The sequence below is a fragment of the Aeromonas sp. SER genome (assembly GCF_038739615.1).
Lineage (GTDB): Bacteria > Pseudomonadota > Gammaproteobacteria > Enterobacterales > Aeromonadaceae > Aeromonas > Aeromonas jandaei.
Map to the genome: position 1 here is coordinate 115,344 of NZ_JBCGFC010000003.1, position 115,343 is coordinate 230,686.

Annotated in this window: 95 protein-coding genes, 1 tRNA gene and 1 other RNA gene (2 of these 97 cut by a window edge); 56 read left to right on the forward strand and 41 right to left on the reverse strand. The window is 57.6% G+C overall.

Going from position 1 to position 115,343, the window contains the following annotated elements; genetic code table 11:
* From gcvT to AAHA41_RS05655, 4 genes are all read right to left on the reverse strand, one after another.
* On the reverse strand, positions 1–373 hold the 5' end (the start) of the coding sequence (gene gcvT / locus AAHA41_RS05640) for a glycine cleavage system aminomethyltransferase GcvT (RefSeq protein ID WP_323070250.1). It extends 725 nt beyond the left edge of the window; only the first 373 of its 1,098 coding nucleotides appear in the window; its start codon is at positions 371–373; its stop codon lies beyond the left edge, outside the window.
* A 417-nt stretch (positions 374–790) separates the two neighbouring features.
* Positions 791–2,059 carry an FAD-dependent 2-octaprenylphenol hydroxylase gene (locus AAHA41_RS05645; protein ID WP_323070270.1) on the reverse strand — a complete coding sequence of 423 codons (1,269 nt, stop codon included), beginning with the start codon at positions 2,057–2,059 and terminating at the stop codon, positions 791–793.
* Between the two features lie 107 nt (positions 2,060–2,166).
* Positions 2,167–3,417 (reverse strand): 2-octaprenyl-6-methoxyphenyl hydroxylase, encoded by a 1,251-nt coding sequence (gene ubiH / locus AAHA41_RS05650; protein ID WP_323070249.1) that lies wholly within the window; start codon positions 3,415–3,417, stop codon positions 2,167–2,169.
* 177 nt (positions 3,418–3,594) lie between these two features.
* Positions 3,595–4,164, reverse strand: coding sequence for a UPF0149 family protein (locus tag AAHA41_RS05655; RefSeq protein WP_033116025.1), 570 nt, complete (start codon positions 4,162–4,164; stop codon positions 3,595–3,597).
* 173 nt (positions 4,165–4,337) lie between these two features.
* Between AAHA41_RS05655 and zapA the strand changes: the two genes are divergently transcribed.
* Together zapA and ssrS are read left to right on the forward strand one after the other, a co-directional pair.
* Positions 4,338–4,670 (forward strand): cell division protein ZapA, encoded by a 333-nt coding sequence (gene zapA, locus AAHA41_RS05660; RefSeq protein WP_033116026.1) that lies wholly within the window; start codon positions 4,338–4,340, stop codon positions 4,668–4,670.
* Between the two features lie 16 nt (positions 4,671–4,686).
* Positions 4,687–4,869: non-coding RNA, 6S RNA (gene ssrS / locus AAHA41_RS05665), on the forward strand.
* A gap of 171 nt (positions 4,870–5,040) precedes the next feature.
* Here ssrS and AAHA41_RS05670 read toward each other — a convergent pair.
* Complete coding sequence (locus AAHA41_RS05670) at positions 5,041–7,332, reverse strand: FdhF/YdeP family oxidoreductase (RefSeq protein ID WP_323070248.1); 2,292 nt, start codon at positions 7,330–7,332, stop codon at positions 5,041–5,043.
* Entirely contained in the window at positions 7,319–8,116 is a 798-nt protein-coding gene (gene fdhD / locus AAHA41_RS05675) for a formate dehydrogenase accessory sulfurtransferase FdhD (protein WP_323070247.1), read from the reverse strand. The genes AAHA41_RS05670 and fdhD overlap by 14 nt, the downstream gene beginning before the upstream one ends.
* A gap of 161 nt (positions 8,117–8,277) precedes the next feature.
* Here fdhD and AAHA41_RS05680 point away from each other — a divergent pair, with 161 nt between their 5' ends.
* On the forward strand, positions 8,278–9,186 hold the full coding sequence (locus tag AAHA41_RS05680; RefSeq protein WP_323070245.1) for a LysR family transcriptional regulator: 909 nt from the start codon (positions 8,278–8,280) through the stop codon (positions 9,184–9,186).
* Between the two features lie 84 nt (positions 9,187–9,270).
* Here the strand turns inward: AAHA41_RS05680 and emrD are convergent, their stop codons facing one another.
* The 3 genes from emrD to AAHA41_RS05695 all read right to left on the reverse strand — a co-directional run bounded on the left by emrD (position 9,271) and on the right by AAHA41_RS05695 (position 11,999).
* Complete coding sequence (gene emrD, locus AAHA41_RS05685) at positions 9,271–10,467, reverse strand: multidrug efflux MFS transporter EmrD (RefSeq protein ID WP_005333920.1); 1,197 nt, start codon at positions 10,465–10,467, stop codon at positions 9,271–9,273.
* 261 nt (positions 10,468–10,728) lie between these two features.
* Complete coding sequence (locus AAHA41_RS05690) at positions 10,729–11,391, reverse strand: glutathione S-transferase N-terminal domain-containing protein (protein ID WP_043819510.1); 663 nt, start codon at positions 11,389–11,391, stop codon at positions 10,729–10,731.
* A gap of 152 nt (positions 11,392–11,543) precedes the next feature.
* Positions 11,544–11,999, reverse strand: coding sequence for a hypothetical protein (locus AAHA41_RS05695; RefSeq protein ID WP_042030005.1), 456 nt, complete (start codon positions 11,997–11,999; stop codon positions 11,544–11,546).
* Positions 12,000–12,198: 199 nt separating this feature from the next.
* On the opposite strand from AAHA41_RS05695, the gene suhB reads away from it, so the two are divergent.
* Positions 12,199–13,002, forward strand: a complete 804-nt coding sequence (gene suhB, locus AAHA41_RS05700) for an inositol-1-monophosphatase (protein ID WP_021230872.1) — start codon at positions 12,199–12,201, stop codon at positions 13,000–13,002.
* Positions 13,003–13,384: 382 nt separating this feature from the next.
* Here the strand turns inward: suhB and AAHA41_RS05705 are convergent, their stop codons facing one another.
* The gene (locus AAHA41_RS05705) at positions 13,385–15,016 is read right to left on the reverse strand and encodes a methyl-accepting chemotaxis protein (protein ID WP_323070241.1); all 1,632 of its coding nucleotides are present in this window, start codon (positions 15,014–15,016) and stop codon (positions 13,385–13,387) included.
* A gap of 387 nt (positions 15,017–15,403) precedes the next feature.
* Between AAHA41_RS05705 and AAHA41_RS05710 the strand changes: the two genes are divergently transcribed.
* The 16 genes from AAHA41_RS05710 (at position 15,404) to AAHA41_RS05785 (ending at position 33,316) form a co-directional block, all read left to right on the forward strand.
* Positions 15,404–16,336, forward strand: coding sequence for a ZIP family metal transporter (locus AAHA41_RS05710; protein WP_019446013.1), 933 nt, complete (start codon positions 15,404–15,406; stop codon positions 16,334–16,336).
* Between the two features lie 168 nt (positions 16,337–16,504).
* Positions 16,505–17,197, forward strand: coding sequence for a 5'-methylthioadenosine/S-adenosylhomocysteine nucleosidase (gene mtnN / locus AAHA41_RS05715; RefSeq protein ID WP_040067225.1), 693 nt, complete (start codon positions 16,505–16,507; stop codon positions 17,195–17,197).
* On the forward strand, positions 17,194–18,156 hold the full coding sequence (locus AAHA41_RS05720; protein ID WP_323070239.1) for a cobalamin biosynthesis protein: 963 nt from the start codon (positions 17,194–17,196) through the stop codon (positions 18,154–18,156). Before mtnN ends, AAHA41_RS05720 begins: the two co-directional genes overlap by 4 nt.
* Positions 18,149–18,994 carry a cobalamin-binding protein gene (locus AAHA41_RS05725; protein WP_323070237.1) on the forward strand — a complete coding sequence of 282 codons (846 nt, stop codon included), beginning with the start codon at positions 18,149–18,151 and terminating at the stop codon, positions 18,992–18,994. The genes AAHA41_RS05720 and AAHA41_RS05725 overlap by 8 nt, the downstream gene beginning before the upstream one ends.
* Positions 18,995–19,098: 104 nt before the next feature.
* The gene (gene pseB / locus AAHA41_RS05730; RefSeq protein WP_323070236.1) at positions 19,099–20,103 is read left to right on the forward strand and encodes a UDP-N-acetylglucosamine 4,6-dehydratase (inverting); all 1,005 of its coding nucleotides are present in this window, start codon (positions 19,099–19,101) and stop codon (positions 20,101–20,103) included.
* Positions 20,100–21,242, forward strand: coding sequence for a UDP-4-amino-4,6-dideoxy-N-acetyl-beta-L-altrosamine transaminase (pseC, locus tag AAHA41_RS05735; protein WP_323070235.1), 1,143 nt, complete (start codon positions 20,100–20,102; stop codon positions 21,240–21,242). Before pseB ends, pseC begins: the two co-directional genes overlap by 4 nt.
* The gene (locus AAHA41_RS05740; RefSeq protein WP_323070233.1) at positions 21,233–22,078 is read left to right on the forward strand and encodes an aldo/keto reductase; all 846 of its coding nucleotides are present in this window, start codon (positions 21,233–21,235) and stop codon (positions 22,076–22,078) included. Before pseC ends, AAHA41_RS05740 begins: the two co-directional genes overlap by 10 nt.
* Positions 22,075–22,830 carry a glycosyltransferase family protein gene (locus AAHA41_RS05745; RefSeq protein ID WP_208736518.1) on the forward strand — a complete coding sequence of 252 codons (756 nt, stop codon included), beginning with the start codon at positions 22,075–22,077 and terminating at the stop codon, positions 22,828–22,830. The genes AAHA41_RS05740 and AAHA41_RS05745 overlap by 4 nt, the downstream gene beginning before the upstream one ends.
* Positions 22,827–24,116 carry an aminotransferase class III-fold pyridoxal phosphate-dependent enzyme gene (locus AAHA41_RS05750; RefSeq protein WP_208736519.1) on the forward strand — a complete coding sequence of 430 codons (1,290 nt, stop codon included), beginning with the start codon at positions 22,827–22,829 and terminating at the stop codon, positions 24,114–24,116. Before AAHA41_RS05745 ends, AAHA41_RS05750 begins: the two co-directional genes overlap by 4 nt.
* The gene (gene pseG, locus AAHA41_RS05755; RefSeq protein WP_323070229.1) at positions 24,116–25,612 is read left to right on the forward strand and encodes a UDP-2,4-diacetamido-2,4,6-trideoxy-beta-L-altropyranose hydrolase; all 1,497 of its coding nucleotides are present in this window, start codon (positions 24,116–24,118) and stop codon (positions 25,610–25,612) included. The genes AAHA41_RS05750 and pseG overlap by 1 nt, the downstream gene beginning before the upstream one ends.
* Positions 25,593–26,645 carry a pseudaminic acid synthase gene (gene pseI / locus AAHA41_RS05760; protein ID WP_323070227.1) on the forward strand — a complete coding sequence of 351 codons (1,053 nt, stop codon included), beginning with the start codon at positions 25,593–25,595 and terminating at the stop codon, positions 26,643–26,645. The genes pseG and pseI overlap by 20 nt, the downstream gene beginning before the upstream one ends.
* A gap of 107 nt (positions 26,646–26,752) precedes the next feature.
* Positions 26,753–28,042 carry a DUF4910 domain-containing protein gene (locus AAHA41_RS05765; protein WP_208736522.1) on the forward strand — a complete coding sequence of 430 codons (1,290 nt, stop codon included), beginning with the start codon at positions 26,753–26,755 and terminating at the stop codon, positions 28,040–28,042.
* Positions 28,039–29,739: an HAD-IIIC family phosphatase gene (locus tag AAHA41_RS05770; protein WP_323070226.1), complete on the forward strand. Its 1,701-nt coding sequence runs from the start codon at positions 28,039–28,041 to the stop codon at positions 29,737–29,739. Before AAHA41_RS05765 ends, AAHA41_RS05770 begins: the two co-directional genes overlap by 4 nt.
* Positions 29,732–31,426, forward strand: a complete 1,695-nt coding sequence (locus tag AAHA41_RS05775; RefSeq protein WP_342697310.1) for a VOC family protein — start codon at positions 29,732–29,734, stop codon at positions 31,424–31,426. The genes AAHA41_RS05770 and AAHA41_RS05775 overlap by 8 nt, the downstream gene beginning before the upstream one ends.
* Before the next feature lies 1 nt (position 31,427).
* Positions 31,428–32,681, forward strand: coding sequence for a methyltransferase domain-containing protein (locus AAHA41_RS05780; RefSeq protein ID WP_342697311.1), 1,254 nt, complete (start codon positions 31,428–31,430; stop codon positions 32,679–32,681).
* Positions 32,678–33,316 carry a class I SAM-dependent methyltransferase gene (locus AAHA41_RS05785; RefSeq protein WP_208736526.1) on the forward strand — a complete coding sequence of 213 codons (639 nt, stop codon included), beginning with the start codon at positions 32,678–32,680 and terminating at the stop codon, positions 33,314–33,316. Before AAHA41_RS05780 ends, AAHA41_RS05785 begins: the two co-directional genes overlap by 4 nt.
* Positions 33,317–33,355: 39 nt before the next feature.
* Here AAHA41_RS05785 and AAHA41_RS05790 read toward each other — a convergent pair whose 3' ends face one another.
* From AAHA41_RS05790 to AAHA41_RS05825, 8 genes are all read right to left on the reverse strand, one after another.
* Positions 33,356–35,443, reverse strand: a complete 2,088-nt coding sequence (locus tag AAHA41_RS05790; protein ID WP_208736527.1) for a 6-hydroxymethylpterin diphosphokinase MptE-like protein — start codon at positions 35,441–35,443, stop codon at positions 33,356–33,358.
* The gene (locus AAHA41_RS05795) at positions 35,443–35,769 is read right to left on the reverse strand and encodes a hypothetical protein (RefSeq protein WP_208736528.1); all 327 of its coding nucleotides are present in this window, start codon (positions 35,767–35,769) and stop codon (positions 35,443–35,445) included. The genes AAHA41_RS05790 and AAHA41_RS05795 overlap by 1 nt, the downstream gene beginning before the upstream one ends.
* Positions 35,769–36,191: a flagellar export chaperone FliS gene (gene fliS / locus AAHA41_RS05800; protein WP_041209323.1), complete on the reverse strand. Its 423-nt coding sequence runs from the start codon at positions 36,189–36,191 to the stop codon at positions 35,769–35,771. Before fliS ends, AAHA41_RS05795 begins: the two co-directional genes overlap by 1 nt.
* 23 nt (positions 36,192–36,214) lie before the next feature.
* Positions 36,215–37,615, reverse strand: coding sequence for a flagellar filament capping protein FliD (fliD, locus tag AAHA41_RS05805; RefSeq protein WP_323070304.1), 1,401 nt, complete (start codon positions 37,613–37,615; stop codon positions 36,215–36,217).
* A gap of 25 nt (positions 37,616–37,640) precedes the next feature.
* On the reverse strand, positions 37,641–38,066 hold the full coding sequence (locus AAHA41_RS05810; protein ID WP_043851938.1) for a flagellar protein FlaG: 426 nt from the start codon (positions 38,064–38,066) through the stop codon (positions 37,641–37,643).
* Positions 38,067–38,102: 36 nt separating this feature from the next.
* Positions 38,103–38,987 (reverse strand): flagellin, encoded by an 885-nt coding sequence (locus AAHA41_RS05815; protein ID WP_139731909.1) that lies wholly within the window; start codon positions 38,985–38,987, stop codon positions 38,103–38,105.
* A 426-nt stretch (positions 38,988–39,413) separates the two neighbouring features.
* Positions 39,414–40,313: a flagellin gene (locus AAHA41_RS05820; protein WP_139731908.1), complete on the reverse strand. Its 900-nt coding sequence runs from the start codon at positions 40,311–40,313 to the stop codon at positions 39,414–39,416.
* A gap of 586 nt (positions 40,314–40,899) precedes the next feature.
* Entirely contained in the window at positions 40,900–41,802 is a 903-nt protein-coding gene (locus AAHA41_RS05825) for a flagellin (protein WP_041209926.1), read from the reverse strand.
* Positions 41,803–42,184: 382 nt separating this feature from the next.
* Here AAHA41_RS05825 and AAHA41_RS05830 point away from each other — a divergent pair, with 382 nt between their 5' ends.
* Positions 42,185–42,820 carry a trimeric intracellular cation channel family protein gene (locus tag AAHA41_RS05830; RefSeq protein ID WP_041209925.1) on the forward strand — a complete coding sequence of 212 codons (636 nt, stop codon included), beginning with the start codon at positions 42,185–42,187 and terminating at the stop codon, positions 42,818–42,820.
* Between the two features lie 92 nt (positions 42,821–42,912).
* Positions 42,913–43,305, forward strand: coding sequence for a hypothetical protein (locus AAHA41_RS05835; protein WP_323070305.1), 393 nt, complete (start codon positions 42,913–42,915; stop codon positions 43,303–43,305).
* A gap of 74 nt (positions 43,306–43,379) precedes the next feature.
* On the opposite strand, the gene thiI is transcribed toward AAHA41_RS05835, so the two are convergent.
* Positions 43,380–44,828 carry a tRNA uracil 4-sulfurtransferase ThiI gene (thiI, locus tag AAHA41_RS05840; RefSeq protein WP_323070306.1) on the reverse strand — a complete coding sequence of 483 codons (1,449 nt, stop codon included), beginning with the start codon at positions 44,826–44,828 and terminating at the stop codon, positions 43,380–43,382.
* A gap of 178 nt (positions 44,829–45,006) precedes the next feature.
* Here thiI and AAHA41_RS05845 point away from each other — a divergent pair, with 178 nt between their 5' ends.
* The gene (locus AAHA41_RS05845) at positions 45,007–45,972 is read left to right on the forward strand and encodes a hypothetical protein (RefSeq protein WP_323070307.1); all 966 of its coding nucleotides are present in this window, start codon (positions 45,007–45,009) and stop codon (positions 45,970–45,972) included.
* A 426-nt stretch (positions 45,973–46,398) separates the two neighbouring features.
* On the opposite strand, the gene pbpC is transcribed toward AAHA41_RS05845, so the two are convergent.
* The 4 genes from pbpC to AAHA41_RS05865 all read right to left on the reverse strand — a co-directional run bounded on the left by pbpC (position 46,399) and on the right by AAHA41_RS05865 (position 56,390).
* Positions 46,399–48,744 (reverse strand): penicillin-binding protein 1C, encoded by a 2,346-nt coding sequence (gene pbpC, locus AAHA41_RS05850; RefSeq protein ID WP_323070330.1) that lies wholly within the window; start codon positions 48,742–48,744, stop codon positions 46,399–46,401.
* A 52-nt stretch (positions 48,745–48,796) separates the two neighbouring features.
* The gene (locus tag AAHA41_RS05855) at positions 48,797–53,686 is read right to left on the reverse strand and encodes an alpha-2-macroglobulin (RefSeq protein WP_323070308.1); all 4,890 of its coding nucleotides are present in this window, start codon (positions 53,684–53,686) and stop codon (positions 48,797–48,799) included.
* A gap of 166 nt (positions 53,687–53,852) precedes the next feature.
* Positions 53,853–54,515 carry a DedA family protein gene (locus AAHA41_RS05860; RefSeq protein WP_064339852.1) on the reverse strand — a complete coding sequence of 221 codons (663 nt, stop codon included), beginning with the start codon at positions 54,513–54,515 and terminating at the stop codon, positions 53,853–53,855.
* Positions 54,516–54,701: 186 nt separating this feature from the next.
* A complete protein-coding gene (locus tag AAHA41_RS05865) occupies positions 54,702–56,390 on the reverse strand; it encodes an FAD-dependent oxidoreductase (RefSeq protein ID WP_323070309.1) in 1,689 nt (562 codons plus the stop codon).
* A gap of 135 nt (positions 56,391–56,525) precedes the next feature.
* On the opposite strand from AAHA41_RS05865, the gene AAHA41_RS05870 reads away from it, so the two are divergent.
* The 3 genes from AAHA41_RS05870 to AAHA41_RS05880 all read left to right on the forward strand — a co-directional run bounded on the left by AAHA41_RS05870 (position 56,526) and on the right by AAHA41_RS05880 (position 61,062).
* Positions 56,526–59,462, forward strand: coding sequence for an EAL domain-containing protein (locus tag AAHA41_RS05870; protein WP_323070310.1), 2,937 nt, complete (start codon positions 56,526–56,528; stop codon positions 59,460–59,462).
* Positions 59,463–59,527: 65 nt separating this feature from the next.
* The gene (pflA, locus tag AAHA41_RS05875; protein ID WP_042033423.1) at positions 59,528–60,325 is read left to right on the forward strand and encodes a pyruvate formate lyase 1-activating protein; all 798 of its coding nucleotides are present in this window, start codon (positions 59,528–59,530) and stop codon (positions 60,323–60,325) included.
* 95 nt (positions 60,326–60,420) lie between these two features.
* Positions 60,421–61,062: an energy-coupling factor ABC transporter permease gene (locus AAHA41_RS05880; RefSeq protein WP_042053233.1), complete on the forward strand. Its 642-nt coding sequence runs from the start codon at positions 60,421–60,423 to the stop codon at positions 61,060–61,062.
* 85 nt (positions 61,063–61,147) lie between these two features.
* Here AAHA41_RS05880 and AAHA41_RS05885 read toward each other — a convergent pair whose 3' ends face one another.
* Together AAHA41_RS05885 and ycfP are read right to left on the reverse strand one after the other, a co-directional pair.
* Positions 61,148–62,440: an NAD(P)/FAD-dependent oxidoreductase gene (locus AAHA41_RS05885; RefSeq protein ID WP_323070311.1), complete on the reverse strand. Its 1,293-nt coding sequence runs from the start codon at positions 62,438–62,440 to the stop codon at positions 61,148–61,150.
* Between the two features lie 75 nt (positions 62,441–62,515).
* On the reverse strand, positions 62,516–63,055 hold the full coding sequence (gene ycfP, locus AAHA41_RS05890; RefSeq protein ID WP_033113393.1) for an alpha/beta hydrolase YcfP: 540 nt from the start codon (positions 63,053–63,055) through the stop codon (positions 62,516–62,518).
* 478 nt (positions 63,056–63,533) lie between these two features.
* Between ycfP and AAHA41_RS05895 the strand changes: the two genes are divergently transcribed.
* Positions 63,534–64,940, forward strand: coding sequence for a nucleobase:cation symporter-2 family protein (locus AAHA41_RS05895; RefSeq protein WP_071911567.1), 1,407 nt, complete (start codon positions 63,534–63,536; stop codon positions 64,938–64,940).
* A gap of 56 nt (positions 64,941–64,996) precedes the next feature.
* Here the strand turns inward: AAHA41_RS05895 and AAHA41_RS05900 are convergent, their stop codons facing one another.
* Together AAHA41_RS05900 and AAHA41_RS05905 are read right to left on the reverse strand one after the other, a co-directional pair.
* A complete protein-coding gene (locus AAHA41_RS05900; RefSeq protein WP_323070312.1) occupies positions 64,997–66,799 on the reverse strand; it encodes a M3 family oligoendopeptidase in 1,803 nt (600 codons plus the stop codon).
* An 84-nt stretch (positions 66,800–66,883) separates the two neighbouring features.
* Positions 66,884–67,798 (reverse strand): DUF808 domain-containing protein, encoded by a 915-nt coding sequence (locus AAHA41_RS05905; RefSeq protein ID WP_323070313.1) that lies wholly within the window; start codon positions 67,796–67,798, stop codon positions 66,884–66,886.
* Between the two features lie 249 nt (positions 67,799–68,047).
* On the opposite strand from AAHA41_RS05905, the gene AAHA41_RS05910 reads away from it, so the two are divergent.
* On the forward strand, positions 68,048–68,650 hold the full coding sequence (locus AAHA41_RS05910; protein ID WP_323070314.1) for a DUF924 family protein: 603 nt from the start codon (positions 68,048–68,050) through the stop codon (positions 68,648–68,650).
* Between the two features lie 88 nt (positions 68,651–68,738).
* On the opposite strand, the gene AAHA41_RS05915 is transcribed toward AAHA41_RS05910, so the two are convergent.
* From AAHA41_RS05915 to AAHA41_RS05930, 4 genes are all read right to left on the reverse strand, one after another.
* Positions 68,739–69,998 (reverse strand): dicarboxylate/amino acid:cation symporter, encoded by a 1,260-nt coding sequence (locus AAHA41_RS05915; protein ID WP_323070315.1) that lies wholly within the window; start codon positions 69,996–69,998, stop codon positions 68,739–68,741.
* A gap of 204 nt (positions 69,999–70,202) precedes the next feature.
* Complete coding sequence (locus AAHA41_RS05920; protein WP_323070331.1) at positions 70,203–70,634, reverse strand: hypothetical protein; 432 nt, start codon at positions 70,632–70,634, stop codon at positions 70,203–70,205.
* Positions 70,635–70,802: 168 nt separating this feature from the next.
* Positions 70,803–70,879 (reverse strand) — tRNA-Pro (locus AAHA41_RS05925).
* Positions 70,880–70,992: 113 nt separating this feature from the next.
* A complete protein-coding gene (locus AAHA41_RS05930) occupies positions 70,993–72,336 on the reverse strand; it encodes a dihydroorotase (RefSeq protein ID WP_042033408.1) in 1,344 nt (447 codons plus the stop codon).
* Positions 72,337–72,416: 80 nt separating this feature from the next.
* On the opposite strand from AAHA41_RS05930, the gene AAHA41_RS05935 reads away from it, so the two are divergent.
* Positions 72,417–73,292 (forward strand): 6-carboxytetrahydropterin synthase, encoded by an 876-nt coding sequence (locus tag AAHA41_RS05935; protein ID WP_323070316.1) that lies wholly within the window; start codon positions 72,417–72,419, stop codon positions 73,290–73,292.
* Positions 73,293–73,361: 69 nt separating this feature from the next.
* Here the strand turns inward: AAHA41_RS05935 and AAHA41_RS05940 are convergent, their stop codons facing one another.
* Positions 73,362–75,374: a methyl-accepting chemotaxis protein gene (locus AAHA41_RS05940; RefSeq protein WP_323070317.1), complete on the reverse strand. Its 2,013-nt coding sequence runs from the start codon at positions 75,372–75,374 to the stop codon at positions 73,362–73,364.
* Between the two features lie 240 nt (positions 75,375–75,614).
* Between AAHA41_RS05940 and hinT the strand changes: the two genes are divergently transcribed.
* From hinT to tyrA, 12 genes are all read left to right on the forward strand, one after another.
* Entirely contained in the window at positions 75,615–75,965 is a 351-nt protein-coding gene (gene hinT, locus AAHA41_RS05945; protein WP_071911579.1) for a purine nucleoside phosphoramidase, read from the forward strand.
* Positions 75,965–77,401 (forward strand): hypothetical protein, encoded by a 1,437-nt coding sequence (locus tag AAHA41_RS05950; protein ID WP_323070318.1) that lies wholly within the window; start codon positions 75,965–75,967, stop codon positions 77,399–77,401. Before hinT ends, AAHA41_RS05950 begins: the two co-directional genes overlap by 1 nt.
* An 83-nt stretch (positions 77,402–77,484) precedes the next feature.
* A complete protein-coding gene (locus AAHA41_RS05955) occupies positions 77,485–77,883 on the forward strand; it encodes a YcfL family protein (RefSeq protein WP_041209904.1) in 399 nt (132 codons plus the stop codon).
* Positions 77,883–78,479 carry a penicillin-binding protein activator LpoB gene (lpoB, locus tag AAHA41_RS05960; protein ID WP_323070319.1) on the forward strand — a complete coding sequence of 199 codons (597 nt, stop codon included), beginning with the start codon at positions 77,883–77,885 and terminating at the stop codon, positions 78,477–78,479. The genes AAHA41_RS05955 and lpoB overlap by 1 nt, the downstream gene beginning before the upstream one ends.
* A gap of 13 nt (positions 78,480–78,492) precedes the next feature.
* Complete coding sequence (locus AAHA41_RS05965) at positions 78,493–79,314, forward strand: phosphotransferase (protein WP_323070332.1); 822 nt, start codon at positions 78,493–78,495, stop codon at positions 79,312–79,314.
* 3 nt (positions 79,315–79,317) lie between these two features.
* Positions 79,318–80,175, forward strand: coding sequence for a DUF6279 family lipoprotein (locus AAHA41_RS05970; protein WP_201967560.1), 858 nt, complete (start codon positions 79,318–79,320; stop codon positions 80,173–80,175).
* A gap of 97 nt (positions 80,176–80,272) precedes the next feature.
* Entirely contained in the window at positions 80,273–80,692 is a 420-nt protein-coding gene (locus AAHA41_RS05975) for a hypothetical protein (RefSeq protein WP_185227364.1), read from the forward strand.
* A 157-nt stretch (positions 80,693–80,849) separates the two neighbouring features.
* On the forward strand, positions 80,850–82,652 hold the full coding sequence (gene secD, locus AAHA41_RS05980; protein ID WP_323070320.1) for a protein translocase subunit SecD: 1,803 nt from the start codon (positions 80,850–80,852) through the stop codon (positions 82,650–82,652).
* 155 nt (positions 82,653–82,807) lie between these two features.
* Positions 82,808–83,725, forward strand: coding sequence for a protein translocase subunit SecF (gene secF, locus AAHA41_RS05985; protein WP_182927649.1), 918 nt, complete (start codon positions 82,808–82,810; stop codon positions 83,723–83,725).
* Positions 83,726–84,013: 288 nt separating this feature from the next.
* Positions 84,014–85,291: a glucose-1-phosphate adenylyltransferase gene (gene glgC / locus AAHA41_RS05990; RefSeq protein WP_041209897.1), complete on the forward strand. Its 1,278-nt coding sequence runs from the start codon at positions 84,014–84,016 to the stop codon at positions 85,289–85,291.
* Between the two features lie 355 nt (positions 85,292–85,646).
* A complete protein-coding gene (locus tag AAHA41_RS05995) occupies positions 85,647–86,720 on the forward strand; it encodes a 3-deoxy-7-phosphoheptulonate synthase (protein ID WP_041209896.1) in 1,074 nt (357 codons plus the stop codon).
* Positions 86,721–86,790: 70 nt separating this feature from the next.
* Positions 86,791–87,918 carry a bifunctional chorismate mutase/prephenate dehydrogenase gene (tyrA, locus tag AAHA41_RS06000; RefSeq protein WP_323070321.1) on the forward strand — a complete coding sequence of 376 codons (1,128 nt, stop codon included), beginning with the start codon at positions 86,791–86,793 and terminating at the stop codon, positions 87,916–87,918.
* A 975-nt stretch (positions 87,919–88,893) separates the two neighbouring features.
* Here tyrA and AAHA41_RS06005 read toward each other — a convergent pair.
* Positions 88,894–90,018 carry a porin gene (locus AAHA41_RS06005; RefSeq protein ID WP_323070322.1) on the reverse strand — a complete coding sequence of 375 codons (1,125 nt, stop codon included), beginning with the start codon at positions 90,016–90,018 and terminating at the stop codon, positions 88,894–88,896.
* A 400-nt stretch (positions 90,019–90,418) separates the two neighbouring features.
* Here AAHA41_RS06005 and dinG point away from each other — a divergent pair, with 400 nt between their 5' ends.
* The 3 genes from dinG to AAHA41_RS06020 all read left to right on the forward strand — a co-directional run bounded on the left by dinG (position 90,419) and on the right by AAHA41_RS06020 (position 94,287).
* Entirely contained in the window at positions 90,419–92,491 is a 2,073-nt protein-coding gene (gene dinG, locus AAHA41_RS06010; RefSeq protein ID WP_323070323.1) for an ATP-dependent DNA helicase DinG, read from the forward strand.
* 158 nt (positions 92,492–92,649) lie between these two features.
* Positions 92,650–93,309 carry a DUF2057 domain-containing protein gene (locus AAHA41_RS06015; RefSeq protein ID WP_208736550.1) on the forward strand — a complete coding sequence of 220 codons (660 nt, stop codon included), beginning with the start codon at positions 92,650–92,652 and terminating at the stop codon, positions 93,307–93,309.
* An 81-nt stretch (positions 93,310–93,390) separates the two neighbouring features.
* Positions 93,391–94,287, forward strand: coding sequence for a histone deacetylase (locus tag AAHA41_RS06020; RefSeq protein ID WP_323070324.1), 897 nt, complete (start codon positions 93,391–93,393; stop codon positions 94,285–94,287).
* A gap of 133 nt (positions 94,288–94,420) precedes the next feature.
* Here the strand turns inward: AAHA41_RS06020 and AAHA41_RS06025 are convergent, their stop codons facing one another.
* Both AAHA41_RS06025 and ylqF read right to left on the reverse strand, forming a co-directional pair.
* Positions 94,421–95,569, reverse strand: a complete 1,149-nt coding sequence (locus AAHA41_RS06025; protein ID WP_323070325.1) for an MFS transporter — start codon at positions 95,567–95,569, stop codon at positions 94,421–94,423.
* Between the two features lie 285 nt (positions 95,570–95,854).
* Positions 95,855–96,805 (reverse strand): ribosome biogenesis GTPase YlqF, encoded by a 951-nt coding sequence (gene ylqF / locus AAHA41_RS06030; RefSeq protein ID WP_033114400.1) that lies wholly within the window; start codon positions 96,803–96,805, stop codon positions 95,855–95,857.
* Between the two features lie 332 nt (positions 96,806–97,137).
* Here ylqF and AAHA41_RS06035 point away from each other — a divergent pair, with 332 nt between their 5' ends.
* From AAHA41_RS06035 to AAHA41_RS06070, 8 genes are all read left to right on the forward strand, one after another.
* Positions 97,138–98,535, forward strand: coding sequence for an alkaline phosphatase (locus tag AAHA41_RS06035; protein WP_323070326.1), 1,398 nt, complete (start codon positions 97,138–97,140; stop codon positions 98,533–98,535).
* Between the two features lie 23 nt (positions 98,536–98,558).
* On the forward strand, positions 98,559–99,953 hold the full coding sequence (locus tag AAHA41_RS06040) for an alkaline phosphatase (RefSeq protein ID WP_323070333.1): 1,395 nt from the start codon (positions 98,559–98,561) through the stop codon (positions 99,951–99,953).
* 52 nt (positions 99,954–100,005) lie between these two features.
* Positions 100,006–100,686, forward strand: coding sequence for a hypothetical protein (locus AAHA41_RS06045; protein WP_323070327.1), 681 nt, complete (start codon positions 100,006–100,008; stop codon positions 100,684–100,686).
* A 76-nt stretch (positions 100,687–100,762) separates the two neighbouring features.
* The gene (locus tag AAHA41_RS06050; protein WP_323070328.1) at positions 100,763–101,494 is read left to right on the forward strand and encodes a transporter substrate-binding domain-containing protein; all 732 of its coding nucleotides are present in this window, start codon (positions 100,763–100,765) and stop codon (positions 101,492–101,494) included.
* A gap of 226 nt (positions 101,495–101,720) precedes the next feature.
* Positions 101,721–102,116, forward strand: a complete 396-nt coding sequence (rnk, locus tag AAHA41_RS06055; RefSeq protein ID WP_323070329.1) for a nucleoside diphosphate kinase regulator — start codon at positions 101,721–101,723, stop codon at positions 102,114–102,116.
* Between the two features lie 181 nt (positions 102,117–102,297).
* Positions 102,298–102,888: a transcriptional regulator UhpA gene (uhpA, locus tag AAHA41_RS06060; RefSeq protein WP_033114395.1), complete on the forward strand. Its 591-nt coding sequence runs from the start codon at positions 102,298–102,300 to the stop codon at positions 102,886–102,888.
* A complete protein-coding gene (gene uhpB / locus AAHA41_RS06065; protein ID WP_043851970.1) occupies positions 102,885–104,405 on the forward strand; it encodes a signal transduction histidine-protein kinase/phosphatase UhpB in 1,521 nt (506 codons plus the stop codon). The genes uhpA and uhpB overlap by 4 nt, the downstream gene beginning before the upstream one ends.
* 27 nt (positions 104,406–104,432) lie before the next feature.
* The gene (locus AAHA41_RS06070) at positions 104,433–105,767 is read left to right on the forward strand and encodes an MFS transporter (RefSeq protein WP_071911619.1); all 1,335 of its coding nucleotides are present in this window, start codon (positions 104,433–104,435) and stop codon (positions 105,765–105,767) included.
* Between the two features lie 18 nt (positions 105,768–105,785).
* Here the strand turns inward: AAHA41_RS06070 and AAHA41_RS06075 are convergent, their stop codons facing one another.
* On the reverse strand, positions 105,786–106,922 hold the full coding sequence (locus AAHA41_RS06075; RefSeq protein WP_203976749.1) for a GGDEF domain-containing protein: 1,137 nt from the start codon (positions 106,920–106,922) through the stop codon (positions 105,786–105,788).
* 499 nt (positions 106,923–107,421) lie between these two features.
* Here AAHA41_RS06075 and AAHA41_RS06080 point away from each other — a divergent pair, with 499 nt between their 5' ends.
* The 3 genes from AAHA41_RS06080 (at position 107,422) to AAHA41_RS06090 (ending at position 110,006) form a co-directional block, all read left to right on the forward strand.
* Positions 107,422–108,222, forward strand: coding sequence for a transporter substrate-binding domain-containing protein (locus tag AAHA41_RS06080; protein WP_041209881.1), 801 nt, complete (start codon positions 107,422–107,424; stop codon positions 108,220–108,222).
* A 97-nt stretch (positions 108,223–108,319) separates the two neighbouring features.
* On the forward strand, positions 108,320–109,279 hold the full coding sequence (locus AAHA41_RS06085; protein WP_033114390.1) for an amino acid ABC transporter permease: 960 nt from the start codon (positions 108,320–108,322) through the stop codon (positions 109,277–109,279).
* Positions 109,263–110,006: an amino acid ABC transporter ATP-binding protein gene (locus tag AAHA41_RS06090; protein ID WP_201959682.1), complete on the forward strand. Its 744-nt coding sequence runs from the start codon at positions 109,263–109,265 to the stop codon at positions 110,004–110,006. The genes AAHA41_RS06085 and AAHA41_RS06090 overlap by 17 nt, the downstream gene beginning before the upstream one ends.
* Before the next feature lie 130 nt (positions 110,007–110,136).
* Here the strand turns inward: AAHA41_RS06090 and AAHA41_RS06095 are convergent, their stop codons facing one another.
* On the reverse strand, positions 110,137–110,928 hold the full coding sequence (locus AAHA41_RS06095; RefSeq protein WP_323071018.1) for a transporter substrate-binding domain-containing protein: 792 nt from the start codon (positions 110,926–110,928) through the stop codon (positions 110,137–110,139).
* Between the two features lie 176 nt (positions 110,929–111,104).
* Between AAHA41_RS06095 and AAHA41_RS06100 the strand changes: the two genes are divergently transcribed.
* Positions 111,105–111,944 carry a sterol desaturase family protein gene (locus AAHA41_RS06100; RefSeq protein WP_323071017.1) on the forward strand — a complete coding sequence of 280 codons (840 nt, stop codon included), beginning with the start codon at positions 111,105–111,107 and terminating at the stop codon, positions 111,942–111,944.
* 112 nt (positions 111,945–112,056) lie between these two features.
* Here the strand turns inward: AAHA41_RS06100 and AAHA41_RS06105 are convergent, their stop codons facing one another.
* The 4 genes from AAHA41_RS06105 to AAHA41_RS06120 form a co-directional block, all read right to left on the reverse strand.
* A complete protein-coding gene (locus AAHA41_RS06105) occupies positions 112,057–113,472 on the reverse strand; it encodes a basic amino acid/polyamine antiporter (RefSeq protein ID WP_323071016.1) in 1,416 nt (471 codons plus the stop codon).
* 9 nt (positions 113,473–113,481) lie between these two features.
* Positions 113,482–114,384, reverse strand: a complete 903-nt coding sequence (locus AAHA41_RS06110; RefSeq protein WP_323071015.1) for a homocysteine S-methyltransferase family protein — start codon at positions 114,382–114,384, stop codon at positions 113,482–113,484.
* A 273-nt stretch (positions 114,385–114,657) separates the two neighbouring features.
* Positions 114,658–115,200 carry a hypothetical protein gene (locus AAHA41_RS06115; RefSeq protein ID WP_042033358.1) on the reverse strand — a complete coding sequence of 181 codons (543 nt, stop codon included), beginning with the start codon at positions 115,198–115,200 and terminating at the stop codon, positions 114,658–114,660.
* Between the two features lie 18 nt (positions 115,201–115,218).
* Positions 115,219–115,343, reverse strand: partial view of a hemolysin family protein gene (locus tag AAHA41_RS06120; RefSeq protein WP_041209873.1) — the final stretch only. Its footprint extends 1,198 nt past the window's final position; only the last 125 of its 1,323 coding nucleotides appear in the window; the start codon falls outside the window, past its right edge; it ends in the stop codon at positions 115,219–115,221.

Consider the following 115,343-nt stretch of genomic DNA (forward strand, 5'->3'; position numbering starts at 1 on the left):
TCCAGGCCAGGTCCTTCTCGCGGGTGGCGGAGTTGACCACCAGTCGGTAGAAGGTATCGGTCAGGTAATAGGTGATGAGGTCATCGATTACCCCGCCTTCCGGGTTGAGCATGCCGCTGTAGAGGGCCTTGCCGGAGACGGTGAGTTTGGCCACGTCGTTGGCCAGCAGGTGTTGCAGAAAGGCTTTGACCCGTTCGCCGGTCAAATCGACGATGGTCATGTGGGAGACATCGAACATGCCGGCATCGCTGCGCACCGCGTGGTGCTCTTCCAGCTGGGAGCCGTAGTTGATGGGCATCTCCCAACCGTGGAAGTCCACCATCTTGGCGCCGGCTTCCAGGTGTTTGGGATGCAGTACTGTAGTCTGGATCATCGCATTCTTTCCTTAGCAAAAAGCCTTTTCGCTTCAGCGACAGCCCTTGCGATCCGCATCTTCACCCCGGCAGCGCTGCGCCGCAGCGGGAACACTATCGGATCACAGGGTGTAGCTCGCTCCTGCCCTTGCCAGGCAAGAGGGATTCCTTGAACGGAGCGGATTATATGACAAGCCGTCGAGCGTGCCGCTCAAAAAAAACTAATCCCCTCCCCGTAAACTGACTCAAGACACTAAGATAAATGGCGCGATAAAAACAGCCTCAAGCGGCCATAGCCGAGATTAAATTTTGATTTTTACCGTTTCGTCACAATTTGCAGAAAAACGTTTCGCCACACACCAAAATTAAAGGCTGATGCCCAAAATGGGGCATCAGCCTTGTCGGATTACTTTTATTGCCAAAAACGGCCAGTAATATTAGTTTTTTTCACCCTTGGCCTGCATGGCACTGCCCTTGGTCGCCGCAACAGCCCAGTCAGGACGAGCCAATGCGGGCAGTTCACCCTCCAGCCCCATGGCCGCACGGATCACCCCCTCCTTGAACGGCGTCAGCAGGTTGGCCGCGCGCAATCCCACGCCCCGCACCAGCTTCTTGAGCGGGTTGGCACCGCTGAACAGCCGCTTGAGCCCCTCCATCGCCGCCAGCATGCGAGCCGCTTCGCTCTTGCGCCAGCGCTCGTAGCTGCGCAGGTTGGCAAGCAGACCGATATCTTCGCCCGTAGCATGGTTTTGCAGGATCTGCTCGGCCAGCGCGGCCGCATCCAGCAGGCCGAGGTTGACCCCCTGCCCTGCCAGCGGGTGGATGGTGTGAGCGGCATCCCCCACCAGCACCAGCCGCTCGCGGGCAAAATCGCGGGCATAGCGGGCGGTGAGCGGAATCGCGCTGCGCGGCCCCTCCACCTTGCACAGACCGAGGCGGGCATCGAAGGCCGTGGTGAGCTGGCGGTTGAACTGCTCGTCGTCACAGGCGCAGAGCGCCTCGGCACGGGCCGCAGGCAGCGACCAGACGATGGAGCAGAGGTTCTCCTGCCACAGGGGCAAAAAGGCGAGCGGGCCATCCGGGGTGAAGATCTGGCGTGCCACCGCCTCGTGGGGTTCGGCACAGCGCACCGTTGCCACCAGCGCGTGGTGACCATAATCCCAGCTGGTGAGCGGAATATCAGCCTGACGGCGCACCCAGGAGTGGGCACCATCGGCAGCCACCACAAGTTTGGCCGAGATGGCCTGACCATCTTCAAGGAGCAACAAGGCACCCGCCGGGCCGCTCTGCAGACTCTTGGCTCTGGCGGGGGTCAGCAACTGGATATTGCTGGCACCTTCAATCGCCTCAAGCAGCGCCAGCTGGATCACCCGGTTCTCGACGATATGACCAAGAGATGGCTGGCGCAGGCTGGCCGCATCAAAGTCGATATGGCCGAAGCTGTCCTGCTCCCACACCGCCATCTTGTCGTAGGCCTGCAGGCGACGCGCAGCAATACCCTCCCAGGCGCCGACATGGCGCAGGATCTGCTGGCTGGCGAGGCTAAGGGCGCTGACCCGATTGTCGGCCACCTCCCCCAGCTGCGGATCGGGTAGTTGCCCCTCGACCACCACCACCTTGAGGGCGCTCTCCTTGAGGGCAGCGGCAAGCCCGAGGCCCACCATGCCACCACCGACAATCACCACATCGACACTTTGCATCTGCATCATCTCATCCTTTCATGGCTGGCCATCGGCCAGCAGAGGAGGCAGCCTGGCCTCCCCATTTGCAACTGTTGAACTCTTTGCTGGGCTCTTTGTTGAACTCTGGCGATTTATTGCCGCCGATTATTGCTACAGAGATCGGCGACGAACCCCAGAGTTCGCGCAGCGAGCGGCGCCTTGAGACACGGCAGGCGCCCCATCAGGGAGAGCGCCAGATTGCGCCCGGCCACCAGCGGATCGTGGCTGTTGGAGAAGAGCTGAGCCAGCGAGGAGGTGAGCCAGACGGTCTGCTCCTGATCGCGCTGACGCTGCTGCCAGTAACCGCTCAGCACCTTGAAGCTGCCGATATCCTCCCCCTCTGCCAGCGCCTTGGCCACCGCCCCGGTAAGCAGGTCGAGATCCCGCATGCCGAGGTTGAAACCTTGTCCGGCAATGGGGTGCAGGGCATGCGCTGCATTGCCCACCAGCACGGTACGTTGGGCCAGCGGGTAGTCACAGGCGGTCAGGATCAGCGGATAAACGTTGCGCACGCCACATCGCTCGAAGCGACCGAGTCGCCAGCCAAAGGCCTGCTGCAAGCGGGCAAGGAAGGCGGCATCATCGAGCGCCATCAGCTCATCGACCTCGTCCCGTCTGACACTCCACACCAGCGAAGAGAGGCCGCCCTGCATCGGCAGCAGCGCCAGCGGCCCGCTCTCGGTAAAGCGCTCGAATGCACGGCCCGCCGGATCCTGCTGGGTTTTAACGGTGGCGATGATGGCGATCTGCTCATAGTCGTGACGGCTCACCGGCAGCGTTAATTGCTGGCGCACGAAGGAGTTGCCCCCGTCAGCCGCCACCAGCAGGCGGGTATCAATCTGCTCACCACTCTCGAGGGTAAGAGTCACCCCCTCCTCCTGCGGCGCTACCTCGCACAATTTGGCCGGACAGATCACCTCGATGTGCGAAATGGCGGCCATCGCCCGCTGCAACTCCCCCCCCGCCGCCGCCAACTCGATCACCTGACCGAGCGCAGGCAGCCCATACTCCGCCGCCGAGAGACAAGTCTGACCGCTGTGGCCGCGATCCGAGACATGGATATGGGTAATGGGGGCGCAGTGGGGAGCAAACAGCGGCCAGAGCCCGCGCCGCTCGAGGGCTTCGCAGGTACCGGCCGAGAGCGCAATGGCGCGCGCATCAAAACCGGGGTGAGCAGGAGTTGCGGATGGTTGCGCCTCGGGGGGACTCGCCTCCAGCAGCAGGATGTCGAGGGGCGAGCCGTCCGGCTTGCGCAGGGCCGCCAGCGAGAGGGCCAGCACGGCACCACTCATTCCACCACCGACCAGCGTCACATCGACCTGTCGCACATCAGATTGGGGCATAAGCAGAGAGGGAGAAGTGAAAAACGTGGCCTCATGCTACCACAAAGGCGACCGGCGGATGTGCGCTTGAGGGCAAAAAAGCGGTTATGGCTCACAGGGTTAGCCAGAATATGGCCGACAAAAAGAGCGCCTGTTGGCGCTCTTGCAAAAGGAGGCTGACTTACCTGCAACAATCTATCAGTGCAGGGTCGGCGGCGCGCTCGGGGTATCGGGGCGCTTGCCAAACTCTTCGAAGGCCATCATGACCCCCAGCTTGACGTGTTCGTAGAGCACCAGGAAGGAGGCTTCGTTCTCGTCATCTTCCTGATCGAACTCGGCAGAGACCTGAGTGATGCTGGCGATATCCTGGATCATCTCCTGCAGCTCTTCCGATGCACGCGACAGCTCCTGCTGCACCACGCCGAAACCGGCCAGAAACGCCTGTGACCAGTCTACCAGCGCATCGATCCGCTCATCGAGGGGTGCGTCATCGCTTGGCAACAGCAGTTCAACCCCTTTTTGAGCCATCAGGCTCTCGACCACATTGTGATAAAGATCGGTCATCACCTGGCGCACCGGGGCCGGCAGACCGAACCCGTCGTTCACCAAATCGTTGAAATGGGGGACCCAGCTCTTCTCATCCAGTGCCACACCACCACACACCAGACCGCAGATCACACCATGGGCCTCGACTGCACTGGCCATCAGCTCATGCTGCTCCATGATGTCGGCCACAGCCGCATATTTAAGGGGGTTTGTTTTGCTCATAGAGGATCCGCTCAAAGTTCAGGCAAATTTGCAGAATTAATGGTCAGGATCCTAGCATTCTCCCTCTTCCAGAGCCAGCAAGGCCTTGAAACTTATGTATCTGCGCTATATAGTCCCGCCCAGTTGTCCACGTGGATAAAGGCGGAAATCAGCTCCGCCGTATTGAGGAAGGCATGAGCACAGAGGCCGTAGAAATCGTCATTTTGGGACGTCCCTACAAGGTATCCTGTCCCCTGGGACAGCAAGATGCCCTGCGCCAGGCCGCCGACCAGCTGACCGATAAACTGATCGACCTGCGTCAACGCTCCAAAGTCTCCAGCAACGAGCAATTGGCGGTCATGGCGGCGCTTAATTTCTGCCATGAGCTCTGTCTTGAAAAAGAGAAGAACCACCAATACTCTGAGACCATGGACAAGCGGATCAAGATGCTGCAGCGCACCATCGAAGCGGCCTTGATCGAACACGGTCAATATGGCGATTCCAGCGAAGAGGGGCAGCAGCCCTAATCGCAAACTGTTTTGAAATACCCTGGGGTGTTTGTCAGCCGGTTCAAGTCCCCGAGCCGATATTCATACCAAACAGGGGTTCTGCCTTCTGGCTATTGCGCATGCTCGGCACGACCGAGAAGCCTGCGGTCAGATCCGAACCCCGCCTTGAACCGACGGTTCAAGGGCCCAAACCGGCAACGGCATCTCCGGGGTTCCAACTGCAAAAAGCCCGTCACTGATGTGACGGGCTTTTTCTTTTCCTGCCTGTCCACGCAACCAGCCCCCCTGCCCCGCACACCAGAACAATGCCCCGGATGAACAGTTCATCCGGGGCCTCACGGCATTCAAAGTACAAGCGGTGTTAGTGCAGCCAGCCGCGTTATTCCGTTTATTTGACCAGTAACAGGTTCTCCGGCTGGCGGGAGGCAGTCACCAGCACCGGGATGGACTTGGAGGTGGGGGTAAACGAACCGGCGCCGATACTGTCGATGGGCACCAGCGGGTTGGTCTCCGGATAGTAGGCCGCGATGTTGCCACGCGGGATCTCGTAGATCACCACGTTGAATCCGGTAACAATGCGCTCGCGCCCGTCGTTGCAGATGGCCGCCATGTCGACCCGATCCCCTTCGGCAAAGCCAAGCTGGCGAGCATCCGCCTCGTTCATGAACACCACGTTGCGCTGGCCCTTGATGCCGCGATAGCGGTCATCCATACCGTAGATGGTGGTGTTGTACTGATCGTGAGAGCGCAGGCTCTGCAGCAGCAGTACCGGCTGATCCGCCATCTGCTCGGCATGGCGGGTACACTCCGGCAGCACTGATTGCGGTAGGGTGCTGGCACGAAACTCGGCGCTGCCGCTGGCAGTATTCCAGGTCAGCAGCGCCGCGGAGTTATCGAGATGAAAACCGCACGGCTGCTGGATACGGGCATTGAAATCGGCAAAGCCGGCGATGGTCTGCTCGATAAGATCGCGAATACGAGCATAGTCATCGCGCAGAGCCAGCCAGTCGACCCGCTCGCTGCCCACGGTGGCGTGAGCCATCCGCGCCACGATATCAGTCTCGGAGAGGCAGAGGGGCGACACCGGCTCTGCCGCGCCGGTCGAGGCGTGCACCATGCTGAAGGAGTCCTCTACCGTGATCTTCTGGTTGCCCGTGCGCTGGATATCGAGCTCGGTGCGGCCAAGGCAAGGCAGGATCAGTGCCGCCTTGCTCACCTGCAAGTGGCTGCGGTTGAGCTTGGTGCTGATCTGCACGTTGAGCTCGGCCTTTTTCATCGCCCCGTAGGTGAAGTCGGTGTCGGGCGCCGCTGCCGCCAGGTTGCCGCCCAGGCAGATAAGCACCTTGCTCTTGCCCTGGTCCAACGCCTTGAGCGCTTCGTACACGTTGTGGCCACGGGCCCGCGGCAGGCTCACCTGCAGGTGACGCTCGAGCCGGTCGATAAAGGCGGCGGTCGGCTTTTCGTTGATCCCCATGGTGCGGTTGCCCTGCACGTTGCTGTGGCCCCGTACCGGACAGAGTCCCGCCCCCGGCTTGCCAATCTGGCCACGCATCAGGTGCAGGTTGACGATTTCGCGAATGGTATCAACCGAGTGCAGGTGCTGGGTCACCCCCATGGCCCAGCAACTGATAATGCGCTGGCTGGCGGCAAAGACCCGGGCAGCCTGCACGATGTCGGCGCGAGTCAGGCCGGATTGCTGCTCGATCGCCGCCCAATCGGTGGCACGCACCTGCGCCTCGTACTCGGCAAAGTGGCGGGTGTGGCGGGCGATAAAGTCGCGATCCACCGCCTCCGGCGCCTCTTCCAGGATGTACTTGGCCATGCCGCGGATGGCGGCCATATCGCCACCCAGTTTCGGCGTCAGGTATTGGTGGCTGATGGTGGTGGCAGCCGGGGTCAGCAGCTCGAGCGGGCTCTGCGGGCTGGCGAAGCGCTCCAGCGCCACCTCTTTCAAGTTGTTGAAGCTGACGATCTTGCAGCCGCCGCGCGCCGCCTGACGCAGGGCATTCATCATGCGCGGGTGGTTGGTACCCGGATTCTGGCCATAGACAAACACCGCATCGGCCTGGTCGAAGTCATCCAGCACCACTGTCCCCTTGCCGATGCCGACCGACTGGATCAGCGCTACCCCGCTCGCCTCGTGGCACATGTTGGAGCAGTCAGGGAAGTTGTTGGTGCCAAACAGGCGACCAAACAGCTGATAGAGGTAGGAGGCCTCGTTGCTGGCACGCCCCGAGGTGTAAAACTCCACCTCGTCCGGGTTATTCAGCCCCTTGAGGGTGCCGGCGATCAGGGCGAAGGCGTCGTCCCAGCTTACCGGCTCGTAGTGATCGGTCGCCGGGTTGTAGCGCATCGGCTCGGTCAGCCGCCCCTGATACTCGAGCCAGTAGTCGCTCTGGCTGGCCAGCTGGCGCACCGAGTGGGCGGCGAAAAACTCGGCCCCCACCGTCTTGCCGGTGGACTCCCAAGCCACCGCCTTGGCGCCGTTTTCACAAAACTGGAAGGTACCGTGGTCGTTGTCACCCCAGGCACAGCCCGGGCAGTCGAAACCGTCGGTCTGGTTGACCCGCAGCAGGTTCTTGATGTTCTGACGGGTCTTCTGGCTGCGCAGCACCTGTTTCATGGTGGATTGCAGGGACGAAAAACCGCCGGCTTTGGCGGGCTTTTCAATATGACTCATGGCACTCTCCGATGGGATCCGCCGGGCGATAGCTCGAATAGCTGACCGGGGCATCAAACTTGGGAATATGAACGACGTTGAGGTTGTATTTGAGGGCCAGCCTGACCGCCAGCTGGCTGGGCGATGCCAGGCAGATGAGATGACGGGCACCAAAGCGGGCGGCTTTTTGCACCAGCTCGCTACCGCAGCGGCTGGTCACCACCAGAGTGTCGCACGCACTTTGCTGACGCAGCAGCAGGCCGATCAGCTTGTCGAGGGCATTGTGGCGCCCGATATCTTCCCGGCAGTGCAGGATCCGCCCCTCGGCATCCAGCGCTAGCGCCGCATGCAGGGCACCGTGCTGCTGTCCCTTGAGCTGCCACTGGGTGATCTGCGCACGCAGCCCCGCCAGCAAGGCCCCATCCAGCGGCGACGTCAGCGGCAACACCGGCAGTGCGGGCAACGCCTGCTCTACCGCCGCTACGCCGCAGATGCCGCAGCCAGTTGCCCCGGTCAGCCGGCGCTTGTGTTCGGCCAGAGCGGCCAGAGAGCGGTTGGCGATGGTCACATCCAGCACAATACCCTGTTCGGCTGGCGCGACCTGGATGTCGTGGACTTCGTGGTTATGCCGGATAATCCCCTCGCCAAACAGAAAGCCGACGGCAAAGTCGTCGAGATCGTCCGGGGTCGCCATCATCACCGCATGGTTGATGCCATTGATGTTGATGGCGACGGCTACCTCTTCCACCAGATGATCCAGTGACGGCAAGTTGGCGGGGGTTGCGACGGGCGAATAGGCAGGCATGCAGGTTGGCCTAAAAATGCAAACTGCATTCAAGTTTAGAGAGGCGACTGACGCAAAACCAATGAAATAAATCTATATCCTGATAGAGTTGTTCTATCGAAGATGTTTTTTCAATTGATTAATTCTTCAATAGCCGGTTCCACTGCCTCCACTACAACCAGATGAACATCAAGCAACTTCACTACTTTCACGAGCTGGCCAAACACCGGCATTTTGCCAAAGCGGCCAAAGCCTGCCACATCACCCAACCCACCCTCTCGGCCAGCATTACCGCGCTGGAAAAGAGTGTCGGCACCGATCTGGTGGTACGCACCAGCCAGTTTGTCGCCCTGACCGAGGCGGGCGAGCTGGTGCGCCAATATGCCGAACGGATGTTGCTGGAACAGGAGGCGCTCAAGCAGGAGCTGGCGCTGTTTCAGGGCGAACTCTCCGGCACCCTGCGCATCGGCATCGTGCCCCAGTCCAATCTCGACATCATGCCGTTTATCGCCCGCTGCAAGCAGCGCTATCCCGACATCGTCATTCGCCTGTCGGTGCTCAGCAACGAAGCCCTGCTCTCACAGCTGGAGCTGCATCAGTGCGATATCGGGCTGGGATTTGATGAACCGGTTGGCGGAACTGGCCGGCGCGCCTTTCATGTCTACCCGCAAGGCGCCAACCAGATGGCGGTGCTGATGAACCGTGACGAAGCAGATCAGTACCCGCGCAGCGGCGACATTGCGCTTGCTGAACTGCAGCAACAGCCGCTGGTGCTGCCCAGCCGCACCATGCAATTTCGCCAATATCTGGATCGCGCCGCCGAGCAGATGGGAACCTCGCTTAACGTGGTACTGGAGACCGACTCGCTGTTCCATCTGGTCAGCGCCGTACGCCACCGGCTGGGCTGGGCCATCGTCAGCGCCGGTCTCGCCCGCTCTGCCAGCAAACTCTCGGATCTCGTTTGCCTGCAACTCGCTCCGCTGGAGAATATCGGCCATACCGCCTTTCTGACCCGCCAGCAGAGCATCACCCCCGCCATGCGTGCCTTTCTTGAACTGGTGGCAGAAGGTGAACCGGCAAACGCGCCTTGACGCAGGCCAAGCGGTAAACCTCATCCGGTTCTGGCAAAGAAAAAGCCCGCCAGAAGGCGGGCTTTCAGAGAGCAAGCGCGGGCATCAAATCGCCATCTGCTCGTGCGGCGAGCCGTGGTGACGCAGCCAGACAAAACTCAGCGCCACGATCAGCACCATCAGGGTCATGATGGCCCCCAGCGTCACCTGACCGGTCATCGGGAAACCGGCCGCCAGCAGGGTCACCACTCCAGCCCCCAGATTCTGCATCCCGCCGAGAATGGCACCCGCGGTGCCGGCCTGACCCGGGAAGGGCTCGATGGCACAGGAGGTGGCGGTCGGGTAGAGAATACCGCTACCGATGAAGTAGACAGCCGCACCACCGACCAGCGAGGCGGCACTCACCACCCCAAACAGCCCCGGCACCAGAATGATGAGGGAGCCGAGCGCCAGAAAGGCGATGCCAAGGCGCATCAGTTTGCCCTGAGTCAAACGGAAGCTCAGCTTGGCAGAGAGCCAGGCACCGAACAGATAGCCGGGCAGCGGCAGCACGAACAGCACGCTCACGGTACGGGCGCTCAGTTTCAGCACATCGCCCAGCAGCACACCGGCCGCCGCTTCAAATACCGCCAGTCCCGCAAAGGTCGCCATCAGGCAGAGCAGGTTGCCCTGAAACTTGGGGTTGCCCAGTACATGGCGATAGGCAGCACCGACGCGCAGTGGCTGACGGGCAGCAGCAGGCAGCGTCTCACCAAACCAGGCCATGATCGCCAGGGTTGCTACGGCACCAAAACCGAACAGGAACCAGTAACCGGCACGCCAGTTGAACAGCTCGGTCAGCCAGCCGCCCAGCACCGGTGCCAGCAGCGGGGAGAAGATCACCCCCATGCTGACCAGACTGTTGGCGCGGTTGAGCTCGGCACCGTTGTAGCGATCGCGCATCACGGTACGGCTCATGGCGCCACCGGCACCGGTACCCAATCCTTGAATAAAGCTGCCCACCAGCAAGGCGGCAAAATGGGGGATGACCTGAATGATCAGGGTGCCAACCAGAAACACCATCATACCGACGATCAGCACCGGACGACGACCGATGCGATCCGACAGCGGCCCGTAGACAAACTGGGAGAGGCCATAGGGGATCAGGTAGCAAGCCATCACCGCCTGCAGCTGGCCCGAGGCCACATTGAAGTCCCCCGCCATCATGGGAATGGAGGGGACATAGAGGGTCTGGGTCATCTGGCCCACAGCGACCATCAGAATGGTCAGTAAAAACAACGGATAAAAACTGTGCCGATCCATATCAGTCCCAAAAAATCGAAAAAATGCTGCCGCCCTCTGGCACAAAATGGCCCAGAGGAATCTGATCACAGAGGCTGTGATGCAATCAAAAACAGTGTTGGAAACAGTAGGCGGGGAGCCCGCCAGACCACCGCACAGGACGCTTGGTGGTATGGGGGCATCATAGTGATTCAGCTCACAGAAAACGAACGAATCTTTATAATCGGCTTGCCTTAGTTTTTCTAATATTACGGGGCAATACGCCCCGTCTGCGGTTCAAAATCAACGTGTTACCATCTGTTGTGCCTGCTTGATCAGCTCATCCGGCTGCTCTTTGCGCGGCGGTATGGTGATCCCCTTCTGGCAGGCAGGCTTCTCGGCCATCCGATCCATCCAGGCTTGCAGATGGGGTAACCCCTCGATGGAGATGCCGCTCCAGTCATAAATCCGCACCCAGGGCCAGGTGGCGATATCGGCGATGCTGTACTCGTCCGCCAGATATTCGTGATGAGCCAGATGGCTGTCGAGCACCTCAAACAGGCGGCGCCCCTCCTTCTGGTAGCGTTCGATGGCGGCGGGGATCTTCTCGGGGAAGTAGCGGTAGAAGACGTTGGCCTGCCCCATCATGGGCCCTACCCCGCCCATCTGGAACATCAACCACTGAATGGCCTGAGAGCGGCGTTTGGGGTCCGCCGGCAACAATTTGCCCGTTTTCTCCGCCAGATAGATAAGGATGGCGCCAGACTCGAATACGGCAAAATCGTCATTATCCCGATCGACGATGGCCGGAATGCGGCCGTTGGGGTTGATGGCCAAAAATTCCGGCTTCTTCTGATCCAGTGCCGAGAGATCGAGAGGAATAACCCGATAGGGCAATCCCAGCTCTTCCAGTGCAATGGCCACCTTGAAGCCATTGGGGGTTGCGGCGGTATAAAAGTCGATCATCCTTCACTCCTTCCTTGCTGATTTGATCACACGAAAAACGGAACATCCTGATGCCCGCGATTTCACCAGATATGGTTTTACCATAAAGAGTACGGCGCACTATCTGCCAGTGATGACAGATCGTGCGCCGCTTGCATAGCTTGCCGGGGAAATCAGTTCAAGACGACGGCCGACTTACGCTGACGCAGCAGGATAAGACGAGAGAGCAGCGGGAAGTAGGATTCCAGCTTGCGCAGCAGCACCCGGCTACACGAGGGGTCTGCCAGCTCTGACTCCTCCAGCACGATGCCGTTGGAGACAAAGTAGAAACGGGGGTCACGCACATCGGGGCCGCAGATGGTGAGATCCTTGTCCCCCTTTCGGATCAACAGCGGCAGTACCGGCAATCCGATGGCATCGTCTTCGCCACGGATAAACCCGGCATCCTGCCAGGGGGTATCGCCATCGATCAGCAGGATCGCCGCTTCGGCCTTGGCCGGTTGCCACTCGGTCAGTGGCGTCACGCTGATGTGGGCAAAATGGTCACCATACTCGGGTGATGACCGCAAAATGGCCAGCAGACCTTCACTGGCGCCTGACACGTTTTGACTCACTAATGACAAATTCATGGCTCATATCCCTATGCTCATGGCAGCCAGTATCCGGCTGCTGCCATAAGACTAGCGCAGATCAGGGCTATATTGGAGCCGTCAGATCTGGCAGTCGCAATCAATTGGTCGTAGAGGGATAACAGTTGCCATCGCACAAAATACTGGTATCATACCGCGTCCTTTTATCCCCCGTTCTTTAACATCCAGTGGTGAACCTATGCATCCGATGCTGAATATCGCCGTGCGCGCTGCGCGCAACGCCGGTCAAGTTGTAGTAAAAGCCTTCTCCCAGCCCGAGAACATTGAGGCTATCCAAAAAGGCAGCAATGACTTCGTGACCAACGTTGACCGTGAAGCCGAAGCGGCCATCATTCACACCATCAAAAAATCTTACCCAGAACACAGCATCGTCGCTGAAGAGTCTGGTGAGATTGCCGGTACCAATCCGGACTACCAATGGATCATTGACCCACTGGATGGCACGACCAACCTGGTCAAAGGCATTCCGCACTTTGCCGTCTCCATCGCCCTGCGCGTCAAGGGCAAGACTGAACAAGCCGTTGTTTACGATCCGATCCGTGACGAGCTGTTCACTGCTACCCGTGGTAGCGGCGCCCAGCTGAACGGCTACCGCATTCGTGTCGGCAAGGCGAAAGAGCTGGCTGGCACCGTGCTGGCGACCGGTTTCCCGTTCAAGCAGAAGCATCACATCGAGCCTTACCTCAAGATGTTCCAGAGCATGTTCATCGAATGTGCCGACATCCGTCGCTCCGGCTCTGCCGCACTGGATCTGGCCTACGTGGCTGCCGGTCGTGTCGACGGTTTCTGGGAAATCGGCCTGAAGCCCTGGGACACCGCTGCCGGTGAGCTGCTGGCAAAAGAAGCCGGCGCCATCGTCACCGACTTCGTTGGTGGCCACAACTACGAAAACTCCGGCAACATCGTGGTTGCCAACCCGCGCGTCCTGAAAGAGATGCTGGGCAAGATCCGCGAAGAGCTGCCGGAGTCTCTGGCCAAATAAGCCAGCCTTCGAGCAGACAGATAAAAAAACCGGCGCAAGCCGGTTTTTTTATTGCTGCGATATACCCTGACAGGGTCACTGCAGCACACAACTTATGCTCTCCTCCCCCGCAACTCACCCCATCCCCAAAACAGTTCGTCGCCCTTCTCTCGTTAGCAAATACGCCTTAACCAACCTTCTTGAATATCACCGCACATAGGCCGAGATAAGCACCCAGCCTCCTGTTTGTCCTGAGCTTCATCCTCTTGCGAAGAACCCCAACCATCAGGCCTCGTACCCATCGCCAGATAAAAAAACACCCGGCACATGGCCGGGTGTCGTGAGGGCATGCAAAGCGCCCGACTTTTATGAATGAAGAGGCCGGCGTACGCCAGCCCCTTTATCAGGCGAGGCGGAAGCGACCAATGGTCTGCTTCAGACCCACCGCCAGCTGGCTCAGCTCCAGACAGGCACGGGCAGTATGATCGGCGCCCAGAGCCACCTCGTTGGCGGACTCGTTGATCCGCTCGACGTTGCGGCCCAGCTCGTCGGATACCGCATCCTGCTCGCCGCAGGCGCTGGCAATCTGGATCGCCATGTCGGCAATCTGGGCGACCGCCTCTTCAATCTGCTGGATGCCGTTGCTGGTCTGCTCGCTCTGATCCACACACTGGCGGATCATCTCGCAGCTCTGGCCAGTCACCTCTTTGGCCTGATTGGCACGCGCCTGCAGGGTTTCGATGATGGCCACGATCTCGCCGGTCGAGGCCTGGGTACGACCCGCCAGGGTGCGCACCTCGTCGGCCACCACGGCAAAGCCACGGCCTTGCTCGCCGGCACGGGCAGCTTCGATGGCCGCATTGAGGGCCAGCAGATTGGTCTGCTCGGCGATGCCGCGGATCACATCCACAACGACGTTGATCTGGGCTGATTCACGCTCCAGCTCGGTCACCAGCGTACCGGCCTGCTCGATCTCCTCGGCAACCCGGGTGATGGCCACCAGCGAGCGCTGTACATCCTGATTGCCGCTGCGGGCCAGCGCATTGGCAGAGCTGGCAGAGCTGGAGGCAGTTTCGGTATTGCCAGCCACATCGGCCACAGTGGCCTTCATCTGGGTCATCGCGGTCGCCACCAGCGAGATCTCCTGCTGCTGGCTCTGAATGCCCTTGGCGGACTGCTCGGAGACGGCGCTCACCTCATCGATGGCAGTGCCAAGCTGGGTGACCGCAGCCACCACCTCTTCGATCAGACCGCGCAAGTTGTCCTGCATCTTGAGAGAGGCTTTGGCCAGCATGCCCAGCTCGTCGCGGCCGATATGCTGACGCTCCAGCTGATGGGTCAGATCGCCGGCAGCAATGGCATTGGCCTGAGCCACCACGGCTTGCAGCGGCAGGCAGATCTGGCGAGTCAGGAACCAGGTCATCACCACCATGAACACCAGCAGGGCACCGATGCTCACCATGGCGAAGGTGGTCACCATGCTGACGCTGCCAAGCAGGCTGCCACGGTTCTCTTTGACGAAACCGAGGTTCACCTGGATCAGCGAGTTGACCGCCTGCTCCAGCGCCCCGAAGAGCGGGTTGGAAGCAAACAGCTGGGTTTTGGCCTGATCATGCTGACCCTGCACCAGCAGCATATCAAACTCGTTTACCGAACGTTGATAAGTGAGCCACTGTTGTTTGGCCTGGTTAAACACCTGGCGCTCGTTGTCGGCCCCTACGGTCGCCTCGTAGGCACGAAATGCCTCGTCAACCTTGCGAATATTCTCCTGAATGCGGCCACGACGGGCCTGCAGGTCGGCGGCATCATCCACCATCAGCAGGGCAAACTGGGCCCGACGTACATAAGAGACGTCGTAGAGCAGGGTTTCGACCGAGAGCACACTCGGCAAAGTGGAGTCGGTAAAATTCAGCACCCGATCGCGCACGCCGCGCAATTCATTGGAGAGAAAAACACCGAAGACAACGTTGACTGCGGCAATGACCGCAAAAACCACGGCAATCTTTTTGCCGATGGAAAGATTCTTGTAAAACATGATTGGCTGTTGATCCTCAACTGCTGACAAGCAGGTAAACAGTAGCGATCACATCCGTATGAGCTGATCCCGGCCATTCCTGACGGGAGATGGAAGGTTGCGAAAGCGGGGGAAGGACGATTTCGCGAGGCGCGCACTCTATCACAATATCGCCTAATCCTTCACCAGATTTCACCAAATGAATGCAAGCTGATTTCCTTCACAACCCGACATTCATCACAAAATATTTATAGCGACCAAATCATTTCAAATAGTTAACCGATAAATGCAATCGAGGCAGTGGCATGGACAAGGGGCCATCAACTCGTTGTAATGACCAACATAATCCGATGGCGGAGCGCCATCCCCCTTCGTTGTAACCATTTGCTGTAACAAGAGGCCCTGTTTATGGATAACAGCTCGTATCTGCCCGCTTCAACCTGGTCTGCCCAGCTGCGTGAACAACTGCAGGCGCGGCCACTTACCGCCCTCGGTCTCTTTATCGCGCTGGCTGCCGTCTTGCTGCTGCTGTTGCAGAGTCTCATCATGCTCGCTACCGGCGAGGTGACCAGCGGCGTGCGCTACGGCCTCATCGGTGGTGCCGCCGGGTTTGCCGCCACCGCCATCGGCGCCCTGCCCGCCCTGTTTCTGCGCTCGGTACCGCAAAAGGTTGAGGACACCATGCTGGGCTTTGCCGCCGGTATGATGCTGGCGGCCAGTGCCTTCTCCCTGCTGCTGCCGGGGCTGGAGGCCGCCGAGGGGATTACCGGCAACGGCTTTAGCGCCGCCGCCGTGGTGGTGGTCGGCATGACCCTCGGGGTGCTGTTGATGCTGGGACTGGATCAGTTTACCCCGCACGAGCATGACAAAACCGGCCCCTGCGGCCCCGGCCACGAGAGCTGCTCCCGGGTCTGGCTGTTCGTCTTTGCCATCGCCCTGCACAACCTGCCGGAGGGGATGGCCATCGGGGTGAGCTTCTCGCAGGGGGATATGTCGGTGGGGCTGCCGCTTACCACTGCCATCGCACTGCAGGATATTCCGGAAGGATTGGCGGTAGCGCTGGCCATGTGCGCTGCCGGTTTTCGCCCCTCTGTCGCCGTGCTGGTTGCCATCGCCAGCGGCCTGCTCGAACCGGTTGGCGCCCTGCTCGGGGTCGGGCTCTCCAGCGGTCTTGCCATCGCCTACCCCATCGGACTTGGGCTCGCCGCCGGCGCCATGCTGTTTGTGGTCTCGCACGAGGTGATCCCGGAGACCCACCGCAACGGTCACCAGACCTATGCCACCCTCGGTCTGATGGCAGGCTTTGCCCTGATGATGACCCTCGATACCGCGCTCGGCTAAAGGCCCTCTCCCCTCCTCATCAATGCTTTTTGTCACCTGCGGCGCTCCCATATGGAGCGCCGCACTTCATCTCTCCTTTCGCTTGTGCCTCTCGGCGCCGACGACATCTTTTGTTATGATCTACAGCAACTTAAATTCAGCCACACGGCTATCAAGACGAGGTCAGCAATGAAAGTAGGTATTATCGGCGCCATGGAGCAAGAAGTAGCCCTGCTGCGCAGCCAGATGAGCAACCCCACCACCCTGCAACTGGGCGGCTGCGAGTTCTATCAAGGGATGCTGGCAGGCAAAGAGGTGATCCTGACCCGCTCCGGTATCGGTAAGGTCGCCGCCAGCGTGGCCACCAGCCTGCTGCTGGAAAAATTCGCTCCCGACTGCGTCATCAATACCGGCTCTGCGGGCGGCTTTGCCCAGGATCTGCACATCGGTGATGTGGTGATCGCCAGCGAGATGCGTTTCCACGATGTGGATGTAACCGCCTTTGGTTACGAGATGGGCCAGATGGCGCAGCAACCTGCCGCCTTCCCCTGCGACGAGAAGCTCATCGCGGTCGCTCAGGATTGCATCGCCGAGCAGGGCAAGCACCAGACCAAGGTCGGTCTTATCTGTACCGGCGATCAGTTCATGTGCAAACCGGACGCTATCGCCAAGGCTCGCGCCGACTTCCCGCAGATGCTGGCGGTCGAGATGGAAGGTGCCGCCATCGGCCAAGTATGCCACATGTTCAAAGTGCCCTATCTGGTGGTGCGCGCCATGTCCGATATCGCCGGCAAGGAACAGGTTGAATCCTTCGATGCCTTCATCGAAGTGGCCGGCAAGCACTCCGCTGAAGTGATCATCAAGATGCTCGGCAAGCTGTGATCGAGACCGGCTCGCTTGATTTGATGGCCGACGCCCTCCTTTCGACGACGGCTGCCATTCTGGTAGGTGCTGCCCTGCTGGAGGCGGTGATCCCGTGGCCATCCCATCTGCGTCTTTCGGCCGTCACGCCCCTGCTGACCCGGCTGGGGCACAAGGTACACAGACCCGATGGTTCACCCGGCCAGCAAATGCAGGCCGGCCTGCTGGCAATGCTGGTAGTCTGGCTCCCCTGCGCCGCCGGGCTCTGGTCGCTGCGCAATCTGGCCCTGAGCGAGCCGATCTTCGACCTGCTGTTCCTGCTGCTGATGCTCGAATCCCGTCCACTGCGCGAACTCGCCCATGCCACCCGCTCGCTCGCCACCCAGGAGACCCTGCCGCTGGCAAAATTGCAGTCTGCCCCCTGGATCAAACGGGAGACCGGCAAACTCTCAGCCATGGGGCTCGCCAAAGCGGTGACGGAGAGCTGCGCCCTGCGTCTGGTAGGCCAATGGGCTGGCCCACTGCTGGGATATGCTCTGGCCGGCGTACAGGGCGCCCTGCTCTGGCGGCTGGTGCAGCTGATGAACCTGAGCTGGAGTCGCAAAGATCCCGCCTTCGACCACTTTGGTCGCGCCGCCAGCGCCCTCTATCAGGGGCTCTATGCCTCCGTCATTTTGCTGCTGGGACTGCCACTGCTGGCAAGCCGTCTCAAACAGGCAGCACAGCTGCTGCGAAGTGGCGCGCTCTGGCCCCATCCCGCCATGGGGCTGCTGCTCACTCTGCTGGTAGACAAGTGCCGGATCCGCCTTGGTGGCCCTCGCTACTATCAAGGGGCTCTCCAGCGCTGGCCCGTCATCGGCACTGGTGCTGAGCCAGATAGCGAGACACCGCGCAAGGTGCTCAACATTCTGCAAGGGTGCGGCTGGGGCTGGTTGATACTGGCGCTGGTTGTCACGGTAGCGGGGTTATTTCATGGATAGAGTGTTGCGCTTGCCTGTCTGGCTGCCCTGCGTGCTGCTGGCCTGGTTGCCCGGTGCTCTGCTGGCCGCCACGCCGACCCGGGTGGTGAGCGTTGTTCCCCACCTGACCGAGTTGCTTTATGACATCGGTGCCGGCGACAAACTGGTGGCCATCGACGATGCCTCAGACTATCCCCCCGAGGTCAAAACCAAGCCAAAGGTGGCGAATTATCGCAGCATCAACGTCGAGGCAGTGCTGGCGCAAAAGCCGGATCTCATTCTCGGCTGGCGCTCGGCTCAATCACGGATGCTGGCCCCGTTGGAGCAGCTGGGTATCCCGGTTTTCTACTCTGAGCCTACCGATTTTGCCTCGCTGGCTGCCGAGATGCGGGCGCTGGGCAAATTGCTGGGGGTGGAAAAGAGCGCCAACGAAGCCGCCGATCGCTATCTGGCACGCCTGCATTCCCTGCAACAGCGCTATGGTAGGCCAACCGACGTCAAGGTGTTCTACCAGCTCTGGTATCCCCCCCTCACCAGTGTGAGCGGCAATGCCTGGCCCGCTCAGGCCATCGAGCTCTGTGGCGGAATCAACGTCATGAGTAATGCCAGAACACCCTACCCACAGGTGAATATTGAACAGGTCATCAGGGCAAACCCAGCGCTGATCCTGGCCGGGAGTCAAGATCCTGACGCCCTGCATCACTGGCAGCAGTGGCCAAACCTTGATGCGGTGAAACATCACCGACTGATGCTGGTCAACTCCGATGAGCTGCACCGATTCACCCCAAGAGCCCTCAATGCGGTGGAAGATATATGCCGCACGCTCGCAAACGCTAACACCAAACGTGGTGACAATTAACCCCAAAAGAGCCATTCAGATCACATCAACCAATCAGCGTCTGCAAATGGCACAGAAAGTGCTTTAGAATTTTTCAAATACCAACCTCATCATGGGGCACCATCATGTTCAATGGAAAAACAATTCTGGTTACCGGTGGCACCGGGTCATTTGGCAAAAAGTTTATTGCAACCGTGCTCTCCCGTTACCAGCCTGCACGACTGATCGTCTACTCCCGTGATGAACTCAAGCAATTTGAAATGCAGCAGCGTTTCAATGACCCCTGCATGCGTTACTTTATCGGCGATGTGCGCGATGGAGAACGCCTTGATATGGCGATGCGCGATGTCGATTTCGTGGTACATGCAGCAGCGCTCAAACAAGTACCGGCCGCTGAATACAACCCGATGGAGTGCATCAAGACCAACGTTGGGGGGGCCGAGAACGTCATCAAGGCTGCACTTAACAATGGTGTCCAGAAGGTTATCGCGCTCTCGACCGACAAAGCGGCCAACCCGATCAACCTTTACGGCGCCACCAAACTCTGTTCTGACAAGCTCTTTGTCGCCGCCAACAATATGGCTGGCAAGAATCCAACCATCTTCTCGGTCGTGCGTTATGGCAACGTCGTCGGTTCACGGGGCTCGGTAGTTCCCTTCTTCGACAATCTGATCAAGAGCGGTGCCAATACGCTTCCCATCACCCATCCAGAGATGACCCGTTTCTGGCTGACCCTGCAGCAAGGGGTGGATTTTGTATTGAACAATTTCAAGCGCATGCGTGGCGGAGAGTTGTTCGTACCTAAAATACCGTCGGTCAGGATCATCGATCTTGCTGCTGCTATGGCCCCGTCGCTCAAGCAGGAGATTATCGGTATTCGTCCCGGGGAGAAGCTCCACGAGGTAATGTGTCCGGCAGACGACTCTTTCCATACCTATGAGTTCAACGACTACTACGTGATTGCTCCCAGTATCAGCTTCAATAGCCGCAACAATGATTTCAGCATTAATGCTCTGGGCGAAACAGCCACGCTGGTTACTCCGAGTTTTGAATACAATTCTCTAAATAATCAGCACTTTCTGTCGATAGCTGAACTACAGAGCATGAACCAGCAGGTGTTGTCCGAATGATCCCTTATGGCCGCCAATCGATCAGCGATGCCGATATTGAGGCAGTCGTTGCCGTACTGAAATCTGAATATCTGACCCAAGGCCAAGCCGTTCCAGCCTTCGAGCAAGGACTCGCCGATTATTGCCAAGTGCCACACGTAGTGGCTTGCAGTAACGGTACCACGGCACTTCATCTAGCCTGCGCCGTACTAGAGCTTGGCGCCAGAGATACCGTTTGGGTTTCCGCGGTCAGTTTTGTGGCCTCGGCGAACTGTGTTCGCTACTGCAATGCCAACGTTGACTTTGTCGACGTTGAACCTGCTACCGGTAATATCGATGTAGTAGCACTGGATAAGAAACTACAGCAAGCAGTGCTCACCCACACCCAGCCCAAAGCCCTGATTGCGGTGCATCTGGCCGGGCAGCCTTGCGATCTCGAAGAGATCGGTGCGCTCTGTCGCCAGTACGGAATCGTTCTGATCGAGGATGCCTGCCATGCACTGGGTGCCCACTATAAGGGGTCACCTATCGGTAGTTGCCTTCACAGCGATATGACGGTATTCAGCTTTCATCCGGTCAAACCGATTACGACCGCAGAGGGAGGTGCCGTCACCACTCGGGATCAGAAGCTGGCAGCCAAATTGCGACTCTATCGCAGCCACGGAATCACTCGTGATCCGAAAGCGCTGCTCATGCCCTCCCCCGGAGAGTGGTATTACGAACAGCAACTTCTTGGCTTCAATTATCGTCTGACCGACATTCAGGCTGCACTCGGGCTTAGTCAGTTGAACCGTCTTGATCAGTTCATTGCCCAGCGACGTGAACTTGCCAGGCGATATGACGCGCTATTATCCCCCCTGTCGGTCCAGCCATTGCAACAGAGTGATAACCGCCAGAGTGGTTATCACCTCTATGTCATCCAAGTAGCTAAACGCGATCAGGTATTTGCCCGGCTGCGTGCTGCCGGTATTGGCGCCAACGTTCACTATATTCCTATCCCAGCCCAGCCCTACTACCGTGGTCTGGGACATGATCCAGCTGCATATCCGGGCACGCAAGCCTACTATCAGGGTGCAATCTCCCTTCCGCTGTTCCCGGCTCTGACACACTCAGAGCAGCAACAGGTCGTAGATGCGCTGGAGCAGGCACTATGCGACTAGCTCTGGGCACGGTGCAATTCGGTCTGGATTACGGGATCAGCAATCACGACGGACAAGTCTGTGATGAGGAACTCGACGAGATCATTGCATTAGCTCGTCATGCAGGTATCGATACTCTGGATGCTGCGCAAGCCTATGGCAATGCCGAGCAGAGGCTGGGACAAAGAGATATCACCGGCTTCACGATCATCGACAAACTGGCGCCTGGGCTACCGCTGTCCGATGTTAAGGCCGCAGTCAACAACAGTTTACATTTGCTGGGGCGAAAGCGGCTCGATGGCTTGCTGCTGCACCGCAGCCAGGATGCCTCACCTGCCATGTTCGAGTTGCTCACCGATTTGCAGCAACAGGGCTCGATCGGAAAACTCGGGATCTCCGTCTACTCCCCGGAGGAGCTCGATGCCTGGAGCGCAGCTGGATATCCTCTGGAACTGGTGCAATTACCTGCCAATCTGCTCGATCAACGCTTTTTACGCACTGGATGGCTCGACAAACTGGTAGATATGGGTTGTGAAATCCATGTTCGCTCGCTCTTTTTGCAGGGACTGTTGTTGATGCAGCCAGCACAGCGACCTGACTATTTTCAGCGTTTCGCTACCGCACTTGAACGGTTTGACCAGTGGCATCCCTCAATGGCCCCGCTTGGCAGAGCCCTCTCCATCATGACGGCCCTACCACAGGTAAGCCGCTTTGTTGTCGGTGTTTGTCATGCCCAAGAGCTGGCCGCTATCGTTGCGGCCAGTCAAGCGCGGCACGAGTGCTACGAGGCCGATATCGCCCATCTGGCGTCTATGGAACAGGAACTTATCAACCCCGGACTCTGGAGAACACAATGATCCTAGGTATTCTGCAGGCCAGAACCAGTTCTTCACGCCTGCCCAACAAGGTTCTGAAAGAACTGCTGGGCGAACCCATGCTGGCAAGGCAGATTGAACGGCTGCAACAGAGCAAGCTGCTGGACAAGCTGCTGGTTGCCACCAGCGATAAGCCAGAAGACCGTGCCATTGCCGAGCTATGCGAGAGGTTGAATATCCCCTGTTTCTGCGGCCCTCTTGACGATGTGCTGCTGCGTTTCTATCTGGCGGCCCACCCCTACAGTCCGACCCATGTTGTGCGTCTCACCGGTGACTGCCCACTGGCTGACCCAATGGTAATAGACGAGCTGATAGCCCTCCATCTCTCGGGCAAGTTCGACTACAGCAGCAACTGCGGCAGTCCCAGTTATCCGGATGGGCTGGATGCCGAGATCATGAGTGGAGCGACTCTGGCAACCTTGCAGGAAAAAGCCACCACGCAGACCGAGCGGGAACATGTCACCTATTACGTTCGCTGTCATCCCGAGCAGTTTTCCATCGGCGAACTGCAGCGCTCGCCTTCGCTGGCCCACCTGCGCTGGACTGTCGATGAGCCTGCCGATTTTGAGCTGGTGGAGCGCATTTATCAGGCTCTCTATCCTGTCAACCCAACCTTTACGACCGACGATATCCTCGACCTGCTGGCGCAACAGCCGGAGCTGGCAACACTGAATACCCGGCACCAACGCAACGAAGGATTGGCTAATTCGCTAGCCAAGGAGAATCACATATGACCTCACGTTATCAACATTCACTGGCTCTCTCTGTTCGGGCGGAACAGAGCATTCCTCTTGGCTCCCAAACCTTCTCCAAAAGCCGTCTCTGTTTTCCCTATGGCGCCGCCCCACTCTTTATCGAGCGCGGCAAAGGTGCACATGTTTGGGATGTAGATGGCAACGAGTATCTTGATTTCGCCAGCGGCCTACTGGCCATCAGTCTTGGATATTGCGATCCGGATGTGAATGAAGCGGTAATGGAGCAACTCAATCTTGGCTCGATCTTCTCCCTTCCCCACCGGCTGGAAACCGAGGTCGCGGAACAGCTCATTGAGCTCATCCCCTGCGCCGAAATGGTTCGCTTTGGCAAAAACGGGACTGATGCCACCTCAGCCTGTATCAGGCTCTCCCGTGCGGTCACAGGCCGCGAGCGGGTAGCCGTTTGTGGCTATCATGGCTGGCAAGACTGGTATATAGGCTCGACCACCCGCCATTTGGGGGTCCCCGAATGCGTGAGAGAGCTGACGCACAGATTTGACTACAACGATCTTGCCTCGCTGCAGCGTCTGCTGGACGCTCACCCGGGCGAGTTTGCCGCCGTCATTCTGGAACCGATGAATGTAACCTGGCCAAACCCGGATTTTCTGCCTGGTCTGCGCCAACTCTGCAATGCCCACGGCGCGCTACTCATCTTTGATGAGACCATTACCGGCTTTCGCTACCACTTGGGCGGGGCTCAGAGCCTCTTTGGTGTAACACCGGACCTCGCGGCATTTGGCAAAGGCATGGCCAACGGTTTCCCTATTTCTGCCGTTGTCGGCCGCCGCCAATATATGAAACGGATGGAAGATATCTTCTTCTCCGGCACCTTCGGCGGGGATGTAATTGCCCTCGCCGCCGCCAACGCCGTCATCAAAAAGATGCGGCGACTGGATGTACCAAAGAGGCTCGCAGAGCGGGGACTGCAGGTACTGGATGGGCTCGATAGCTTGCTAAAAGAGATCGATGCACCAGCCTGGCTGCAAACCGCCGGACACCCGAGCTGGAGCTTTCTTCTGGTTGCGGATTCAGTAAACCACTCAACTTGGCTTCTCAAGAGCTATCTGATCCAGGAGTTGTGCAAGCGGGGGATCCTCACCCTTGGCAGCCACAATATGAATCTGGCCCACAGCGAACAGGATGTGGCCGTTTTGCTGGCCGCCTATCGCGACATACTGCCAGTACTCATTCGCCACGATAGAGATCTGACACTGGCAAGTGCGCTTGATGGCGAACCCATTCAGCCCGTATTCCGGGTACGCTGATGCGGTTGCTGTTCCGATGTGATGCCAGTACGACAATAGGAGCCGGCCATCTCATGCGGTGCCTTAGCATCGCCGATCTTGCCGCCAGCCGAGGTGATGAGTGCCACTTCTTCTGTGCCGATTTGCCCGGCTTTGATGGCGCTCAGGTCATTGCTCGCCAACATGGTCTGACGCTGCTTCCCGCACAACCTGACTGGCGCTCGCTCTATCGCGCCATCATGGGGTGGGGGGGCAGTGACTGGTTGATTGTGGATCACTATCAGCTGGATCGCCGTTGGGAGCAGCCGCTGGCTGCCCTCTTCCCCCAACAACTGGTTATCGACGATCTGGCTGATAGACCTCATGAAGCAACCCGCTTGCTTGATATGACACCATACCGGCAAGCTGCCGACTATGGCGAGAGCCTGTTTGCAGAAGTGCCGCTGCTGGGCCCTAGTTATGCGCCACTGCGACCAGAGTTTGCCAAACTACGGCCTGCCGCGCTGGCCAGAAGAGCTTCACATAGCAGGATCAAACGGCTGTTGCTCTCCCTGGGTGCCATGGACAGTGACAATCACCTGTCCCGCATTCTGCCCCAGATCGATCAACTGCCCATGCCTGCATTGGAAATTGATCTGGTATTGGCAAGCAAAGCCCCTCATATCGATGCGCTCAAAGAGGTCATGGCAAAGAGTCGCCATCACGTCAAATTGCACCTAGATACAAACAATATGGCTGAATTGATGCTGCAGGCCGATCTCGCCATCGGTGCTGGCGGAACCAGTTGCTGGGAGCGCGCTACCTTGGCTCTGCCTACACTGCTGTTCACTCTTGCCGACAACCAACTGGAAAATGCCGGACGGCTGGCGCAGGCAAGTGCAGTGATATGGCTTGGCGATCTGAGAATGCTGGATGATGAGCAACTGCTACAACAGCTGTTAGTTCACTGGCCCAATCAAGAGACCTTGCAGCAACTCGGCAAAAATAGCGCAGCACTGTGTGATGGCACGGGAGCACAGCATCTGCTGCAGAAGCTCACATCGCAGCAGCACACATACTGGCTGCAGCCAATCACAGAAGAAGACGCAGAGTGGATGTGGCAGTGGCAACAGGATGCGGTAACTCGCCGCTATAGCCGAAATCCCGATTGTCCTCCCCTTGGTGAGCATAAAATCTGGCTACACAGAGCTTTGCAGAACCCTCAGCGCTGGCTGTTCAAGGTTATGTCAGCCTCTGGTCCTTGCGCCGTCGTGAGGCTGGATGAAGCTTGTAAACCGGCAGGGTATAACGAAGTATCTATCTACGTTGACCCCGCTCAACATCAGCAAGGCCATGGCAAACGGGCCCTTAATCTGTTGCACCAGCTTTTCCCGTGGTTCACTTTTCACGCCTATATCAGCCCTGAAAACCAGGGATCTCTGGCGCTTTTCCAGTCAGTTGGATATCGGAGCAGTAGCTCACAGAACTGGTTTCATTTTTCTCCCAAGGAGACGTTTCATGCCTCAGTTCACTATTAATGGCCGCGAGATAGGCCCAAATAGCCCGCCCTACATCATTGCTGAACTCTCCGGCAACCATAATGGCCAGCTGGAGAGGGCACTGGCGCTGGTAGATGCGGCTGCCGATGCGGGAGCTGATGCCATCAAGCTGCAAACCTATACCGCTGACACCATGACAATCGACTGTGATCTACCGGATTTTCATATTCAGGGCGGTTTATGGGATGGCCATACCCTTTACGATCTCTATACCCTGGCCCATACCCCCTGGGAATGGCACCAGCCTCTTTTTGAACGAGCCAAGTCACGCGGATTGACCATTTTCTCCACTCCGTTCGACGAGAGTGCTGTTGATTTTTTGGAAGAGCTGGGTACCCCCGCATACAAAATTGCCTCATTCGAAATTACCGACCTTCCCCTGCTCAGCTACATAGCTCAGCAAGGAAAGCCGGTCATTATCTCTTCCGGAATGTCGACTGAAATGGAAATTGCCAAGGCCCTGACCATTTTGCGTGAAAATGGTTGCCCACAGATCCTGCTGCTTCATTGTGTCAGTGGCTACCCAACCCCTCTTGCCGATATCAATCTCAAGCGGATTACCCGCTTGGCAGAGACATTTTCAGTACCCGTTGGTCTCTCTGATCACACGCTGGGGAATACTGCCGCTCAGCTGGCAATAGCGCTGGGCGCTGTGGCCATCGAGAAACACCTGACCTTGGCTCGCGCTGATGGCGGCCCGGATGCAGAGTTCTCACTTGAACCACGTGAACTTAAAGAGCTCTGCAGCCAGGCAAAACTCTGCTGGCAAGCGTTGGGGTCAGGAGAAAGTGGTGACAACCAGGCTGAACAGGCAAACCTGAGATTTCGTCGTTCTTTGTATTTTGTTACCGACATTCCAGCTGGCACCACCATAAAACCGGAACACATCCGACGGATCCGGCCAGGTTATGGGTTACCTCCAGAGGCACTCCCCATAGTTATCGGGAAAATAACCAGAACAGATATCAGACGAGGTAAAGCAGTCAAACTTAATGATTTCATTAGTAAATAGCGATGATACAACACTATTTACAAGGAGTGACTTAAAAAAATATCGAGATAGCCTAAGTTAAATACTAACGATTCATCAATCAATTGGAAACAAAAGCAGGAATCCAAATGAGCACAGAGATTGGACAGCAAATGCACAAATGGATGCATGACCTTTTTCCTATTCATCGTAGCCTCACTGGAAATGGTGTCCGTCATACTCTTGACTATATTAAAAAAGAGTTACCAGAACTGAATGTTCACGCAATTGCCTCTGGTTCGTCCGTTTTTGACTGGACCGTTCCAGATGAATGGAATATTAAAGAAGCTTGGATCGCCAATAGAAAAAACGAAAAATTAATTGATATAAAAAATAATAATCTTCATGTAATGGGATACTCTATCCCTATTGATACATGGATGACCAAAGAACAATTACAACCAAATTTGTTTTCACTACCAAACCAACCTGATGCAATTCCCTATGTAACATCTTACTACAGAAAAAACTGGGGATTTTGTCTAACCCAAAATCAATACAATGAACTACCGCCTAATGAACCGCTTCATGTAAAGATAGATAGTGAGTTAGAACCCGGTCAGTTAAATTATGCTGACCTTATTATTCCAGGGGAGACCGAACAAGAGATTCTTTTATCTACTTATATCTGTCACCCGTCAATGGCTAACAATGAATTATCTGGCCCCGTTGTTGCTTTAGCATTGGCTAAATGGGTAAAGTCTTTACATCGTAGACGTTATACATATAGATTTGTCTTTGTACCAGAAACGATTGGAGCAATTGTATACCTAAGTAAACATATAGAACATTTAAAAAAGAATGTTGTTGCAGGGTATGTATTGACATGTTTAGGTGATGAACGCACATTTTCATTCTTGCCATCTAGAAAAGGGGACTCGATTTCTGACAGGGCTGCATTATTAGTGCTCCGAGACGTTGCACCTGACTTTATAAAGTATTCATACTTACAGCGAGGCAGTGACGAGCGTCAATACTGTAGTCCAGGTGTTGACTTGCCTATTGCATCTGTGATGAGAAGCAAATATGGCTGCTATCCTGAATATCATACCTCATTAGATGACCTTAACCTCGTGACGCCAACAGGACTTGCAGGAGGATTCGGTGTCCTGCAACAATGCCTCTTAGCAATAGAAGGCAATGATACATATCGAATGATTCAACCCTGTGAGCCCCAACTAGGTAAACGTGGCCTTTATCCACAGACAAGCACAAAAAACACACAAAAAATAGTTGAGAACATGATGAATATTATTGGTTACTCTGATGGAGAGAATGATTGCATTTCAATTTCAGACATTACCGGAGTGCCATTACAAGAATGCATAGATTGGTGTCGTAAATTAACTACTCATGGTGTTATGGAGAAAATTTCATGACTACATCATATGTTCCCAGCGCTACATTCTTAGGTAGTGCAAATTGGACTTTAGCGGCTGAATACTTAAAAAGAAGAACATCTGAGTTGTATTACTCTTCATGGAAGATAATTGACATTCCATTTGGGCAATACCGGATACAACTAACAGATGAAGAATCATGTTTAAGGAAAAACAATCCCAATATATGCATTTTTTGTGAGCGCATTGAAGATTTTCTGCCAGAATCCAATAGTCAATATGATGAGTCTCTGGACACAGAAATATATCAGCGTATAGAGGATTATATACTTTCTATTCGTGAAGCGAGATCTCACTTAGACGGAATGTTTTTTATCTTCGACTTTTCGCCAGCAAAGGTATTCGTCCAAAGTTTAACAGACACTGCATATAGGGATCACTCATCTTTAGCTAAGCTGGTTTTTAATGCAAACCAAAAACTTGTACAGCTATCCCGTGAAATCGCTGATTGCCATATTTTACCACTCTCTGCTTGTTTGCATTTTAAAGGGAGTGAAAATTCTTGGTCCCTAAAATATTGGTCTCTTGGACGCTTTCCATATACTCCTGAGTTTTCCGACATGTTGATCGATTGCATGATTAGCGCTCATCAAGCACTGCTAGGGAAAACAGCTAGAGTGCTAATTCTCGATTTAGATAATACTCTTTGGGGAGGAATTATTGGGGATGATGGGATTTCAGGTATCAAGCTAGGTTCGGATTACCCAGGCAATGTATTTATTGCGGTACAGCATGTAGTAAAAGCGTTAGCAATGCGTGGAATAATTTTGGCAATATGTAGTAAAAATACTGAAAATATAGCTTTACAAGCCATAAATGGTCATCCTGATATGATTTTAAGGGAGGATGACTTTCTTATAAAAAAAATAAACTGGCTGTCTAAATCAGATAATATTCGCGAGATCGCTCAGGAGATTGGGGTTGGTCTTTCTTCATTATGTTTCATTGATGATAGCCTTTATGAACGTGAGGAAGTCCGCAGCTCATTACCTGAAGTCATCGTACCTGAGCTGCCAGATGACATTACAGAATATGCTGATTTTATTGCTTCTCTTCCCTGTTTTGCTAGCATATCCCTTACTGATGAAGATAAAGTCAGAGGTACAAACTACAAGTCACGTCAACTAGCGCTCTTAGACAAAAATAAATTTTCCTCCAAGTTAGACTACTTAAAAAGTTTACAGATGAAGTTGTCTTTTACCCCTATTTCAGATTCAAATAAGCAAAGAATACTTCAATTAATCGCGAAGACAAACCAATTCAATACGACAACTAGACGACATGGTGAAGTAGAACTTGATCGCCTTCAGTCGAAGGGTTCACATATAGCCGCAATAAGTTTAAGTGATCGATACAGCAATAATGAAATTATTGGCGTACTTATTTTGCAACCACAAGATAACGATGTGCTAGACATTGAAACTTTCATTTTATCTTGCAGAGTTCTTGGTCGTGGTATCGAGACAGGAGCCCTTGTATGGGCAATGAACTATGCCAAAGCCAATGGTTTTAACGCTCTGCGTGGTTTATTTATACCCACAGAGCGTAATAAACCAGCCGCAGATATCTACTCTAAGCATGGTTTCACATTATCTTGTAACAATGAATATTACTATAACTTGAAAATTAATGATGCCATCACACCAGAGTGGCTAGAGGTTTCAAACGATGTTTAATTGTCACACAAAAAACAGCACATTATTGTCACATATAGGTGTTATATATATTGACCATATTGCTGTAACAACAACCAATCTAGAAAAAACACTAGCAGATTATATTTCATTACCCGGAGCTAGATTATGGAAAGGACCGAGTGTAAATACGGCTCAAGATGTGAGGTACGCATTCGTTCAAGTATCTGGAGGGGTAACGTTTGAGATCCTTGCCCCATTGAGCGAGAAAAGCCCTATTCGTGGCCATTTATCAAGAGGTGGTGGGGTATACCACATTTGTTATGCTGTAGATGATATAGATAGAGCACTAGATATAGCAAAAAAAATGGGGGCAACATGCATGGTTGCTCCAACACCAGACCCTGCATTCGATGATCGCAGGATAGCATTTATTTTACACCCAACTCATGGATTAATGGAGTTGGTAGAAGCTTATCCAAAAAACTATAAGCCATCATTCTCCAATGATTTAGATCATTTAGATCATTTAGATCATTTAGATCATTTAGATCATTTAGATCATTTAGAAAAAAAAACTAATAACTCAAGCTCACAAGCTAATGCAGAAAGACTTGAGCGTGTATTTCATCATTTAATGCCAATGCTTACACCTGCTGAAATTTTTAATGCCACTATAGCAAGTACTCCCCAGTGGGATTCGCTCATGCAAATAAGATTAATCATGGCATTAGAGTTAGAGCTAGACTGTAATATACCATCGACTATATTTGATGAGCTAACATCTTTCAGAGAAATATTTAATTGGATAGAAACAAATGTCCATAGCAAGAAAACTGATGTTATAACTGAAAAGAATAGTTTATCAAAAAATAAACTTATCAAAAAAAATAAAAGCGATGCACGGATATTGCAAAATATTATGGCATCTAGTTTGCGTGACTATGAAGGGAAGCCAGCATTAATTCATAGTGATGTATTATATACACAGCCTCTCATTGCAAACACAGCCGAAATATCTCCGCTTGAATTACATAAGGAGTTATTTAATACATTACCCGTTAACTGTTTAATCCCAGCTTTTAATTATCAATTTCCAAAATTGAAAAAGCTAGACCTGCGAACGGCACCAATAGAGGTTGGTTCGCTTAATCAGTATCTACATGAATGTAATTGGGCTGATTATAGATCGTTTGATCCAATGTTTTCTGTTTTAGGCCGTGGGAATGCTCCATTCCAACCAGCTAAAAAATTAGATGCTTTTGGTAGGGAATCTATTTTCTCCTACTTGGAGAAAGGAGATGGTGCGGTAGTAATGTATGGCGCAAAAATAAGCACCATGACATTTTTACATTATATAGAAAGCAAAATTGGAGGTGTTCCTTATCGCTATCAAAAATTCTTCTCCGGAGAACTAATTGATGATCATGGTATTCTCCATTGTATAGAATGGACCACACATGTCAGGCCATGGGGATATGACCTTGATTACGATTGGAGACTCGTAGAAAATATATTACGAGACAAAGGAGTGCTCCAACCGCTTGTAAATGGATACCCTAAGTTGGGTTTCTATGTAGATGCAAGAGCTTGTGTAGACGTGCTTATAAATGAGCTGCAGAAAGATCCATTAATTTTTCTAGATGACGCATCTCGAGCTTGGGTGGAACCTAAATTGAATGTACTTGGTCGCCCCTTTCTTCTATCTGACTTTGAAAATAAGGAATAACATGTATATAAAGAATATTGGGACTATTGCTTGCCCTGTATGTTCATCAACCAGACTACATTCTTTTCTTTCAATACCTGACTTTCCTATTTATTTGCATGCGGTAGGAGATGATGTTGAACAACTATATCGTGACCTAGATTATTCCTGTTGCATGGAATGTGGGCATGCATTTATCCCTGATTATGACATGGATATTTTAGAAGACATTTATCGACATCATTATTGGGGGGCTGACGCTGCAAATATCGCATACTCACAACGGAATGATTTTATTAATTTGTACCGCAAGGTTAGGGAGCTGACTTATCATGAGCACTTTACTGTTTTAGAAATTGGATGTTCTTCCGGGCAAATGCTAAAAGACTTAAAAAACACCTTCCCTAATGATACATACTTTGGATGTGAACCCAATATCGCAAATGCAACTATATGCAACAGCCTAGGCTTTAAAGTATCAAACAGTTTTTTCACTCATGAAAATTCCAAAAACCTCTTGTTTCTTAATAACAACAAACTTTTTGACATAATATATCACCGTCATGTGATAGAACATATTTTCGATTTTAATGACTTTTTTAAAGGCATGTCTAATATTGCAAGCCCGGAGTCTTATCTGTTAATTGAAACACCTTCTTTAGAAAAGAATTTAGATGGTAACTCGTTAGATCCTTTTCACCATGAACATGTGCACGTTTTTTCTCTCTCCTCTTTAATTAAATTGGCATCGACATTTAACTGGAAGTATAAACAATCCATATCAACCGAGTTAGGTAATATGGTTGTAGTTTTTGAACGTGATATTACCTCTAGTAATATGCTCAACAGTCACATCACGGAAAATATTATTCTTGCTCCAGATACTAAAAACTATTCTCGGAACATTACAACATGGCAAGAGCAACTGTCACATCATGTCGATGGCAAAGACTTGATCTTTTGGGGAGCTGGATCATATTGCACTCTAATCATGTCAGTATGCAAGCTAGAGCCAAGCAGAATAATAGATGGGAACATGAGCAAGGTGGGAAGCCGAATGCCTGGCTCATCTATTACTATTGAGTATGCACCTGATACTATATCATCATTAATTAGTCAAAATAACCAAAACTCATTAATAGTTATAACATCTGGCTTTCATAAAGAAATTTCATTGGAACTCATTAATTTAGGTTGGAAAGGGGAAACGCTGATTCCAGCGTTACTATTAGGACCACAAAAAAATTATTCTTCTGTAGATATGGATAAATCATGAATCAAAAGGATATCTTTATAAGACAAGAGGGGGACTCTTGGTATGAACGGAATAAACATGGCTACACTCATAAAAAAATACAGGACGACCTTGTTTTCAAGGCTCTACAGCAGGTGAACTGCAACCCTAAAAGAATTCTAGAAATTGGGTGTGCAAATGGATGGAGAGTATCTGCCTTATCTGAACACTTTAATGCCAGCGGGTATGGCATCGACCCATCACTCGCAGCAATTTTGGATGGATTGAAAGCATATCCAAATTTGCAACTGACTCAAGGCACTGCCGAAAATTTACCGGCAATAGAGCCTGTAGATTTAATCATATTTGGATTCTGTCTATATCTCTGCGAACCAAATGACTTATTCAAAATAGCGAGCCAATGCCATGATTTACTGCAAGACAAAGGAATAATTGCCATCGTAGATTTTCACCCACCTCATGGATACTATAGAAACGAATATAAGCATAGAGACGGTGTTTATAGCTATAAAATGAACTACAGCAATATGATTTGTTGGCATCCTGCATACCAACGTATTTTTGAGCTCGTTCAGAACCATGATGAAAGCTCCGATCTCGAAAAAGACTCATTGGTATCCGTGCAAATCATCAAAAAAACAAACGCTTTCTTATAGCCAAAAATAAAAATGCCGACATATCGTCGGCATTTTTCCCTATTTTCTAAAAAACTTCATCCATTCATTATCTACTAAATCAGTACTATCCATAGCCATGGGATACATATCTCTAGCTTTTTCTAAAAATTCTATCCATAAATTAATGGCAGGCGCCATCAACTCTATAGTAGTCTCTTCACCTTCAAATGAATAAAGTATAGAACTAAGAATAGTAAACACATAATTCATAGAACCAATCATCACTTGAGCTATATGCTTTTGCTGAGTTGAGGTTATTTGTGACAGATAACCAAAGTTACGCAGCATGAGCTGATTTATTTCGTTTCTTGATGAAAAACTTTGACTCCATTCGCCTACCATTTTGTTGACAAAAAAATCAAAAAAATTAACATCAAGATATGATTTGAAATCTTCTTTTGACAAAGGGATTGGAGCTGATAGCTGCGTAATTTGGTGAATCAGCTCAGCTTTATCTATGACTTGTGAAAAACTGATTTCACTATCAGGCAATGCTCTTGCTTTTGCAATTTTAGCCCCATCACTACAGTTAAAGCACTGAACATGTTCATTCGCAGCTAATACTTGTTCAATCACTCTTCGGGATGTATTAAACATGGCGTTGCTTATTACAACACCACCAAAGTTACCTTCATGCTGCCATTGGCTGTCTCCATACATTAAATCCCCAAGCACCTCAGCCCCTTCATCACTATTATAATAGGCACTAAATTTCGAGTGATGATGCCCTTTGTTTTTATAACCATTATCAAGGCCAAATAAATAGATATTTTTAAAACCAAGATGAATTGGCGCAGTGACTCCAATATTGCCAACTAAAGGATTCACCCCCCCCAAGGCCGCATATTTTTGCAGATATGGGAAATTTACATTATAGAGGATAACACCAGGCTCACTGCGCTTAAACATTAATACTGTTTTTTCAAACAGCGTAGAACAATAGGGATGGATAACATCTGTACTTAGGAAAAGTATATCTCTAAGATAATCTGGGTCATTCATATTAACCAAGAAGTCATAAACAATCTTAGTTCGTTCTGTCTCAACATGAATGTCTGGTTTTATACCTACTTTATGCAATGCAGAAATCGCGCTGCCACAAGAAATTAAAATTGCTTTTTCTTTATTCTTTTCAATAACAGGAAGAGAGGCATCCAAAGATGGACCATTAGCAATAACAAAAATTGGAGTTCGATTGTATTCAGATGGTATCTTATTATCCTGTATAAGGAATGGAACAGTTCGTTCAATATTATCAACTGTATGAGAAAGAGCTATCAGATTATCATCAAAAAAACCCCATCCCATCACCAGCAGATAATACTCACGCTGGATTCTCTCAATTAAACTTTTGATTTTATCATTTTGGTAGCCCCACATGATAAAGGCATTAGCGATAAGAAAAGAACCTCGGCTATGAATAGCCGATGCAAAATCATTAAAAATAGTATCTTCATCCTGGCCTAATAGGATATGTAGACCGAGGTTCTCTTTATGTAAATAATCAAGCAGAGGTGCCCAATCGAAACAGAAAAGAGATGCATAAAAAAGATCTAGATCTGGTTCAAAAAGAAATAGAGTGCCAATTTTGCATTGTTCATAAAGATAACCAAGGTGATACCCCAAACCAACCCCAAACACCAGTGCGGTAGGAACTTCAGTTGGCACTTTTCTTAATGGCTCTTCTCGAATGGAAATATCATCTAGATAAGCATTGAGTTTATTAAGATACTCAACGTGCATAAATCCGAGTGGGTTGGCTTCTTGACTAAATGAGAACTTGGATAAACCCCCTTTATCCATGAACTCTTTAACTAATGTCTCGCAGATAAGATACGGTTCATCACCATATACCGCGACATCATCATCAATCCAGGCCATGTTTGGTTGGCCATTTTCATTACAAAAAAAACGAAATGGTCGGATTGGTTGATATGACTCATACATGTCTGCAATATGGGGGATATATTTACGAAATGCAGCAATATTCTGTGAGAATCGAAGTGGCAAAGCAACCGACATGGCAGCCTCTTGCTCTGCACGTTCTTTTAGTCGTAAAGCAACACCTTCGGCTTTTTTCAAAATATCATCAATATTTTCCGACATCAGAACTCCTTGCTACTCACACTATTATAAATTTGCTTTGCTTTACTCGCCAACCCAATAGCAGATAACTCATTGAAAATGAGTTGATGGTGATCAGATGCCACTTTTTTCATGCTTTCTTCTTGTCGAAAAAGTAACGTAGCCAATAAACTGGCATCTTGCTTCAGTGAAGGTTCACGTTCAACGAGATACAGCAAACGATCAATCAAAGAAATTCGATAATCCATACAGACCAGAGCATCATCATAGCTTTTTCTGGCTAATAGATATTGAAGTTGCTCGTAATTTTCTGTGAGAGCTTGTTGCAAAGAGGCTAAAGTGTTCATTACAACTCACCCAGTTGCTGTCTCATCTGATAGCCCTGTTGTTTAGCAGAATCGGGTAACTGATCCCAGCCAGATTTTATAGTTACCATCAAAGCCATAACCTCTTCAATCGGGGCTGCATCCAATGCAAGGCTCGCGTCCCAAATTCGCTCATCCATATAGGAGTAGAGGCTATATAGATCTTCAGCAATAGCCCCTTGACTCATATCAAGTGCATCCTGCAAACCATGTAATAACCCCTGAGCTTTCGATACAGCGGTAGATTTCGCTTCCATATCTCGACGCTCAATTGCACCTTTGGCTTGAGCCAAACGTTCAAGTACACCTTGCATCATGAGTTGAATCACACGATGAGGATCGGCAACAGCCAAGTCAGCAGCGACACTGGTTGCCTTATATGCTTTTAAATTACGCTGGTACATCGCCTGCTCCTCGTAATATGAATTTATTTATTGTTATTAATTTGTAATGATTGCAGCGCAGCCGCAGAGTGATTCATTTTCGCCAGCAACGCATCCAAGCTGCCATATTGAGCACGTAGTGATGCTTCATATTTTACCAGTTGGGCATTGGATGTAGCTTGTTTTTGGTTCAAGCTACGCAGATCAGCATTTAAAACATCTGTACGTTGATCCAACATACCGCCAGACTTGGAATACTCTTTTAAACCCGTATTCAAGGTTGCAGCAATACCCTTTTCGCCACCAAAAAGACCAACAACCTGGTCAAAGTTTTTATCCACAGCCTCATCAAATTTGGTTTTATCCAGAGACAACTTACCTTTATTGTCCATCTTAATACCCACTTCGAAGATGGTTGAATAAGTTGTACTGGTACCTGCTTTATTTGTTACGGTATTAGCCATAAAACTGCTAATGGTGCGTGTGCTCGCATCACCAGCAAGCGCGCCACCATCATCTTGCCTAACTCCGCCAACGATACTATTGCGCTTGCCCAGCGCATCCATTTTATCTTGCAGTGCGTTATAACCATCAATAAACTGCTTTACCATATCCTGAATAGCAGTTTTATCCGTTGTTATTGCAACTTTGTTGGATTTCAGAGTCGTGCCATCACTTTCTTTATCGGATACACGCAAAACCGTTAATTTCAAATCCTGAATAGAGTCGTCAAATACATTGGTATCACTTTTAAGTGTATTACCATCAACAGTAATCTCAGCACTACTAGCAGCTTGCTTCTGGCTCATCACCGAACCTGCCGCACCTGTAGCAAAGATATCCAGCTCAGAATTATTGCCAGTGATCACCAAATCTTTGCCATCTCCAGATATACCGGAGTCAATAACAAATTTTGCCTTACCATCTGCCGTATTGACGATATTTGCACTAAGACCGAAGTTATCGCCATTACTATTGATACTTTTACGAATGTCTTGCAGAGTATCCCCTACTTTGACATCAACTTTGAACTCCTTGGTACCAGCTTTAAAAGTTAATTGACCGTCTTGAGTCACAAGTGGGGTGGTCGAACTGGCAAACTCACCTTCAACACGGCTAGTAGTAGCCAATTTATTGACGGTAATGTTGTACTGGCCATTGGAGCCACCACTTTTACTCTCCACCTTCATCACCGGATTATCTTTATCCTGGGTGATGGTAACGGCTCGCTTGTTGAAAGCGCCGGGTTTGCTCAAGGTATCGAGAATATCGGTGAATGCGGTGAGAGATGACTTCAACTGGCCTATACCTGATATGCTGATCTGGGTGCTGTTTTGCTTGGTGACTATGGGCTTCTGTAGTTGAGCCTTCTTGGCAGCCACGCTAGAGGCAATAACGCTCTCGAGATCCAACTGAGAGCCCGCCCCGGCAGAAGTAATGGCCATGTTATCTTCTCCTCATCAATTCGATTCAAATCTCGCTATCAAACAACAGTCCGCGTTTGGGGTTCGCCCCTGCTTCACCTTGTTGCAACGCCTGGATCCGCTTGTGGATAGCAATCAACTCTTCTGTAGGGATCTGGCGGATCACCGAGCGGGTATCAGAGTCCATTACCTTTATTACCATCTGGCCAGACTCCTGCTCCATGCTGAAATTAACGGTCCACCCTTGCAATTTGCCAAATTCCTGCAAGTTTTGTACCTGTTTTTCAACATCTGCCTGGCTCTGCACTTGTTGAAGCTCAGTCTCCTTTGGCTGCCCCTGACTTTTCTGCTGCACGGCCCCGGTATCCTCTACCGTGCCAGAAAGCAGTTGAGCGGCCACTTGGCCGCTCTTGTCACTTAGCTGTAAGGAAGCGCCATTGGCAGATGACAGATTGCCTATTTCGGTTGCCATCTTATCTCTCCCATCTTAGTCAGCCTGGTCCACTCATTACCCGAGCAGGGAAAGAGCAGACTGCGGTCTCTGGTTAGCCTGAGCCAAGACACTGGATGCAGCCTGCTGCAGAATATTCTGCTTGGTCATGTTGGCTGTTTCGGTTGCGAAGTCCGCATCACGGATACGAGAGCGTGCAGCACTGACGTTTTCCGAGATATTGGCCTGGTTACGAATAGTAGAATCCAAGCGGTTTTGCACTGCACCGAGCTCGGCTCGCTTGCTGTCAACAATTCCAAGCATGGCATCAACAGCACCCAGCACATCTTGAGCATTGCTCTGTGAGCTGATACTGATACCACCGACTGTAGAGCCGCTTGTAAAGATACTCGCTACAGCCGCACCACCGGCAGCAGTTACCGCAGCAGCAATACCTGAAATACTGAAACCAGCGGCTTGGGTCAAACTGAAACTAATGGTCTGGTTGGCATCAGCACCGACCTGAAAGCTGCCCGCAAAAGTCCCGTCCAGCAACTTGGTACCAGCAAAGCTGGTATCTTTGGAAATCCGGTTGATTTCAGCACCCAGCTGATCAACTTCTTTTTGCAACGCTTCACGATCCTTGGCTGAGTTGGAACCGTTGGCAGATTGCTGAGACAAGGTACGCATGCGCTGCAGCATACCGGTCACTTCATCCATCGCCCCTTCTGCCGTTTGTGCCAGAGAGATACCATCGTTGGCGTTACGGTTACCCTGATCCAGACCGTTGATCTGGGAGGTCAGACGGTTGGAAATCTGCAACCCTGCAGCATCATCTTTTGCGCTGTTGATGCGCAGACCGGATGCCAGACGCGTATACGAAGTATCCAAAGATTTGGTGGTATTCATCAAATTACGCTGAGCGTTCAGTGATGACGTGTTGGTGTTAATGAACATGGCCATAATAAATTCTCCCGAAGAACATGCGACTGCGGGTTGCGCTGCCAAAGCTGACAACGGCCCACCGTAGAAGAGGAGGTTGAACGAGCCTCTCTCTTCTGGCGGGTATCTGTTTGAACGGACAGGCTACCCGCAGCTATGCAAACGTTGGATTCCGAACACCCCTCGATTGCCTCATCCTCTTTAACGGCAGTAAAGATGCAACCTTTAGAAAAATAATGTGCACAACGGCAGATAATCTGACGCATCTGATTTCAAACGTTAAGAATGAAACATCGCCTAAAGTGAGTAGCCAAAACTTTGACGCCAGTGCGCTTGGGCAAAAGAGGGGGCTGAAAATGTGTCCTGATTCGGAATGCATAGAAGATAAAAAACAAAAAAGCGGCCTAAAGAGGCCGCTTTCTCATACTTGATGAAGCTCTGACATTGTTATCCCAACAGTGACAATGCAGATTGCGGACGTTGGTTGGCCTGAGCCAAGACGCTGGACGCAGCCTGTTGCAGGATATTCTGCTTGGTCATATTGGCTGTCTCGGTAGCAAAGTCCGCATCACGGATGCGAGAGCGTGCTGCGTTGACGTTTTCCGAGATATTGGCCTGGTTGCGGATAGTCGAATCCAGACGGTTTTGCACCGCACCAAGTTCGGCTCGCTTGCCATCTACCACAGCTAGCATTGCATCGGTTGCGGCAAGCACGTTTTGTGCATTACTCTGGCTACTGATGCTGATCCCACCAGCACTGCCGCCAACAAAGATCGCTGACAGCAACACCGTTGCACCTGTAGCAGTAGTGATAGAGGTGTTAGCTGCAGCTGAGATTCCCGAAATGCTGAAGCCATCAGCTTGGGTCAGGCTGAACCCGATAGTCTGGTTAGCATCGGCACCAACCTGAAAACTGCCGGCAAAAGAACCATTCAGCAGTTTAGTACCAGCAAAGCTGGTATCTGTGGAGATACGGTTAATCTCCGAACCGAGTTGATCTACTTCTTTTTGCAGCGCTTCGCGATCTTTGGCTGAGTTGGAACCGTTGGCGGATTGTTGAGCCAAGGTACGCATGCGCTGGAGCATACCGGTCACTTCATCCATAGCTCCTTCTGCCGTTTGTGACAGAGAGATACCGTCGTTGGCGTTACGGTTGCCCTGATCCAGACCGTTGATCTGGGAGGTCAGACGGTTGGAAATCTGCAAACCCGCCGCATCATCTTTTGCGCTGTTGATCCGCAAACCGGATGCCAGACGGGTGTACGAGGTATCCAGAGATTTGGTGGTATTCATCAAATTACGCTGGGCGTTCAGTGATGACGTGTTGGTGTTAATGTACATGGCCATAATAAATTCTCCCGAAGAACATGCGACTGCGGGTTTCGTCACCATTACTGCATGACGGCCCACCGTAGAAGAGAAGGTTGAACAGACCTTTCTCTTCTGGCGGGTATCTGTTTGAACGGACAGGCTACCCGCAGCTATGCAAACGTTGGATTCCGAACACCCCTCGATTGCGTCATCTTTTTAGCGGCAGAATTTAGCCAAGCTTTAGGAAAATTGTTGCCGTTAGCGGCAAGCCTTCTCCGGTGAGGGATAACATACTCAATCGCCCCACCCTCTATGGGGGAGCCTTCCAGCCAAGCCTAATAGATGAGCCTGAGGAAATATAATTTTGGCATGATGTATGCAGATATTGGGAGGAGTGACGCCAATTTGGCGACACAATAAAAAATGGCCGGAGAACCGGCCGAAAAATGAGCATATGCTCAGGAGAATATGACCAAGCGTGACAGAACTGAACAGCTGGACAACACTTGGCATTACTAGTAGAGAATTATATCTCTCCCGATAGAACAGAGTGCGAACCCGAACACCCCTTTGTTCCATCTCTTGACCAGGGCGGCCTGAACAACCGCCCTGTTTTCTTTTGTTAGCCTTGCAGCAGTTGCAGTGCTGACTGAGGTCTCTGGTTAGCCTGTGACAGGATACTGGAAGCTGCCTGCTGCAGGATATTCTGCTTGGTCATATTGGCAGTTTCGATCGCGAAGTCAGCATCACGGATACGTGAACGAGCTGCACTGACGTTTTCCGAAATATTAGCCTGGTTGCGAATGGTTGAGTCCATACGGTTTTGTACTGCACCGAGCTCGGCTCGCTTACCATCTACTATTGCGAGCATGGCGTCTGTGGCAGCAAGCACGTTTTGTGCATTACTCTGACTGCTGATACTGATCCCGCCAGCGCTACCACCGACAAAGATGGCTGACAGCAGCACGGTTGCACCAGTAGCTGTAGTGATTGATGTATTCGCGGCGGCTGCGATCCCCGAGATACTAAAGCCATCTGCTTGCGACAGGCTAAAGCTGATGGTCTGGTTGGCATCGGCACCGACCTGGAAAGTTCCGCCGAAAGAGCCATCCAGCAGTTTGGTACCGGCAAAGGTGGTCGAGGTCGAGATACGGTTGATCTCTGCCCCCAGCTGATCCACCTCTTTCTGCAAGGCATCACGATCCTTGGCAGAGTTGGAGCCGTTGGCTGATTGCTGGGACAGGGTACGCATGCGCTGCAGCATTCCGGTCACTTCATCCATTGCCCCTTCGGCAGTTTGTGCCAAGGAGATGCCATCGTTGGCGTTGCGGTTACCTTGATCCAGACCGTTGATCTGGGAGGTCAGGCGGTTGGAGATTTGCAGACCCGCCGCATCATCTTTTGCGCTGTTGATGCGCAGGCCGGAAGCCAGACGAGTATAGGAAGTATCCAGTGATTTGGTCGCATTCATCATGTTACGCTGAGCGTTGAGTGATGAAACGTTAGTGTTGATAAAAAGGCCCATGACTATTCTCCTAAGCTATTAAATTTACTCTTCTATTTGCTCGAGCTTTATTATGTTTCGTGCCCGATGCGTCTTATTTAACGGCTCGTTTTTCGATGTCTTTAGCATTTTTTTCAACGCTTCATCGCATTAACGCCGCTTACCCTATTTATCGGCATGTCATCGATTAACTTAAGAAAAAAAACGCCACTTGAGTGAAGATGGGAAAGCCTGTATCAACGCGCCCCTCGCAGCACCACAAGCAGCCCATACGACACCGACGATTCTAGGAAGAGGAAAAAAATCGGGGCAGACTCGCAATTTTGCCCGCTGCATCTTGGCGGTTGACGCCGCCAGCCCCTAAAATCGCCGCCCCATCAACAATTTGACGTGAGTTGTTTCCATGCAGACAGTGGTTGAGCAGCTTGTTTACATCAGCGACATGTTTGGTACTGCTGTATTCGCGTTTTCAGGGGTTCTGGTGGCGGGCCGGCTCAGAATGGACGGATTTGGCGTCATGGTTTTGGCGGCAGTCACGGCCATCGGTGGCGGTACCATTCGCGATATGATCCTTGGGGCTACCCCGGTATTCTGGGTGCGCGACCCTCTCTACATCTGGGTGGTCATTGCAACGGCCCTCATTGGTATGTGGATGGTCAAGCTGCCGCGACGCATGCCCTGGTATGTCTTGCCGGTAGCCGATGCCTTTGGGCTCGCCCTCTTCACGGTGATCGGCGCCCAGAAAGCCCTCAACTTTGGTACTTCGGGACTAATCGCTGTGTTGATGGGCACCATGACCGGGGTAGCTGGCGGCATGATCCGCGATGTACTGGCCCGGGAAGTGCCCATGGTGCTGCAAAAAGAGATCTATGCCACAGCCTGTATCCTCGGCGGCATTCTCTACACGCTGGCACTGGAGGCCGATATGGATCGGGTCACCGCCATGCTTATCTGCATGAGCGCCGTATTTGGCCTGCGGGTTGCTGCCATTTATTGGCATCTCTCCCTGCCCACCTTCTCGCTACAGCGCAGCAATTGAGCGAAGCCCCGCACAGTGTGCGGGGCTTCGCGTTGAACCAAACGCGCTTTTCTGTTGTCATACAACACAGTTGTTGTTAGCCGGAACTTCTCATGCAAAAGATCGGAATGTTCGCCACGCTCTTTCTCACCAGCGTGACGGCACTTCATGCCGAGGCACAGGCGGTGTTTGGTCGATTGGCCTCGGCGCCAGTACAGCAGTTCAATCAGGTAATACGTCAGGCCAGCAACGAGCGGCAAGGCTGGGTCAATGACTATCGGGAAGTGGCGCTGCGCTTTGTCGGCCATGGCGACATGACCAGTCGTATCCACGCCCAGCAGCTGGATAACGATCTGGTGCTCTCTGTCGCACTGGATGGCACGCACAGCGACATGCTCTATATCCTGACCCTCTATCGCAGCAATAATCTCTGGCAGATGCGAGAAGCCGAGATGGGCTGGCGCTGTCAGGGACAGGACTCCTTCACCCCGGTCCCCTGCCCCTGATGGGCATGACAAACTGGTGAAATAAAAAAATCCGGCACACTGGCCGGATTTTTTATGGGAGATTGAGCGTCAAATTACGGACGGTAAACTTTGACGTTGGCAAAGCCCTTCTCTTTCAGGTAAAGCGCCTGCAGCTTGCTCATCACGCCGCGATCGCAGTAGAGCAGGTAGGTCTTCTCCTTGGGCAGATCGCCAAAGGCGGTAGCCAGCTTGAAGAAGGGGATATGCATGACCTCACGCCCTTCCACCAGCAACGGCTTCTCGTCGTGCTCGTCCATGGAGCGGATATCGAGGATCACCTCGTTGTCACCGCTCTCGGCGGTAGTCTCCACTTCCTGAACCTCGGCGGCGGTCTCTTCACCAATACGGCGGATATCGAGATAACGGGCCTCGGCCACAACCTTGTCCAGAATGGCGAAGTCGAAGTTGCTCTCTTCCTCTTCAATGCGGGAAAGCTCGGCCTTCACGGTCGGCTTCTTGGAGATGACACCGCAATACTCCGGCATGGTCTCGGCAAACTCCAGAGTGCCGATGCGGCGGGCTTCACTGATGATGTCCGGCTTGTCCCAGGTGATGAGCGGGCGCAGGATCACCTTGTCGGTCACCCGGTCGATGACGTTCAGGTTGGTGAGGGTCTGGCTGGAAACCTGGCCCACACACTCGCCGGTCACCAGCGCCGGGATCTGGAACTCGTCGGCCACCTTGGCGGCGGCACGCATCATCATCCGCTTGAGCACCACCCCCATCTGACCGTTATCGATCTTCTCCAGGATCTCGGCGACCACCGGCTCGAAGTCGACCGCAGTGAAACGCACCCGATGGGATGAACCGAAGCGGTTCCACAGGTGGTAGGCCACCTGCTTGACGCCGATTTCGTGGGCAGCACCGCCCAGATTGAAGAAACAGTAGTGCACGCGGCAGCCGCGCTTGATGAACTGGAACGACGCAACGCCGGAGTCAAAACCGCCGGAAATGAGGCTCAGCACATCTTCCTGGGTCGCGATGGGCATGCCGCTCAGGCCCTGATGGATGGCGCTGACAATAAAGAGCTCTTCGCCATCGATCTCGAGGTTGATCTTCACATCCGGGTTCTTGAGGCGCACGCCGTTGCTTTCGCAGTGCTGGTTCAAACCACCGCCCACGTAGCGCTCAATCTCGAGAGAGGAGAACTCGTGCTTGCCGTGGCGCTTGGCGCGCACGCAGAAGGTTTTGCCCTTGAGCTGGTCGCCCCACACGGCTTTCACCTGCTCGAAGATGTCGTGCAGATCGGTGAACTTGCTGGCCTGCACCTCGAGGAAGGCCTGAATGCCAGGGATGCAAGCCAGGGCTTCGATAGCCTGCTCGCGGAACTGGTCATTGCGGGAGCTCACAATCAGCTTGTCCCAATCCATCCGTACGCGGGCATCGTCGTCGAAGCGGCGCAGGACGTTGCGGATATTGCCCTGCAGGATCTTGATAAAGCGCTGGCGAACCGACTTGCTCTTGATGGTGATTTCCGGGAACAGCTTGATAATGAACTTCATGGTAATGACTCGGGTGACCTTGATTTAAGGGCGCGAATTATATCAGAACTTTGTGGCCAGCGCCTACTGGATGAGCGTTTGCTCACATTCCCCCACGCAGTGTTTGCCGTGCAGCGCCAATCTTGCGTATATTCCCGACCCTGCACCCCGGCACCACTTCTGGCGACAGACCGATACGATGAAGACCTATATCTACTACCCCGGTATGGAGGTACGTGACGAGCTCTGGCTCAAGTTTGCCCTGCTCTATCTGGAGCGGCTCGCCTTTGTCTTCACCGTCAGCGAAAAGAGCGGTCTCACCGCCCTGCAGCAAACCCTCGAGCAGGAGACCGATCTGCTGGCCGAGCGACCCGATGCCACCTTCTTTGCCACCATCACTCCACAACTCGAAAGCCAGTTAAGCGGTTTGCTTGCCCCCGATTTTGTCCGCCACAAGGTGTTTGGCAACAAGGAACTGGTCACCCGCTGGCGTCAGGGAGCCAACCACGACTGCTTCTGCCCGGATCAGGCGGGGCTGGAGCGGCTGCACGGCTTTTGCCTCAACTATGGTTTTGCCAGTCGGGATCAGGGGGGGATCAGAATGGCACGGCGCTTTGCCAATCTGCTCTCCATGCGTCTCGCCCGTGAGTGGGCACTCGCCAATGACGGGGCGCTCATTACCGATCACGACTATCTGGATCGCCTGCTCCATCTGCTCGAATCCCGCTACCACAATCGCGGCGGTCAGGATTGCTTCCACCTCGAGATCCCGTTGCAAGTACCCACTCACCTCGGCGAGATCTCTTTCGCCGAACTTATCGCCCTGCGCGGGCGCAGCGGCTTTCGCCAGCAGTTGGCCGAATTTCATCTGGCCCTCGACAACCTGCTCACCATGCTGGGGAGCGGCTATGCCGACCCGGCGGCCCTGACCCGTTTCGAGCAGGCCCGGCAAGGGCTCAATCAACTGCTCGGCCCCGAGACCATCAGCATGCCACTCACCACCCTGGTCAGCACCAGCCTGCCCGCCGTGGCGATGCTCCATCAGTTAAAGGCGAGCCATCCCGAAAGCAACCTCATCTTCCATCCCATCAAGAAGAGCCACTTTCACCAGCGCAAGAGCCAGCACTTCTTCACCCGGCTCGGTCACCTGCGCCAACCGGGCTGAACCGGCGGAATGAAAAAGGGGTTGGCGCCTGCCAACCCCTCTCGTTTTCTGCAGCCTACCAATCATCACCCCGGTGATTGGCCCGCTCTTGTGCGTCACGGCGTGCTTCCATCGCCCTGTCACGGCGGATATTGGCAGGGGTACAGGCAAACTGTTTCTGATAACAACGAACAAAACTCTCGGAAGCTGGTTCGAAAGGTGAATAGAACCCGGTACGTTCAGGAGAAACATGGTGATCACCATGATTGGTAGTGGCACAGCCCGAACTCATCAGCACCAGCAAGGGACACAGAACACGCAGCAAAAGAGAACTCCCGATTGGATTTGAATGAACTCGCAATTATTCAAAAATTAATTCATCCAATCAAATATTGATGCATTTCAAATGGTTAATTACATTTCCCTCAATGGCTGTCGGCAAAACGCTCAACGGGTGATGGTGCCGGCATCACTGTCAGGATGCACCATGCGAAACTCGATGCGATCGCTGTTGCCCGCCTCGTCCACCACCACCAGCTGGTAGCGACCCGCCACACTCAGCACCTGATCCCCGTCCCAGCGCAGCCGCTGGCCGTTGAGAAACCAGGCCGGCTTGCCGACACCGCCGAGCACCTTGGGCTGCAGCCGATAGCGCTGGCTGCGGATAAGGTTGCCCTCCCCCAGCGCCACGATGCGAATGGGAGCCTGCAGCTCAGCGCTCTGCCCCTCCCCTGCACAACCGCTGGCCAGCAGCGCCTGCCGTCGCTCGCCGGGGGACCGCCACGGCTCCAGCGACAATGGCCAGAGCGCTCGAAAGCCGGATTGCGCCGCATCGGGACAACGGGTCAGAGTCGGCTTGCCCGCGGCGGTCAATGCAACTTGACGCAGCGGCGAGGGCCAGTCCATGGGATCCGGCAAGGTGGGAGGATCGCGCTCTTCCAGCAACCAGGCGCTCTGACGCTGCAAGCAGGCCTCAGGCAGGGTCGAGCTCATTTTGCGCCCCAGCGGCCAGCAGATCTCGGCTTCGCTCACCGTATTGGGCTGTGCCGGCAGGGGGCTGTTGTCAGCCAACCGCGAGTAAACAGAGAGCAACAGCGGCACAGCTGCACTCTGACCGTAAAAACCGGGCATGGGGGTACCGTCGGGGCGCCCAAGCCAGACGCCTATGGTCCAGCGACCGGAGACCCCCATCGCCCAGCTGTCGCGATAGCCATAGCTGGTGCCGGTCTTCCAGGCCAGTCGATTTACCCGGCCGGTCGCCTCGCTGGCAAAGGGTTGATCCGCCCGCCCCTGCGCGCTCAATATTTGCCAGATGATCCAGGCTGCCCCCGGGCTCAGCAAGGGGCGCGACACCGCCTGCTGCCCCGCCAGCCAGACCGGCATCGCCACCTGCCCCTGCCGGGTCAGCGAGCTGTAGAGCGCCACCAGCTGTTCGAGCCGAATGCCCGCCGCCCCCAGCGCGATGGCAGGATTGGGTTTGTCGGAGAGCGCCAGTCTCACCCCGGCGTTGTCGAGGCGGCTGACCAGTTTGTCCGGCCCAAGCGCCTCCAGCACCTGCACCGCCGGCACGTTGAGGGATTGCTGCAGCGCCTGCGCAAGGGTCACCGGCCCCTGAAAGGCGCCGGAGAAATTGGCGGGGCGATACTCCGAGCCCAATCTCGGTGCATCGGAGAGCAGGGAGGCCGAGTGCACCAACCCTTCATCCATGGCCAGACCGTAGATGAAGGGCTTGAGGGTGGAGCCGGGGGAGCGGATCGCCTGCACCATGTCCAGATAACCGTGGCGGCGCAAATTGCCATACTCGGCGCTGCCTACATAGGCGCGCACCGCCATGGTTTTGTTATCTACCAACAGCAACGCCGCTGAGGTCTGCTCGGGGAAGCGACGGATATAGCTTGCAACCCGCCCCTCCAGCCAGCGCTGCAGATCGCCGTCTATGGTGGTGTGCACCAGTGCCCCGGCCTGATTGTCGGCGGCAAGACGGGCAAACAGCGGCGCCTCCATCGGCGTGAAGTGGCCGCGAGCCAGCACCGGCTCGATACGCCCCTCCAGCCACACCTGTTCGGGCCAGACGCCTTGTGCTACCAGCCGCTGCATCACCTTGTCACGGGCGGTGCGGGCCCGCTCGGGATGCCGGTCCGGCCGGTTGCGGCTGGGAGCCTGCGGCAACACCGCCAACAGCGCCGCCTCGGCATAGGTCAGCTTGGCCGCACTCTTGCCGAGATAGGCAAAACTTGCCGCCTGCACCCCCTCCAGATTGCCGCCAAACGGCGCCCGGTTGAGGTAGACGGTGAGCAGGGTGCGCTTGTCGTAGTGCCACTCCAGCTGCAGCGCGCGGGCCATCTGACGAAGCTTGCCGGGCACGCTCCTGTGGTAGGGCTCGATAAGACGCGCCACCTGCATGGTGAGGGTCGAGCCGCCCGACACGGCGCGCCCGTAACGCAGCCACTGCCAGACCCCGCGCACCATGGCCACCGGATTGACCCCGGGATGGCGCCAGAAGTAGCGATCCTCGTAGCCCAGCAGCGCCTCGATATAGCGGGGGGAGACCAGCTCCAGGGTCACGGGATAGCGCCACACGCCGCTGGTATCGGCAAAGGCGCGCAGCGGTCGCCCCTTCATGTCGAGTACCACCCGTGCGTAGGCAGGGTCGAGCGGTGGCGGCGGGAAGAGCCGATCCAGTGCCAGCAATGACAGCAGCAGTGCTACAACGCCCAGCACCGAGCAACGCAGCCAGCGTGGCAGGCGACCAAGCCAGCGCCAGCCAGCGTGGCCAGTGCGACCTAATTTCAGCCAGCCACGCTGCCAGAAAGTGAGCGGGCGAACCCGCTCAAGGGAGGGAATGTTACTCAGAGATGATCACCTCATGGATATCCTCACCCACAGCCCGCAGCTCGGGGCGGTACATATCCTCCACCTGGGTCGGCGGCACCTGATAGCGACCCGGCGTCACCGCCCGCATCAGGTAGACCAGTTGCTGGTTGCTCCCCTCGCTCAGATCCAGCGCTGCCGTGTAGCGGTCATCGCGAAACTCCTGATGCTTGAGATAGTCGTTCCACTCGCTCTGCCACGCCGGTTTCCCCTCGATGGAGAGCTCTTCCAGCTTGATGCTGTTGCCAAGGGCCGGGTTCTCCAGCTCGAAGCCGGCGGGCACCATCTCTACCAGCAGGGCATCGGGCACCGCCGATTCACTGCTGACGTTGAGCCGCACCACCACCAGATCGCCCACCTTCACCTTGGAGGGATCAAACGGCTGACCGTCGCTATTGAACCAGCTGCGGGTCACGCTCATCCCCTTGCTGATCCGCGCCGGCGCCTGTTCTGGGTAACCGACCAGAGTGCGCTGCACATAGAGCGAGCCCTTGCCCTCGTTGGTGACGGTGCTCGCGGCCAGTGCCTCGGGGGCACTCTGCTGCAGCGGAGCCGAACCGCTCAGGGATCCACTGCCAAGAGAGGAAGTCACCTTGGCCTGCCAGTCGGCGGCCGGATCGAAGCGGGCGAGTCGCAGCAGGGCGAGCCGCTCCTGAGTGCTGAGCCACTGACGATGAGCCAGGGTATCGGCCACCTTGGCGCTGAGATCAGGCCAGCGCTCCGCCGCCAGCTTGTGCTGACGAAGCAAGGAGAGTTCAAGGGCCTCATCGCGCAGCGGTGAGCCGTAATCCCCCAGATAGTCATCACCGCGCTCGGTCGCCAATGCCCGGCTGAGGGCCTTGGCGGCGTTCTGCTCATCCCCCATGGCCGAGAGGGCCAGCGAGAGGTGGAGCAGCGGCAAACCAGAGCGGGCGTGATCGGCCTGCTGCTCCCAGATAAGACGCAGGGTAGCGAGCGGTGCCTTGCCCATCCGGGCCAGCACATAGGCACTGTAGGCCTGATAGGCCAGCCGGCTGTGCTCGGGGGCACTGCTCCAGCGCTCGCCATACTGACTGTCGGTGAGATAGCTTTGCAGCCGGTTCAGCGCCTGATTGAGCATTGCCTCCGGCACTGCATCGCCCGCCTCCTTGCGCGCCAGCAGGTAGTCGGCGGCATAAGCGGTGAGCCACTGCTCCTCGTCGGAGCGACCATCCCACAGGCCAAAGCCGCCGCTTGGCAGTTGCAACCGCTGCAACCGTTGCAGCAGGGCGCGTTGCACATCCGCCTCACTCGCCGCTTTCTTGCCCTCTGCGGGTTTGCTCCAGGCGGCCCGCTCATCCGCCGTGGTCAGCAAGTAAGGCCAGGCACGGGACAGAGTCTGCTCCAGACAGGCGTAGGGGTAGTCGGCCAGCGCCTGCCACTGGGCTGCCGGATCCCAGGGGGGAGTGCCGGAGAGGCTGAGCAGCCCCTGCAGATTGGCGCGATCCAGCCCGGCCAGCTCAGCTGGCGCAAAGCTCATCTGCTGGCCGGGAGCCAGCATCTGGTAACGCTGGCGAGTCTCGGCCGGCCAGGGGGAACGCAGCGGCAAAGTCCAGTCGCGACTTATCGCAAAATCCTTGCCGCTGGCCGCCAACTGCAGGCTCGCCACACCGCTCGCCCCGGTCACGGTGAGCGGCAGGGTCAGCCACTGCTCCTCGCCGTTTTTAAGGGAAAGGGTGCCGGGCAGCTCGCCATTTGCCTTGAGCCCGCCGTTGAGGGTCCAGACAAGGGAGAGGGTCTGATCCTCGCCGCTCATGTTGCGCAGCTGCACCAGCGCCCGGGTCTCATCGCCTCTGGCGCCAAAGCGCGGCCAGCCAATTTCGGCTACCAAGGGCGCTACTACCTTGACGGCGCGCTCGGCCTCCCCAACTTGCTGTTCGTTCCAGGCCAGCGCCATCAGCGCCAGTTCACCGTTGAAGTTGGGCAAATCGAGCGGGATCACCGCTTTGCCCTGCTGGTCAAAACTCACCTCGCCGCTCCACAGTGCGGCTATTTCGACCCGGCTCTCCAGCGCGCCTCCCTTTTTCAGCGGCGCCCGATCGCCGCCGTAGTTGAGGCGGGCCAGCTTGCCATCCTGCGGCGGGATCACCTGGCCGTAGTTGTCGAACAAATCTTGCGCGAAGCGCTTGCGGCCAAAGAAGATCTCGAACGGGTCGAGGGGCTGGTAGTCGCTGATATTGAGCACGCCCCGATCCACCGCCGCCAGCACCACCCGTCCCTGACTGTTGGGGGTGGAGGTAGCGGTCACTTCCAGCCGGGTAAGCGGCACCGCTTTATCAGGCGCGCTCAGGGTGAGCGGCAGACGGCGCGCTTCCCGATCCAGGGTGAGCGGCACCAGCCCGACCGAGCGCAGGCTCTGTCCCTGCTGGCTGCTGACCGGTTTGGAGGCGCTGTCTGGCGCGGCGATCTGGGCCGAGATATGCAGATCGTGGCGCTGCCACTCGGGGCTGACCGGGATCTCGAACTCGTCGCGGGCATCCTTGGCATCGCCACCTGCGCCCTTGAGTTCGATGCGCTGCCACCAGCGCAGGCCGTCGCCATCTTCCACTAGCAGCAAGCCCTTACCGGGGCGCGACGCCACCAGAGTCACTTTGGCCTTGTCACCCGCCTGATAGGCGCGCTTGTCGAGAGTGATGGCAATCTTGTCGGGCCGTGCCTGCTCGCCACCGCCGCCCCAGGCGTAGCTGCCGATCTCTACCCGCAGGCTGGATTGATGGCCCTGACTGTTCTCCACCTCCAATCGATACCAGCCCGCCGCCAGTTGCAGCGTGAGCGGGGTCGGCCCCTTGCCATCCAGCTGCAGGGTCTGCTCCTGCTCCAGATAGGGCTGGCTGTTGAATTCGTACTTCCACCCCTCGCCATCGGCGTAGTGCCAGTAGTAGTCGCGGTACTCGTTGATAAGGCGCACTTTCACCGCCCCCGCCACCGGTTGGCCCTTGTCATCGAGGTTGAGGATCTGGAAGGGGAGCGGCTTGCCCCCCTCTACCCGATCGGCCACGAAATCGGCCTTGAGTGCCGGCCACTGGCTGCCTGCAGGCCAGCCATACTGGGTGCGGCTGCGATTGACGGCGCGGCCACCGGGCTCGGCGAGCGACACTCGATAGGCCACCTCCAGCGGCCCGAGGGCGCGCACCCCATCGAGCTCATCAGCTAACGAAAAAGTCCCCTGCCCCTGCGCATCGAGGGTGAGATTGAGAGGTTCGAGATCCTTTGCCTGCTCGGCAAGCAGCACGTCACCCAGAGTGAACTCCTGCCACTGGGTAAAGGGCATGGTGGCGCGGCTAATCTTGACCTCAGCCTTGGCCTTGGTGGCACTGGCCGGCGCGCCGTAGAGATAGTCCCCTTGCAGTGGCAGCGTCAGGGCGGCGTCCAGACTCGTGACTTCCCCATCCGGCCCCTTGCCAAGCTGCAGTTTCAACCGCTCAGGCAGAAACTCCTCCACCAAAAAGGGCCACTCGAAGCGGCTGCCGGCGGCGGTCTTGAGGTTGATGGTCCAGCGCCCGAGCGGCGCATCGTCCGGCAGACGCAAGCCGTAGTGGGCGGCGCCAAGGCTATCGGGTAGCAGCCGTTTCTGTTCGAGCAATTGACCGTCCGGCTGCTTCACCTCCAACTCCACCGCCATGCCGGGCAGCAGCTGGCCATCCTGCCCTTTTAGCAGGATTTCGCTGTCGAGCCGCTCGCCGGGGCGATAGAGATCGCGCCCGCTAAAGAGATAGAGCTGCTGAGCCTGCCAGGGCTGGGTGCCGAGATCGAAGGTGGAGAGATCGAGCGCCGCCCCATCGAGGCGCAGCACCGCCAGATGGTTGCCCTGTTCGGCCAGCAGCAGGCGAGCCCCCTGCACCTGATCGAAACGGCGATGGCCCTGCGGATCGGTGGTTTGCACCTGCAACCGGTTGCCCTTCTCGTCGAGCAGGGAGAGCTGCACATCCTTGAGCGGGTCGGCGCTGGCCAGGGAGCTGACAAACACCTCCAGCTGATCGCGGTAACGGCGGGCACTGAGCCCCATGTCGCTCACCGCAAAATAGGTGGTCTCCTTGCGCCAGTCGTAGTTGCCAAGGGGCGACATCACCGCAAAGTAGACGCCGGCCTCCGCCAGCTGCGGCTCCTTCACATTGATGAGGCGGGTCTCGCGCCGGTTGGCATCAAGCTCCAGCGCATAGCGGCCGCTGAACACCCGCTTGGCCCGCTTGGTGATCTGCTCAAGCTCCCAGTTGCCCATGCCAGAACCGGGGCGATACTCGGCCAGAAAGCGGGGCAGATATTCCGCATCGACCCGGAAGAAATCGATATTAACCTCGTCCACGTTGACCGCGCTGATGGGCAGGCGCAGCTCGTCGCGCAGCGGCAATACCATGCCACTGGCGGTAAAGGAGGCCCCCGCCTCCAGCGGCCGGGTCTTGAGGGTCCAGCTCTGGGGGGATGGGCCCAGCCCCGCCTTGAGGCTCACCTCATAGCTCTTGTCGGGCTGCACGTTCGGGAAATAGAGGGTGCGACCATCGTCGGCGAGGATCCACTCCCCCTGCACCTGCTTGCCCCCTTCACTGACCCCAAGCCAGCTCTGCCAGTTTGCCTTGGGCACCAAGGGGCCGGAGAAGACCAGCGCCAGCGCTGGCGCGTCGCGATATTGACGGGCATTGGCCTGCACTACAGAAGTTGGCGCCCCGGCCTCCTGCTGGGCTGTGGATTCTTTGGTCTGCCCACTGGCGACAGGCTTGTCGGGGCCGCAACCGGCCAGCAGCAAACCGGCCAACCCGGATAGCAGCAGTGCCGACCAGCGGCGACGATTCAGAGGGTGTGCTCCTTGGGCAGAGCGACGGGAAACCGGGCGAGCGTGAAAGAGGCGCATAGATTCCATCCTGGCTGGGATCCGCTGCAACAGCAGCGAGGCAGCAAACAGGATAAAGCATCGAGCGCCCCTGACACAAAGAGGATTCTCGCGACAACAGGCAGAAGCCACCTTGCTGCGACAACGGCCGCCCTTTCAGAGCGGCCGAACACTCAACAGACCGAAATCAACGGAGGGGGGATTGCTCTCTTTTGGTGCCGCCCTTGAACCAGCGAAAGAGGATGGCCGTCACGGCGATAAGGAAGAGCACCAGAGAGGTAATGAGCAGCATGCGGGTCAGCAGTTCGCTATGGGCAACAAAAAAAGGCACCGTCATCGCCAACTTGCCCACCAGACTCAGACAAAGTGACCAGAGCACGGCGCTGGCGAAACTCGCCACGCACATGCGCAGCACGCTCAGGCGACCTATCCCCATCAGCATGGGGGTCAGCACCCGGACGAACGGAATAAAGCGGGAGGCAAACATGGCCAGAAAACCATACCGGTTCAGCAGCCGGGTCGCTTTGGGCAAACTGTCTGGCGGCAACATCCGCTCGATATGTTCCATAAAGCGGGTGCGCTGCAGCGCCCTGCCTTGCAGATAGGCAAGCACGGAGCCAAACCCCGCCGCCAGCGGCAAATAGATGAGCGTCACTTCCGTCCCCAGAACGCCCATTCCCACCAGCCCACCGGCCAGCAGCACCAGACTGTCTCCCGGCAGGGGGAGAAAGACAAACGCCGACTCCAGCAACAGCACCAGCATCAGACAACAGATGAGCATGGGCACCGCCTGCATCTGGATCAGGGCATCAAAGTCCTGATGCCAAATGGCCATCAACATATCCAGCATCTCTTACTCCCTACCACAACGTTCACCGTGAACGAGGCAGGGGTTATAGCACTCCCCCCATGAACAAAACGTTAATTTTGTCTCGCAGAGAGAAAAAAATGCGGCGAAATGGCGCCGGGCGGCAAAAAGAAAAAGCCCCTCATCTTGCGCGCACAAGGGAGAGGGGCAAACAGGCACAGAAAGGGGTTATTCGGCAGTAGCCATCTGCCAGGTTTTAAAGCCGCCGGAGAGGTTCTTCACCTTGAAGCCGTGCTGGCTCAGCAGGCGGCAAGCAACGTGACCACGCAGCCCGACCTGACAGCTGATCAGCAGCTCCTTCTCCTTGGGCAGCTCATGGAGGCGACCACGCAGCTCGTCGAGCGGGATATGCATGGCACCCGGAATGCGGCCCAGCTTGTCAAGCTCGGGGCCGTTGCGCACATCCACCACCTGCTGGTGAGGATTGCGAGCCTGCACCTCGGCCACGTGGCAGAGCAGGGTGTCCCCCTTCAGGTGGTTGCTTGCCACAAACCCGGCCATGTTGATTACATCCTTGGCCGAGCCAAAGGGCGGCGCATAGGTGAGCTCCAGATCCTGCAGGTCAAACACGGTGAGACCGGCGCGCTGGGCCACCGCCAGCACATCGATGCGCTTGTCGATGCCATCCTTGCCCACTGCCTGGGCGCCGTAAATCTTGCCATCCGGGGCAAACAACAGCTTGAGGCTGACCGGATGGGCGCCAGGGTAGTAACCGGCATGGCTGCCCGGGTGGACATAAGCCTTCTCGAACGGTAACCCCAGCTGCACCAGTCGCTTCTCGTTGAGCCCGGTGCTGGCCACCGCCAGATCGAACAGCTTGCAGATGGCTGTCCCTTGCGTCTTCTTGTAGGTTTCGGCTCGGCCCAGCATATTGTCGGCGGCGATGCGCCCCTGCCGGTTGGCTGGGCCAGCCAGCGGGATCAGCACTGATTCGCCGGTGACGAAGTCAATCTCCTCCACCGCATCCCCCACCGCATAGATAAAGGGATCCGAGGTGCGCATGCCGGCATCCACCTTGATGCCGCCGCGCGGCCCCAGCTCCAGCCCCGCCTTGGCGGCAAGCAGGGTTTCCGGTTTGACGCCGATGGCGAGGATCAAGAGACCAGTATCAAGATGGGAACCATCATTGAGGGTCAGGCGCAGGCCACCGCTGTTGGCGGTAGCCACGGCGGCGGTTTTCTCGGCAGGCAGATCCAGACTCTCGATGGCTGTGAGGCCGGTACGCAGGCGCAGGTCGATCCCCTCTTCACGAATACGGGCATGGAGCATGTTGGCCATCTCCCTGTCCACCGGTGCCATCACCTGATCGGAGAGCTCCAGCAGGGTGACATCCAGCTTGCGCTGATGCAGCGCCTCCATCATCTCCAGCCCGATAAAGCCGCCGCCCACCACGGTGACGTGACGCGGTTGATCGTGGTGAAGAGAGGCCAGAATCCGGTCCATGTCGGGGATATTGCGCAGGGTATGCACCCGAGGGCTATCGATACCGGGGAAAGCCGGCCGGATCGGTGCGGCGCCCGGGCTCAGCAGAAGCACGTCATAGGGTTCGCGCAGCTCTTCACCGGTTTGCAGATTGCGCACCAGCAATGATTTGCCTGCCCTGTCTATCTCGATCACATCGTGAAAGACTCGCACATCGACGTTGAAACGGCGCTTGAAACTCTGGGGAGTCTGCAACAACAAAGCATCCCGATTGGGGATATCGCCACCGATGTGGTAGGGCAGACCGCAGTTGGCAAAGCTGACAAACTCGCCCCGCTCGAACATCACGATCTCCGCCTCTTCGCTCAGCCGGCGTGCTCTGGCGGCCGCCGATGCGCCCCCCGCAACCCCACCGATAATCAGGATCCGTTTCATCTGCAAGACTCCTCCTAGAAGATAATGGCCAATAAATTAGCAACCTCTAATTTAGATTTCAATGAAATTTTGTTTCCCTCGATTTTGCAGTATTCTTGCAGCCCCGACGGTTGCTTAACAGGATGTTGTTCGTTCATGTCGTCTACCGCTCTCAGTCATCTTCCCCCTGCCCTCCAGACTCCCCTTTTTTTTCGTCTGGACCTGCGCAGCCAACGGCTGGTCGCCCTGACCGACGTGATGCAAACGCCGCTCTACTGGCTCGACGAACCGCGCGCCCCCTGGCCTGCCCAGCTGCCCGCCGATCTGCGCCTGCCCATCGAGCAGATGCTGGCCAATGGCCATGGCGGCAAACTCTCCCTGCGCTTTGGCGGCCAGCTCTGGCACATCGCCATCGCCCATGAGCAGGATGGCTTCTGGCTTATCTGCCTGCAGCACCGGCATCTGGAGCCGGTCTCCGAGCTGGCACTGCAACTGCCGCGCCTTAGCCAGATGGCGAGCCAGCAACAGTATGCTCTCCTGCTGGAAACCCTCAAGGATAGTCTGGGCGCCGATCGACTCATTCTCTGGCACTATCAGGCCAACGGCGATCTGGGCTGCGAGCAGCTCACTCCCGTCTTTACTCTGGGTGTTGATGGCATCTATCCCATTCGTGGCGACAGCCGCTATATCCGTGCCCTGCGCACCCGCAAATCCCTGAGCTTCTCGGAAGCGGCCCATCAGCCGATGCTGAGCAACCACCTCTATCTGGCCAGTGCCGGCGTCAGCTCGCGCCTCGACGGTGCCATGCTGGAGCAGGACAAGCTCTTTGGCGTGCTCAGCATCGAATATCTCGACCCGACTCCTCTTGGCGACGAGATGCTGCAACTGGTGCGCCACTGCGCCCAACTGCTTGGCCACTGGCAACCGGTGCAGGAGGAGAGCGCAAGCGACCTCGCCCTGCCTGCCGAGCTGCACCAGCTCACCGGCATCGACTACTGCAAAACGTTGCTGCAATGGGCCAAAGCCGCCAGCGGCGCACGTGCCGGCTGGATCGGCGAGTTCCAGCCACGGGGGCAGGATCTCTGGATCATTCCCCGCTGCGTCCTCAACGAGGAGACCTTCTCCGCCCTCAAGCCCCTGCAGATGGATCCGGGCCCCGGCAGGGAGCTGTTCCAGCACGGGCAAGCTATCTATGTGGAAGATCTGGCGCTGCGCTATCCCAAGGCGCACCGTCTGCTGGCCCTCAATGCCAGGGCCTATATCGGCATCCCGCTGCACAACGCGGGTGGCACCCCGACCGGCCAGCTCACCTTGCTGCTCGACGAGACGCTGAGTGACCCGGAACCGCTGCTGGATCTCTTGAGCAGCCAGCACGAGCGGGCCGCCATCGAGCTCAAGCGCCTTGCTACCGACGACGCCCTGCGCCTGGCCGAAGTGGCCTTCAATACCCACGATGGCCTGCTGGTAATGGATCACAACGGCATCATCCTCAAGGTGAACCACTCCTTTACCCGCATCACCGGATTTGGCGAGGTGGAGGTGGTTGGCCACTCCATCCGCAAGCTGCGCCCCACCTACTATGGTGATCACCTGAAAGAGGATGTCAGCCGTGCCGTGGCCGAACAGGAGTTCTGGCTGGGTGAAGAGCGCTGCCTGCATCAGGATGGCCACCTCTTCCCGGTGCGCCTGATGGTAAGCGGCGTGAAGGATGAGCAGGGAGAACTCAGCCACTTCATCTGCAGCTTCTACGACATCACCGAGGAGAAAGAGGCGGCCAGACACATAGAGCAGCTCGCCTACTACGACGATCTCTGCGGCCTGCACAATCGCCGCAGCCTCAACACCATTTTGCAGCGCACGCTGGAGACGTCCGATGGTCAGTGGGGGGCATTGCTGCTGGTCGATCTCGACAACTTCAAGTCGATCAACGACTCTCTCGGCCACGCCTGTGGCGATCTGCTGCTGCAGGCGGTGGTACGCCGCTTCAGGGAGCTGCCGCAGGACAATCTGGTACAAGCTCGCATCTCGGGGGATGAATTTGCCCTGCTCTTTACCCAGCTTGGACAGGGTGAAGTGACCGCCAAAATTCTGGCAGAGCACTTCGCCCGCGAGTTGATGGGGCTGTTTCGCACCCCGTTCGAAATAGCCGATCACAAGCTGCACTGCAGCGCCTCGGTCGGGATCAGCCTCTTTGCCGGCAACGGCATGGATCACCTCACCCTGATGCAACAGGCTGACACGGCCACTCACATGGCCAAGCGTGCCGGTCAGGGCAACTACGTCTTCTTTACCGAAGCGATGGCCGAGCTGGAGAAAAACCGCCTCACCCTCACCAACCAGTTGCGCGATGCCTTGCGCCACCACGAGCTGCAACTGCACTACCAGCCGCAATATCGGGTGGATAACGGCACCCTCTCGGGGGTCGAGGCACTGCTGCGCTGGCAGCGCAGCGATGGCACCATGGTGCCCCCCGGCGAGTTCATCCCCATCGCCGAGGAGACCAGCCTGATCCTCGAGATCGGCTACTGGGTGATGAAAACCGCCTGCGCGCAATACAGCTTCTGGCTCAACCGCGGCCTGCAGATCCCTCACCTGTCGGTCAACGTCAGTGCCCGCCAGTTCCACACCCAGGGCTTCGTCCAGCAGGTGGAGTACATTCTGCGCGATACCGGCATTCCGCCCTCCCGCCTGCTGCTGGAGGTGACCGAATCCGTGGTGCTGGAGAATCGCATCGAGAGCATCGCCCGCATGCGCCAGCTCAAGGAGCTCGGTATCCTCATCTCCATCGATGACTTTGGCACCGGCTACTCGTCACTCGCCTATCTACGGGATCTGCCCGCCGATGAGGTGAAGCTCGACAGAAGCTTCATCCAGACCCTGGTGCACAGCGAGCAGGACAGGGCCATCGTCAAGGCAATCCTCGATCTGGCTCAGGTATTCCGCTTTACCGTCACCGCCGAAGGGGTGGAAGAGGAGGCGCAACTGGCCATTCTTCGAGAGCTGGGATGTCAGCATTATCAAGGGTTCCTCACCAGCCGCCCGCTCACCATCAGGGAGCTGGAACAGCTGCTGGACGGCAACGGGCCGGACTAAAGGTGTAGGATCAATAGGGGTTTATGTAATAAAATAACGGCCTGCTCGAATCGTTGGAGTTGTCTATGTCAGTCATTAACCGGATCCCTGCCGTTGAAATCAGTGAACAAGCCGAGAGTCACGGCGCCATTGGCCGGATCCATTCCGTTGAAACCTGCGGTACCGTCGACGGTCCGGGAATACGCTTTATCGTATTCATGCAAGGATGCCTGATGCGCTGCAAGTACTGCCACAACCGCGATACCTGGGATACCGAGGGTGGCCGCGAAGTGACAGTGCCGGAGTTGATGAGTGACATCACCAGCTATCGCCACTTCATGAATGCCTCCGGTGGCGGTGTGACCGCATCCGGCGGTGAAGCCATGCTGCAACCTGCTTTCATCACCGAACTCTTTACCGCCTGCAAAGAGAAAGGGATCCACACCTGCCTCGATACCAACGGCTTCGTCCGTCATCTCGACGAACAGGTGGACAAGCTGCTCGACCAGACCGATCTGGTGCTGCTCGACATCAAGCAGATCAATGACGAGAAACACATTCCGCTGACCCACGTCAGCAACAGATACACCCTGGAGTTTGCCCGCTATCTGGCAGCCAAAGGCAAGACCATGTGGATCCGCTACGTGGTGGTGCCGACCTGGAGCGACGACGACGAGAGCGCCGAAGGGCTGGGTCAGTTCATCGCCGAGCTGGGCGAGAGCGTCGAGAAGGTGGAGCTGCTCCCCTATCACGAACTCGGCAAACACAAGTGGGATGTGCTGGGTGATCCTTACGAGCTGAGCGGGATAAAGCCCCCCAGCAAGGAGACCATGGAACGGGTCAAGGGGATACTTGGCAAGTACCACAACAACGTGAAATATTGATGTGCAAGCAGGCTGACTCGTCAGCCTGCTCTGTTTTCGGGTGGCAGGGATCTGGCTGCCCGGCGTAATCTGACTGCCTCGTGAGTGAACGAATGATGAGTGAAGGACAACTCGCCGCTCTTCTGATCTGGCTGCTGCTACTGACTTTCAGCCTGCGCCGCACCCTGTGGCAACTGCTTCATGACAACCCCCTCTACCAGCATCTGCTGCTGGGGAGCGCCATCGCTCTCATCCCGCTCTGGACGCTGCGCGCCGGTCTGCACGACGGACTGGAGGTGCATTTTCTCGGACTCACCACCCTCACCCTGCTGCTGGGCTGGCGGCTGGCCCTGCTCGCCCCCTGCCTGACCCTGCTGGTACTCGATTACTTTGGCGTCACCAATCTGGCCGACTTTGGCTGGCAGGCGCTGGTTGGCATTGCCCTGCCAGTAGCCAGCAGCTGGCTGCTGTTTCTGGCCAGCTGGGCCTGGCTGCCGCGCCATCTCTTTGTCTATATCTTCGTTGCCGCCTTTCTTGGCGGCGCCCTCGCCATCTCGGTCAAGGTTGCAGCCAGCGCCCTGTTGATGGGGATAAGCGGCAGCTACCCCTGGCATACCATCACGGCAGACTACCTCTCCATCTGGCCGCTGCTGCTCTTTCCGGAAGCGCTCCTCAACGGCATGGCGATGACGGTGCTCGCCATCTACCGCCCCCACTGGGTCAACACCTTCTTCGATCGCACCTATCTGGGCAAATAACTCCTTTTCCCCTATCTGCGCGCATAAAAAAGGAGAGGCCATGGCCTCTCCTTTTGTGCTATTCCGAATTGTGACAAATCCCGGCTTAGTGCAGCTTCAGGGTCGGACGCAGCACACGGTTGATACGACCCACCAGCATGATGAGGCCGGTCTTGACGTAGCCGTGCAGGGCGATCTGGTGCATCCGGTAGAGGGAGATGTACACCAGACGGGCGATATAGCCTTCCACCATCATGGAGCCGCGCATCAGGTTGCCCATCAGGCTGCCCACGGTGGAGAAGCGGCTGAGGGATACCAGCGAACCGTGGTCGTGGTAGAGGTAGGGCTTCATCTCGCCGCCGTTCATCTTGGCCAGAATGTTCTTGAACGCCTGGCTGGCCATCTGGTGGGCAGACTGGGCGCGCGGCGGCACGAACTTGCCATCCGGCTGCGGGCAAGCGGCGCAGTCACCGATGACGAAGATGTTCTCGTCACGGGTGGTCTGCAGGGTCTCTTTCACCACCAGCTGGTTGATGCGGTTGGTCTCAAGACCAGCGATATCCTTCATGAAATCCGGCGCCTTGATACCGGCAGCCCACACCATCAGGTCAGCTTCAATCAGCTCGCCATCCTTGGTATGCAGACCTTCGGCGGTCGCTTCGGTGATCATGGTGGCGGTACGCACGTCCACCCCCAGCTTGACCAGCTCCTGATGAGCAGCGCCGCTGATGCGCTCCGGCAGGGCCGGCAGGATGCGGGGGCCCGCTTCCACCAGCGTCACCTTCAGGCTGTCGGTGGTCAGGTTCTTGAAGCCATAGGCATAGAGCTGCTCGACCGCGTTGTAGAGCTCGGCAGAGAGCTCGACGCCGGTGGCGCCACCGCCAACGATGGCAATCTTCACCTTGTCGCCCGGCTGATATTCGGTCGCGAACTGCAGGAAGCGGTTCATCATGCTGTTGTGGAAACGGTGCGCCTGGGAGGGGCTATCGAGGAAGATACAGTGCTCCCTGATGCCCTTGGTGTTGAAGTCATTGGAAACAGAGCCGATGGCCATCACCAGATAGTCGTAAGGCAGCTCGCGCTCGTTGACCACGATGTCGCCACTGTCGTCGTGGATCGGGGCCAGTACGATGCGTTTCTCGTCGCGCTTGATGTCGGTCAGGGTGCCGAGCTGGAAGTCGAAACCGTGGTTCTTGGCGTGAGACTGATAGCTCAGGGCATCGATGCCCGCATCCATGGAGCCGGTGGCTACTTCGTGCAGCAGGGGCTTCCACAGGTGGGTGCGGTTGCGATCGACCAGAGTGATCTTGGCCTTGTTCTTCTTGCCAAGCTTGCGACCCAGACTGGTGGCCAACTCCAGGCCACCGGCGCCGCCGCCTACAACGACAATATTCATCATGATGATTTTTCCTCGGTTCCTCAAAACGAAAGGGAGCCATTGGCTCCCTAAAACGAAATCGGTCGACGTGATGGATCAGGCTTCTTTGAAGGCCTTCATCCGCTGCAGATGGTGCGAGATGTTTTTGAACTTATGGGTCTCGCGATCATCCCACACGATGTCGTAATAGTTCTTCAATTCACGTTCAGTGTCCCGATTATCGCGCACTTCATCCTGAACGGAAAGGATGCACAGGCAGTTTCCTGAATTTTTCTTACGAAATTCAGTTACACACTTGGTGCCAATATCCTCGTACTCCTCCGGCCGGTCGATCTTGCCCTGCATGTTCTCTTCGGGGTGCAGATTGGGGTTGAAGATCACCTGACGAATGCCGCACAAAAAGCCGATGCGCTCGCTCCAGTAGCCCCCGAGTCCGACACCGCAGATGAGGGGCTTGGGATCTGTGCTCATGTCGAGCTGCTTCTTCACTTCCTTGAGCAGGTGGCTCATATCATGACGGGGGTGAACCGTGCTGTAGTGCACGAAACGCACATCATCATCAATAAACTGCAACTGCAGCACTTTCTCGTGATTGCCGGGGCTGGTGGCATCGAAGCCATGCAGGTAGATGATCATGGATAAGACCTCAGGATCTGTGTCGGTTTTATCGAAACTACCCCAGCGGCAGCCTCACGCGCCACCAAAACATCCAACTTTCTTGCTTTGGATCACGCCAGCCCCTAGAACAAGATGCTGCGCGTGAGCCCTTGCCCGGCGCAACACGCAAGCCAGCCCTATCAAAGTGAGAGGCGGTGGCCAAAAATGATACCGCCATTACCAATCTGAGACGCCCGGCAGCCCCCTTTGTCCCTCTTCTTGTGCCTGATCCCGATCCGGATGTGATTGAACCCTCAAAAAGCCAAACGTTTTCACCAACAGTCACAATTGAGCATGTTTTGTGCACTGACCATGGCCTGCACCGGATCCCTCCCTCCTGCTAATCCGGATGAGCTTGGCGATCCACGCACTCGATAACATCTGTGACCGGGAAAGCCGCGGCTTTCCCTATCTTGCCCCTGCCCGTTGCCGGGGCTCGCCAAGGAGAGATCTGTTGATGAACGAGACCAATCCACCCGCCTCCCGACCGGGAAAGCGAATACGTCCCGATGACGAAGTGGAGCGCATGCTCCCCGCTGGCCAGCTATTTACCCTCGGCCTGCAGCATGTGCTGGTGATGTACGCCGGCGCCGTCGCCGTCCCACTGGTGATAGGCGGCAGTCTGGGACTGCCCAAGGAGCAGATCTCCTACCTTATCAGTTCGGATCTCTTTTGCTGCGGCATCGTCACCCTGCTGCAGTGTGTCGGTATCGGGCGTTTCGCCGGGATCCGGCTACCTGTCATCATGTCGGTCACCTTTGCCGCCGTGATGCCCATGCTGGCCATCGGTGCCAATCCGGATCTGGGGCTCACCGGCATCTTCGGCGCCACCATAGCCGCGGGTATCATCTCAACCCTGCTGGTGCCCCTGATAGGCCGGTTGATGCCGCTCTTCCCCACCGTGGTGACCGGGGTGGTCATCACCTCCATCGGCATCAGCATCATGCAGGTGGGGATCGACTGGATGGCGGGGGGCAAGGGCAACCCCGAATATGGCAGCCTGCGCTATATCGGCACCAGCTTTGTGGTGCTCGCCTTCATTCTGGCGGTGACCCGCTTCACCAAAGGTTTTTTCAGCAATATCTCGGTGCTGCTCGGGATCATCTTCGGCTTCATAGTAGCCATCGCCATGGGGGAGGTGAGTCTCGACGGTCTTGGTGAGGCGGCCTGGTTTGCCCCCATAGTACCGTTCGCGTTTGGTTGGCCCACCTTCGATCCCATCTCCATCGCCACCCTGACGGTGATCATGCTGATCACCTTTATCGAATCGATGGGGATGTTTCTGGCGCTCGGCGACATCGTAGGCCATCCGGCCAGTCGTGGCGATATCGTACGCGGGCTGCGGGTGGATGCCATCGGCACCATCATCGGCGGTGTCTTCAACAGCTTCCCCCACACCTCCTTCTCCCAGAATATCGGGTTGGTGAGCGTGACCGGAGTATCGAGCCGCTGGGTCTGCGTGATGTCAGGGGGGATCCTGCTCGCCTTTGGCCTTATCCCCAAGATGTCGGTGATGGTCGCCTCCATCCCTCCCTTCGTGCTGGGGGGCGCCGGCATAGTGATGTTCGGCATGGTGCTGGCCACCGGTATTCGCATTCTGGCGCGGGCCGACTACAACACCAACCGCCACAATCTCTATATCGTCGCCATCAGCCTCGGGATCGGCATGATCCCGACCGTCTCCGGCTCTTTCTTCCAGCACTTCCCGGCGGCACTGCAGCCGCTGTTTCATAGCGGCATCCTGTTGGCCACCATCAGCTCGGTAGTACTCAACCTCTTCTTCAACGGCTACCAACCGGATCTGACCCACCAGACCAAGCCATTGCTGGTCGGCCCGGTCAAACCGAAGCAAGAGCAGGCATAACCAACAGGCCCCGGACACCGGTCAGGGGCCTGTCACTCACATCACCGCTTACCCAATCAGGCTGGCAGCTGTGCGAAGCGCTCTACCGCCTGCGCCACCTGAGCCAGACTCCCCTGCCAGAAGGCCGACTGGCGAATATCCTGCCCCAGATGTTTTGCCACCAGCGCCTCGGCGCTCATGCGGCCGGTATCGCGCAGCAGGTCGCGGTACGCCTGCGCCACATTGTCGTCTCCCGCCGCCTTGCGACTCATCAGTTGCTCATACACGCCGAGGCTGAAGAGATAACCGAACAGATAGGGATAGTTGTAAAAACCCAGCCCGGCGATGGAGAAGTGCGCCTTGGCCGCCCAGAACATGGGGTGATAGCGGCAGAGGCTCTTCTCATACCAGCGTCCCCACGCCTCATCGGTCAGCGCCTTGAGGCGGGCCGGCGCAACATAGCCATGCTCCCGCTCGGCCACCAGCGCCCGCTCGAAGTCGAAACGGGCCGGGATATTGACCAGGAAGGTAGCTGCGCCATCGGCCTCGGCCCAGGCGATCGCCAACTGCTCTTCGGGACTTTCTGCCTGCTCGAACAGGGCGCTGCGCACCAGAGTCTCGGCAAAGATGGAGGCCGTTTCGGCCAACGTCATGGGATAGCTGCGCTGACTCATCGGCAGATCGCGGATCACCCAGTTGTGCCAGGCGTGGCCCAGCTCATGGGCCAGCGTAATGACGTTGTCCATGGTGCCGGCATAGGTGACGAAGACCCGCGGCTCGACCGGTTCGGCAAATTTGGTGCAGTAGGCGCCGGTGCGGCGATTTGGCGTAGGGGCCGCATCGATCCACCCCTTCTCGGCCATCATCCGGGCAAACGCCCCCATCTCGGGATCGAAACGGCTAAAGGCAGCGGCAATCAGCTCGATCGCCTCCTCGAACGGGATCTCGCGGCTGCTGGCAGCCGGAGGCGGCGCAAAGAGATCCTCGGCCCCCGGATCGTCGATGCCAAGGCGTGCAGCCATCAGCTCCAGCGCCCGCTGACCAAGGGTTCGGGCCTGCCAAGTCTCGTTCATCAGCGTATCCAGGGTGGCGCGCTCGATATGGCTCTGATGACAGGAGAGATCCAGCGCATCGAGCTGCCGCTCACTGCCACGCTGACGCGAGAGTTCCAGCCGCCAACCGTTGATGGCGTTGAGGATGGCGGCCACCGTCTCCTGCTCTCCCTCCCAGCCAGCGCTGATGGCATCAAATGCTTCCCGGCGCAGGGAGCGCAGCGGGCTGGAGAGCAGATTGCTCGCCTCCGCCAGTCCCATCTCGCGGCCATCGATCACCAGCCGGATCTTGCCCACCAGATCGTTGTAGAGGTTGCCCCAGGCGTGCAGCCCATCGGTACCAAGACCTATCACCAACTGCTCTGCCGCCACCGGCAGACGCTGATCCTGCAATCTGCGTTCGTGACGCAGGCGATACTCCTCCTCGCCAAGCTGGGGATCCGCCATCAGCAGGCCAAATTCGGCCTCCGGCAGCGCCAGCATCAGGTCCTCCACCGGCGCCAGCGTCTTGAACAGATCGGCATTGAGGGCGCGAGCTCGGGATGCCAGCTGCTTGGCCTGGGTATCGCGGGCATCCTGACTGCCCCGGCAGGCGGCCAGAATCGCCACGTTCCAGCCGATATGACGAATGCGGCGGGCACGCAGGCGCACCTCCCGCAAACAATCTTGCCGCGCATCCCCCGCAAGGTCGGCCAGATTGGCGACCAGCGCCGCCAGTGGTGCCAGGGCTGCACGGGCCTCGGCCATGTCGGACTCAAGCTCGGGACTGTCGAGAGCGGGATAGATATGGTGGTTGTGCCACTGCTGAAGGTATCGGGTTGCTTGCATTGAAGGCTCGTTATGAAGATGTCAAACAGGGAGAGCTGGCCGCCAGCTCTTGTCGCTGGCGGCCCCGAAAGATAATGCAGGGTCTTATTTGGCTGGCTTGAGTTTGCTTACCAGCGTCATCGCCAGCACCAGCAGCAGGCCCGCCGCCACACCGGCCACGGTGTTGAGCAGAGTCGGCGTCACCACTGCCAGTACGGCCCCCACAGTGGGCAGAGTGGCGACAACAGCGGCGGCACCTTCAATGAGGTGATGGGCAAAAGGCCAACCATGCACCAGAATGCCGCCGCCCACCATAAACATGGCGATCGTCCCCACCAGCGCCAGCAGATGCATCAGCTTGGGCGCCGTACTCAGCAGTCCCTGCCCCACCGCGCGGCGCAGTGCCCCGCCATCCGGCTTTTTCAGAAGGTGCAGGCCGATATCATCCAGTTTGACAATCAACCCGACCAGCCCATAAACCCCGATGGTCATCAGCAGTGCGATACCCGCCACCACCGAGAGCTGCAGGGCGATGCTCGCCCCCTGTACTGTGCCAAGAGCGATGACGATGATCTCGGCGGAGAGGATAAAGTCGGTGCGGATCGCCCCCTTCACCTTCTGCTGCTCGAAGGCCACCAGATCGTCAGGAATGGGGCCGGCATGATGTTCTCCCTCCTCCTGATGAGGCAAAAACTTGTGCGCCAGCTTCTCGGCACCTTCAAAGCAGAGGTAGGCCCCCCCCAGCATCAAGAGCGGGGTAATGAGCCAGGGCACCAGGGCACTGATGGCGATGGCGGCGGGCACCAGAATCAACTTGTTGCGAAATGAGCCCTTGGCCACCGCCCACACCACCGGCAGCTCCCGCTCGGCACGCACTCCGGAGACCTGCTCCGCATTGAGGGCAAGATCGTCCCCCAACACCCCGGCGGTCTTCTTCGCCGCCATCTTGGTCATCAGCGCCACGTCATCAAGCACGCTGGCAATATCGTCGAGCAGGGCCAACAAACTGGTTCCGGCCATATCAGAGATTCCTTATATCAGTGAGAACAACCCCGGGAGAGAGGTGCGGTCTGATGACCATCAGGGTCAGCAGGGCCACCTCATGGCGATGGCAGGCCATCATCAGCCGCGCCTGGCAACCGTCGCTCGCCATCTGGGGTTACTTCTTTCGGGCAAAAGATGGCACAGTGTAACGAGAAGCTACCGTTTCGGCAGCACCCCGGAGCCATTTGTTATTGGCCCTCCTCAACACACCAGCAAGGAGTCCCCATGCAGCCCTGGCAACCTCTGCTCGATTTCTGGTTTGGCGACCCGGCCGACGACGCCCTGCGTGCCAAACGACAAGCCCCGCTCTGGTGGGGCAAAAGTCGCGAGACCGATGCCCTGCTGGCCCGGCGCTTTGGCGTGCAGGCAGAGGCGGCCGCCAACGGGGAGCTGGCCGACTGGGCCGAGCTGCCTCACGGCAGACTGGCGCTGATCCTGCTGCTCGACCAGTTGCCCCGCAATATCCATCGCGGCACACCCACCGCCTTTGCCCGGGATCCGCTCGCCCGCGAGCAGTGCCTCAAGGGGCTATCCCTTGGCATGGATCGGCAGCTCTCGCCGCTGGAGCGGGTCTTCTTCTATCTGCCGCTGGAACACGCAGAATCCCGCGAGCAGCAAGCCAGAAGCGTGGCCCTGTTTGAAGAGCTGGCGGCCGAGCAGGCGCATTCCCCAGCGAACGAGACCTTCGCTGGCTTTGCCGACTTTGCCCGCCGCCATCAGGTGATCATCGAACGCTTTGGCCGCTTCCCCCACCGTAACGACATTCTGGGTCGCACCTCGACGCCGGAAGAGGCGACGTTTTTGCTGCAACCCGGTTCGGGCTTCTAAACCGGCCAGCCATAAAAAAATCCCCGCCATGATCATGACGGGGATTTCTCTTTGCACCGGCCAACCCTCTGGTCAGCTCAAGCCACGCTTATGCCTTGGCTGGTTCACTCTCGCCCAGCTCTGCGGTCTCACCCAGACTGTCTTCGGTCTTGGCGACTACGCTGGCGGCGATGGCGTTGCCCAGCACGTTGGTGGCAGAGCGACCCATATCGAGGAAGTGGTCGATACCCAGCAACAGCAGGATGCCCGCTTCCGGGATATGGAACTGGTTCAGGGTTGCAGCAATCACCACCAGAGAAGCGCGCGGCACCCCGGCCATCCCCTTGGAGGTGACCATCAGCAGCAGCAGCATGGTGATCTGCTGGGCGGTGGAGAGCTCGATGCCATAAGCCTGAGCGATGAACATCACCGCGAAGGTGCAGTACATCATGGAGCCGTCGAGGTTGAAGGAGTAACCCATCGGCAGCACGAAACTGGCGATGCGTTTGTCACAACCGAACTTCTCCAGACGATCCAGGGTCTTCGGATAGGCAGCTTCAGAGCTGGCGGTAGAGAAGGCAAGCAGGATGGGTTCGCGGATCATCGCCAGCAGCTTGATGATGCGACCACGCAGGAAGGCGCCACCCATGGCGATCAGCAGCAGCCAGAGGCAGCCAAGGGCGATGTAGAACTGGGCCATGAAGCTGCCGTAGGTAACCAGAATACCCAGCCCCTCTTTGGCCACCATGGCGGCAATGGCGCCAAACACCGCGAACGGCGCAAAGTTCATCACGTAGCCGGTCACTTTCAGCATGATCTCGGCAGCACTGGCCATCAGCACCACCACCGGTTTGGCCAGATCGCCCAGCGCCGCAGCGGCCAGACCAAAGAACAGGGAGAAGACCACGATCTGCAGGATCTCATTGGTGGCCATCGCCTCGACCACGCTTTTCGGAATGGCGTGGGTCACGAAATCTTTCAGGGTAATCGCGCCGGCAGAGATGCCAGAGGTAGCGGCATCATTTGGCAGGGAGAGGGAGAGACCCACACCCGGCTGCATCAGGGTGACCATCACCAGACCCAGGCTCAGGGAGAGCAGGGAGGCCAGCATGAACCAGCCGAGGGTTTTGGCGCCGATACGACCCACGGTGCGGGTATCGCCCATCTTGGCGATGCCGACCACCAGGGTGGTGAAGACCAATGGCGCGATGATCATCTTGATCAGTCGCAGGAAGATATCGGTCAGGATCGTGATGTTGTTTGCAAAGTCTGCCGCCTGATCGGCAGCAAACAGGCGATAGCCCTGGCCGGTAAGAATGCCAAGCAACATCGAAATGAGGATGGCGACCGTCAGTTTATTCATTTTCATGGGGGAGTCCCGGTTTTGATTGGTGCAAGCCGTTGACAGTGGCATGGGAGCCACTACAGTCCGTTTTTGTGATCCGAGCCGTTGATTCCTGGCGGCTGGTATGCTGGGAGAATGCCTAAAAGCAGGGGGTAAATCTAGAGGCTTACTCCAGAATTTTATGCTGCTGTTAGATGTATGTGATATGGATCTTGCAACAAACCGATATTAATCACCGCTTATTTTAATATCAGCAAGATATTTGGTGGAAAGCGACTGTTCATTAATTGCCCGCTTTAGCAACCGGAAGGTAAGCAGGGCCGAGATGGTGTGTTGTACCTGCATCTGCGCCATGAAGGTGTCCGGCTCATCCTCGTCAAAGCCGAACATGGGGCGCTCCGGGGTCACCCTTATCGCATCGCGCGCAATGGTCAGCTCCTCCACCTGCAGCATGGGGTAACCCTCCCGCTGCGCCAGCGCCCCTGCCCGCTTGAGCACATATTTGCGGGCCGTCTCCCTGTCCACCAGATCGTTGCCGACAAACTCCAGCTGCCACTTGTCGGGCGCAAGGCGGGTCTCGGAAAAGCCGGTGCGACCGTTCCAGAACGACTTCTCCTGCTGATATGGCGTGGCACAGCCACCGAGCAGCAGGGAGAGCAAAACCAGAGATCGCCAGATGGATGCAGAGAGAGACACGATAACCCCCGTCAGGGCAGAAGAGTGTCGCTACTACAGCACAGCGCAAGGGGGATAGACAATCGCAGCAACGGCAAAGAGCAGAAAAGAAAAAAGGCCTTGTCGTTTGACAAGGCCTTTTCCGGGGAATGATGGTCGGCGTGAGAGGATTTGAACCTCCGACCCCTGACACCCCATGACAGTGCGCTACCTGGCTGCGCTACACGCCGACGAAGTCAGTCTGAGCTGACGGGGGCTGAGTTTATGGAGATGGCCCTGCCCTGTCAACAAAGAAACGCCGCCAATTCCCCGACAATGGTGCGTTCGCCTGCTTTGCGAACAATCAGCGGTTAAAGGTCAGCCGCTTGCCCAGGATCTGGTCAGTGACCTGCCCGTTTTGCCAGGCGATCTGGCCGTTCACCAGCGTCATCTCCACCGTGCTGTGGAAACGGTAGCCGTTGAAGGGCGACCAGCCACAGTGGTAGAGGATGTTGTCATCGTTGACCACGTAGGGCTTGCCCAGATCCAGCAGCACCAGATCGGCAAAATAGCCCTCGCGGATGTAGCCGCGATCCTGCACCTGGAAACGCTCGGCCACCGCATGGGAGGTCTTCTTGACGATAGTCTCCAGAGTGAACACGCCGTTATGGTAGAGCTCCAGCAATGCCTGCAGGGAGTGCTGCACCAGCGGCACACCGGACGGCGCCTTGAAGTAGCTGTTCTGCTTCTCCTCCCAGGTGTGGGGGGCGTGGTCGGTGGCGATGATGTCGAGCACGTCATTGCGCACCGCATCGAGCAGCGCGTGCTGATCGGCCGCGCTCTTCACCGCCGGGTTGCACTTGATCTGGCTACCGAGGGTGTCGTAATCGGCTTCGTTGAAGAACAGATGGTGAACACACACCTCGGCGGTGATGTTCTTGTCTTTCAGTTCACTGAGATCGTGACTGGCGGTAAAGAGCGACAGCTCCTTGGCCGAGGTCAGATGCAGCACATGCAGCTTGGCACCGTACTGCTTGGCCAGCGCCACCGCCATGCTGGAGGATTTGTAGCACGCCTCGTCACTGCGAATGCGACCATGCTCGCCCATCGGCACATTCTCGCCCCACTTGGCCCGCGCCGCCTCTTCGGCTTTGGCGATGGTCGGGGTGTCTTCGCAGTGAGTAACGATCATCACCGGGCTCTCGCGGAAAATGGCCGCCAGGGTCTCCTGATTGTCCACCAGCATGTTGCCAGTCGAGGAGCCCATAAACACCTTGACCCCACAGGACTGCTTGGGATCGAGTCGCTTGATCTCTTCCAGGTTGTCGTTGGTTGCACCGAGATAGAAGCTGTAGTTGGCGACGGAGGAGTTGGCGGCGATCTGGTATTTGGCTTCGAGGGCGTCGAGGGTGGTGGTCTGGGGATTGACGTTGGGCATTTCCATGAAACTGGTGGTACCACCGGCGACGGCGGCCCGGGATTCACTGGCGATGGTCCCCTTGTGGGTCAGCCCCGGCTCCCGGAAGTGGACCTGATCATCGATCATTCCGGGGATGAGGTGGCGACCTGCGGCATCGATCACCACCGCATCATGCGCGTCGATATCGGGTGCGATGCGGGCAATCCGTTCCCCCTCGATCAACACGTCGGAGGCATAGATACGGCCTTCGTTGACCAGGGTGGCATTCTTGATAAGCAGTTTGTTCATGGGGGGTTCCAGTTCCTTTGCCGATAATCGCGGGTCATAATAGCGCAAAACTGCCCTTTCTCTGTAGCAAGGCCTGACTGATGAAGTTATTTGTAAGAGATTTGACCGTGATCGACTCCAGCTACCTGTGCGAACGCCGCGGCATGGTGGGTGAGAGCTGGCTGGTAGATATCGAAATGAGCGGCGAGCTCAACGAGATGAGCATGTTGCTGGACTTCGGCCGGGTAAAGAAGCTGATCAAGTCGATCATCGATGACGAGGTGGATCACAAGCTGCTGGTCCCGAACGAGTGCCCTCTGGTGCATGTCGAAACGCTGGAAGATGGCGAGAGCTGCGTTGATCTGCTGCGCCCCGGCCGCTCCATCCACCTGCGCTGCCCGACCCAGGGTTTTGCCTTTATCCCTGCCCCGCAGGTCGATAAAGAGTCAGTCACCCGCTACCTGCTGGCGGTGCTGGCCAAACGGCTGCCGGGCAACATCAAGGATCTGTCGCTGACCCTGCGTCAGGAAGCCATCGACGGCCCCTTCTATCACTACAGCCACGGCCTGAAGAAGCACGATGGCAACTGCCAGCGTATCGCCCACGGCCACCGCTCCCCCATCGAGATCCACATTGATGGCGAGCGTGATGGCGAGCTGGAGCTTAACTGGGCCGAACGCTGGGCCGATATCTATCTCGGCACCGATGAAGATAAAGTTGCCCTCGCAGAGCTGGCCCTCAGTGCCCGTGCCAACGTTCAGCTGGGTGAACACCACACCGGCTTCAAATATGTGGCTCCACAGGGGCTGTTCCAGCTGGCCATCCCCACCACCGAGGTAGAGATGATCGACACCGACACCACGGTCGAGCTGCTGGCCTGCTACATCGCCCGTGAAGTGAAGAAGATGGTGGGCGACAAGTTCGTCAAGATTGTTGCCTATGAAGGGGTCGGCAAGGGCGCCATCGCCTACGCCTGATCCTCTTGTCACTGTCACAAACAACAAGGCCCCGCATCTGCGGGGCCTTGTTGTTTCAGCCTGTTGCCATCAGGCGCTCAGGCGGAAGCGCTTGACCAGGCTCTCCTGCTGCTCGGCGAGGGAGTCGAGCTGCTGGCTGGTCCGGGCCACCCGCTCGATCCCCTGGTAGTTGAGATCCGAGATATCGGAGATACGGTTGAGGTTGGTAGCGATGTCGGCGCTGGTCGCCTGCTGCTGTTCGGCGGCGGAGGCAATCTGGCTCGACATGTCGCTGATGAGCACCACGATCCCCTGCACCTCCTCCATGGCGTTGTTGGCGTGGGAGCTCTGATCCATGCAGCTGTCCATCTCGCGGGAGCACTCCTGCATCACGGTCACCGCTCTGGCGACCCCCTGCTGCAGGTTCTCGATCATGGTCTGGATCTCGCTGGTGGATTGCGCGGTGCGCCCCGCCAGACTGCGCACCTCGTCCGCCACCACGGCAAATCCACGCCCCTGCTCGCCTGCGCGCGCCGCCTCGATGGCCGCATTGAGTGCCAACAGGTTGGTCTGCTCGGCGATGCCGCGAATGACATCGAGGATGTTGCCGATCTGGCTGCTCATGCTGCTCACATCGCCAATCACCTTGCCGGTCTGTTGCAGCTTGCCCGCCAGCTGATGGGTGGTGGTGATATTGCCCGCCATCACCTTGCGCCCCATCTCGGAGGCCTTCTCCACATCCATCACCCGCTCCAGAGTCTGGTTGGCAGCCTGCGCCACCTCGCGTACCGAAGCTTCCATCTGGGTCATGGCGGCGGCGACCGAGGCGGTCTCCTGCCGCTGTTTCTCCAGATCGGCCCGCACCGATTCGGTGGTATGGCGGTTGCCATGGGCGGCATCGTTAAGCTGGGCAGATGCGTTGGATAGCTGGGCCAGCACCTCCCCCATCTGTTCGATCAGCAGGTTGAGCTGGCTGCCCAGCTGGCCAAATTCGTTCTTGCTCTGAAAGCCGATGCGCTGGGTCATGTCGCCGCGAGTCACCTCGGAGAGGACTCGCAGCAGCTCCCGCAGCGGACGGCGGATCGCCTTGCCCAGGGTGTAGGCCACCAGCATGGCGATCAGAATGGCGACCACTATGCTCGCCCCCTGAGTCAAAGTGCTCTGGCGCTGCACCTCTTTGGCATGCTGGATACTGCCGTTCATCAGCTGCTGGCTGCTCGCTGTCATCCGCTCCAGCCGGTTCTGGATCTCGACGATAAGAGCGCTGGCCTGCTTGCTCTTCTCCCGCATCAGCTCCTGCTGCTTCATCAGCGCCAGATACTGGGCCAGCACCCCTTCGCTGGCGGTGGTGTCGCGCACGAAGCCGTGAACATAATGGCCCATGTCGTTCTCGAAATTCTTGAGCTCACCCTGCAGATCCTTGATGGTGCTGTTGAACCCCTCGATCTGCATCTTGTTGCGCTTGAGCGCCCCTTCGATGGGAGCCGGGATGGTCTGGTTGAGGGCGTCCATGGTGGAGAGTTCGATGGCGGAGAGCTTGGTGGTCAGGGTCTCGGAGAGCATCTTGATGAAGCTGTCGTCGATGGTGATCATCATGTCACCCAGATTCTTCTTGAACTGGGGCAGGCTGACCTGAAACTGCCCCTTGGCCAGATTGACCTTGTGCAATCGGGTGAGCAGCGCCTCGTGCTCACCCGGCAGGGTATCGGTCAGTTCCAGATAACTCGCCACCTGCTCGCCAAGGGCGGTCATCTCGCCCTGCAGCTCGGGGTGTTCGGCCACCTGCTGACGCAAGGCGGCCAGGGTCTTGTCGACCTGCGCCTTGGCCTGTTTCAGCTCGGCCACTTCGGCCGGCAGCTGTTTGGGGTCCTGCTCGGTCAGCACATCCCCGAGCCACTTGTTGGCACTGAGTAGGCTGATCTGGGTCTGACTGCTGGCGATCACCAGCGGCATCGACTGCTGGGTAACCTGTTCCAGCGCCCCGCCGAGGGTCTCCTGACTACGAAATGTGAGCAGTGAGCTGGCCACCATCACGGCCACCAGAATAGCGAAGCCGAGATAGACCCGCTGCAAGATGGAGAGATCCGACATTGATTGTTTCATTATTATCCCGCTGTATATGCAAAAGTCCCTTGCCTGAGTACCCCGTCCTTTTGATACCCTGCAGACCACCCTGAACAGGCGCTACAGATGACGTCCCTCCGGCTATCGGTATTTTTAACAATAACTGAAGGGAATGGGACATCAGCTGTGTCAAATCTCGGCTTGTGTCACACTTGCCGTGCAGCGCGGAGCCGCTTGGGATCCAAATTCGATTTTCTTTTTCTCATAAGGGAGTTAGCCATGGCGCAAGAAACCATTTTCAGCAAAATCATCCGCAAAGAGATCCCCGCCGACATCCTTTATCAGGACGATCTGGTGACCGCTTTCCGGGACATCCAGCCCAAGGCCAAGACCCACGTGCTGATCATTCCCAATGTGCTGATCCCCACCGTCAACGATGTGGAGCCGGAGCACGAGCAGGCCCTTGGCCGGATGTTCACCGTGGCCCGCAAACTCGCCGCCGACGCGGGCATTGCCGAGGATGGCTACCGCCTCATCATGAACTGCAACCGCCACGGCGGGCAGGAGGTCTACCACATCCACATGCATCTGGTCGGTGGCCAGCCGCTGGGACCGCTGCTCAGCCTGTAATGACTCGCCACATCGCTACCTGCCGCAGCGCCCTGCTGCTCTGCGGCACCCTGCTGTTGCTGGGGGGCTGCGCCTCCCGCTGGCAAGACATGTTCGTCTCCTACTCCGATCAGATGGTGCCGCTGCGCAACCAGCTGCTGCTGGGCCATGCCGCCGAGGCGCTGCCCGAGGTGCGCGACTCCAGCCTCGGCGATGACACCTTTGTCCTCGATCGCCTTGAAGAGGGGCGCATCTCCTGGCTCGCCGGTCAGGATGCGGGTAGCAAGCAGGCGTTTTCTGCCGCCGACAGTCGCCTTCAGTGGGAGGACAATCAGGCCGAATACCGGCTGAGCCACGGTCTGGATCAGGTGGGCAGCCTGCTCACCAACGACCAGTCGATGGCCTACCTCACCCCCGATTACGAACGCACCATGCTGCACCACTATCTGGCCCTCAACTACCTGCAACGAGGGGATGCCGATGGCGCCCTGGTGGAGGTACGCCGGGCCAATCAGGTGCAGGAGCAGGCCCTGAAACGGCGAGCTGACGAGGTGCGCAAGGCAAAGGATGAGAGCGAAGAGGCCGAGACCGAGGGGGAGATGCGCCAGCTGATGTCGCGCGGTGCACCCGAGCTCGACCGGCTGATCGGCAAGGTCAAGAACGGTTTTCAGAACGCCTATACCTTCTACTTCTCCGCCGTGCTCTATGAGGCTGCGGGGGATCTCAACGACGCCTGGGTCGATTACCAGCGCGGCTACCAGATAGCGCCGGACAACCGCAGCCTGCAGGATGCCTTGCTGCGTCTGGCGGTGCTGCGCGGCGCGCCGGACGAGATCCGCGCGACCGAGAAAAAAGTGGGTCGCAAAGCGCCACCACTCACTAAAAATCAGGGCCAACTGGTGGTGCTGTTTGAAGATGGCCTGATCCCGGCGCGGCGCGAACTCTTCCTGCCGCTGCCCATCTCCACCTCCCGCGGCGATTTTCGCACCTTTACCGTCGCCATCCCCTATTACGATAATCGGGCCAGCGACACGGGGCCGCTCACAGTCACGCTCGGCAAACGGGTCGAGCAGACCAGCGAGCTGGTCAGGCTGGAAGCGCTGGCCGCCAAGGATCTGCAGGAGCGGCTGCCCGGTATGCTGACCCGCCAGGCGCTGCGGCTGGTGGCCAAGGAGCAGATGCGCCGCACCGCCGCCAAAGAGGGGGGCGATGTGGGCAATATTCTGGTGGGGATCTTCAACACCCTCTCGGAACGAGCCGATACCCGCAGCTGGCTGACACTGCCGGCGCAGGCATCGAGCTGGCAGGGGATGGTGCCGGCGGGTGAGGTGAACCTCACTCTGGGAGCGGGTGCCGCCCAGCGCCAGTTGCCGCTGACCATTCATAGCGGCCGCACCACCCTGGTGTGGGTTCAGCGCCTCGGCGCCGGCCTGACCACCCGGGTGATGCCGCTCTGAGCAGGCGGCGAAGAGAGATGAGCAAGACGATTAACCGGGCAGCCCCCAGTGCTGCCCCACTCACTCCAATCAAGGAGAGCAAGATGAAAGCATACGGGTTGGCCCTCGGGCTCGCGCTGCTGCTGACCGGCTGCGCCACCAACACCTCCGGCGTGGCGCTCTATGGGGCACCGGGCGCCGCAGCGGTGGCGGAGCAGCATCAAAACGTCAACGTTACCCTGACCGAGCTGAGCCGCCGTGAACAGAACGGACTGCTGCAGGTCAATGTGGCCGCCGCCAGCACCCAGCGTGGCGACAACAAGCTGCAATATATGTTCTATTGGTATGATGAGGCCGGTCAGGAGGTCGCCAGCGACGGTCGTGGCTGGACACCGCTCAAGCTGCATGGCTATCAGACCCGCACCCTGTCTGCCCTGGCGCCGAGCCCGACCGCCCGCGGTTACCGGATTTATGTACGTGAAGTGATTGAGGAATCCTACTGATGAAAATGAATCATGCCCTGCTGATCCTGACCGGCGCCCTGCTGCTGGGCGGCTGCTCCAGCACCACTGTCAGCTACGGTGATCCGACCGAAACCGAAACGGTCACCGTCGATTACGGCTCAAGCGATCTGCAGGCCATTGCCGACAAGATGGCGGATTCCATGCTGGCCTCCCCTGCCACCAGCGAGATCACCGCCGGCGGTCGTCCGGTAATGTTCATGGACTCCATCCGCAACAAGACCTCCGAGCACATCGATACTGAAGCTATCACCGACCCCATCCGCACCAAGTTGCTGCGGGCCGGCAAGTTCCGCTTCGTCGACATGAGCAAGGTTGCCGCCGTCAAGCAGCAGCTCGAATATCAGCAGAACAGCGGCATGGTTGATCCCGCCTCCATGGTGCGGCTTGGCAAGCAGACCGGTGCCCGCTACATGGTCTATGGCAACCTCGCGAGCATCGTCAAGGACAATGGCAAGGTGAAGGATGTCTACTACCAGATGACCATGAACCTGATGGACCTGCAAAGCGGCGAGCTGCTCTGGGCTGACCAGAAAGAGATCCGCAAGCAGGCGAAGAAGTCCACCTTTGGCTGGTAAGACTGACCCGGTAATGCTCGCCCCCGACGCTTTGCTCGCCACGCTGCCCGTCCCATGGTGGGACGGGGCTCTCGAGCCGCTCGGCGCGGGCCTCACCAACAGCAACTATCGACTGCGCCTCCCTTCGGGGCGCAGTTACTTTTTGCGCCAAGGCCACCCGGACCCGGTGCGCCTTGGCATCGACCGGGCCACCGAGTGGCAGCTCTATCAGGGAGCAATGGCCGAAGGGCTGGCCCTGCCCTGTCACTACAAGGACCCCGCCAGCGGCCTGATGCTGCTGGAGTGGTGCGATGAGCCAAACTGGCTAGAGGCTGCGCCCCCCGTCGCCGAACAGCCCCGTTTGCTGGCTGAGGTGCTGCGCAAGCTGCATCGCCTCCCCCTACCCACCGTGGTGATGGCGGTACGGGCCCACGCTGCCGGTTATCGCGCACGGTTGGCTCAGGTACCGACCTGGTTGCCGGCACTGGAGCGCAGCCTGCTTGCCAGCCGCGAACCCGACGATTGCTGGCGACCTTGCCACCATGATCTCAATCCGGCTAACTTGTTGGGTCACGCGCCCTGGGTTATCGACTGGGAGTACGGTGCGGCAGGCCATCCCGGCTTTGAGGTGGCCAGCATCCAGCGCACCCACGACTGGCCCGAAGAGCAGCGCCTGGCGCTGGAGGAGCACTATGTGCGCACACTCCCGCGCCATGAGTGGCCCGATTTTCAGAGCGAGGCGTTTATCCCCTGGGTCGACTATATCGGTCTGCTCTGGGCCCTGCTGATGGCGGAACAAGACGCTTCGCCCGACTACGACACACTGATTACCCTCAACCGGCAACGACTGGAGTGACAGATGATCAACAAGGTGTGCTGGCACAAGCCAAAAACCTGGGGTCTGCTACTGCTCGGCCTGCTGCTGACCGGCTGCTCGACCCGGGTCATCTACTACTGGATTGATACCGCCATCATCTGGCAGCTGGACGACTATTTCGTCCTCACCTCCCCCCAGAAGGATCTGCTGAGCCGCGAGGTCAAAGGGCTGATGGCATGGCACCGCCAGCACGAGCTGCCCCGCTACGCCCGGGATCTCGATACCCTCGCCAAAGCGGTGGCCAGCCCCATGACGCCGGAGCAGATCTCCACCAATCTCGATGCGGTGCAGCAGAGCCTGACCCGCACCCTGGAGAACGCCATTCCCCGCACCGTCAGGCTGGCGAGCACCCTGAGCGATGAGCAGGTGACCCGCTTCATGGCCGATCGGCTCAAGCGCCAGCAGGAGCGGCAGCAGGAGTTCGCCAGTGAACCCAAAGAGAAGATGCTGGCGGAGTTTCGCGACAAGATGAACCAGCGCCTCGAGTACTGGATTGGTGAAGTGAAACCGGCGCAAGCGCCACTGGTGGCCCAATGGGCCGAGTGGCAGTACGAGCTGATGCCCCCCTGGCTCGAGTTCCAGACCTCCTGGACCAAAGAGCTGGACAGGTTGATGCAGCAGCGTCAGAGCCCCGATTTCACCCGCGAGCTGACCGAGCTGCTGGCACAGGGGGATGGCATGATGGATGGCCGCTTCACCGGTTATACTGAGCAGTCGCGCCAGCGCACCGTCAACTGGCTCTGCGCCATGAGTCAGTCGCTGGATCTGGCCCAGCGGGCCCATCTCTACTCCCTGCTCAAGGGCTATGCCCGCGATTTCCAGCAGATGACCGGTAGCTGACCAAGGGGCTTCAGAATAATCCTAATTGGGCGGCAAGGGTTGTCCCGCCTGCGCCGCCTGTGGTAGTTTCCCCTTTCCATTTATCGGGAATACCCTTTTGCGCCTTATCGACAAAGTCAAACTGGGGCTGGTGGCACTCGTTGTCTCGCTCACTCTGCTTTGTTCCATCAATGTGATGGAAGGCCCGCTGCTACCCGATCAGCAACAGACCCAGAGCTTCTCGCAAGCGAGCGAGAGCGACGATGGTGTCATCAAATTTGTGGCGACCAACCAGAATCACCTGCTGCGTTTTGAGCAGTCCCTGCGCAGTGACAACCAGCCCAAAAATGTGGTCTACGAACTGATCCAGAGCTGGTCTGCCCAGGCGATTCTGCTGGTGCTGCTTGGCTGGCTGTTGCTCGCCGCCCAGCTCTACCACAAGCAGCTCTTTCGCGATCCCTTCGCCACTATTCACCGCCACCGGCTGCAGCGCCAGTATCTGCAGTACCGCTTCACCCAGAGCTATCTGAGCGCCTAACCCCGAGGGGTTGGCACATCCACTGTTTGCTCATCTCCTCCTTCTGACGGATCCCGCTTCGGCCTGATCCGCACTTGATGCATCCCTTTTTCTGCGCCTTGCCGAGCCTTGATGCTATCGGCCTGCGCACCATTCTCCTGACAGAGGCCAATTTGCCATGAGAAAAACCAGTCATACCCTTCTCAACCGCATGAGCAAGTGGCAGTACGCCCTACTGCTGCTCATGCTGCTGACCTTTACCTTCTATTCGCTGCCGACCTTTTTTGGCGAGCAGCCCTCTCTTGGTCTGCACGGGCAGCAGAGCCTGACCACCAAACAGCAGATGCTGCTGACCGACAACCACCTGACCCCGGCCAAGATCATCGAACAACCGGAGCGGGTCGAGCTGGTCTTTGCCAGCCAGAGCGAACAGCAAAGAGCCAAACAACTGCTGGAGCAGCAGGGCCTCGACAGCGCAGCGCTGACGCTGGAGTTCCACTCCAACGCCCCGACCTGGATCAGCCGCCTTGGCGCCGATCCCATCAAGCTCGGCCTCGATCTGCGCGGCGGCTCCCAGCTGCTGATCGGGGTCGATGTCGATTTCGTTCTCGATGCCCAGACCAAGAATCTGGTCGACACCCTGCGCACCCGCTTCCGTGAAGCCAATCTGCGCGGAGCCGGCGTGGCCCGGGCCGATCTGGGCAGCGTCAATGTCACCCTGCCGGAAGCTGACGATCAGAGTGGCTGGATCACCATCATCAAGGAGAGTGCCGGTACCCGTCAGGATCAGTGGAAAATGACCCGCAGCGGCAACCAGCTCAAGCTGGTGCTGAGCGAGGCCGAGCGCACCCAGCTCATCAACAACGCCGTGACCCAGAACCTCTCCATCCTCAAGAAGCGGATCAACGAACTCGGCATCGTCGAAGCCTCGGTACAACGTCAGGGTCAGGATGGCATCCGCATCGAGCTGCCGGGCGTGCACAATCCCAAGCAGGCGAAAGAGGTGATCGGGGCGACCGCATCGCTGGCCTTCTACGAGGCCAAGGCTGACAGCCACTTCTACATCGCCGATCGCAACGGTCAGGCCGTCGGCATGGCGCGCCGGCCAGTGCTGACCGGCGAACACATCGTCGATGCCCGCGCCAACATGGGCGAGATGGGTCAGCCGCAGGTAAACATCGTGCTCGACACCCTGGGCGGCAACAAGATGAACCAGTTCAGCCGCCAGCATGTGGGCAAACCGATGGCGACCGTCTTCACCGAGTACAAGACCAATGCCCAGGGCAAGCTGCGCGCCCAGAGCGAGGTGATCAACGTCGCCACCATCCAGACAGCCCTTGGCAACCAGTTCCGCATCACCGGGATTGGCAGTCTGCCGGAAGCGCAGGAGCTCGCCATGTTGCTGCGCGCCGGTGCCCTCACCGCACCGCTCAAGATCCTGGAAGAGCGCAGTATTGGCCCGACCCTCGGGATGCAGAATATCGAAGCGGGCTTCACCGCCCTCGGGTTTGGCATGGCAGGCATGATGCTGTTCATGATGGTCTGGTATCGCAAGTTCGGCTGGGTCGCCATCACCGCGCTGGTCGCCAACCTGCTGATGCAGGTCGGCATGCTGGCAGTGCTGCCGGGGGCCGTGCTGACCCTGCCGGGGATCGCCGGTCTGGTGCTGACGGTGGGGATGGCGGTGGATACCCACGTGCTCATCTTCGAGCGGATCAAGGATCGCCTGCGTGACGGCGGCTCGCTGGCCAACGCCATCGACTTTGGCTATCGCTCGGCATTTCGCACCATCTTCGATGCCAACATCACCACGCTCATCTGCGCCGTGGTGCTCTACTCCATCGGTTCCGGGCCGCTGCAAGGCTTCTCCATCACCCTCATTCTGGGGCTTATCTCCAGCATGGTGACCGGGATCTGGGGCACACGCGCCATCATCAACCCCCTGTGGGGCCGCAGCAGCGAGCGCACGCTGAAGGTGTAACGGGGCGAACCGCCCCCTGATGAGCGGATCCGGCAACGCCACCGGCCATGGAGATGGCCAGCCAAACACGCCGGATCAGAGACATTTCCCCCGCAGTGCCAAGGCACGTCGGGATGCGGCCGCCAGCCAGACGCTGGCAAGCCAAGGAGAGAACTATGTTGAGAATGATTGTTGCCATGGGGCTGACCCGCTGGCGTTATATCGGCCTGTGGGCCTCTATCGTACTGACAGTGGCGAGCATCGCCATGCTGCTGGTCAACGGCCTTGCCCTCGGCCTCGACTTTACCGGTGGCACCCTGCTGGAGTTTCATATCCAGACCCTCAAGGAGGCCCATGAGCTCAACGCCATGCTCACCTCCCCGCTGGCGGGCGCGGTGGAGCTCAGCTCTGCCGGTGTCCCCGGCGAGTGGCTGATCAAGCTGCCACCGCACGAACTGCCCTGGCAGGCCACCGAGCTTGCCACCATGCTGACCCAGCAACTGGGCATGCCGGTTGAGCTGCTGCGCACCACCATCGTCGGCCCGCAGGTGGGCGCCGAGCTGTTCCAGCAGGGGATGCTGGCGGTACTGGTCGCCTCCCTCGCCATCTCGGCCTATCTGGCGTTTCGCTTCGAGTGGCGTCAGGCCATCGGTATTCTTATCTCGGTGATCCACGATGCCATCGTGGCGCTGGGGTTGCTGGCGCTGTTCAACATCGAGTTTGATCTCAACGTCATCGCCGGTCTGATGGCGGTGATCGGCTACTCCCTCAACGACAGCATCGTGATTTCGGACCGCTTGCGGGATCTGCTGAGCTCGCGCACCCAGATGGGGATCCACGAATGTTCTGATGTTGCCATCAAGGCCACCTTCAGCCGCACCATGATCACCTCGGGCACCACTTTGTTTACCGTCGGGGCACTGCTGCTGTTTGGCGGCGATACCCTCTACGGTTTCTCCTTCACTCTGTTCACCGGCATTCTGGTGGGGACCATCTCCTCCATCACGGTGGCCTCGACCGTGCAGGAGCTGCTGGGTCTGAGCCCGCAGGCCTATCAGAAGAAGGGTGAGGAGCCGCTGGCAGAGGCAGCATAACCGCCCTTTTTGCGGTTCTTTTTACGGTCTGTTTTACCTCCCACCTTGCGGCCCCTGCACACAAGCAGGGGCCTCTTTCCTGCCCACGCTGTTAACGCTGTTAGCTTCTTTTTGCGAAGAAAATTTACGAGTGAGCAGATTGACAGCAAAAGATGAAAAAACAACCACACCTTAATAACAAAAAAGTCATTTTATTACGGCATCCCCCTCAAAAATGTGACTGAAAGCACTTTCTTTAGGTCTCAAAAGCGGCAAGATTGTAGTGATTTATCTACAAAGGGATACAAGATGTTGTTACAACCTGCCAATACAGCAAAGGCAAGACAGTTGCTGAACGAGACCATGGCTTTGGTTCTCGCCGGAGGGCGGGGTAGTCGCCTCAAACAGTTAACTGATAACAGAGCGAAGCCTGCAGTCCACTTTGGCGGAAAATTCCGCATCATCGATTTTGTGCTCTCCAACTGCATCAACTCCGGCATTCGCCGCGTCGGTGTGGTGACCCAGTACAAATCCCACAGCTTGCTGCGCCACCTTCAGTCAGGTTGGTCTTTCTTGCGCTATCAGATGAACGAGTTCATCGACCTGCTGCCCGCGCAACAGCGCGTGGACGAGGTCAACTGGTATCGGGGCACCGCTGATGCGGTCTATCAGAACCTGGACATCATCCGCGACCACGGTCCCAAATATATCGTCGTACTGGCAGGCGACCACATCTACAAGATGGACTACGCCGCCATGCTGCTCGACCACGTCAACATGGGCGCCAAGGTGACCGTTGCCTGTATCGAAGTGCCGCGCAGTGAAGCGAGTGCCTTCGGGGTGATGGCGATCGATGGCGATCGCAAGATCAACGCCTTTGTGGAAAAGCCGGCCAACCCGCCTGCCATGCCGGGCAAGGAAGATACCTCCCTCGCCTCCATGGGGGTCTACATCTTCGATGCCGACTATCTCTATCAGTTGCTGGATGAAGACATCACCAACGACGAATCCCACCACGATTTCGGGATGGACGTGATCCCCCGCGTGGTGCGGGAAGGGACTGCGTACGCTCACCCGTTTGGCATGTCCTGCGTCGGCTGCAATGCCGAGAAGCGTCCCTACTGGCGCGATGTGGGCACTGTGGACTCCTTCTGGGAGGCCAACATGGATCTCGCCTCCGTCACTCCGGAGCTCGATATCTATGATCAGGACTGGCCCATCTGGACCAGCCAGACCATGACGCCGCCTGCCAAGTTCGTGCAGGACAGAAACGGCCAGCACGGCATGACCATCAACTCGATGTTCTCTGGCGGCACCATTGTCAGCGGCTCCTTTATCCTGAGCTCGGTCCTCTTTACCAATGTGCGGGTTCACTCTTTCTGCACCCTGGATCAGGCCGTGGTCTTCCCCGGGGTAGAGATCGGGCCGGGCTGCCGCCTGCGCCGGGTTGTGATCGACAAGGGGTGCAAGCTGCCGGAAGGGATGGTGATCGGTGAAAACGCCGATGAGGATGCCCGTCGCTTCTATCGCTCCGAACAGGGCATAGTCCTGGTAACCAAAGAGATGCTGGACAAACTCAAGGCGTAATATCACGTCTTGAACGGGGCTCTGGCCCCTATTCGAAGGGGCCATCAGGGCCCCTTTCTTGTTTCTCTGCGGTGTCGAGCCAGCTCCCCTTTATGCTTCTTTTGCTCTCTCCCCTACGCAACCGTAAACATTTAATTACAAAAGTCACTCCCCATCACGCTATGCTTCGCTATTTTATTACCATAACGACTATATCAACGCGTTTTTATCTGCATAAATGGCAGTAAACCCACTTGTTTCACTTGATTGTTTGTTTTTACTTGGTAAGGTGAGGGCGGTTGCGTAACAAAGCACGTACCAATGTAAAAATAAATGTACGATCGCTTTTAGAATTCAGTCCAGAGAGAACGACATCATGCAAAGAGATCCCCTGAACAACATCCATATCCAGTCCGAACAAGTGATGATCACGCCTGCCCAGCTCAAGGAGAAATTGCCTATCTCCGCCAAGGCGCTGGCATTCGTGCAAGGGGCCCGCAATACCATCGCCGATATCATCCACCGCCGTGACCACCGGCTGCTGGTGATCTGCGGCCCCTGCTCCATTCACGACATGGAGGCCGCCAAAGAGTACGCAACCAGACTCAAGGCCTTGCATGATGCCTATCAGGACTCTCTCTACATTGTGATGCGGGTTTACTTTGAGAAACCCCGCACCACGGTGGGCTGGAAGGGCTTTATCAACGATCCCAATCTGGATGGCACCTTCGACGTAGAGCTGGGGCTGCATCGTGCCCGCGAGCTGCTCTGCTCGCTGGCCGAGATGGAGCTGCCGCTGGCGACCGAAGCGCTCGACCCCATCAGCCCGCAATACCTGGCCGAGCTCTTCTCCTGGTCGGCCATTGGCGCCCGCACCACCGAATCCCAGACCCACAGGGAGATGGCCTCCGGCCTCTCCATGCCGGTCGGCTTCAAGAATGGCACCGACGGCAATTTGGGCACCGCCATCAATGCCCTGCAATCGGCCTCCTCTCCCCACGCCTTTATGGGTATTAACCAGCAGGGCCAGGTCGCGCTACTGCAGACCCAGGGCAACCCGGATGGCCATGTGATCCTGCGCGGCGGCAAACACCCCAACTACGACTCGGTCAATGTGTCGCTGGCGGAAGAGGCGCTGGAAAAAGCAGGCCTGCAGCCGGGACTGGTAGTGGATTGCAGCCACGGCAACTCCAGCAAGGATCACCGTCTGCAGCCCAAGGTGGCTGACAACGTCATCCACCAGATCCTGGAGGGAAACCGCTCCATCATCGGGGTGATGCTCGAATCCAACCTGTTCGAGGGTAACCAGTCGAGCGAGCAACCCAAGTGCGAGATGCGCTACGGTGTCTCCATCACCGATGCCTGCATCGACTGGGAGACCACAGAGGCGCTGCTGGCCCGTTGCCACAGCCAGCTGGCGGCACCACTCAAGAGCAGAACTGGCGGTTAAGCCGTGATATCTTGATGCAACATATTGAATCACAAGGTGCCGCTGCTGGCGGCCCCCACAGGGACTGAAGATGGCAGAAGAGTTGAATGCCCTCAGGGACAAGATTGATGCGGTAGACCGGCAGCTGATCGATCTGCTGGCCGCCCGTCTGGCGCTGGTGGGAGAAGTGGGTGAAGTGAAGAGCCGCCACGGCCTGCCCATCTACGCACCGGAGCGGGAGGCCAGCATGCTGGCCCGCCGCCGTACCGAAGCCGAGGCACTGGGCGTGCCGGGTGATCTCATCGAAGACGTGCTGCGCCGGGTGATGCGCGAATCTTACGCCAGTGAAAAAGATACCGGCTTCAAGTGCATGAAGCCGGATCTGGGCAAGGTGGTGATCATCGGTGGTCAGGGCCAGCTTGGCCGCCTGTTTGGCCATATGTTCACCCTCTCGGGCTATCACGTCGATACCCTCGAACAGGCCGACTGGCCGCGTGCTGACGAGATCCTCGCCGGAGCCGGTCTGGTGATGGTAGCGGTGCCCATCGACATCACCTGCCAGATCATCGACCGGCTCGGCAACCTGCCCGCAGATTGCCTGCTGGTGGATGTCACCAGCGTCAAATCAGCGCCGCTCGAGCATATGCTGGCTGTGCACCGGGGGCCTGTGCTGGGGCTGCACCCCATGTTCGGACCGGATGTGGCGAGTCTCGCCAAGCAGGTGATCGTCTGCTGTCAGGGACGTGACGCTGCCGCCAGCCAGTGGCTGCTGGAGCAGATGACCATCTGGGGCGCCCGCCTGCAGCAAGTGGAAGCCAAAGCCCATGATGAGGCGATGACCTTTATCCAGGCGCTGCGCCACTTTGCCACCTTTGCCTACGGCTGGCACCTCTCCCGGGAAGGAGCCAATCTGGAGCGGCTGCTGGCGCTGAGCTCCCCCATCTATCGGCTGGAGCTGGCCATGGTGGGGCGGCTGTTTGCCCAGGATCCCCACCTCTATGCCGACATCATTCTGTCGTCGCCACAGAACCTGGCTATGATCCGCCGCTACTACCAGAACTTCGGCGAGGCGCTGGGTCTGCTGGAGCGTGGAGACAGGGACGGTTTTATCGAGGCGTTCAGCCAGGTTTCCGGCTTCTTTGGCGAACACGCCGACCAGTTCCTGCGCGAAAGCCGCACCCTGCTGGCACAAGCCAACGATCGCCGCCAGCACAGCTGAGCGAGCCCGCACCAACCGATTGCCAAGGGAAGATGCCTCTCATCTTCCCTTTTTATTGATACGCCCTTAATTGCCACGCTGTTTCTTGGCTCTCCATTTCTTGACTCGCCATCCAAAAGCCCCGGCCTAAACACACGCTGGAGCTCCTTTTGCAGACCACGCTCTTCCCTTATCAGCTCACCAGCGGAAAATAATCGCACTTGTTTTACTGCCCACCGCTAATGGTCGCTCGCTTGCTATCCATCTGACAGCAACTGGCAATCGGCAATCGGCAATCGGCAATCGGCAATCGGCAATCGGCAATCGGCAATCGGCAATCGGCAATTAAACATCGAGCAGCAATACAACCGAACAGCCAAGCCACAGGCCAAATCAGCCATATTGGCTATTGGCTATTGGCCTCTTCTGCCACAGACCTGAGGAGGACTAAACCATTGCAGATACACGAAAAGCTATGACGTCCATCCAACAGGCTCTCAATTAGACAGCCCGTTAAGATCGGCCATATCCCTCATTACGTTGAACTCAATGCACCAAACCCCGACAACAGGCCAAGAAGATCGCCATAAATTTAATTTATGTATTTTCCCAAAATGACCGAATTTTTGTTTATACCGCACATATATTTCTTCCCCAGCACCTAGCGCTGCAATTCTCCACCGGACAGAGGCTGCACCCGAATTTGGGCTGTTCACTCAGCAGAACGTAGCCTGTTAGCCTGAAGACATTTATGAGCTGCAGGAGCAGGAGCAGGAGCAGGAGCAGGAGCAGGAGCAGGAGCAGGAGCAGGAGCAGGAGAGATTAATCGTTACAACAGCTTTGGCAACTTGGGCAGCAATAGGGCATACCCAGCTGCTCATCCAATCGCTAGCAAGGCAGCAAGACGCCAAAAAGAAAATGGCCGGATATCAATCCGGCCATTTTATCGCTTAGTCAAAGACTCAAGCTTGGATATTGCTTGTCAGCAACTTCTTATTAGAAGTTGTACTGCAGAGCAACAGTCCACTCGTCGTCCAGCTTCTCGATGCTCTGGATTTTGTATTCGGTGTAAGCTTTCAGCTTCGGAGTGAAAGAGTACTGAACACCCAGCAGAGTTTCGTCAACCAGATCCTTGTAGCTGGAACCGGCAGTGTTAGCTTTGACTTTGGACTCTTTAAAGTTGTAACCAGCCAGGAAGGTCCAAGCGTCTACGTTGTAGGACGCAGCCAGCTCATAACCACGGCCTTTGTCTTTGTCGCCAGCGGTCGCTGAAGAGTACTTCAGGTCGCCTTCGGTATACATACCGGCGAAGTAGAAACCGTTGATGGCATAGTGAGCGCCCAGAGCCCACTCTTTCTTGTCACCGGTGGTGCCACTTACAGTGTTTTCCAAGTCGGAGTAGGCATAACCAGCGTTGAAGCCCAGACCGAAGTCAAAGTCGTAGCCAGCCGCAGCTGCATAACCGTAGTTACGCTTAACGTTATCACCGTATGCGGTTTTCTCTTTGATGCTTTGACCTACATCAGTAACAACAACAGCTTTCTCATCGTTGGTCTGATAAGACAGCTTGCCTTTGAAGCCACCGATAGCGTTGGAGTAAATGATCTGGCCTTCTTGACGACCGTCGTAGAAGTTACCGGCATCGCCCCACTCGTTGAAGATATCGGTCGGTTCCAAGACGTCGTAGAAGGCGGTATCGGTCTGACCGAAGATGATCTTACCGTATTGGGTACCGTCGAAGCCGACATAGACGTGACGGGAGTTGAACTTGTTGTCAGAGTTTTCAGCAGAAACTTGCCACTCGGTCTTGGCGATAGCAGCCCAAGTGTTGTTCAGAGCAATTTTGCCAGACCAACCCAGACGGGAAGAACCAATCAGCTCACCGTCGACGTCAGAGTAGTGCGCTGCAACACCCGGGGTCTTCTCGTTAAGACCGGTTTCTTGGTTGATGCTCCAAGAATCCTTAGTTGCAGCAACAGATTTGTTGTGATCGCCGTAGTAGTTAGCCTGTACACGGCCGTATACGTCGAAAGTCACACCGTCTTTGTCATAAACAACGGCAGCGTTGGCTGCGGATGCAAACAGAGCCGGGATAGCAATAGCCAGAATTGTCTTTTTCATAGTTTCCAATGCCTACTGTAATTAAACACTAAGTCTTTGTTATTCCCTGTGTTAGCGATGTACTTTGCATCACTATGACGGCGAGACTAGCACCGGGTTTTCACAACCGCAACGAAAAAACTTGGAACTTTTTATGAAAAGCATAGTCACCGAGGCAGAAATGTGAGCCAGCTCTCACAATGTCTACCCACCAAAGGAAAACGTTTACAATGCTTTTTGCTGTTTTTTTATACTTGCACAGCCTGTTTTTTAGGTAATTGCAGCTAACTCCCTGATAAACAACCAACCTCATCAGACCAGTGCGAAATGAGGGTGATGAAAGAGCGCCCCTCGACCCCGACAAGGGGATACGGGTATCCTTAGCCTTTCCCCGCGCAACAACCAAACTGGCCTCCTCTTTATGCTGTCAACTCGCCTCAAAGCCACTATTCGTCAAACCTACCGCCAGATTTCGGATGGCTTGCCCGGTTTTGTGCCGCGTAAAGAGCAGAATTTTCTGGTTGCCGAGATAGCCAAGACGCTGACCGGGGAGTATGACAAACAGCGCCGTATTCTGGTGGCCGAGGCGGGCACCGGTATCGGCAAGTCCCTCTCCTATGCTCAGGGAGCGATCCCTGTCGCGAGATTGACCCAGAAAAAGCTGGTGATCTCCACCGCCACCGTGGCATTGCAGGAGCAGCTGATCCACAAGGATCTCCCTTTCTATCACCGCCACAGCGAGTTGCCGTTTCGTTTTATGCTGGTCAAGGGGCGCCAGCGCTACTGCTGCGAACATCTGCTGGAGCAGGCTGCAAGCGGTAGCGAGATGGCCAACTTCGAATTCGACTTCGGCGCCCTGAGCAAACACAAACCGTCCGAAGCCGACAAGAGTTGCTATCAGGCGCTATGGCAGGCCTACACGGAAGGCAAGTGGGATGGCGATCGGGACAACTGGCCCAAACCCATTCCCGACCTTTGTTGGGATCGTATCGCCGCCGATCGCCACACCTGCAACAAAGCGCTGACTCACCATCAACACTGCCCCTTCCACCGCGCCCGCAACGACATGGATGCGGCTGACGTGCTGGTGGTCAACCATGCGCTGCTGCTTTCTGACCTCACCATGGGGGGGGGCATCATCCTGCCGCCGCCCGACGAGTGCATCTATGTGCTGGACGAAGCCCACCATTTGCCCACCATCGCCCGGGATCATGGCGCCGCCTCGGCCAGCGTCAAAGGCTCCCGCCGCTGGCTGGAAAAACTGGTGCAAAGTGCAGGCAAGCTGACTCGTACGCTCAATAAAGAGAGCCTCATCGATCCGCAATTGAAGTTGCAGGATGCCCTCGCCTCTATTCAACCCGACCTCAAGGCGGTGGAGCAGTGGCTCGTCAGCAATGACCGGCTGTTTGGCAGCGAGATGCACTACCGTTTTGGCGAAGGGGTATTGCCAGACCCGCTGCCGATGCTGGCGGAAAATCTCAAGGAGTCGAGCAAGAAGGCGCTGCGAGCGCTGGACAGAATGCAGGCAGCCATCGGTGAAGCCCTGAAAGATGGCGAGATCCGTCGCAAGGAGGCCGAGCCGCTACTGGCCGAGAGCGGTTTTCATCTGCAGCGGCTGGAGAGTTTCTGTGCCCTGTGGGAGATGTTGGGGCGCCATATTCCCGAGGGGAAGACCCCGCTCGCCCGCTGGATGGCCAAGAGTGACGATGGCGACATCTGGCTGCATGCCTCCCCCATCGAGGTGGGTTATCTGCTGGAAGAGTGGCTCTGGTCCAGATGCCTTGGCGCCGTGCTGGTCTCGGCCACCCTGACCGCCCTCTCCTCCTTTAGCTATTTCCGCCACCAGGTGGGTTTGAAGGAGCACGACGGCACCCGCTATCTGCGCCTGCGCTCTCCCTTTGATTATCAGAAGGCCGAGCTCTATCTGCCCAAGATGGCCCATGAGCCCAACTCCCCAGCCTTCACCAACGAGCTGATTAGTGCCCTGCCACGACTGCTGGCGGGTAAAGAGGCAAGCCTGGTGCTCTTCTCCTCCTACCGGCAGATGAACGAGGTGGCCATTGGTCTCAGGGCAAAAGGACTCTCTTTGCTGGTACAGGGCGAAGCCTCCCGCAACGCCCTGCTCACCCTGCACAAGCAGAAGTGCGACGGCGGTCAGGCCAGCATCCTGTTCGGTACCGGCAGCTTTTCCGAAGGGCTGGATCTGCCCGGTCACTACCTCACCAACCTGGTCATCACCAAGCTGCCGTTCGCGGTGCCCAACTCGCCGGTGGAAGAGGCCACTGCCGAGTGGGTCGAGAAGCGGGGCGGCAATCCCTTTTTGCAACTGACGGTGCCGGAGGCGTCGCGCAAGCTCATTCAGGCCTGTGGTCGCCTGATCCGCAAGGAGGCCGATCGGGGACGGGTCACCATTCTCGATCGTCGCCTGCTGACCAAACGCTATGGCAAGGGGCTGCTCGATGCCCTGCCCCCGTTCAAACGGCGCATTGAATGACACTCCCGAATCACGCTGCCACTCAATCTTAATGAGATAAAAGATGATATCTGGGTTGATTTTGACCAACTCAAAGAGCAATTGCCGCAGTGGGCCAAACCTGTAAAAATGAGCCCCTGTTTTCAGCAGGCAATCGTCTGACTGTTCAAGGAGATGAAATGAAACTGACTGTTCTGGTACCGGCACTGGCTGGTCTGTTGTTTGCGGGTAGCGCTCTGGCCAATACCCAGGTCGAAGTAAGTGCCCCTTATGTTGCCCAGCTGATCGACGGCCAACCGATCAACCCCAAACTGCTCGACAAAACCAGCACTTTCCCGCTCAGCGCCGGCAAGCATCAGCTGGTTGTTGCTTTTGAAGGGAACTACTCCAGCCGCAACGACATCAAGCTGGTAACTGCCGAACCGCTGGTGCTCAACTTTACTGCCGCCGACAACCAGAAGTTGGTGCTGGACTTCAAAAAGCCCCGCAATGAAATGGAAGCCAAGCAGTTCGTCAAGGATCAGAAAGTTGCACTGAAAGACGCCGCCAGCGGTCAGACCGTGGCCAGCGAGCAGTTCGTGATGCCGAAAGTCGAAGGCTTCCAGCTGACTCGTGACTACCAGCAAGAGCTGATCAACATGGGCAAGGCATTCAACCAGCCCAAGACTGTCGCCATCTCCTCTGCGGCCGTCATGGCTGCCGCCAGCGCACCGGTACAAGTAGCGCCGAGCAAGGCCGAGAGCAACCCGGAGGCCCTGACCCAGCTGCAAAACTGGTACAACAAGGCTGATGTGGAGACCCGCAAAGCGTTCCAGATCTGGGTTATCCAGCAGCAGTAATTGGATGATTCATCCCGCATCGCCGGGAGAGACAAGGGGAGCCTGGCTCCCCTTTTTCATATCTGGAGAGGCCCAGCCGTCATGTCACTGCGCATATTCTATCACCCCCTCTACTCTGCCCTGGCCCTGCCGGAGCATCATCGCTTCCCGCTGGCCAAGTATCAGGCGCTGTTTGAGCACCTTGGCAGCCTCGGCTATCCACTGGCTGAGGCCGCGCCCGCCAGCCGCGCACAGATAGAGAGCGTGCATGATGCGGCTTATGTGGAGGCGGCCCTCGCCGGCACCCTCGATGCGAGCGCCATCCGCCAGCTTGGTTTTCCCTGGTCTCCCTTGCTGATTGAACGCACCTTGCGCTCGGTAGGTGCCACCATTGCCGCCAGCCGCCACGCCCTGGAGCAGGGTTGCGGCCTGCAGATCTCCGGCGGTTATCATCACGCCCACCGGAATGTTGGCAGCGGCTTTTGTCTCTTCAACGATCTGGTGATCGCCGCCCAGACCTGTCTGGACGAAGGGCGCTGCGAGCAGGTACTGATCATCGATCTCGATGTCCATCAAGGGGATGGCAGCGCAGCCCTGTGCCAAGGGCGGCGCGATATTATCACCCTCTCTCTGCACGGGGAGCACAACTTCCCCCGCCACAAGCACGCCTCCCACATGGATTTTCCCTTGCCAAGCGGCATGGCGGACGATGCCTATCTCACCACGCTGGCGGAAGCGCTCAATCTGGCGCTGCGGCTCTACACCCCCGACCTCATCCTCTATCAGGCTGGCGTGGACGTACACCGGGGCGACGAGCTTGGCTATCTCGCCTTGAGCGATGAGGGAGTTCGCCTGCGCGATGCCATGGTATTTGAGTGCGCCCGACAGCACGGCTTGCCCATTGCAGCCGTGCCGGGTGGTGGCTACCGGCGCGACTGGCAGCAGTTAATCCCGCTGCATATGTCCTTGTTTGAAGAGGCAAAAAAGCGTTATGGCTAGCCGTTAATCTCTGATAACCACCGTTGCAGACAACAACAAGGCGGCTCAAGGGCCGCCTCTGCGTTATATCGCGCGTCATTGCGCAGTCTTTATCCCTTATCGGAAAGCGAGGATGGCGCCCTGCTGCTCTCGTTCAGGCGTGGGCCACCGGCGTAGGGTGTTTCCCCATGGGGCGCAGCAGCATCAGCAGATAGATAAGCGACACGCCGGCGATCATGATGAAGAGCAAGTTATCCGAAAGGTGCTGCATCAGGAGCGCAGTATAGGCTGGGCCGAGCAGGCTACCGATGGTATAGCTCAGCAGCAGTGCCTGATTCATCGCCACCAGCTGATGGTGTTCGACCTTCTCGCAGGCCCAAGCCATGGCCACCGGATAAAGAGTAAAACCGGCAGCGCCCAGGATAAACAGGGCCGGCCCCATCGCCACGCCGCCGAGCATGGCTGCGCAACCCAGGATCACCACCAGCACCTGCACCCGCAATACCGGCAGACGCCCGAAGCGATCCGCCAGACGGCCGACCGGCCACTGCCCCAGGATACCGGCACTCACCATCACCGCCATCCAGTAGCCGATCTCCCCATCGCTCACTCCCTGATGATTGAGGTAGAGCGGCATCAGGCCATAGAGCGACCCCAACACGATGCCGGAGATGATGCAGCCATCGACCCCGAGCCGCGCCTGACGCAGCCGCAGCATCGGCCAGACCCGGGTCGTCCCCTGTGCTTCGCTGCCCTCACTGACGATGCGAGTGAACAACAGCGGCAGAATCGCCGCCAATACCAGTCCGGTCGCCCAGGGCAGCACGTCCATCAGGCCGGTCGGCAGCTTGCTGACCAGCAGCTGCCCAAGCACGGTTCCCAGGTAATAGACCATCATGTAGGCGGCCAGCAGTCGCCCCCGATTGTGCGCGTTGCCGCTGCACATCAGCGCACTCTCCACCACCACCCATATCATGGCGCAGCCGATGCCGGCAATGAATCGCCAGGCGAGCCAGCTCCAGAAACCGAGGGTAATGCCGAGCCCGACACAACCTGCGGCAAAGATAACGGAGGAGAGGTAGTAGCTGCGGTTAAAGCCAAAACGCTTGATCAGGGTGCCCGCCAGCAGGGTTCCCAGCAGGTTGCCGCTGAAATAGGAGGAGCCGACCATGCCCACCTGCCAGGTCGGCAGATTGTCATGGGCAAGCCAGAGCGGCACCAGAGTATTGAGCACCGCGATGGAGAGGGTCAACAGCAACAGGCCACAGAGCAGTAACTGCACTGGCCGGGTGTATGTGGTCATGGGTAGAACCGTGAGGAGAGTCAAAATGCGAGCGCATCATGCCACTGCCAAATCCATTGTCAATCGGCGCTGCAGCCAAGTCGCAAGGTTTTGTTGCACGCTGTGATTGCTGCGAGATATGCCCCCATTTAACACCAGCGGTATCCTTTTGATTAACGAGAGATTTGGCCATAAAACCGGGATATGGCCAGTTGAAAATCATCCCTTCGCGCTACCTTGGCTCGCTTTTGCGGCCATAAACAGAAGAGGCGGCCCCCTCTTCTTTAATACCGAGCTCAATGCCGGTTAGCGCTGACGCTTCTTGGCGTACTTGCGACGAGCCCGCGCCTGGCGCTCCTCTTCCCGCTCCGCCTTCTCTTTGGCCTTCTGCTCGGCCTCGGCATCAGCTTCCACGATTTCTACGCTCACCATCTCCGGGGTCTCCAGCGAGATACGACCCAGCATCCCCGAACGGAATTCGTTGACCAGGATCTCGGACGCCTTGTGCAGATCTGCCAGCCCGCCCTTGCGCATGAAGCCGCGCTGGCGAGCGATCAGATCCAGCAGCTCGATCTCGGTCTCGGGCAGCTCTTCAATCTGATAACGCGCCTTGATCCGCTCCGGATACGCCTTGAGGAAGTAATCGGCGGCGAACATGGCGATGTCCGCATAGTCATAGACGGTATCCTTGATAGCCGCCGTGATGGCCAGCCGATAACCGCAGGAGGGCGGGTTGAGCTTGGGCCACAAAAAGCCCGGGGTATCGGTCAGGATAACGTGGTTGTCGAGCTTGATCCGCTGCTGGGACTTGGTCACTCCCGCCTCGTTGCCGGTGCGGGCGATGATGCGCCCGGCCAGGGTGTTGATCAGGGTGGATTTGCCCACGTTGGGAATACCCATGATCATGGCGCGCACGCCGCGCAGCTCCAGATTGCGCTCCGGCAGCATCTCGTGGCAGAGGGTCAGCAGTTGCTTGATCTTCTCCGGCTCCTGCTGGGTCAGGGGCAACGCCTTGATCCCCTTCTCCTTTTCCATGTGGGCCACCCACAGCTCGGTGATCTCGGGGTCGGCGAGATCCGCCTTGTTGAGCACCTTGATCACTGGAGTATCGCCACGCAGCTCGGGCACCAGCGGGTTTTCGCTGGAGAAGGGGATGCGGGCGTCGAGCATTTCGATGATGACATCGACCTGGGGCATGACCTCGGCAATCTCTTTGCGGGCCTTGTGCATGTGACCGGGGAACCAGTTGATGGACATATCCGTTACTCTCATCTAGGGACTGCGGGCGCGGGCTTGCAATGAAGCGAGCGGCGAGCGGTGGTGGACGCAGGGCGTCGCAAGGGGGCGCATTTTACCTGCACCCGCCCAGATTTGACAGGCCATTCTAGCCCGCAGGTCCTAAACCGGCCAGATTTCCTCCCGTTTGTCAGCCTTGTCAGGCTGCGCTACAGAGTCCGATTATTGATAGATAAGTGATTGATACAACATCACATTCAGATATCACTTTCACCGGATTGTCATTCACTCTCACTAAAAGTGTCATCTGCGACCTCTAGGCTGCGCTCAGGTTTTACAAGGAGCGAACCTCGATGAAAAAAATGGCAGGTGTTGCAGTGATGATGGGGGCCGCACTGGTCGCCGGCTGCAACTCAGAAAACAACTCGCAGGAGAACAAACCCGGCTCTGGCGCCCGGAACGTGATCTTCTTCCTCGGCGACGGCATGGGGCTCAACACCCTGACCGCCGCCCGCATCTACGGCGTTGGTGAAGAGGGCAGCCTCACCATCGATACCCTGCCGGAGACGGCCTTCATCAAGACCTTCTCCCACGACTCTCAGGTAACCGACTCGGCCCCCTCCATGTCCGCCTACATGACCGGGGTCAAGAGCAACAACGGCGTCATCAGCATGGACAGCGACGCCACTCAGGAGAGCAACTGCAGCAAGAGCGCCGGCAAGCCGGCCACCACCTTGCTGGAGCTGGCCAAGGCCGCCGGCCGCGGTACCGGCGTGGTCACCACCACCCGGGTGACTCACGCCACCCCGGCTGCCACCTATGCCCACCTCTGCAACCGCGATCTGGAAGCCGACATCGCTGCCCAGCTGGTGCCCGGTGGCGCCGGTTACAACAGCGCCCTCAAAGAGGGGGTGGACGTGGTGCTCGGTGGCGGCAGCAGCTTCTTCCTGCCCAAAGCCGACAAAGGCAAACGCGAGGATGGCCGCAACCTCATCTCCGAGATGAAGGCCAAAGGCTACCAGTTTGCCGGCAATCTGGATGAGCTGAACAAGGCCGAAGCGGGCAAGCCGCTGCTGGGACTGTTTGGCGCAAGCCACATGAAATATGACCTGGATCGCCCCGCCAGCGAGCCCTCCCTGGCCCAGATGACCCTGGCCGCCATCAAGCAGCTCAAAGAGAAGAAGCAGGGTTACTTCCTGATGGTGGAAGGGGGCCGCATCGACCACGCGCTGCATGACACCAACGCCAAGCGTGCGCTGCAGGACACCCTCGCCTTCGACAACGCCATCAAGGCGACCCTCGACGAGGTGAAGAAAACTGATCCCGAGCTGAAAAACACCCTGATCGTGGTCACCGCCGACCATGACCACACCCTGGTGCTCAACGGCTACGCCAAGCGTACCGGCAAGACCACCGCCGACAACCCCGGCGTGCTCGGGCTGGTGAAGAACTACGAAACCGGCGAGCCGAGCAAGGATGCCGACGGCATGCCCTACACCATCATCGGCTTTGGCAACGGCTACAACCGGGTGGATGGGCCGCGCAGCAGCGTGGCAGCGCTGGATGACGCCACCGTCTCCGCCAACGACTATCACCAGGAGGTAGTGGTCAAGGTGGGTGAAATCGGCAACGAGACCCACGGCGGCACCGACGTCTTCCTCGGCGCCGTCGGCCGGGGAGCGGAGAGCTTCCACGGCTCACTCGACAACACCGCCGTGTTCGGCAAGGTCAAGGCTGCGGCCGGGCTGTAAGGAGCATTCCCATGAAAAGAGCCATCAACCAATCCATGAAGCAGAACCTGCATAAAACCCTGGTCAGCACAGCCATGCTGGCCGCCCTCGGCGGCGCGGCCCAGGCACAGGCCGCCGATGCCAAGAACGTCATCCTCTTTATTGGCGACGGCATGGGCCCCACCGTGCTCACCGCTACCCGTCTCTACAAGGTGGGGGAAGAGGGCAATCTGGAGATAATGAAGCTGGCCCGCAGCGCCCGCATCAAGACCTTCTCCAACGATGCCCAGACCACCGACTCGGCCCCTTCCATGGCGGCCTACACCACCGGGGTCAAGATGAACAACGAGGTGATCGCCATGAGCAGCGACACCAAGGCCGTCGCCCCCGGCAAGGATGCCAACGGCAACAAGGGCGTCAACAACTGCGCCAGCGACAACGGCAAGCCAGTGCCCACCATTCTCGAGCTGGCCAAGGCAGCGGGCAAGTCGGTGGGGGCCGTCACCACCACCGAGCTGACCCATGCCACCCCAGCGGCCACCTACTCCCACATCTGCCATCGGGATGCCGCCTACGCCATCGCCGCACAGGCGGTACCGGGCGGCGCCGGCTTCAACACAGCCTTGGGGAACGGGGTAGACGTGCTGATGGGGGGCGGCGCCAACCACTGGACGCCCTACAACGGCACCAGCAACAAGGGCGGCCGTGCCGACGGGCGGGATCTCACCGCCGAACTGACCACTCAGGGCTATCGCTACGTCACCACTCGCTCTGACCTTGCCAAGGTCGAGAGCGGCAAGCTCATCGGCCTGTTCAGCGCCAAATCCCACCTCGACTACGAGCTGGATCGGGTCGCCAAGGGGGAGGCCAATACCCAGCCGTCGCTCTCCGAGATGACAGCCAAGGCGATCGATCTACTGAGCCAGAACAGTCAGGGTTACTTCCTGATGGTGGAAGGGGGCCGGATCGATCACGCCCTGCACGGCACCAATGCCAAGCGCTCGCTCACCGACGCGGTGGCGCTGGACGAGGCGGTCAAGACGGCGCTCGGCAAAGTGGATTTGAAAGATACCCTGATCGTGGTCACCGCCGACCATGACCACACCATGATCATCAACGGTTACTCCGCCAAGGGCAACAAGGTGCTGGATCTGGTGAAAAATGGCGACGGCTCGACCCAGAACGACGTGGATGGCAAGCCGTTCACCACCCTGGTGTTCGGTAACGGCCCCAACCGTCCCGACGTGCGCCCCACCCTCACCAGCGATCAGGTGATGGCGGACGACTACCTGCAAGAGACCGGGGTCAAGCTCGGCTCCGAGACCCACGGCGGCGGCGATGTGATGCTGTTCGCCGACGGCGCCGGCAGCAGCCGCTTCAAGGGGACGCTGGATAATACCAAGGTGTTCGGCAAGCTGAAGGAGGCGCTCGGCCTGTAAACGGCAGGGCCCGGCATCGCGCCGGGCCCTGCTCGTTCGAGCGATAATCCATATGCGACTGTTACTTCCGTTGTGGCTGCTCGCCAGCAGCCTCTCATTTCCCCTTCTTGCCGATGAAGTCCCCGATCTGGCCGCCCGCATCCACTATCAGGACCGGGTGACCAGCAGCGACGGCATCAGCAAGGAGAGCCAGTGGCAGGAGAAGTGGCTGCGGGTCGGCGATCAGGTGTGGAGCCAGCGTCTCATCCCGCTGCCCCTTGCCCGCGCCTACCACGCCGCTCACGATGCCACCCCGGGCCACAAACACTTTACCCACCAGATGGCGGCGCGCTGGGTAACCCGCGACCAGCAGGGGATGCTGCAACTGCGCTACGCCGACAGCTGGCACAACCAGCTGGTGGAGGTACCGGAGGAGGAGTACGGTCAGGTGGCTTTCAAACCCGACTGGCCGCGGATCCGCCATCTCATCAACCCGGCCCTGTTGCAGGAGATGACCCCCCTCGATGAGACGGCCCCCGAACAGGCGCGCTGGTATGAAAGACGCGAGGGCAACCAGCGCACCCGCATCCTCTGGTCGACTCGCTGGCAGCTGCCGCTGGTGGTGGAGTCGGCGAGCCTCGACGGCTATCGCAGCTACCGGATGGAGGTGACCCTAAAAACGCTGCCCAAGAATTTGCCCTGGCAGCAGCTGGAGGGGTATCAGACGCTCGATCTGCGGGACTTCTTCGATTGATATGAGGCTCCATAGCGGGCTGACTTGTCTCTGCGGGATGTTACACTCTGTGTACTCATCCCGGATCAGGTCTGCCATGCGTCTCCCCTTGCTCCTGCTGCTCTGCACCTCGCTCCTGCCAGCCTTTCACGCCCGGGCCATGGTGGTGGTCGCAGCTGAAATTCCCCCTTACGTGATCCGCTCTCATCAGGGCGCCCCGAGCGGCATGGCCATCGAGGTGCTGGAGGAGGCGGCCCGTCGCCTTAAGGAGCCGCTGACCATCGAGCTGATGCCGCTGGCTCGCGCCCTCAGCCAAACCCAGCACCGGCAGGATGTACTGCTGGTACCGCCGGTGAGAAGCCCCCAGCGCGAGCCGCTGTTTCTCTGGATTGCTCCCTTGCTGGACGAGGCCTTCGTGCTGGTGACTCATCGTCAGCACCATCCCCAACCGCTGACAACCGGCGAACTGCCCGGTCTCACCATCGGCGTAATGCGCAGCTCCTATGGCCAGAGCCTGCTGCTCCCGTTCAAACGGATCAAACAGGAAGAGGTGGCCGAAGAGGTCAACAACGCCAGCAAGCTGGCTCGGGGCCGCATTCAGGGCTGGGCGGTGGCCTGGAACAGCGCCCGCTACAACCAGCTGCAAGCAGGCTTGCCGCTGGCGGATCTGGTGCGCGGCGAAACGCTGAAACAGGCCGCGCTCTACCTGGCGGCCAGCCCCCATTTTCCAGCCAAAGAGGCAACACGCTGGCACGACACCATCGCCGCCATGCGCGATGACGGCAGTCTGGCCCGCATCATCAAGCAGTACGATTACCAGGCCCCCTGACAACCTTGTCAGGATAATTGCCAAAGCCGTTCAGAATGGTTATGGTAGCCCCATGAAAATATTCACTATTTCCTCTCACAAGCTCACACCCTGCTGAGCCCCCGCCTCGCTCCTTCGGCCGCGAGTCGCTTGGGGGCATGGCACTTTCTCGATCTCTCGACACCCTTGTGATGGCCAGCCTGCGTGAGTGGGCCTGGCCCTGTAAGCTATTGATAAGGATTATCTTATGAAACAACCGCATCTCGTTATCTCCAGCCTTGATCTGGATCGGATTGAACAACTGCTCGGCAACCATCCCCAGCACCTTGCCCTGCAAGAGGAGCTGGATCGCGCCGAAATCCGCGAGCCGACCGATATGCCGCCCGATGTCGTCACCATGAACAGCAAGGTACGCTTCAAGATGCAGAGCAGCGGCAACGAGTTCTGCCTCACCCTGGTCTACCCGCGCGATGCCAAGGGTGACGAGAGCAACATCTCGGTACTGGCACCGGTGGGCAGCGCCCTGCTTGGTCTGAAAGTGGGCGACAGCATCGCCTGGCCGGGCCCGGCCGGTCGCACCATCGAGGTGGAGATCCTTGAAGTGGTCTATCAGCCGGAGCGTGCCGGCGAGCTGCACCGCTGATCCCGGTTGCGGGCAGGCCAACCCGGGAGGCCAGCCCGCACAGCCTGATCCCGATCAAGCTTCCCCTGCTTATCGGGTCGATTTTCCCCCTATTCCCCCCCGCCCCTTGAGCCTGACTCGGGGGGCAGGTATCTTGTTGGCCGCGTCATGGTCATGACGCACCGAATTTCAGGCTGACATCATGATAAACATTGCCCTCATCGACGATCACCAGATCGTCCGTTCCGGTTTTGCCCAACTGCTCAATCTGGAGCCCGACCTGCAGGTGGTCGCCGAATTTGGCTCCGCCAGCGAGGCGCTGGCCGGCCTGCCCGGCAGTGGCGCCCGCGTCTGCGTCTGCGACATCTCGATGCCAGACCAGTCGGGGCTGGATCTGCTCAAGCAGCTCCCCTCCGGTCTGGCGGTGGTGATGCTCTCGGTACACGACAGCCCCGCCCTCATCGAGCAGGCGCTGCAAACCGGAGCCAAGGGATTTCTCTCCAAGCGCTGCAGCCCGGACGAGCTGATCGCCGCGGTGCGCACCGCCGCGCTCGGCGGCTGCTACCTCACCCCCGACATTGCCCAGAAGCTGGCCAGCAGCAGCCGGGATCCCCTTACCAATCGGGAGCGGGAGATTGCCCAGTTGCTGGCACAGGGGCTGGAGGTGAAGAGCATCGCCGAGCAGCTTGGCCTCTCCCCCAAGACGGTGCATGTGCACCGTGCCAACCTGATGGACAAGCTCAAGGTCAGCAACAACGTCGAGCTGGCCCACCGCATGCTGGATAGCTGGTGATCCACCGTCTTGCCAGCTATGTCGCCATCACGCTGGCGGCCTGCTTCATCTTTGCCGCCGGCTGGTTTTGCCTGTGGAGCATCAGCCTGCATCTGGCGGGCGGCCCTGCACTGGCGGTACTGCTGTTCCCCTTCGGCCTGCGTCTCGGCCTGCTGCTGCAAAGTCCCGGTCGCTACTGGCTGCCGCTGCTGCTCTGCGAAGGGGGGCTGCTCTACTGGATCAATCTGGAGGTTGGGCTGCCCCACTGGCAGTGGTTGCTGATCGGCAGCCTGCTCACCCTGCTACCCCTGCTGATTGCCCGCCGCCAGCCGGTGCGCAACGACTGGCAGCAACTGCTGTTGCTGCTCGCCACCGTCTCGGTGGCAGCCCTGCTGCAATCCCTGCTCTGGCATCTGGCGGGAGAAGATGGCCTCTCGGCCCTGCTGCTCACCCTCACCGGTGGGCTCACCCTCACCTCCACCTGCATGCTGATCTGGCACTACCTTACCCGCGCCACCTGGGTGCCGCTCGGCCCTGCCCTGGTGGATCAGCCGGTAGACTGGCGCTTTCGCCATCTGGTCTGGTATCTGCTGTTGTTCGTGCTGAGCCTCTGGCTGCAACTGGGGCTGCCCAACTCGCTGGTGCGCTTTACCCCGTTTTGTCTGGCCATCCCCATCATCGCCATGGCGTGGCGCTACGGCTGGCAGGGGGCGCTGCTCGCCACCCTGATGAACACCATCGCTCTGCTGGCGAGTCAGGCCTGGCACGATCATCCCCTCGATCTGCTGCTCTCCCTGCTGGCCCAGAGTCTCACCGGCCTGCTGCTGGGTGCCGGGATCCAGCGCCAGCGCGAGCTCAATCAGGCGCTGACCCGCCAGCTTGCTCACAATCGCCAACTCACCGAGCGGCTGCTGGAGACCGAGGAGAGCATCCGAAAGGAGGTGGCGCGCGAACTGCACGACGACATCGGCCAGACCATCACCGCCATTCGCACCCAGGCCGGTATAGTGCGCCGCCTCGCACCCGACAATGCGGGGGTGGGCCAGAGCAGCGCCCTGATCGATACCCTCTCCCTTGGCATCTACGACGCGGTGCGAGGCCTGCTCGGTCGCCTGCGCCCGCGCCAGCTCGACGACATGACCCTGGAGCAGGCGGTGCGGGCACTGCTCAGAGAGCTGGAGCTGGAGCGCCACGGCATCGTCACCCGGCTGGAGTGGCAGCTGGCGGACAGCGATCTCTCCGATGCCCAGCGGGTCACCCTGTTTCGGGTCTGTCAGGAGGGGCTCAACAACGTGGTCAAGCATGCCAACGCCCACTCGGTGACAATCCGGGCGCGGCACGGTGAAGAACAGCTGCAACTGGTGCTGGAGGATGATGGTCGCGGACTGCCGCAAAGCCGCGCGGCGCAGGGCTATGGTCTGCTCGGTATTCGCGAGCGGGTGCAGGCGCTGGGAGGCACCTTGCAGCTCTCCTGCGTCCACGGCACCCAGTTGACGGTCAACCTCCCCTGCCGCAAGCGGGAGGAGAGCCATGAGTAACCTCGCCCTTCATCAGGGAGGAGCCCCATGCTGAGCTTTATGAGAAGCGCACCGGCGCAACCGCCGATCCGCGAGCAGGCCGAGATCGACGCCACCTATCGTCACTGGCGGTTGCATCTGCTGCTCACCATGTATCTGGGCTATGCGGTCTTCTACTTCACCCGCAAGAGTTTCAACTTCGCCATGCCGGACATGCTGGCGAGCGGCATGCTGGACAAGTCAGACATCGGCATGCTCTGGACCCTGTTCTACATCACCTACGGCTGCTCCAAGTTCTTCTCCGGCATCATCAGCGACCGCGCCAACCCGCGCTACTTCATGGGGATCGGGCTGATGGCCACCGGCGTCATCAATATCCTGTTCGGCCTCTCGTCCGCTCTCTGGATGTTTGCCGCCCTCTGGGTGGCCAACGCCTTCTTTCAGGGCTGGGGTTGGCCCCCCTGCTCCAAGCTGCTCACCAGCTGGTATTCGCGCAGTGAGCGGGGTGTCTGGTGGTCGGCCTGGAACACAGCCCACAATGCCGGCGGGGCGCTCATCCCCCTTATCGTCAGCACCCTGGCCCTGCAACATGGCTGGCGCTACGGCATGATAGTGCCCGGTCTTATCGCCATTGCGGCCGGTCTGCTGCTCTGCTGGCGGTTGCGGGATACCCCGGCCGCCATGGGGTTGCCGTCGGTGGGCGAGTGGCGCAAGGATGCGATGGAGCTGGCCCAGCAGACTCAGGATGCGGGGCTCTCCCATCGCCAGATCCTGCGCAAATATGTGCTCGGCAACCCCTATATCTGGCTGCTGGCCTGCTGTTACGTGCTGGTCTATGTGGTGCGCACCGCCATCAACGACTGGGGCAACCTCTACATGACCGAGCAGCGCGGCTTCAATCTGATGAGCGCCAACTCGGCCATCTCCATGTTCGAGGTGGGGGGCTTTATCGGCGCCCTGGTGGCGGGCTGGGGATCGGACAAGCTGTTCAACGGCAACCGCGGCCCGATGAACCTCATCTTTGCGGTGGGGATCCTGCTGGCGGTGGGGTCACTCTGGCTGATGCCCTTCTTCAGCTATGTGATGCAGGCGGCCTGCTTCTTCACCATCGGCTTTTTCGTGTTCGGCCCCCAGATGCTGATCGGCATGGCGGCAGCAGAGTGCTCCCACAAAAACTCGGCGGGAGCGGCCACCGGCTTTGTCGGCCTGTTTGCCTACATGGGGGCGGCGCTGTCGGGCTATCCGCTGGCCAAGGTGATGGAGATCTGGCACTGGAACGGCTTCTTCGTGGTGATCTCGGTGGCGGCGGGCGTCTCGGCCCTGCTGCTGCTTCCCTTCCTCAAGGCGCAGGCACCGCGCCCCCAACCTGCCGACACTATGTGATACCGGACTGAGTGGGAGTTACGCCTCCCGACCAGCCTGACAGACCCGGTTCTTGCCCTGCCGCTTGGCGCAATAGAGCGCATGGTCGGCCTGAGTGAACAGAGGATCAAAGTGCCACTCCCCGTGCCAGTGGGAGAGCCCCATGCTGACCGTGATGGAGAGGCCGCCCATGTTGCGGTTCGCGACCCCCTCCAGCAATCCCTCGCAGCGCTGCAGGGCCAGCACACCGGGCTGCGAGAAAAGCAGCACAAACTCCTCGCCACCGAAACGGCTGCACATCAGATCGGGCTGGCTCCCCAGATAGGCGCCGAGCTCGGCCAGCACCCGATCACCCACCTCGTGGCCATACTGGTCATTGATCTGCTTGAAATCGTCGATGTCGAGCACGGCCAGCGCGCCGCCGTCACCCAACTTCTGCTGCTTCAGCTGCTCCATAAAGCCGCGCCGGTTGAGCAGGCCGGTGAGAGGGTCGTGACTCGCCTGCTGGTGCAGCGCCAGCGCCCGGTATTGGGTACAGAGCAGCAGCACCCCGAAGGTGGAGAGATAGCTCCCCATCAGCATGGAGAGGAAGGGCAGCACATTGACCCCGCTCTTATCCATCAGCATCTGCACGTTGTCCTGCCACAGGAACCAGAGCCGCATCAGGTAGAAGGCGTAGAGCAGGATGTTGACCACGGTAAAGACCATCACCGCCGGCAAATAGTCGGGATAGCCGTGACGCCAGACCAGATAGACGATCACCGCCCCCAGCACCATGTAGCTCAGGCAGGCCAGCATCACCCGGGACTCCATCCCCCCCTTCACGATGCACCAGCTCAGGATCACCAGATAGACCAGCATGAATAGCACACCGGCACGCCAGTTCGGGGGTTGGCCGAAAAAGCGCTGCAGCGCCAGCGGCATCAGCGCGATGCAGAGCGTGATCAGGGTGTTGGCCAGCCAGATGCCGGATGGGCTGGGGAAAAATGCCTGCAACGAGAAGAGCGTCTGGGCCACCAGCGCACAGAGTGCAGACCACCACCAGTAACCGATACCGGGGATCTCCCTGTGGGTAGACCAGATGATGGAGAGGGTAATAAAGCCAAGACTGTAGCCACCCAGCGCCATCAGCATCAGGGTAAAAACGTCCAGTTTCAGCAGCAGTGAGAGCGCCATACAAGAACCAGTTTCAGAAGGTAACTGAGTATATGAGAAGCGTTTGCCAAGACCCAGAGGGGACTGACTATTTTCACAATAAAAACATATTGTTTACTGTCTCTGTAGACTGCTTGCCCTGTCGGGATCGCACCACCGCAGGTACAGAAAACGTCAGAGTACAAAACAAGTCACAAGCGAACCCCATCATATGTAACAAAAGGTATTGAACACAATTTGGGCTTGAACCGGCCACGTTAGATAGATATGTTGTTTTCGTGTGATTTTATGAGTGAAGCGGTGAGCAAAAAGTGCCTCTAACCTATTGAGTATTCTGACACAATTGGTCTTTGGTACATTTTTCGCTCAATCTCGATTCATAGCATCCCATATGGGGCTTTCCCCCGACCCAAGACATTCATCCTGTCTTGCCTGTTGCCGGATGCAGCAGTCTCTTGTGCCACGGAGTCGCACGGGATCAGGTTCAAGGCCGAACACAACATCGACAGAGACGTCACCCATGATCAAAAAACTGATTCTTTCTACCCTGCTCTTCTGCGGGCTGGCGACCGCCGCCCCCGCCACTACCCCCACCTCAACCCTGGATGCCGTGCTGGAGCGCGGTGTGCTGCGGGTTGGCTTCGACGCCGGCTATCAACCTTTCGAGATGACCAACAAACAGGGCCAGTACATCGGCTTTGACGTCGATCTCGCCAAGATGGTCGCCAAGGAGATGGGCGTGAAGGTCGAGTTCGTCAACACCGCGTGGGACGGCATCATTCCCGCGCTCCTGACCAACAAGTTCGACGTCATCATGGGCGGCATGACCGTCACTCCACAGCGCAACCTGCGCGTCAACTTTGCCGATCCCTATATCGTGGTCGGCCAGACCATAGTAGTGCGCAAGGACAAGGCTGCCGAGATCAAATCCTTCACCGACCTCAACGACCCAAAATACAAGATTGCGGTCAAGCTAGGCACCACCGGCGAGCAGGCGGTCAAGCGCCTCATCCCGAAAGCCACCCTGCTGCAGTTTGAAACCCAGGATGACGCCAAGCTGGAAGTGATCAACGGCAAGGTCGATGCCTTCGTCTACGACCTGCCCTACAACGCCATCTTCGCCTCCCAGAACAAGGGCGCCGTGGTACACCTCGACAAGCCGTTCACCTTCGAGCCGCTGGCCTGGGCCATCCGAAAAGGAGATCAAGACACCCTCAACTGGTTCAACAACTACCTGCGCCAAATCAAGGGCGATGGCAGCTACGACCGCCTCTACAAGAAGTGGTTCGAATCCAACGCCTGGCTGAGTCAGCTCAAATAACCTCAAAAAGGGGGCGCCTTGCCGCCCCCTCTCGCAACCCCCCACACAATAACGAGAAGAGGTTGTGACTGTGCACACACCCAAACCGACAAGACAGATGGAAAAACAGCCCAACCCGCTGCTCTGGCACGGCGTCTTTTTGCTGATGCTGCTGGTGGCCGTGTTCGGCATCTACAAGGCGGTGCAATCCGTTGACTACACCTGGCGCTGGGAACGCATTCCCCAGTACATCGCCTATCAGGCCGAACAGAAGAATTACGCCGAGTTTGACGGCACCGTGGTGGCCGGCACCACTGCCGCAGAGAAAGGCAAACTGTTCCTGCAAAACGATCTCGACCCCAACCAGCGCCAGCCCATCGCGACCAGTGGTGTGCAGGTCAGCGAAGGGGATACCGTCTTTCGTGGCGATGCCCTCGATATCCAGCTGAGCTGGACCGCCGGCCCCATCGCCTGGGGCGTCTGGATGACCATCAAGCTCTCGCTGGTGGCGGGCATCTTCGCCATTTTGCTCGGCACTCTGGCCGGACTGGCCCGACTATCCCCCAACCCGGCCCTGCGCAATCTGGCCGTCACCTATGTGGAGCTCATTCGCGGCACCCCGCTGCTGGTACAGATCTTCATCGTCTACTTCTTTATCGGCACAGTGCTGAACCTCGATCGCTTCACTGCCGGGGTCGCGGCACTGGCCGTCTTTACCGGCGCCTATGTGGCGGAGATTGTGCGTGCAGGCATCAGCTCCATTCACAAGGGGCAGATGGAGGCGGGCCGCAGTCTGGGCCTCACCTCGGCCCAGACCATGCGCTACGTCATCTTGCCGCAGGCGTTCAAACGGGTGCTGCCGCCACTGGCGGGTCAGTTCATCAACCTGATCAAGGACTCCTCGCTGGTGTCGGTCATCTCCATCACCGATCTGACCAAGGCGGGACGCGAGGTGGTGAGCTCCACTTTCAGCCCGTTCGAGGTGTGGTTCACCGTAGCGCTGCTCTATCTGGTGCTGACCGGTACTCTCTCCTTTCTGGTGCGCCGTCTCGAGGTAAAATATGCGAAAAGCAACTGATCCCATCATCAAGGCGACCGGTGTAGAGAAGTTCTACGGCAGTGAAGTGCATGCCCTGAAAAACGTCAGCACCGAGGTCGCCGAAGGGGAAGTGGTCGTGATCGTCGGCCCCAGCGGCTCCGGCAAGTCCACCTTTCTGCGCACCCTCAACCAGCTGGAGACCATCAACGACGGCGATATCGTGGTGGACGGCATCTGCCTCACCCAGCCGGGCGATGTCAACAAGCTGCGGGAAGAGGTGGGCATGGTGTTCCAGTCCTTCAACCTCTTTCCCCACCTGACGGTGCTGGAGAACATCTGCCTCGCCCCGCAAAAGGTGCGCAAACTGCCCCGCAAGGAGGCCGAAGATCGCGCCAAGGCCCTGCTGCTGAAGGTAGGGCTTTCGGCCAAGGCGGGCAGCTACCCCTCCCAGCTCTCCGGTGGTCAGCAGCAGCGGGTGGCCATCGCCCGGGCGCTCGCCATGCAGCCGCGCATCATGCTCTTTGACGAGCCCACCAGCGCGCTCGATCCCGAGATGGTTGGCGAAGTGCTGGATGTCATGAAGGGGCTCGCCCGCGAAGGGATGACCATGGTAGTGGTGACCCACGAGATGGGCTTTGCCCGGGAAGTGGCGGATCGGGTGCTCTTTATGGAAAGTGGCGAACTGCTGGTGGATGAGAAGCCAACGGAGTTTTTCGACAATCCCCCCTCCCCGCGCCTGCGCCAGTTCCTGAGCCAGGTGCTGTAAACGCAGACCCACAGCCAGTTAAAATGGCCAGTAAAAAAGAGAGAGGAACCATGGCTCCTCTCTCTTTTTCTTTGCGGATCGGATGACACAACACCCACTCGCTGCTGAAGCCGCTCCCGCGGTTACCGGTTCAGCGCGGGGACTTTCCCAGATAGCGCTCGACGATGGGCTTGATCCCGTCGCGCTTTTTGAGCTGATAGAGCCCCTTGTCAAACTGCTCGATAAAGCTCCCCTTGTAGGGAAAATCCCCCTTGCGACTGTAACCGAGAAAACCCTGCTCCCGGCTGAGCACGGGCCCCTGTTTGAGCAACGAGATATCGGTCACCGCCAGCTGCTCCCCCTTGATCATGGCGAGCAGTTCATAGAGCAGAGAGAGACGATCGTTGATGGTGCAATCCACCCGCCCCCGCACGATCTTGAGCAGGTTCTCCCGGTTGCTCTTCACCTCCTCCACATCGATTTTCTTCTCCTTCACCGCCTGCCAGAAGGCATCGCCGCCGACCGCAAAACCGGCATTCATGCCAAAGCGCAAACCTTGATAGTCGAGCGGAAACCTTGCCTGCGGGGTATTGGCAGCCACACTGGCGCCACACATCACTACCAGCTCTTCATCAAGCAGCGGCTGGGAGTAGGGCCAGATATAGGGGCGAGTATCCGGCATATAGTAGGGAGGGAAAATGGCAAATGCGCTGCCCTGCTCCACCATGCTCAGACCGCGCCGCCATGGCATCGGTTTGAGCACAACCTCATAGTCGGGCATGGCGGAGGTTACCTCGCGGATAATATCGGCATAGATCCCCCGCACCTCTTTGCCCTCCTGCCAGGAGTAGGGGGGATAGCTGGCATCCGCCACTATCTCCACCCGGGTTTTGGCCTGTGCCAGCAGGCAGAATCCCAGCAACAGATAAACACAGATACGCATCGCCCAATCCTCTGACGCTCAATCTGCATCAAGCATAGTCAGCGGTCACCATTCATCGGATTGAATTGCAACCTCACTGCATAACCAGCCATCGGGCAAGAGGCTCGAAAATGTTAATGAAATATTGCTTTCATCCTTTATGCTGGAGAGCAATTGCTCTGAATGGATACCTGCTCATGGATGTGCAACTGATCCTGCTCTACCTCTCTCCCCTCTTTCTGGTGTTTATCGGCTGGGAGATGGCCTATCTGCGCAAACATGGCGCAGCTTTTCCAACCGCCACCTACCAGTGGAAAGACCTGCTGGCCAACGCCGCGCTGGCCCTGATGCATCAGGGGGGCGATGCGCTGGCAGCCATCGCCATCGCTTATCTGTATGACACCCTCTGGGGCTGGCGACTGTTCGATATCGAGCTGAACTTCTGGAGCGTATTGCTGCTCTTCCTGCTACAGGATCTCTGTTACTGGCTGTTCCACTTCACCAGCCACCATGTGCGCTGGCTGTGGGCCTCCCACGTGGTACATCACAGCTCGGAGCGGCTCAATCTCTCCACCGCCTTTCGCCAGAGCCTGATGTATCCGGTCTCCGGCATGTGGCTGTTCTGGATCCCGATGATTGTCATCGGCTTCCCGCCCGAGGCGGTAGTGGCCACCGTGCTGCTCAGCCTGGGTTTTCAGTTCTTCGTCCACACCCAGGTGGTGGGCAAGCTCGGCTGGCTGGAGTGGATTTTCAACACCCCCTCCCACCACAGGGTGCACCACGCCAGCAACGCCAAATACATAGATCGCAACTTCGCCGGCGTGCTCATTATCTGGGATCGGTTGTTCGGCACCTTTGTCGAGGAAGATCCGGCCGAGCCGTGTCGTTTTGGCATCACCAAGCCGATCCACAGCTTCAACCCCCTCACCCTCACCTTCCACGAGTGGCGCGACATGCTGCGCGACGTCCGTGGCCTGCCGTGGCGACAAAAACTCGCCGTGCTGTTTGGCAAACCGGCCGGACCTGCCAGCCGCTAGGCCTTCGCCCCGAACAACAACTCCCGGATAGCAAGCCCCTGATAACCAGTCCCTGATAACAAAGAGAGCGCCACGGTGGCGCTCTCTTTTATGGTCAGTCACCGCCTCGATGTCAGAGATGGGCGAACGACCAGACGGCGGGGATCAGGCTCAGCAAGGTCACGCCGGCCAACAGCCGCTCGCGGCCACTCAGGCAAAGATCTGCGCCCAGCTGACGACGGCTGGAGAGAAACAGCAACAGACCCGGCCCGTAGAGCAGCAAGGAGAGCAGCAGATACTCCACCCCGGCAGCATAAAGCAGCCAGAAGCCGTAACCGCTCGCCACCAGTGCCACCGCCCGCATCAGACCGCGGCCCTGTACGCTCTCCCCCTTCCTGCTGAACGAGATCTTTAGCAGGAACAGGCCGATCAGCAGGTAGGGCACTAGGATCATCGAGGTGGAGATAAGCAGCAGACTGGTGTAGCCCTTACCGAGCAGCCACACCAGCAGCAGGCATGTCTGCACCGTCAGGCTGGTGAGCCAGAGCGATGCGATGGGAGTGCCGTTGCGGTTCTGGCGCCGGAAGATGGCAGGAAACGCGCCGTGGCGAGCCGCGCTGAACGGCACCTCGGTCGAGAACAGCGTCCAGCTCACATAGGAGGCGAGCACCGAGACGATAAGACCGACACTGATGAGCAACTTGCCCCAGGAGCCGGTCATCTGGGCCATCAGCCCTGCCATGGAGGGGTTGGGCAGCGCAGCCAGCTCAGGGCGGCTCAATATTCCCAGCGCCAGCACCGAGATAAGCACATAGAGCAGCAGCGCCAGTACCACGCCGAGCACGGTGGCCGTACCCACATCCCGCCGGTTTCTGGCGCGGGCCGACAACACCGCCGCCCCCTCGATGCCGGTAAAGACCCAGAGAGTAATGAGCATGGTGTTGCGCACCTGCTCGGAGACCGGCACCGCCAGGGTGCTGCCCTGCTGATCCGCCGCGAAGGTGACCGGGTCGAACCAGTAGCAAGCGAACAGGATAAACAGCAGCAGCGGCAGGCTCTTGGCCAGAGTCGCCACCAGATTGAACAGCGCCGCCTGCTGCACGCCGCGGGCCACCAGCAGGTGTACAGCCCAGAGGATGCAGGACTCGCCGACAAACGCCGCCAGGGTATTGCCGTCACCAAACCAGATCTGCTCGGGGGTATCGATAAAACTGCCCAGCGCCGCAAAGGCGATGACCAGATAACCCACCACTCCGATGGTGGCACAGAGCCAATAACCCCAGGCGGAGAAGAAGCCCACCAAATCGCCGAAACCGGCGCGGGCGTAGCTGTAGATGCCGCCGTCGAGATCCGGCCTTAACCGCGACAGGTAAAGGAAGCTCATGGCGAGCGCCAGGATGCCCACCCCGGTCACGCCCCAACCGATCAGCACGGCGCGCGCGCCGGCCACCTCGGCCATATTCTGCGGCAGGCTGAAGATCCCCGCCCCCACCATGGAGCTGAACACCAGAGCGGTGAGAGAGCAGAGCCCAATCTTGTTCTTTTTCATGGGGACTCCTTAGCGCAACCGGCTGCTCAGCGCCTGAATATGCTCGGGGCCGATACCGCAGCAACCGCCGATAAGATTCGCCCCGGCCGCACGCCAGCGTTCGGCCCAGCCAAGGTAATCCAGCGGCCCCAGATCGGTGCGGATCTCGTCCAGCCCGTCGTTGGCGGTGGCCTCTTTGGGTTGCGGCGGGAAGGCGTTGGCATAGGCACCGAGGCGAATGTCGATGCGACCCAGCGCCTGCAATCGGGTGCGGGCAACCTCGAGGGCCCCTTCGATCACCTCGGGCTGACAGCAGTTGAACAGGATGGCATCAGCCCCGACCGCTACCAACGCAGTCACCGCATCGGCCACCCGCTCGCCGGAACGCAGTAGCGGCTCGTTGCCCGGCGCCTCATCTTCCAGGGTGAAAGAGACCCAGAACGGCTTGCCATCTTCCGGCAGCAGCGCTTTGAGGGCCAAGGGCTCGGCGACAAGGCTCATGGTCTCGGCCAGCCAGATATCCACATGAGGGGATAGCGCCCGGATAAGCGGGATAGCCAGCTCGCTCACCTTGTCCGCCTTGAACAGATCGGCACGGTAAGAGCCAAACAGCGGAGGTAGGGAACCCGCCACCTGCACGGTGCCCTTCTGCTCGTCAGCCACCTCGCGGGCCAGTTGCCCAGCCAGCGCTGCCAGCCCCTCCCCGTCGGCAAAGAAACGCTCATCGCCGATATGAAACGGCACCAGCGCATAGCTGTTGGTGGTGATGACCCGGGCACCGCTCGCCACGTAGGCCCGATGCACTTCGCGCACCGTCTCTGGCGCCTCCATCAGGGCCAGCGCCGACCACTCCGGCTGACGAAACGGCGCCCCCCGCCGTGCCAGCTCGCGCCCCATGCCCCCATCAAGCACCCACAATTCCCTGGTTTCCATCTGTCGTGTCTCTTTGTTATGTGCGTATGTGTCTTGCTGATCTGCGGTTTCATGTTGAATCGCAACAGATCGTCCGGCTTCATCCGGGTGAAGTACCCGACGACATGGCCATAAAAACATATGGATGTTTAGATGGCCAAAACAAGATAAAACAAAGTGCCACTGACGGCAATCCGTCGCAGCAGAAATCAGCATGCACACGGCGAGACACACGCAGAAATGCAAAAGGCCACCCGAAGGTGGCCTTTTGTGGCGATATGGTGAGCTGGCCGCTTAATGTCCGGCCAGTACCCGCTTGATCTGTTTGACCCAGTCGGATACCCGACCATCCTGCGGCAAGCGGCGCCAGATCTGCTCCCACTGGGCAGGGCTGAGCGGGCGGCCAAGACGACGTTGCACACCGGCATAGAGGTAGTCGTGCGCCGTGGTGGTGGCATGGGCAGAGGTGAGGAACTTGTAGACCGGATCGGTCAGCCGCACATCTCGCATACCAAGCAGCGGATAGTCATTCTTCACCGCCGCCAGCATGGTTTCACGCATGGCCGACTCGATGTAGCCACGGGCAAACAGGGCGGTCACCGACTCCAGCGATCCCTGCTCCGGCCCGTGATACTCCTCGTCAAACACCGGGCTGGGCTCAGCCACAGCGCTCTGCACCACCGCATCGGGATCCGGCTGCGGCACAACCACGGCGGGCTTTGGCGCTACCGGTTTGGCAGTAACGGTCGCCTTGCGCGGTGCACTCTGGCTACAGGCGCCGAGTGCCAGAGCGAGCGCCACACAGGCGATCGCACGGGAATGAGACTGCATTTTCATGACTCCTGAAAGCTCCTTTTACGCATCCTGAGCAAGCTTGTCGGTAACGACGGCGGGTTCAATCCGGGTGACCAGCAGCTGATCGATCTTGTAGCTGTCGATATCCACCACTTCGAACTTGTAACCCGCATATTTGACCGAAT

Excerpts from the sequence above, each read along its gene's own strand:
- AAHA41_RS06025 (WP_323070325.1), bottom strand. The coding sequence starts at position 95,569 with ATGACCACATACACCCGGCCAGTGCAGTTACTGCTCTGTGGCCTGTTG.
- AAHA41_RS06050 (WP_323070328.1), top strand. The coding sequence starts at position 100,763 with ATGCGTCTCCCCTTGCTCCTGCTGCTCTGCACCTCGCTCCTGCCAGCC.
- AAHA41_RS05910 (WP_323070314.1), top strand. The coding sequence starts at position 68,048 with ATGCAGCCCTGGCAACCTCTGCTCGATTTCTGGTTTGGCGACCCGGCC.
- AAHA41_RS05900 (WP_323070312.1), bottom strand. The coding sequence starts at position 66,799 with ATGCAAGCAACCCGATACCTTCAGCAGTGGCACAACCACCATATCTAT.
- AAHA41_RS05725 (WP_323070237.1), top strand. The coding sequence starts at position 18,149 with ATGGATAGAGTGTTGCGCTTGCCTGTCTGGCTGCCCTGCGTGCTGCTG.
- AAHA41_RS05950 (WP_323070318.1), top strand. The coding sequence starts at position 75,965 with ATGACTCGCCACATCGCTACCTGCCGCAGCGCCCTGCTGCTCTGCGGC.
- AAHA41_RS05970 (WP_201967560.1), top strand. The coding sequence starts at position 79,318 with ATGATCAACAAGGTGTGCTGGCACAAGCCAAAAACCTGGGGTCTGCTA.
- hinT (WP_071911579.1), top strand. The coding sequence starts at position 75,615 with ATGGCGCAAGAAACCATTTTCAGCAAAATCATCCGCAAAGAGATCCCC.
- AAHA41_RS05795 (WP_208736528.1), bottom strand. The coding sequence starts at position 35,769 with ATGAACACTTTAGCCTCTTTGCAACAAGCTCTCACAGAAAATTACGAG.
- AAHA41_RS06070 (WP_071911619.1), top strand. The coding sequence starts at position 104,433 with ATGCTGAGCTTTATGAGAAGCGCACCGGCGCAACCGCCGATCCGCGAG.
- AAHA41_RS05880 (WP_042053233.1), top strand. The coding sequence starts at position 60,421 with ATGAGTGAAGGACAACTCGCCGCTCTTCTGATCTGGCTGCTGCTACTG.
- AAHA41_RS05955 (WP_041209904.1), top strand. The coding sequence starts at position 77,485 with ATGAAAGCATACGGGTTGGCCCTCGGGCTCGCGCTGCTGCTGACCGGC.
- ubiH (WP_323070249.1), bottom strand. The coding sequence starts at position 3,417 with ATGCCCCAATCTGATGTGCGACAGGTCGATGTGACGCTGGTCGGTGGT.
- AAHA41_RS05770 (WP_323070226.1), top strand. The coding sequence starts at position 28,039 with ATGACTACATCATATGTTCCCAGCGCTACATTCTTAGGTAGTGCAAAT.
- thiI (WP_323070306.1), bottom strand. The coding sequence starts at position 44,828 with ATGAAGTTCATTATCAAGCTGTTCCCGGAAATCACCATCAAGAGCAAG.
- AAHA41_RS06085 (WP_033114390.1), top strand. The coding sequence starts at position 108,320 with ATGGAAAAACAGCCCAACCCGCTGCTCTGGCACGGCGTCTTTTTGCTG.
- AAHA41_RS05830 (WP_041209925.1), top strand. The coding sequence starts at position 42,185 with ATGCAGACAGTGGTTGAGCAGCTTGTTTACATCAGCGACATGTTTGGT.
- AAHA41_RS05780 (WP_342697311.1), top strand. The coding sequence starts at position 31,428 with ATGTATATAAAGAATATTGGGACTATTGCTTGCCCTGTATGTTCATCA.
- AAHA41_RS05695 (WP_042030005.1), bottom strand. The coding sequence starts at position 11,999 with ATGAATTTGTCATTAGTGAGTCAAAACGTGTCAGGCGCCAGTGAAGGT.
- rnk (WP_323070329.1), top strand. The coding sequence starts at position 101,721 with ATGAAACAACCGCATCTCGTTATCTCCAGCCTTGATCTGGATCGGATT.
- AAHA41_RS06020 (WP_323070324.1), top strand. The coding sequence starts at position 93,391 with ATGTCACTGCGCATATTCTATCACCCCCTCTACTCTGCCCTGGCCCTG.
- AAHA41_RS05870 (WP_323070310.1), top strand. The coding sequence starts at position 56,526 with ATGTCGTCTACCGCTCTCAGTCATCTTCCCCCTGCCCTCCAGACTCCC.
- AAHA41_RS05930 (WP_042033408.1), bottom strand. The coding sequence starts at position 72,336 with ATGAACAAACTGCTTATCAAGAATGCCACCCTGGTCAACGAAGGCCGT.
- glgC (WP_041209897.1), top strand. The coding sequence starts at position 84,014 with ATGTTGTTACAACCTGCCAATACAGCAAAGGCAAGACAGTTGCTGAAC.
- AAHA41_RS05745 (WP_208736518.1), top strand. The coding sequence starts at position 22,075 with ATGATCCTAGGTATTCTGCAGGCCAGAACCAGTTCTTCACGCCTGCCC.
- pflA (WP_042033423.1), top strand. The coding sequence starts at position 59,528 with ATGTCAGTCATTAACCGGATCCCTGCCGTTGAAATCAGTGAACAAGCC.
- AAHA41_RS05765 (WP_208736522.1), top strand. The coding sequence starts at position 26,753 with ATGAGCACAGAGATTGGACAGCAAATGCACAAATGGATGCATGACCTT.
- AAHA41_RS06075 (WP_203976749.1), bottom strand. The coding sequence starts at position 106,922 with ATGGCGCTCTCACTGCTGCTGAAACTGGACGTTTTTACCCTGATGCTG.
- AAHA41_RS06015 (WP_208736550.1), top strand. The coding sequence starts at position 92,650 with ATGAAACTGACTGTTCTGGTACCGGCACTGGCTGGTCTGTTGTTTGCG.
- AAHA41_RS05810 (WP_043851938.1), bottom strand. The coding sequence starts at position 38,066 with ATGGCAACCGAAATAGGCAATCTGTCATCTGCCAATGGCGCTTCCTTA.
- AAHA41_RS06035 (WP_323070326.1), top strand. The coding sequence starts at position 97,138 with ATGAAAAAAATGGCAGGTGTTGCAGTGATGATGGGGGCCGCACTGGTC.
- AAHA41_RS05790 (WP_208736527.1), bottom strand. The coding sequence starts at position 35,443 with ATGTCGGAAAATATTGATGATATTTTGAAAAAAGCCGAAGGTGTTGCT.
- AAHA41_RS05885 (WP_323070311.1), bottom strand. The coding sequence starts at position 62,440 with ATGATGAATATTGTCGTTGTAGGCGGCGGCGCCGGTGGCCTGGAGTTG.
- AAHA41_RS05680 (WP_323070245.1), top strand. The coding sequence starts at position 8,278 with ATGAACATCAAGCAACTTCACTACTTTCACGAGCTGGCCAAACACCGG.
- mtnN (WP_040067225.1), top strand. The coding sequence starts at position 16,505 with ATGAAAGTAGGTATTATCGGCGCCATGGAGCAAGAAGTAGCCCTGCTG.
- tyrA (WP_323070321.1), top strand. The coding sequence starts at position 86,791 with ATGGCAGAAGAGTTGAATGCCCTCAGGGACAAGATTGATGCGGTAGAC.
- pseB (WP_323070236.1), top strand. The coding sequence starts at position 19,099 with ATGTTCAATGGAAAAACAATTCTGGTTACCGGTGGCACCGGGTCATTT.
- AAHA41_RS05995 (WP_041209896.1), top strand. The coding sequence starts at position 85,647 with ATGCAAAGAGATCCCCTGAACAACATCCATATCCAGTCCGAACAAGTG.
- AAHA41_RS06115 (WP_042033358.1), bottom strand. The coding sequence starts at position 115,200 with ATGAAAATGCAGTCTCATTCCCGTGCGATCGCCTGTGTGGCGCTCGCT.
- AAHA41_RS05825 (WP_041209926.1), bottom strand. The coding sequence starts at position 41,802 with ATGGGCCTTTTTATCAACACTAACGTTTCATCACTCAACGCTCAGCGT.
- AAHA41_RS05905 (WP_323070313.1), bottom strand. The coding sequence starts at position 67,798 with ATGGCCGGAACCAGTTTGTTGGCCCTGCTCGACGATATTGCCAGCGTG.
- AAHA41_RS05965 (WP_323070332.1), top strand. The coding sequence starts at position 78,493 with ATGCTCGCCCCCGACGCTTTGCTCGCCACGCTGCCCGTCCCATGGTGG.
- AAHA41_RS06045 (WP_323070327.1), top strand. The coding sequence starts at position 100,006 with ATGCGACTGTTACTTCCGTTGTGGCTGCTCGCCAGCAGCCTCTCATTT.
- AAHA41_RS06110 (WP_323071015.1), bottom strand. The coding sequence starts at position 114,384 with ATGGAAACCAGGGAATTGTGGGTGCTTGATGGGGGCATGGGGCGCGAG.
- zapA (WP_033116026.1), top strand. The coding sequence starts at position 4,338 with ATGAGCACAGAGGCCGTAGAAATCGTCATTTTGGGACGTCCCTACAAG.
- fliS (WP_041209323.1), bottom strand. The coding sequence starts at position 36,191 with ATGTACCAGCGTAATTTAAAAGCATATAAGGCAACCAGTGTCGCTGCT.
- AAHA41_RS05935 (WP_323070316.1), top strand. The coding sequence starts at position 72,417 with ATGAAGTTATTTGTAAGAGATTTGACCGTGATCGACTCCAGCTACCTG.
- secF (WP_182927649.1), top strand. The coding sequence starts at position 82,808 with ATGTTGAGAATGATTGTTGCCATGGGGCTGACCCGCTGGCGTTATATC.
- lpoB (WP_323070319.1), top strand. The coding sequence starts at position 77,883 with ATGAAAATGAATCATGCCCTGCTGATCCTGACCGGCGCCCTGCTGCTG.
- AAHA41_RS05865 (WP_323070309.1), bottom strand. The coding sequence starts at position 56,390 with ATGAAACGGATCCTGATTATCGGTGGGGTTGCGGGGGGCGCATCGGCG.
- fdhD (WP_323070247.1), bottom strand. The coding sequence starts at position 8,116 with ATGCCTGCCTATTCGCCCGTCGCAACCCCCGCCAACTTGCCGTCACTG.
- AAHA41_RS06095 (WP_323071018.1), bottom strand. The coding sequence starts at position 110,928 with ATGCGTATCTGTGTTTATCTGTTGCTGGGATTCTGCCTGCTGGCACAG.
- pseI (WP_323070227.1), top strand. The coding sequence starts at position 25,593 with ATGCCTCAGTTCACTATTAATGGCCGCGAGATAGGCCCAAATAGCCCG.
- AAHA41_RS05915 (WP_323070315.1), bottom strand. The coding sequence starts at position 69,998 with ATGAAAATGAATAAACTGACGGTCGCCATCCTCATTTCGATGTTGCTT.
- AAHA41_RS06100 (WP_323071017.1), top strand. The coding sequence starts at position 111,105 with ATGGATGTGCAACTGATCCTGCTCTACCTCTCTCCCCTCTTTCTGGTG.
- emrD (WP_005333920.1), bottom strand. The coding sequence starts at position 10,467 with ATGGATCGGCACAGTTTTTATCCGTTGTTTTTACTGACCATTCTGATG.
- AAHA41_RS05705 (WP_323070241.1), bottom strand. The coding sequence starts at position 15,016 with ATGTTTTACAAGAATCTTTCCATCGGCAAAAAGATTGCCGTGGTTTTT.
- AAHA41_RS05670 (WP_323070248.1), bottom strand. The coding sequence starts at position 7,332 with ATGAGTCATATTGAAAAGCCCGCCAAAGCCGGCGGTTTTTCGTCCCTG.
- secD (WP_323070320.1), top strand. The coding sequence starts at position 80,850 with ATGAGAAAAACCAGTCATACCCTTCTCAACCGCATGAGCAAGTGGCAG.
- AAHA41_RS06005 (WP_323070322.1), bottom strand. The coding sequence starts at position 90,018 with ATGAAAAAGACAATTCTGGCTATTGCTATCCCGGCTCTGTTTGCATCC.
- AAHA41_RS05775 (WP_342697310.1), top strand. The coding sequence starts at position 29,732 with ATGTTTAATTGTCACACAAAAAACAGCACATTATTGTCACATATAGGT.
- AAHA41_RS05845 (WP_323070307.1), top strand. The coding sequence starts at position 45,007 with ATGAAGACCTATATCTACTACCCCGGTATGGAGGTACGTGACGAGCTC.
- fliD (WP_323070304.1), bottom strand. The coding sequence starts at position 37,615 with ATGGCCATTACTTCTGCCGGGGCGGGCTCTCAGTTGGATCTCGAGAGC.
- AAHA41_RS05895 (WP_071911567.1), top strand. The coding sequence starts at position 63,534 with ATGAACGAGACCAATCCACCCGCCTCCCGACCGGGAAAGCGAATACGT.
- AAHA41_RS05820 (WP_139731908.1), bottom strand. The coding sequence starts at position 40,313 with ATGGCCATGTACATTAACACCAACACGTCATCACTGAACGCCCAGCGT.
- uhpA (WP_033114395.1), top strand. The coding sequence starts at position 102,298 with ATGATAAACATTGCCCTCATCGACGATCACCAGATCGTCCGTTCCGGT.
- AAHA41_RS06105 (WP_323071016.1), bottom strand. The coding sequence starts at position 113,472 with ATGAAAAAGAACAAGATTGGGCTCTGCTCTCTCACCGCTCTGGTGTTC.
- AAHA41_RS05940 (WP_323070317.1), bottom strand. The coding sequence starts at position 75,374 with ATGAAACAATCAATGTCGGATCTCTCCATCTTGCAGCGGGTCTATCTC.
- pseG (WP_323070229.1), top strand. The coding sequence starts at position 24,116 with ATGCGGTTGCTGTTCCGATGTGATGCCAGTACGACAATAGGAGCCGGC.
- AAHA41_RS05740 (WP_323070233.1), top strand. The coding sequence starts at position 21,233 with ATGCGACTAGCTCTGGGCACGGTGCAATTCGGTCTGGATTACGGGATC.
- AAHA41_RS05710 (WP_019446013.1), top strand. The coding sequence starts at position 15,404 with ATGGATAACAGCTCGTATCTGCCCGCTTCAACCTGGTCTGCCCAGCTG.
- dinG (WP_323070323.1), top strand. The coding sequence starts at position 90,419 with ATGCTGTCAACTCGCCTCAAAGCCACTATTCGTCAAACCTACCGCCAG.
- AAHA41_RS05785 (WP_208736526.1), top strand. The coding sequence starts at position 32,678 with ATGAATCAAAAGGATATCTTTATAAGACAAGAGGGGGACTCTTGGTAT.
- AAHA41_RS05655 (WP_033116025.1), bottom strand. The coding sequence starts at position 4,164 with ATGAGCAAAACAAACCCCCTTAAATATGCGGCTGTGGCCGACATCATG.
- AAHA41_RS05855 (WP_323070308.1), bottom strand. The coding sequence starts at position 53,686 with ATGCGCCTCTTTCACGCTCGCCCGGTTTCCCGTCGCTCTGCCCAAGGA.
- AAHA41_RS06090 (WP_201959682.1), top strand. The coding sequence starts at position 109,263 with ATGCGAAAAGCAACTGATCCCATCATCAAGGCGACCGGTGTAGAGAAG.
- AAHA41_RS05645 (WP_323070270.1), bottom strand. The coding sequence starts at position 2,059 with ATGCAGATGCAAAGTGTCGATGTGGTGATTGTCGGTGGTGGCATGGTG.
- AAHA41_RS05690 (WP_043819510.1), bottom strand. The coding sequence starts at position 11,391 with ATGATCGACTTTTATACCGCCGCAACCCCCAATGGCTTCAAGGTGGCC.
- AAHA41_RS05835 (WP_323070305.1), top strand. The coding sequence starts at position 42,913 with ATGCAAAAGATCGGAATGTTCGCCACGCTCTTTCTCACCAGCGTGACG.
- AAHA41_RS05815 (WP_139731909.1), bottom strand. The coding sequence starts at position 38,987 with ATGGCCATGTTCATTAACACCAACACGTCATCACTGAACGCTCAGCGT.
- AAHA41_RS06080 (WP_041209881.1), top strand. The coding sequence starts at position 107,422 with ATGATCAAAAAACTGATTCTTTCTACCCTGCTCTTCTGCGGGCTGGCG.
- suhB (WP_021230872.1), top strand. The coding sequence starts at position 12,199 with ATGCATCCGATGCTGAATATCGCCGTGCGCGCTGCGCGCAACGCCGGT.
- pseC (WP_323070235.1), top strand. The coding sequence starts at position 20,100 with ATGATCCCTTATGGCCGCCAATCGATCAGCGATGCCGATATTGAGGCA.
- ylqF (WP_033114400.1), bottom strand. The coding sequence starts at position 96,805 with ATGTCCATCAACTGGTTCCCCGGTCACATGCACAAGGCCCGCAAAGAG.
- AAHA41_RS05750 (WP_208736519.1), top strand. The coding sequence starts at position 22,827 with ATGACCTCACGTTATCAACATTCACTGGCTCTCTCTGTTCGGGCGGAA.
- ycfP (WP_033113393.1), bottom strand. The coding sequence starts at position 63,055 with ATGATCATCTACCTGCATGGCTTCGATGCCACCAGCCCCGGCAATCAC.
- AAHA41_RS05860 (WP_064339852.1), bottom strand. The coding sequence starts at position 54,515 with ATGCTGGATATGTTGATGGCCATTTGGCATCAGGACTTTGATGCCCTG.